100 protein-coding genes and 2 pseudogenes (1 of these 102 running past the window's edge) are annotated in these 114,794 nt (G+C 70.4%); 48 read left to right on the top strand and 54 right to left on the bottom strand.

Features of this window, described 5'->3' with window-relative positions:
• Positions 1 to 553: the 5' portion of an RNA polymerase sigma factor gene (locus ABFX54_RS14485; RefSeq protein WP_346105017.1), read on the bottom strand. It extends 44 nt beyond the left edge of the window; the window shows 553 of its 597 coding nt (coding positions 1–553); its start codon is at positions 551 to 553; its stop codon lies beyond the left edge, outside the window.
• A 32-nt stretch (positions 554 to 585) separates the two neighbouring features.
• Positions 586 to 1,911, bottom strand: a complete 1,326-nt coding sequence (locus tag ABFX54_RS14480) for a S8 family serine peptidase (protein WP_346105015.1) — start codon at positions 1,909 to 1,911, stop codon at positions 586 to 588.
• Between the two features lie 108 nt (positions 1,912 to 2,019).
• On the opposite strand from ABFX54_RS14480, the gene ABFX54_RS14475 reads away from it, so the two are divergent.
• Positions 2,020 to 4,713, top strand: coding sequence for a CHAT domain-containing protein (locus ABFX54_RS14475; RefSeq protein WP_346105013.1), 2,694 nt, complete (start codon positions 2,020 to 2,022; stop codon positions 4,711 to 4,713).
• Between the two features lie 492 nt (positions 4,714 to 5,205).
• The gene (locus ABFX54_RS14470) at positions 5,206 to 5,460 is read left to right on the top strand and encodes a hypothetical protein (RefSeq protein WP_346105011.1); all 255 of its coding nucleotides are present in this window, start codon (positions 5,206 to 5,208) and stop codon (positions 5,458 to 5,460) included.
• 190 nt (positions 5,461 to 5,650) lie between these two features.
• On the opposite strand, the gene ABFX54_RS14465 is transcribed toward ABFX54_RS14470, so the two are convergent.
• From ABFX54_RS14465 to ABFX54_RS14455, 3 genes are all read right to left on the bottom strand, one after another.
• Complete coding sequence (locus ABFX54_RS14465; protein WP_346105009.1) at positions 5,651 to 5,914, bottom strand: hypothetical protein; 264 nt, start codon at positions 5,912 to 5,914, stop codon at positions 5,651 to 5,653.
• Between the two features lie 70 nt (positions 5,915 to 5,984).
• The gene (locus ABFX54_RS14460; RefSeq protein WP_346105007.1) at positions 5,985 to 7,712 is read right to left on the bottom strand and encodes a hypothetical protein; all 1,728 of its coding nucleotides are present in this window, start codon (positions 7,710 to 7,712) and stop codon (positions 5,985 to 5,987) included.
• 412 nt (positions 7,713 to 8,124) lie between these two features.
• On the bottom strand, positions 8,125 to 9,240 hold the full coding sequence (locus tag ABFX54_RS14455) for a hypothetical protein (protein ID WP_346105005.1): 1,116 nt from the start codon (positions 9,238 to 9,240) through the stop codon (positions 8,125 to 8,127).
• Positions 9,241 to 10,218: 978 nt separating this feature from the next.
• On the opposite strand from ABFX54_RS14455, the gene cutA reads away from it, so the two are divergent.
• Positions 10,219 to 10,587 carry a divalent-cation tolerance protein CutA gene (gene cutA, locus ABFX54_RS14450; RefSeq protein WP_346105003.1) on the top strand — a complete coding sequence of 123 codons (369 nt, stop codon included), beginning with the start codon at positions 10,219 to 10,221 and terminating at the stop codon, positions 10,585 to 10,587.
• Here cutA and ABFX54_RS14445 read toward each other — a convergent pair.
• Positions 10,553 to 11,980 (bottom strand): helix-turn-helix domain-containing protein, encoded by a 1,428-nt coding sequence (locus tag ABFX54_RS14445; RefSeq protein ID WP_346105001.1) that lies wholly within the window; start codon positions 11,978 to 11,980, stop codon positions 10,553 to 10,555. The two genes, cutA and ABFX54_RS14445, sit on opposite strands and share 35 nt — an antisense overlap.
• A 265-nt stretch (positions 11,981 to 12,245) precedes the next feature.
• Here ABFX54_RS14445 and ABFX54_RS14440 point away from each other — a divergent pair, with 265 nt between their 5' ends.
• The 7 genes from ABFX54_RS14440 to ABFX54_RS14410 all read left to right on the top strand — a co-directional run bounded on the left by ABFX54_RS14440 (position 12,246) and on the right by ABFX54_RS14410 (position 16,717).
• The gene (locus ABFX54_RS14440; protein WP_346104999.1) at positions 12,246 to 12,581 is read left to right on the top strand and encodes a hypothetical protein; all 336 of its coding nucleotides are present in this window, start codon (positions 12,246 to 12,248) and stop codon (positions 12,579 to 12,581) included.
• Positions 12,578 to 13,222 (top strand): hypothetical protein, encoded by a 645-nt coding sequence (locus tag ABFX54_RS14435; protein ID WP_346104997.1) that lies wholly within the window; start codon positions 12,578 to 12,580, stop codon positions 13,220 to 13,222. The genes ABFX54_RS14440 and ABFX54_RS14435 overlap by 4 nt, the downstream gene beginning before the upstream one ends.
• A gap of 353 nt (positions 13,223 to 13,575) precedes the next feature.
• The gene (locus ABFX54_RS14430; RefSeq protein WP_346104995.1) at positions 13,576 to 13,938 is read left to right on the top strand and encodes a hypothetical protein; all 363 of its coding nucleotides are present in this window, start codon (positions 13,576 to 13,578) and stop codon (positions 13,936 to 13,938) included.
• Between the two features lie 3 nt (positions 13,939 to 13,941).
• Entirely contained in the window at positions 13,942 to 14,127 is a 186-nt protein-coding gene (locus ABFX54_RS14425) for a hypothetical protein (protein WP_346104993.1), read from the top strand.
• 184 nt (positions 14,128 to 14,311) lie between these two features.
• Positions 14,312 to 14,500 (top strand): hypothetical protein, encoded by a 189-nt coding sequence (locus tag ABFX54_RS14420; protein ID WP_346104991.1) that lies wholly within the window; start codon positions 14,312 to 14,314, stop codon positions 14,498 to 14,500.
• A gap of 31 nt (positions 14,501 to 14,531) precedes the next feature.
• Positions 14,532 to 14,882 carry a hypothetical protein gene (locus ABFX54_RS14415; RefSeq protein ID WP_346104989.1) on the top strand — a complete coding sequence of 117 codons (351 nt, stop codon included), beginning with the start codon at positions 14,532 to 14,534 and terminating at the stop codon, positions 14,880 to 14,882.
• A gap of 26 nt (positions 14,883 to 14,908) precedes the next feature.
• Positions 14,909 to 16,717 (top strand): cell division protein FtsK, encoded by a 1,809-nt coding sequence (locus ABFX54_RS14410; protein ID WP_346104987.1) that lies wholly within the window; start codon positions 14,909 to 14,911, stop codon positions 16,715 to 16,717.
• Positions 16,718 to 17,527: 810 nt separating this feature from the next.
• On the opposite strand, the gene ABFX54_RS14405 is transcribed toward ABFX54_RS14410, so the two are convergent.
• Entirely contained in the window at positions 17,528 to 19,036 is a 1,509-nt protein-coding gene (locus ABFX54_RS14405; protein WP_346104985.1) for a recombinase family protein, read from the bottom strand.
• Between the two features lie 54 nt (positions 19,037 to 19,090).
• Between ABFX54_RS14405 and ABFX54_RS56935 the strand changes: the two are divergent.
• Together ABFX54_RS56935 and ABFX54_RS14400 are read left to right on the top strand one after the other, a co-directional pair.
• A pseudogene (locus ABFX54_RS56935) lies at positions 19,091 to 19,273 on the top strand (ribonuclease domain-containing protein); the annotation flags it as partial.
• 7 nt (positions 19,274 to 19,280) lie between these two features.
• Positions 19,281 to 19,658 carry a barstar family protein gene (locus tag ABFX54_RS14400; protein ID WP_346104983.1) on the top strand — a complete coding sequence of 126 codons (378 nt, stop codon included), beginning with the start codon at positions 19,281 to 19,283 and terminating at the stop codon, positions 19,656 to 19,658.
• Here ABFX54_RS14400 and ABFX54_RS14395 read toward each other — a convergent pair.
• On the bottom strand, positions 19,655 to 20,590 hold the full coding sequence (locus ABFX54_RS14395; RefSeq protein ID WP_346104981.1) for an aminoglycoside phosphotransferase family protein: 936 nt from the start codon (positions 20,588 to 20,590) through the stop codon (positions 19,655 to 19,657). The two genes, ABFX54_RS14400 and ABFX54_RS14395, sit on opposite strands and share 4 nt — an antisense overlap.
• Positions 20,591 to 20,700: 110 nt before the next feature.
• On the opposite strand from ABFX54_RS14395, the gene ABFX54_RS14390 reads away from it, so the two are divergent.
• Entirely contained in the window at positions 20,701 to 21,531 is an 831-nt protein-coding gene (locus ABFX54_RS14390) for an SPFH domain-containing protein (RefSeq protein ID WP_346104979.1), read from the top strand.
• Positions 21,532 to 21,541: 10 nt separating this feature from the next.
• On the opposite strand, the gene ABFX54_RS14385 is transcribed toward ABFX54_RS14390, so the two are convergent.
• A complete protein-coding gene (locus ABFX54_RS14385; RefSeq protein ID WP_346104978.1) occupies positions 21,542 to 22,033 on the bottom strand; it encodes an RrF2 family transcriptional regulator in 492 nt (163 codons plus the stop codon).
• A gap of 83 nt (positions 22,034 to 22,116) precedes the next feature.
• Here ABFX54_RS14385 and ABFX54_RS14380 point away from each other — a divergent pair, with 83 nt between their 5' ends.
• Positions 22,117 to 22,872 (top strand): SDR family oxidoreductase, encoded by a 756-nt coding sequence (locus ABFX54_RS14380; protein WP_346104976.1) that lies wholly within the window; start codon positions 22,117 to 22,119, stop codon positions 22,870 to 22,872.
• A 35-nt stretch (positions 22,873 to 22,907) separates the two neighbouring features.
• Positions 22,908 to 23,792: a LysR family transcriptional regulator gene (locus ABFX54_RS14375; RefSeq protein WP_346104974.1), complete on the top strand. Its 885-nt coding sequence runs from the start codon at positions 22,908 to 22,910 to the stop codon at positions 23,790 to 23,792.
• A gap of 8 nt (positions 23,793 to 23,800) precedes the next feature.
• Here the strand turns inward: ABFX54_RS14375 and ABFX54_RS14370 are convergent, their stop codons facing one another.
• Positions 23,801 to 25,072, bottom strand: a complete 1,272-nt coding sequence (locus tag ABFX54_RS14370; protein ID WP_346104973.1) for an aspartate aminotransferase family protein — start codon at positions 25,070 to 25,072, stop codon at positions 23,801 to 23,803.
• 212 nt (positions 25,073 to 25,284) lie between these two features.
• Here ABFX54_RS14370 and ABFX54_RS14365 point away from each other — a divergent pair, with 212 nt between their 5' ends.
• The gene (locus ABFX54_RS14365; RefSeq protein ID WP_346104972.1) at positions 25,285 to 30,009 is read left to right on the top strand and encodes a GH92 family glycosyl hydrolase; all 4,725 of its coding nucleotides are present in this window, start codon (positions 25,285 to 25,287) and stop codon (positions 30,007 to 30,009) included.
• A gap of 90 nt (positions 30,010 to 30,099) precedes the next feature.
• On the opposite strand, the gene ABFX54_RS14360 is transcribed toward ABFX54_RS14365, so the two are convergent.
• Genes ABFX54_RS14360 through ABFX54_RS14350 form a run of 3 tightly spaced genes read right to left on the bottom strand, consistent with a single transcriptional unit; the run spans position 30,100 to position 33,265 of the window.
• Positions 30,100 to 31,443 carry an ABC transporter substrate-binding protein gene (locus ABFX54_RS14360; RefSeq protein ID WP_346104970.1) on the bottom strand — a complete coding sequence of 448 codons (1,344 nt, stop codon included), beginning with the start codon at positions 31,441 to 31,443 and terminating at the stop codon, positions 30,100 to 30,102.
• 31 nt (positions 31,444 to 31,474) lie between these two features.
• Positions 31,475 to 32,377 carry a carbohydrate ABC transporter permease gene (locus ABFX54_RS14355; RefSeq protein WP_346104968.1) on the bottom strand — a complete coding sequence of 301 codons (903 nt, stop codon included), beginning with the start codon at positions 32,375 to 32,377 and terminating at the stop codon, positions 31,475 to 31,477.
• Between the two features lie 3 nt (positions 32,378 to 32,380).
• Positions 32,381 to 33,265: a carbohydrate ABC transporter permease gene (locus ABFX54_RS14350; protein WP_346104966.1), complete on the bottom strand. Its 885-nt coding sequence runs from the start codon at positions 33,263 to 33,265 to the stop codon at positions 32,381 to 32,383.
• A 197-nt stretch (positions 33,266 to 33,462) separates the two neighbouring features.
• On the opposite strand from ABFX54_RS14350, the gene ABFX54_RS14345 reads away from it, so the two are divergent.
• Positions 33,463 to 34,626 carry a LacI family DNA-binding transcriptional regulator gene (locus ABFX54_RS14345; protein WP_346104964.1) on the top strand — a complete coding sequence of 388 codons (1,164 nt, stop codon included), beginning with the start codon at positions 33,463 to 33,465 and terminating at the stop codon, positions 34,624 to 34,626.
• A gap of 18 nt (positions 34,627 to 34,644) precedes the next feature.
• Here the strand turns inward: ABFX54_RS14345 and ABFX54_RS14340 are convergent, their stop codons facing one another.
• Positions 34,645 to 35,019, bottom strand: a complete 375-nt coding sequence (locus ABFX54_RS14340; protein WP_346104962.1) for an FAD-dependent monooxygenase — start codon at positions 35,017 to 35,019, stop codon at positions 34,645 to 34,647.
• Here ABFX54_RS14340 and ABFX54_RS56930 point away from each other — a divergent pair.
• The 4 genes and pseudogenes from ABFX54_RS56930 to ABFX54_RS14320 all read left to right on the top strand — a co-directional run.
• Positions 35,002 to 35,217: pseudogene (locus ABFX54_RS56930) on the top strand (TetR/AcrR family transcriptional regulator); the annotation flags it as partial. The gene ABFX54_RS14340 and the pseudogene ABFX54_RS56930 overlap by 18 nt on opposite strands.
• A gap of 74 nt (positions 35,218 to 35,291) precedes the next feature.
• Positions 35,292 to 35,558, top strand: a complete 267-nt coding sequence (locus ABFX54_RS14330) for a hypothetical protein (RefSeq protein WP_346104958.1) — start codon at positions 35,292 to 35,294, stop codon at positions 35,556 to 35,558.
• 34 nt (positions 35,559 to 35,592) lie between these two features.
• Positions 35,593 to 36,621: an SDR family NAD(P)-dependent oxidoreductase gene (locus ABFX54_RS14325; RefSeq protein WP_346104956.1), complete on the top strand. Its 1,029-nt coding sequence runs from the start codon at positions 35,593 to 35,595 to the stop codon at positions 36,619 to 36,621.
• A 178-nt stretch (positions 36,622 to 36,799) separates the two neighbouring features.
• Positions 36,800 to 37,990 carry an FAD-dependent monooxygenase gene (locus ABFX54_RS14320; protein ID WP_346104954.1) on the top strand — a complete coding sequence of 397 codons (1,191 nt, stop codon included), beginning with the start codon at positions 36,800 to 36,802 and terminating at the stop codon, positions 37,988 to 37,990.
• Positions 37,991 to 38,051: 61 nt separating this feature from the next.
• On the opposite strand, the gene ABFX54_RS14315 is transcribed toward ABFX54_RS14320, so the two are convergent.
• On the bottom strand, positions 38,052 to 39,212 hold the full coding sequence (locus ABFX54_RS14315) for a hypothetical protein (RefSeq protein WP_346104952.1): 1,161 nt from the start codon (positions 39,210 to 39,212) through the stop codon (positions 38,052 to 38,054).
• Between the two features lie 95 nt (positions 39,213 to 39,307).
• Between ABFX54_RS14315 and ABFX54_RS14310 the strand changes: the two genes are divergently transcribed.
• A complete protein-coding gene (locus ABFX54_RS14310) occupies positions 39,308 to 39,946 on the top strand; it encodes a TetR/AcrR family transcriptional regulator (RefSeq protein ID WP_346104950.1) in 639 nt (212 codons plus the stop codon).
• Here the strand turns inward: ABFX54_RS14310 and ABFX54_RS14305 are convergent.
• The 4 genes from ABFX54_RS14305 to ABFX54_RS14290 form a co-directional block, all read right to left on the bottom strand.
• Positions 39,943 to 40,170 (bottom strand): hypothetical protein, encoded by a 228-nt coding sequence (locus ABFX54_RS14305; protein ID WP_346104949.1) that lies wholly within the window; start codon positions 40,168 to 40,170, stop codon positions 39,943 to 39,945. The two genes, ABFX54_RS14310 and ABFX54_RS14305, sit on opposite strands and share 4 nt — an antisense overlap.
• A gap of 14 nt (positions 40,171 to 40,184) precedes the next feature.
• A complete protein-coding gene (locus ABFX54_RS14300) occupies positions 40,185 to 41,522 on the bottom strand; it encodes a TRAP transporter large permease subunit (RefSeq protein ID WP_346104947.1) in 1,338 nt (445 codons plus the stop codon).
• Positions 41,523 to 41,592: 70 nt separating this feature from the next.
• On the bottom strand, positions 41,593 to 42,579 hold the full coding sequence (locus tag ABFX54_RS14295) for an HpcH/HpaI aldolase/citrate lyase family protein (RefSeq protein WP_346104945.1): 987 nt from the start codon (positions 42,577 to 42,579) through the stop codon (positions 41,593 to 41,595).
• The gene (locus ABFX54_RS14290; RefSeq protein WP_346104943.1) at positions 42,576 to 43,763 is read right to left on the bottom strand and encodes a CaiB/BaiF CoA transferase family protein; all 1,188 of its coding nucleotides are present in this window, start codon (positions 43,761 to 43,763) and stop codon (positions 42,576 to 42,578) included. The genes ABFX54_RS14295 and ABFX54_RS14290 overlap by 4 nt, the downstream gene beginning before the upstream one ends.
• Before the next feature lie 68 nt (positions 43,764 to 43,831).
• On the opposite strand from ABFX54_RS14290, the gene ABFX54_RS14285 reads away from it, so the two are divergent.
• The gene (locus ABFX54_RS14285; RefSeq protein WP_346104941.1) at positions 43,832 to 44,485 is read left to right on the top strand and encodes a GntR family transcriptional regulator; all 654 of its coding nucleotides are present in this window, start codon (positions 43,832 to 43,834) and stop codon (positions 44,483 to 44,485) included.
• Between the two features lie 64 nt (positions 44,486 to 44,549).
• Here the strand turns inward: ABFX54_RS14285 and ABFX54_RS14280 are convergent, their stop codons facing one another.
• A complete protein-coding gene (locus ABFX54_RS14280; protein ID WP_346104939.1) occupies positions 44,550 to 45,389 on the bottom strand; it encodes a Scr1 family TA system antitoxin-like transcriptional regulator in 840 nt (279 codons plus the stop codon).
• Between the two features lie 240 nt (positions 45,390 to 45,629).
• On the opposite strand from ABFX54_RS14280, the gene ABFX54_RS14275 reads away from it, so the two are divergent.
• Positions 45,630 to 46,265, top strand: coding sequence for a hypothetical protein (locus tag ABFX54_RS14275; protein WP_346104937.1), 636 nt, complete (start codon positions 45,630 to 45,632; stop codon positions 46,263 to 46,265).
• On the top strand, positions 46,213 to 46,953 hold the full coding sequence (locus ABFX54_RS14270; protein ID WP_346104935.1) for an HAD family hydrolase: 741 nt from the start codon (positions 46,213 to 46,215) through the stop codon (positions 46,951 to 46,953). The genes ABFX54_RS14275 and ABFX54_RS14270 overlap by 53 nt, the downstream gene beginning before the upstream one ends.
• A gap of 11 nt (positions 46,954 to 46,964) precedes the next feature.
• Here ABFX54_RS14270 and ABFX54_RS14265 read toward each other — a convergent pair whose 3' ends face one another.
• Positions 46,965 to 47,738 carry an inositol monophosphatase family protein gene (locus ABFX54_RS14265; RefSeq protein WP_346104934.1) on the bottom strand — a complete coding sequence of 258 codons (774 nt, stop codon included), beginning with the start codon at positions 47,736 to 47,738 and terminating at the stop codon, positions 46,965 to 46,967.
• Positions 47,739 to 47,833: 95 nt separating this feature from the next.
• Here ABFX54_RS14265 and ABFX54_RS14260 point away from each other — a divergent pair, with 95 nt between their 5' ends.
• Positions 47,834 to 48,574 (top strand): GntR family transcriptional regulator, encoded by a 741-nt coding sequence (locus ABFX54_RS14260; RefSeq protein WP_346104932.1) that lies wholly within the window; start codon positions 47,834 to 47,836, stop codon positions 48,572 to 48,574.
• On the opposite strand, the gene ABFX54_RS14255 is transcribed toward ABFX54_RS14260, so the two are convergent.
• From ABFX54_RS14255 to ABFX54_RS14245, 3 genes are all read right to left on the bottom strand, one after another.
• A complete protein-coding gene (locus ABFX54_RS14255; RefSeq protein ID WP_346104930.1) occupies positions 48,541 to 49,233 on the bottom strand; it encodes a DedA family protein in 693 nt (230 codons plus the stop codon). The genes ABFX54_RS14260 and ABFX54_RS14255 overlap by 34 nt on opposite strands.
• A gap of 67 nt (positions 49,234 to 49,300) precedes the next feature.
• Entirely contained in the window at positions 49,301 to 50,290 is a 990-nt protein-coding gene (locus tag ABFX54_RS14250; protein WP_346104928.1) for an aldo/keto reductase, read from the bottom strand.
• A gap of 41 nt (positions 50,291 to 50,331) precedes the next feature.
• Positions 50,332 to 50,847, bottom strand: a complete 516-nt coding sequence (locus ABFX54_RS14245; protein ID WP_346104926.1) for a P-loop NTPase family protein — start codon at positions 50,845 to 50,847, stop codon at positions 50,332 to 50,334.
• Between the two features lie 180 nt (positions 50,848 to 51,027).
• Here ABFX54_RS14245 and ABFX54_RS14240 point away from each other — a divergent pair, with 180 nt between their 5' ends.
• From ABFX54_RS14240 to ABFX54_RS14200, 9 genes are read left to right on the top strand one after another with little or no spacing between them, the layout of a single operon-like run.
• On the top strand, positions 51,028 to 52,959 hold the full coding sequence (locus tag ABFX54_RS14240) for a glycoside hydrolase family 127 protein (RefSeq protein ID WP_346104924.1): 1,932 nt from the start codon (positions 51,028 to 51,030) through the stop codon (positions 52,957 to 52,959).
• The gene (locus ABFX54_RS14235; protein ID WP_346104922.1) at positions 52,956 to 54,641 is read left to right on the top strand and encodes an ABC transporter substrate-binding protein; all 1,686 of its coding nucleotides are present in this window, start codon (positions 52,956 to 52,958) and stop codon (positions 54,639 to 54,641) included. Before ABFX54_RS14240 ends, ABFX54_RS14235 begins: the two co-directional genes overlap by 4 nt.
• Positions 54,642 to 55,574 carry an ABC transporter permease gene (locus tag ABFX54_RS14230; protein ID WP_346104921.1) on the top strand — a complete coding sequence of 311 codons (933 nt, stop codon included), beginning with the start codon at positions 54,642 to 54,644 and terminating at the stop codon, positions 55,572 to 55,574. It abuts the gene before it with no gap.
• On the top strand, positions 55,574 to 56,569 hold the full coding sequence (locus tag ABFX54_RS14225; RefSeq protein WP_346104919.1) for an ABC transporter permease: 996 nt from the start codon (positions 55,574 to 55,576) through the stop codon (positions 56,567 to 56,569). Before ABFX54_RS14230 ends, ABFX54_RS14225 begins: the two co-directional genes overlap by 1 nt.
• Positions 56,566 to 57,366 (top strand): ABC transporter ATP-binding protein, encoded by an 801-nt coding sequence (locus ABFX54_RS14220; protein WP_346104917.1) that lies wholly within the window; start codon positions 56,566 to 56,568, stop codon positions 57,364 to 57,366. The genes ABFX54_RS14225 and ABFX54_RS14220 overlap by 4 nt, the downstream gene beginning before the upstream one ends.
• Positions 57,363 to 58,178: an ATP-binding cassette domain-containing protein gene (locus tag ABFX54_RS14215; RefSeq protein ID WP_346104915.1), complete on the top strand. Its 816-nt coding sequence runs from the start codon at positions 57,363 to 57,365 to the stop codon at positions 58,176 to 58,178. Before ABFX54_RS14220 ends, ABFX54_RS14215 begins: the two co-directional genes overlap by 4 nt.
• A complete protein-coding gene (locus ABFX54_RS14210; protein WP_346104913.1) occupies positions 58,175 to 59,464 on the top strand; it encodes an alpha/beta fold hydrolase in 1,290 nt (429 codons plus the stop codon). Before ABFX54_RS14215 ends, ABFX54_RS14210 begins: the two co-directional genes overlap by 4 nt.
• Positions 59,457 to 60,806, top strand: a complete 1,350-nt coding sequence (locus ABFX54_RS14205; RefSeq protein WP_346104911.1) for an aminopeptidase P family protein — start codon at positions 59,457 to 59,459, stop codon at positions 60,804 to 60,806. Before ABFX54_RS14210 ends, ABFX54_RS14205 begins: the two co-directional genes overlap by 8 nt.
• Positions 60,803 to 61,693, top strand: a complete 891-nt coding sequence (locus ABFX54_RS14200) for a dihydrodipicolinate synthase family protein (RefSeq protein WP_346104909.1) — start codon at positions 60,803 to 60,805, stop codon at positions 61,691 to 61,693. Before ABFX54_RS14205 ends, ABFX54_RS14200 begins: the two co-directional genes overlap by 4 nt.
• Before the next feature lie 40 nt (positions 61,694 to 61,733).
• On the opposite strand, the gene ABFX54_RS14195 is transcribed toward ABFX54_RS14200, so the two are convergent.
• Together ABFX54_RS14195 and ABFX54_RS14190 are read right to left on the bottom strand one after the other, a co-directional pair.
• Positions 61,734 to 62,507 carry a neutral zinc metallopeptidase gene (locus ABFX54_RS14195; protein WP_346104908.1) on the bottom strand — a complete coding sequence of 258 codons (774 nt, stop codon included), beginning with the start codon at positions 62,505 to 62,507 and terminating at the stop codon, positions 61,734 to 61,736.
• Positions 62,508 to 62,591: 84 nt separating this feature from the next.
• Entirely contained in the window at positions 62,592 to 64,658 is a 2,067-nt protein-coding gene (locus ABFX54_RS14190) for an alpha-galactosidase (RefSeq protein ID WP_428834527.1), read from the bottom strand.
• A 260-nt stretch (positions 64,659 to 64,918) separates the two neighbouring features.
• Here ABFX54_RS14190 and ABFX54_RS14185 point away from each other — a divergent pair, with 260 nt between their 5' ends.
• Positions 64,919 to 65,794 (top strand): siderophore-interacting protein, encoded by an 876-nt coding sequence (locus ABFX54_RS14185; protein WP_346104904.1) that lies wholly within the window; start codon positions 64,919 to 64,921, stop codon positions 65,792 to 65,794.
• A gap of 106 nt (positions 65,795 to 65,900) precedes the next feature.
• Here ABFX54_RS14185 and ABFX54_RS14180 read toward each other — a convergent pair whose 3' ends face one another.
• Complete coding sequence (locus ABFX54_RS14180) at positions 65,901 to 67,175, bottom strand: prolipoprotein diacylglyceryl transferase (protein WP_346104902.1); 1,275 nt, start codon at positions 67,173 to 67,175, stop codon at positions 65,901 to 65,903.
• A 154-nt stretch (positions 67,176 to 67,329) separates the two neighbouring features.
• On the opposite strand from ABFX54_RS14180, the gene ABFX54_RS14175 reads away from it, so the two are divergent.
• From ABFX54_RS14175 to ABFX54_RS14165, 3 genes are all read left to right on the top strand, one after another.
• On the top strand, positions 67,330 to 67,914 hold the full coding sequence (locus ABFX54_RS14175) for a TetR/AcrR family transcriptional regulator (protein WP_346104900.1): 585 nt from the start codon (positions 67,330 to 67,332) through the stop codon (positions 67,912 to 67,914).
• Between the two features lie 225 nt (positions 67,915 to 68,139).
• Positions 68,140 to 68,463 (top strand): STAS domain-containing protein, encoded by a 324-nt coding sequence (locus ABFX54_RS14170; protein WP_346104898.1) that lies wholly within the window; start codon positions 68,140 to 68,142, stop codon positions 68,461 to 68,463.
• A gap of 106 nt (positions 68,464 to 68,569) precedes the next feature.
• Positions 68,570 to 69,985 (top strand): RNB domain-containing ribonuclease, encoded by a 1,416-nt coding sequence (locus ABFX54_RS14165; RefSeq protein ID WP_346105052.1) that lies wholly within the window; start codon positions 68,570 to 68,572, stop codon positions 69,983 to 69,985.
• Positions 69,986 to 69,992: 7 nt separating this feature from the next.
• Here ABFX54_RS14165 and ABFX54_RS14160 read toward each other — a convergent pair whose 3' ends face one another.
• The 8 genes from ABFX54_RS14160 to ABFX54_RS14125 all read right to left on the bottom strand — a co-directional run bounded on the left by ABFX54_RS14160 (position 69,993) and on the right by ABFX54_RS14125 (position 80,379).
• Positions 69,993 to 70,568 (bottom strand): TetR/AcrR family transcriptional regulator, encoded by a 576-nt coding sequence (locus ABFX54_RS14160; RefSeq protein WP_346104896.1) that lies wholly within the window; start codon positions 70,566 to 70,568, stop codon positions 69,993 to 69,995.
• Between the two features lie 263 nt (positions 70,569 to 70,831).
• Positions 70,832 to 72,529, bottom strand: coding sequence for an ABC transporter ATP-binding protein (locus ABFX54_RS14155; RefSeq protein ID WP_346104895.1), 1,698 nt, complete (start codon positions 72,527 to 72,529; stop codon positions 70,832 to 70,834).
• 517 nt (positions 72,530 to 73,046) lie between these two features.
• Complete coding sequence (locus ABFX54_RS14150; RefSeq protein ID WP_346104893.1) at positions 73,047 to 75,770, bottom strand: DEAD/DEAH box helicase; 2,724 nt, start codon at positions 75,768 to 75,770, stop codon at positions 73,047 to 73,049.
• A 97-nt stretch (positions 75,771 to 75,867) separates the two neighbouring features.
• Positions 75,868 to 76,767 carry a diacylglycerol/lipid kinase family protein gene (locus ABFX54_RS14145; protein ID WP_346104891.1) on the bottom strand — a complete coding sequence of 300 codons (900 nt, stop codon included), beginning with the start codon at positions 76,765 to 76,767 and terminating at the stop codon, positions 75,868 to 75,870.
• A gap of 128 nt (positions 76,768 to 76,895) precedes the next feature.
• Positions 76,896 to 77,729: a twin-arginine translocase subunit TatC gene (tatC, locus tag ABFX54_RS14140; protein WP_346104889.1), complete on the bottom strand. Its 834-nt coding sequence runs from the start codon at positions 77,727 to 77,729 to the stop codon at positions 76,896 to 76,898.
• 92 nt (positions 77,730 to 77,821) lie between these two features.
• On the bottom strand, positions 77,822 to 78,169 hold the full coding sequence (tatA, locus tag ABFX54_RS14135; RefSeq protein WP_346104887.1) for a Sec-independent protein translocase subunit TatA: 348 nt from the start codon (positions 78,167 to 78,169) through the stop codon (positions 77,822 to 77,824).
• A gap of 226 nt (positions 78,170 to 78,395) precedes the next feature.
• Complete coding sequence (locus ABFX54_RS14130) at positions 78,396 to 79,361, bottom strand: helix-turn-helix transcriptional regulator (protein WP_346104885.1); 966 nt, start codon at positions 79,359 to 79,361, stop codon at positions 78,396 to 78,398.
• Positions 79,362 to 79,428: 67 nt separating this feature from the next.
• Entirely contained in the window at positions 79,429 to 80,379 is a 951-nt protein-coding gene (locus tag ABFX54_RS14125) for a helix-turn-helix transcriptional regulator (protein ID WP_346104883.1), read from the bottom strand.
• 38 nt (positions 80,380 to 80,417) lie between these two features.
• Here ABFX54_RS14125 and ABFX54_RS14120 point away from each other — a divergent pair, with 38 nt between their 5' ends.
• Positions 80,418 to 81,485 carry a DUF3866 family protein gene (locus tag ABFX54_RS14120; RefSeq protein ID WP_346104881.1) on the top strand — a complete coding sequence of 356 codons (1,068 nt, stop codon included), beginning with the start codon at positions 80,418 to 80,420 and terminating at the stop codon, positions 81,483 to 81,485.
• Here the strand turns inward: ABFX54_RS14120 and ABFX54_RS14115 are convergent.
• The 8 genes from ABFX54_RS14115 to prcB form a co-directional block, all read right to left on the bottom strand.
• Positions 81,431 to 81,910, bottom strand: a complete 480-nt coding sequence (locus ABFX54_RS14115) for a DUF3291 domain-containing protein (protein ID WP_346104879.1) — start codon at positions 81,908 to 81,910, stop codon at positions 81,431 to 81,433. The genes ABFX54_RS14120 and ABFX54_RS14115 overlap by 55 nt on opposite strands.
• A 17-nt stretch (positions 81,911 to 81,927) precedes the next feature.
• Positions 81,928 to 82,584: a helix-turn-helix transcriptional regulator gene (locus ABFX54_RS14110; RefSeq protein ID WP_346104877.1), complete on the bottom strand. Its 657-nt coding sequence runs from the start codon at positions 82,582 to 82,584 to the stop codon at positions 81,928 to 81,930.
• A gap of 117 nt (positions 82,585 to 82,701) precedes the next feature.
• Positions 82,702 to 83,601, bottom strand: coding sequence for an FKBP-type peptidyl-prolyl cis-trans isomerase (locus tag ABFX54_RS14105; protein WP_346104875.1), 900 nt, complete (start codon positions 83,599 to 83,601; stop codon positions 82,702 to 82,704).
• 157 nt (positions 83,602 to 83,758) lie between these two features.
• Positions 83,759 to 84,712 (bottom strand): FKBP-type peptidyl-prolyl cis-trans isomerase, encoded by a 954-nt coding sequence (locus ABFX54_RS14100; protein ID WP_346104873.1) that lies wholly within the window; start codon positions 84,710 to 84,712, stop codon positions 83,759 to 83,761.
• Positions 84,713 to 85,023: 311 nt separating this feature from the next.
• The gene (gene pafA, locus ABFX54_RS14095) at positions 85,024 to 86,382 is read right to left on the bottom strand and encodes a Pup--protein ligase (RefSeq protein WP_106250081.1); all 1,359 of its coding nucleotides are present in this window, start codon (positions 86,380 to 86,382) and stop codon (positions 85,024 to 85,026) included.
• A 125-nt stretch (positions 86,383 to 86,507) separates the two neighbouring features.
• Positions 86,508 to 87,032 (bottom strand): hypothetical protein, encoded by a 525-nt coding sequence (locus ABFX54_RS14090; protein WP_346104871.1) that lies wholly within the window; start codon positions 87,030 to 87,032, stop codon positions 86,508 to 86,510.
• Positions 87,033 to 87,584: 552 nt separating this feature from the next.
• Positions 87,585 to 88,391: a proteasome subunit alpha gene (gene prcA, locus ABFX54_RS14085; protein WP_346104869.1), complete on the bottom strand. Its 807-nt coding sequence runs from the start codon at positions 88,389 to 88,391 to the stop codon at positions 87,585 to 87,587.
• A gap of 21 nt (positions 88,392 to 88,412) precedes the next feature.
• Positions 88,413 to 89,261, bottom strand: a complete 849-nt coding sequence (gene prcB, locus ABFX54_RS14080) for a proteasome subunit beta (protein WP_346104867.1) — start codon at positions 89,259 to 89,261, stop codon at positions 88,413 to 88,415.
• Between the two features lie 280 nt (positions 89,262 to 89,541).
• Between prcB and ABFX54_RS14075 the strand changes: the two genes are divergently transcribed.
• Positions 89,542 to 90,600 (top strand): DNA polymerase IV, encoded by a 1,059-nt coding sequence (locus tag ABFX54_RS14075; RefSeq protein WP_346104865.1) that lies wholly within the window; start codon positions 89,542 to 89,544, stop codon positions 90,598 to 90,600.
• A gap of 93 nt (positions 90,601 to 90,693) precedes the next feature.
• Here ABFX54_RS14075 and ABFX54_RS14070 read toward each other — a convergent pair whose 3' ends face one another.
• Entirely contained in the window at positions 90,694 to 91,959 is a 1,266-nt protein-coding gene (locus tag ABFX54_RS14070; protein ID WP_346104863.1) for an MFS transporter, read from the bottom strand.
• 72 nt (positions 91,960 to 92,031) lie between these two features.
• Between ABFX54_RS14070 and ABFX54_RS14065 the strand changes: the two genes are divergently transcribed.
• Positions 92,032 to 92,325 (top strand): type II toxin-antitoxin system Phd/YefM family antitoxin, encoded by a 294-nt coding sequence (locus ABFX54_RS14065; RefSeq protein ID WP_346104861.1) that lies wholly within the window; start codon positions 92,032 to 92,034, stop codon positions 92,323 to 92,325.
• Here the strand turns inward: ABFX54_RS14065 and ABFX54_RS14060 are convergent.
• The 8 genes from ABFX54_RS14060 to ABFX54_RS14025 form a co-directional block, all read right to left on the bottom strand.
• Positions 92,216 to 93,082 (bottom strand): endonuclease VII domain-containing protein, encoded by an 867-nt coding sequence (locus ABFX54_RS14060; protein ID WP_346105050.1) that lies wholly within the window; start codon positions 93,080 to 93,082, stop codon positions 92,216 to 92,218. The genes ABFX54_RS14065 and ABFX54_RS14060 overlap by 110 nt on opposite strands.
• 142 nt (positions 93,083 to 93,224) lie before the next feature.
• Positions 93,225 to 93,434 (bottom strand): ubiquitin-like protein Pup, encoded by a 210-nt coding sequence (locus ABFX54_RS14055; protein WP_346104859.1) that lies wholly within the window; start codon positions 93,432 to 93,434, stop codon positions 93,225 to 93,227.
• Between the two features lie 262 nt (positions 93,435 to 93,696).
• Complete coding sequence (dop, locus tag ABFX54_RS14050; RefSeq protein WP_346104858.1) at positions 93,697 to 95,211, bottom strand: depupylase/deamidase Dop; 1,515 nt, start codon at positions 95,209 to 95,211, stop codon at positions 93,697 to 93,699.
• A gap of 86 nt (positions 95,212 to 95,297) precedes the next feature.
• Positions 95,298 to 96,377 carry an acyltransferase family protein gene (locus ABFX54_RS14045; RefSeq protein WP_346104856.1) on the bottom strand — a complete coding sequence of 360 codons (1,080 nt, stop codon included), beginning with the start codon at positions 96,375 to 96,377 and terminating at the stop codon, positions 95,298 to 95,300.
• Between the two features lie 67 nt (positions 96,378 to 96,444).
• Positions 96,445 to 97,473, bottom strand: coding sequence for a diaminopropionate ammonia-lyase (locus tag ABFX54_RS14040; protein ID WP_346104854.1), 1,029 nt, complete (start codon positions 97,471 to 97,473; stop codon positions 96,445 to 96,447).
• A gap of 65 nt (positions 97,474 to 97,538) precedes the next feature.
• Positions 97,539 to 99,875, bottom strand: coding sequence for a carbamoyltransferase HypF (hypF, locus tag ABFX54_RS14035; RefSeq protein WP_346104852.1), 2,337 nt, complete (start codon positions 99,873 to 99,875; stop codon positions 97,539 to 97,541).
• Between the two features lie 180 nt (positions 99,876 to 100,055).
• A complete protein-coding gene (gene arc, locus ABFX54_RS14030; protein WP_346104850.1) occupies positions 100,056 to 101,819 on the bottom strand; it encodes a proteasome ATPase in 1,764 nt (587 codons plus the stop codon).
• A 204-nt stretch (positions 101,820 to 102,023) separates the two neighbouring features.
• Positions 102,024 to 102,875: a tRNA (adenine-N1)-methyltransferase gene (locus ABFX54_RS14025; RefSeq protein ID WP_346104848.1), complete on the bottom strand. Its 852-nt coding sequence runs from the start codon at positions 102,873 to 102,875 to the stop codon at positions 102,024 to 102,026.
• Positions 102,876 to 102,963: 88 nt separating this feature from the next.
• Between ABFX54_RS14025 and ABFX54_RS14020 the strand changes: the two genes are divergently transcribed.
• From ABFX54_RS14020 to ABFX54_RS14005, 4 genes are all read left to right on the top strand, one after another.
• Positions 102,964 to 104,019, top strand: a complete 1,056-nt coding sequence (locus ABFX54_RS14020; RefSeq protein ID WP_346104847.1) for a GNAT family N-acetyltransferase — start codon at positions 102,964 to 102,966, stop codon at positions 104,017 to 104,019.
• Positions 104,020 to 104,283: 264 nt separating this feature from the next.
• Positions 104,284 to 104,781, top strand: a complete 498-nt coding sequence (locus ABFX54_RS14015; protein ID WP_346104845.1) for a hypothetical protein — start codon at positions 104,284 to 104,286, stop codon at positions 104,779 to 104,781.
• Positions 104,782 to 105,165: 384 nt separating this feature from the next.
• Positions 105,166 to 108,318 carry an ATP-binding protein gene (locus ABFX54_RS14010; RefSeq protein WP_346104843.1) on the top strand — a complete coding sequence of 1,051 codons (3,153 nt, stop codon included), beginning with the start codon at positions 105,166 to 105,168 and terminating at the stop codon, positions 108,316 to 108,318.
• Positions 108,319 to 108,581: 263 nt separating this feature from the next.
• Positions 108,582 to 109,439, top strand: a complete 858-nt coding sequence (locus ABFX54_RS14005) for a sugar nucleotide-binding protein (protein WP_346104841.1) — start codon at positions 108,582 to 108,584, stop codon at positions 109,437 to 109,439.
• Positions 109,440 to 109,634: 195 nt separating this feature from the next.
• Here the strand turns inward: ABFX54_RS14005 and ABFX54_RS14000 are convergent, their stop codons facing one another.
• Complete coding sequence (locus tag ABFX54_RS14000) at positions 109,635 to 111,128, bottom strand: FHA domain-containing protein (RefSeq protein WP_346104839.1); 1,494 nt, start codon at positions 111,126 to 111,128, stop codon at positions 109,635 to 109,637.
• A gap of 339 nt (positions 111,129 to 111,467) precedes the next feature.
• A complete protein-coding gene (locus tag ABFX54_RS13995; protein WP_346104837.1) occupies positions 111,468 to 112,604 on the bottom strand; it encodes a site-2 protease family protein in 1,137 nt (378 codons plus the stop codon).
• Positions 112,605 to 112,720: 116 nt separating this feature from the next.
• On the opposite strand from ABFX54_RS13995, the gene ABFX54_RS13990 reads away from it, so the two are divergent.
• On the top strand, positions 112,721 to 113,581 hold the full coding sequence (locus ABFX54_RS13990) for a RecB family exonuclease (RefSeq protein WP_346104835.1): 861 nt from the start codon (positions 112,721 to 112,723) through the stop codon (positions 113,579 to 113,581).
• A gap of 118 nt (positions 113,582 to 113,699) precedes the next feature.
• Positions 113,700 to 114,794 (top strand): sensor histidine kinase (locus ABFX54_RS13985; RefSeq protein WP_346104833.1); only part of this gene is annotated, 1,095 nt, incomplete at its 3' end.

The following is a 114,794-nucleotide window of genomic DNA, read 5'->3' as shown; positions in this document are numbered from 1 at the left end:
TGACGGCGACCAGGGCGGCGTCCGCGCGCAGCCGCGCCAGGCAGCGGGCTCTGGTGGGGCCGATGCTGCCCATGGCCATCCCCAGGCGGCGGCAGATCTCGTTGTAGGGCATCTCTTTCATCAGCAGGCCGAGCAGCCGCCGGCAGTCGGGCGACAGCCGGGCGAAGGCGGCGCGCAGCACGGCGTCGCGTTCGGCGTCCTCCACGACCTGCTCGATCGTGGTGGTGCGGTCGTCCATGGCCATGGCCACGTCGAGCAACTGCTCGGAGTGGTCCTGCTTGCGTCTCGCGCGGCGTACGCGCAGGCATTCGTGTTTCGTGGTGGTCGCCAGCCAGGAGCCGATCTTGTCGGGGTCGCGCAGGCGGCCGAGGTGCTCCACCGCGCGCATCCACACGTACTGGGCCACGTCGTCGATGTCGCGGCGGTCGAGCCCCTGGTCCCGGCAGATCGACCACAACATCGGGGCGTACCGCTCGACGAGCACGTCCCACGCGCCCTGGTCACCCGCGCGTGCGCGGACGACCAGGGCTCCGACAACGGACTCCTGCGACATGACCACGCCTCCTCCGGCGGTCCTCGCCCCGGTCAGTTCCTCCTGGGCCGGACCACCTCGATGCCACTGTCGGCGAACCCGTCCAGCTTGACCACACCTTGCCCGCTCAGCAACCGGTCCGCCGCCTCTCCGGCGTCGATTCCCTGGGTGTAGGCCTGATGTGCCAGGTAGCCGGCGGTGTACGCGGCCGCGAAAGAGCTGCCGCTCCAGGTGGCGTGGCCGGGGTGCGGGAAGGTCGCCCGCCTGTCGCTCACGACGACTTTGCCGGAGGGTACGTGCAGGTCGGCCATCCGAACGACCCCCGGCAGGTACAGTCCGGGCAGATCGACGCCCGGTGCCAGGCAGTCGGTCCACGGGGCCTCCTCAGGCGTGGGCGAGAAGTAGGCCGGCAGGCCGTCCTTGTCCTTCGCCCCGACCGCGATGACCGTGGAGCTGGCGGCGGGCCACATCGGGATGTTCGACGGCAGGTCGGAGAAGACGGCGCCGGCGGGGGCCCGCTCCTTCGCCTGGCCGTGGTTGCCCAGGGCCGCCACCTTGACGACGCCGGACGTGCGCTCGCAGGCGCGCGCCAGGGTCAGCGGCTCGCGCCCGTCCGCCGCCGCGCTGCCCAGGGCGATGATCATGAGGTCGAGGTCGTCGTCCAGGCTCTGCACCAGCCGGGTGGCCAGCGTCCACGAGGTCGTGACGAGTCGCTCGGCGTCCAGCACCGGGTAGACGACGAAGTCGGCGTCGGGCGCCTGCCGCGCGGCCACCGAGGCGACGAAGACGGCGTGCCCGCTGAAGGACACCCACTCCGGGCGCGGGCTGAGCAGGGCTCGGGGGGAGTCGATGACGTAGCGGCCCGCGAGCCCCTCGTGCGGGTACATCGGCGTGTCGAAGACGCCGATGCGCGGCCGCCGCCTGGGGCCGTCGGAACGCGCGGGCAGCTCGAACGCCGCGGCCGGCTTGGGGTCGCCCGCGCTGCCCCCGCTGTACGGCGAGCCCTCGATGTTCTCGTAGACCCGGTTCTTGGCCACGATCGGCTGGTAGCCGGCGTGCTTCTGGGCCGAGGTCTCCCGCAGGTGGAACAGCAGCAGGTCCAGCGGCGTGGGCGCCTCCCCCGGCTCGTAGCCGCCGGCGGCCCGCGCCCTGACGCGCTGTTCGAGGTTGGGCCCGAGCCTGGTGACCGCCTCTGCCACACCGACCAGCCCGTACAGGTTCAGCCCGAGGCCCTTGCTGGACTCGGTCAGCTCCGCCTTGATGCCGAGGCCGGACAGTTCGTGGCGGACGAGGGACTCGTCCTTCAGATCGACGACGATCTGATCGGGATAGAACGCCTCGATCCGGCGCCGGACCACACCGTAATGACCGGCCGTCATCGCATGTCTCCTTCGCTCGGGTGGTGAAAGCGCGCGCCGACATGCAGAGAACAGTTGTTGCCGGGTTGATACATCACAGACCGCAGGTTTCACGGCACACTCACGAGGGTGAGTGCGAGCCCCCCTGATCTCGCCACCGAGTTGCTCAGGCTGGCCGAGGCCGATCCCGCCCGGCTGACCGGCCTGGCCTCGGAGGTCGCCCGCCGGGCGCGCGCCGGAGGCGACCTGGAGCTCGCCTCGTCGGCCTGCCGCGCCCTGGGCATCGCCGCCCTGCACGTGACGGACCTGCGGACCGCGGAGCGGTACCTGCGGGACGCGATCCGGCTCGCGGTGCGGGCCGGTTCGCCTGACCTGGCCGCCGAGGCGCGGCTGCGACTGGCGTTCGTCCGGTGCGTCCAGGGGCGGATGGAGCAGGCGATCTCCGAGGTGGAGCTGGCGCTGCCCGACCTGCACGGCGCCGGCCGGGCCAGGGCGGAGGCGCAGCGGGCGGTGATCTTCAACCACCTGCGCCGTCCCGAGGACGCGCTGGCCTCCTACCGGCTCGCCGTTCCCGTCCTCGGCCGGGCGGGAGATCATCTGTGGCTGCAGCGGGTCCTGTCGAACCGGGGCATCGTGCACGGCTACCGGCACGAGTTCGCCGCCGCGGAGAGCGACTTCCAGGAGGCCGAACGGCTCTGCCGGCGGCTCGATCTCGATCTGTCGCTGGCCGTCGTGTGGCAGAACCTCGGCTGGCTCAACGCCCTGCGCGGCGAGGTGCCGGCCGCACTGCGCTACCTCGACCAGGCCGAGCGGCGCTTTCGCGCCCTCGACACCCACCAGCTGTGCTGGACGCTGGCCGACCGCACCGAGCTGCTGCTGTCGGCCGGGCTGATCGCCGAGGCCAGGGAGGCGGCCGAGGAGACCGTGCAGGAGTTCGAGCGCCGCGGGCGCAAGGTGGGGCTGCCGGAGGCGCGGCTGCTGCTGGCCCGCACGGCCTATCTCGTACGCGATCACGAGGAGGCTGTACGCGAGGCCCGCCGCGCGGCGCTCGCCTTCGGCCGTCAGCATCGCCGCGAGTGGGTGGCGGTGGCGCGCTTCGTGGCCCTGAGGTCTTTGGCGGCGATGAGCGACGACCCGGGCCGAGGCCCCACAGTCGGGCGGCGGGGCGGGCGGGTGAGCGTGCGTCAGATGGAGGAGTGCGCCGCCGAACTGGCCGAGACCGGCTGGCCCGCCCCCGAGGTGGAGGCGCGGATGATCGCCGCCCGGCTGGCCGTGGACGCCGGCCGGCCCAAGCGGGCCGAGCGGCAGTGGGAGATCGCCGGGCGGCGCCGCCACCGGGGCCCGGCCGGTGAACGCATCCACGCCTGGCACGCGGAGGCGCTGTTACGTCTGGCCAGGGGTAACCCGCGCGGCGCCAAGAGCGCGGTCCGCACCGCGTTACGCCTGCACGACGAGTACCGCGCCACGCTGGGGGCGACCGACCTGCGGGCGCACGCGTCGGAGTCCCGGGTGGAGGTGGCCGAGCTGGGGCTGCGGCTGGCGCTGCGGGACGGCGTACCCGCCGACGTGCTGACCTGGGCGGAACGGGGACGCGCCCGCCACCTGCTGATGAGACCGGCCAGACCAGCCCACGACCGGCACCTGGCCGAGGCACTCGCGCAGCTCCGCATCACGGTCGCCAGGATCCAGGAGGGCCGGACGGCGGGCGAGGACACCGCGGCGCTGGTGGAACGGCAGATCACCCTGGAACGCGAGATCCGCGACCACTGCCGCCGCCAGGAAAAGGTCTCCACCGACGCCAGCCCCACCGCGCCCGTTCCGCTGCGGCGGGTGGCGGAGGCGCTCGGGGAGCAGGCGTTGGTGGAGTTCGTGCAGGTGGACGACACGCTGCACGCGATCACCGTGGTCGACGGGCGGAGCAGGCTGCGCGCGCTGGGACCGCTGGCACCCGTGCGCACACTCGTCGACCGCGTGCCGTTCGCGCTGCGGCGGCTGGCCCGGCGCACCTCGGTGCCGGGCAGCCAGGCCGCCGCGCTCAACCTCCTGCGCGACACCGTCGCCAAGCTCGACGCGCTGCTCCTGCGCCCGCTCGCCGGCGACCTGCGTGACCGGCCGCTCGTGCTGGTCCCGAGCGGTCCCATCCAGGCCCTGCCCTGGTCGCTGCTGCCGTCCTGCGCGGGCCGCGCGATCTGCGTGTCCCCCTCGGCCACCCTCTGGTACGCCGGCACCCAGGCGGGCCGCGCCCGTACCGAGACCGGCCGGGTCGTGGTGGCCGCCGGTCCAGGACTGCCGGGGGCCCGCTCGGAGGCGGAGGGGGTCGCCTCGATCCACACGGTTCCGGCACTCGTGGACGACGCCGCCGGCGCGGAGGCGGTGCTGGCCGACCTGGACGGCGCCGCCCTGGCCCACGTCGCCGCGCACGGCCGCATCCACCCGAGCAACCCGCTGTTCTCCTCCCTGCGCCTGGCCGACGGCCCGCTCACCGTCTACGACCTCGAACGCCTGCACCGGGCGCCGGAGATCGTGGTCCTGGCCGCCTGCGACACCGGCCGCTTCGTCGTGCGGCCCGGCGACGAGCTGCTCGGCCTCAGCGCCACGTTCCTGGCCCTGGGCACCCGGACGATCGTGGCGCCGGTCCTGTCGATCCTGGACACCGAGAGCACCACCCTCATGATCGCGCTGCACAAACTGCTCGCCGCCGGCCACTCCACCGCCTCGGCGCTCGCCCAGGCACAGCAGCAGGTGGCCAGGGACAACCTGGAGGCGTACGCGGTCGCGGCCGGCTTCGTCTGCCTGGGCGCCGACTCGACGATGCCGGCCTGACCGTCCGTGATCGGCATCCGGGCGGCATCCGGACGACATCCCGGCGCGGACCGAGCCGGGAAACCAAGTCAAGGGGGTCAAGCCATCCTTGAATGCCGGAATGAGCTGGATCGACGCCGAATGCCTGAAGGATGGTCGCGCTCAACTCCTTCGCCATCTCCCATACGGTCTGGACGATCAGGAGACAGCCTTTCACAGGAGAATGACGAGCATCTGCTCGGCCGATTTCATCTCAAGCTCAAGAATCTGCGGACGTACGCAAGAGACGCGGGTGAGCAGCTCAGGGCTGAGGGCAGCGCGTTGATGCAGGTCGCCGATCCGGCCCGGGTGTTACCTCATGTGCCGGCCGAGTGCGGTGGGCCGGTCGGAGTACCAGCGGAGAGGGCCGTGCGCGAAGTGTTCACCGATCCTTGGCACACTTCGTCTATGTCTGACGGGACACGGCCGGAGATCATGACAATGATGGTCACATCCCCGCAAGGAGGTCGTCCCGTGCCCGTTCCGCCGCACTCCCGGCAAGTCCCGCCGCATTCCCGGCCCGCCCGGCCGGCTCGGCTCGCCGTCGTCCTCGCCGTCCTGTCGTCCCTCATCGGCCTGGCCGGCGTCGCCCCCGCCAGTGCCGACGTCTACAACTCCTGCACGATCTCCCGCTGCTCCGACGCCCGCTCGGCCAGGGCGACCTGGGCCGGCAAGGGCTTCCCCACCTCCGCCGGCTGGTACTCCTGGCCCGACGGCTACTTCCTCTAAGCACACTACGGCGCGGGCTAGCTGTTGTCTATGAGATGCAATGGAAAAGCTCACGGAATCGGAAATCGAACCGCAGGCATCAGCTGGATCCGCGCAGGCTAGCCGGCTTCACGTTCCGTGGCGAATAACTCCGGCCGCCTTCAAACGCAACCGCCGCAGGAACGCAACCACGTTGAGATGCCTCAACCGCTCATTCGTTTAGCAATCTAATCGCATCCTCTGATGCATGTCTATAAGATTGAAGATCGAGCGCCGCGCTTGGTGTGCTTATTTTCGCAAGTTTTGACAGCAAGGGCCCTGGGGGACCGCCAGAATCTATAAAATATGTGCTAGAATCAAGCGCTCCATTTCTTAGCATCAAGTCGTAGCCATCAGGAAAATAGTCATCCCCCCATTCTTCGCCGATCTCGCGCAATACTGCTTCTTTTTGCTGGTTGCGTTCTTCCTCGGTCAACGCATCTCCTTCATTGCAGAGCGTCAAAGCAATGCTATAGCCAAAATGCAACCTTGCCTTTCCGTCGCTACTAGGGTGCCATATGTTCGCCCAGGTTCTTGGCTGATGACTCCCATTGTCTCACGAGCTTGCGGTAGCGATAACAACGGGCGGCAAAAACTATCAGCAGGTGCAGCGAGACGTAAATGGACATCCCAACTAGAACAAGCCACCAAAAGTTGATAGACATGGGCACTCCCCAAAAAGAGAGGAATACATTTCTGGACTTTGCCCAAGGCGGCTGTATGGTCCGAAGGAGAACAGCCGACAGGGAGGCAAGAATTATATACAATATGCCCACCCTTGCCGTGAGTGGAGCTCTTAGTAGACTATCTTTATCAGCAGCAAATCCCAGCCATGAAACGGCGAGGACTGCGAACGTTAGGAGAAAAGACGGGAAATTGTTCACATTGTTGTCAAATGGGGATTGAGAAAATAGAGCGATCAGCGCTGTCGTGAAAACCGATGCCCCAGTGGCCAAGCCAAGCGTTCCTGGCGGAACCTCTGCAAACTCTACAACAGTGCTCATTCGAGGGGGTTGGCTAACCATGTCCAAGCCCCGAATGTACAGGTGGGCATACGGCAAACCAGATTTATACCGGATCCGCACATACGGCCTGGGTGTCTTATCTGGCGGCCCAGGAGGCGGGAATACGTCCTCAACTCGTAGTGCCGGTGCCCCTTCATTGTTGAGGTTGCGGAGATAATGCGCGCTCACATACCTTCCAGGTTCGCCTTGCATGCGGAAATGGTATTCGGCTGCAAGATGAGGCCAGTGCAAGGGCAGGTTGAATATCCGAGGTTTGCTGCCCATCAAGAACCGGATGGGGCCCAGAAGCCGATCCTTTACCCGGTCCCCTCTCTGCTGAAATAGAGGAACAGTCTTGCTCGTTTTGATTATTATTCTCGACCCTCTCTTCACCTCTGCTATGAGGGGGTAATACCCTTTAAGCATTTCGCAGAGTATAGATAGCTGCTTATGCAGTCTCCATGCCTCGCTATTCCTGATAAAGACATCACGCAATTGTTGCAGTGGGGTAAGCGGTAGGATCTCTCTGGTTCCTATTGTCCATATGTGATTGAGAACAGTCCTGGCCGCTGCCTCATAGTCGTCTGCTATTCGTGGTGGAACGGGTGGGTATATTGCCCTTAGGGCGCGTAGGGTGGTTACCGTCAGGAGGCCGCGAGACCTTGCGAGTGGAAGAATTGGGATTGAATGCCCTTCGCTATCCTCTACGTCAAAGTTGTCCAGAAATATTCCCTTTTGGATCCAAAGTATGGGAATAACTATCTTCCGCCCTCTCCTCCTTCTTGGAATATTCAAGGTTAGGGAAGCCTTCAATCGAAGACACTGGTCCCTGATTTCTGCCTCCTCTACGACTCTCTCTATAAATCGGTGAGGTTGTCTGAGCATATCGAAAAAGAGCTCAGGATCGTACTCCATTCCCTCTATTTCGTCAAGCGTCTGGCTTATCGCCGCTTTCTTGACATCGGGAGAATATTGATCGACTAGGGGACGCCCCGGGGATCTCCCGCCATAATGGACCTTAGTCCATTTACGATAAACTCGGCGAGATGATTCCAAGACAATGCAGCCAAAGATCAAAGCGACTGCTGCCACCAAAATCTCTGGCGCCATAAATTGCGTAACGGCATTTCTTAGCTGATCAATGGCGACAATAAGGAGAAGGAGTATTCCCAGTATCAAGAGAATCCACTTGGCAAAGTAAAGCCAAGTCGACTTCGTTCTGTCATCCATATTATATCCCCTGTGGCGATTAGAAGCAGGGGTTGTTCTTCCCTGGAACTGTGTTTTCACTCTATTATTTAGCAAATTATGATGATAGTTTTGCTCTTTTGATGTCTATATTCTCTGCGGCCATCGTCCGATTGATAGCCGGGGGGTACCGAATCACGTCGCCACGAAGGTTAGTGAGGTCCAAGGGGAGCCAAATAGGGGAGCCAGCGCGCTCAGACCTGCGACGATGGCACACGACGCCTTGAGACGCCCGCGCAGGTAGAAGGCTCCCCGCCCGACTCCTTCAGAGCTCCCCGGACCTGCCTTCCTTGCCGTCGCGTCAATGTCAAGCCGATGGGATCCAGACGTTCAGGGCTGGTCAGGGGGTTCCCCACCAGCGGTAACTAGGTGCTTAGGAAGGGCGATGGAAGGATCAGCGGAATCGGAGTGCTACGTCACTCTCTGGAAGTCGATAAACAGTTCCGTTTTGATATAGAACCACAATCCCCTTAGATTTTCCTAGGTAATTTGCAGTTGCCAGCTCGAATGGCTTCGAATTGCGTCGAAAAATAACTGCGACCGGCTTTGACTTCCAAGGAACGAACCACTCGCTTATCGTTCCCCCGTCGCGCATAGCCAGTGTATGCAAATAGGCCATGCCGCAATATATCGCTGTGGTGGCAATCAGGGTGGCTGGAATAAGAAGTACAAAACTCCGACGTACGCCTCTCAAGTATTGGCGTTTTGCTGCAAGCCTCACTTGTCGAGGGAGGTGGACCAGCATCAGCACCGCCAAGAGGCAGCCGATCGAAAGGGTGATAATCATTCCGGCGCACAGGGCCCAGACATCATTAGCGGATAGTATCGGTATTAGCAGATATAGGGCAACCATGGGAAGCAGTAGTATAATTTTCCTTCGACGTGGCATCGCAGAAGGGCTGATCCACCGTATTGTCCAAGCGGTGCCGAACGGCCAAAATAGGGTAAGGAGTATGGAGTAAAAGACGATGTAAGCAATCGGGGCGGCAATCAAGAGCGAGAGACTGCTGCTGAATATTCGGCTAGGTTCAAAACCTACTTCTTCCGGCGATACTTCGAATCTAGAATAGAAAATTAGCAAAGGAAGTTGCAGGATTGCATAGAAAGCCAAGAGAAGAATTCCGCCAGCCTGAAGCTGATTGCTCCTGATCCAATCCAGAGATCGCACCATGATATCTAGAGCTTTGGGATATTCATATTTACCTGTGACCGGATCAATCAGCAGTGCACGGATGAGATTATTTTCATTGATTTCACCATAGGCCATACCTCCTGTTGTCTCCCTCTGGGAGGGGCCGATGATTTCCCAACGGAACATCAGCTGCTTGCCCTCTATGTTTACTTTTCCCGCGCGCCTCAATTGCCGGTCCGGAGTCTTGTACAGAAGCTTTGCTATGTGATCTGAAAGTTGGTCGCACCCTTTGATCCTTTGGCGCATCATCGATATGGCAGGATCAACGTATGTGCCATTTATTGCCCAGCACTCCCTAAGGAATTCATCTCTGCGCATGGCGTCGTGTTCATTGCATGCTGCGATGAAACGGTCGATTGAGTCCTCGACTTGTATCAACTGCGATCCCCGATGCATAGTTTCTATTGGTAACTAGCCGTGCTCTGGAGTGGGGCGACTCAATCGCGCCAGGAAGATGAGCAGGTGATACGTTATGCTAATTTTTTTGCAACCTTGACTTTTGGGTATTAGTGCATGTTTGAGAAGATGGTTCATGTTCGGCGTGACGGCGGGTGCCGGTACCGCCAGGGGCGGCCGGATACGAGCATGAGCCATCGGCAGGCATCTATCGGATTCCCAAGGCGTCAAGGCTCCAGACGCCGTCGGCAGTGACAGCCGCAGTTACGCCGCGCACAAGTGCCGCCGGGGCCGCTAACCTCGCTGCTCATCGCAGGCATGTGCCCTGTACCGAGGACGTTCGCCGTTCACGCAGTGGCAGGCGAGCCCTTCGCCGGTCAGCCAGAGAACTCTACGTCGGACACAAGCATCACGCCCCACTCTTGTTGAAGAGAGATGGTTTCCCGTCCTGAGGTAAGGCTCGAGAGAGCCTCGCCGAGGGGAGCCAGAGCGGGGAGCCAACACCCCCAGACCAGGGCCGACAGCTGTCGATGGCCTGAGACGCCTATGCAGGTGAAAGACTCCCCGTTCGACTCCCTCAGACCTGGCCAGACTCTTGTCCCCTGCCGTCGCGTCAAGGTCAAGCCGATGGGGTTCCGGCCAGCCGGCTCACCCGCATGTCGGTCACCTGACCGTTCTGCCCGCTCATGGCGGCCTAGCCAGCGAGGGTCATCGTCACTGTCTCGCTCGTCCGGTCTCGCGCTGCTTCGCATCAAAAGCACTCGTTCGTCCCATGTCTCACAGCAGTCTGACAGAGAGGGATCGGGGCGGCGGGGGACGCGGTTGCCACCCGGTCCCAGTTCGCCCTCTGAACTGCGAGAACACGCCCAGTACGCCGATGCCTCTACTGTAGGGGCTTGAGTGATCATCGCCTTTCGACTCAAGGGGAACTGGGTTGTGAAGGGTTTCATGCAGGTCATGACCACTGTGCCAAGCGCAGAAGAGGGCGCGGCTCTGGCGCATAGCATCACGTCGCAACGGCTGGCCGCTGGGGTACAGATCATCGGGCCGATTCGGTCTCTGTACTGGTGGCGAGGCGCGTTGCGCGACGAGCAGGAATGGCAGTTGGTCATCAAGACCACACACGCTCTACTCGTCGCGCTTGAGCACCACATCAAAACCAATCACAGTTACGAGACGCCGGAAATCATCGCAACTGAAATCGCTGCGGGAAGCGCCGATTACCTAGACTGGATTAGCGCGGAGACGCAGAGAATTGACGCTTCGTAACGGCCAACTCTTCTAGGAATGCGCGGACCGGCGGTTGAGTCTGCCAACGCCTTAGCGCTTCTCCGAGAACGATAAACCGTGGCAGCCAGATGCCGGATTCCGTCTCACGAATGACGGCGAGACCTTCCCTGGCCGCTCTGGCTGCTTCTGTTACAGAGCCATGCACGATATGAGCCGTGGCAATGTCTCCGAGGATGATGCCGGCCCGCTTTCTCTCTACTTCCGGCAGACGCGCTATGACGGCATGCGCGACCGCTTCGGCTTCATCCAGCCGACCGATTTGGGCATAAGTAGAGATCTGGAAGGAATCAAAACGATCCTGGTCTAGAAATCTTGTCCATACGCGATCCTCTTCCGGATCGGCGACATTGAAGGCTTCCTGTGCCTCATCCCAGGAATGGAGGGCGGCTTCGGCTTCTCCTAGTGCTGCGCTCTCTTCAGCATGTCTCGCAGCCAGCCATGATGTAGTTCCGGGCGATGTGTCTTTGGGCAAGTGTTGTAGTGCGGTCGCCAGCAGGGCACGCGCCCGTCCATGGTTTCCCTTGCCGCTTGGTATGTAGCTTCTATACCCAAACGCGCACGCGACGATGGCCGGGTCATTGGCTTCCTTTGAAGCCTTTTCGGCGGTGTCGTAGAAGTTCCGGGCAGCGGATACGTTGCCCAGGTCCGTTGCGATCCAACCAGCAAGTACGCTGCTTTCGCCCGCAACCACGATCAGGCGTCTACGAAGCTCGTCTTTGGGGTCGGTGGGTGTGCCGTTCAGGATGGTTCCGACTTCGTTCAGGTGGGCCGCCAAGCCCTTGAAAATCGTATGCGCGGGGAGCATTTCTTCGAGGCGGTGAAAGCCAGCGGCTCTAGCCTCCATCTCTCGCACGACTGCTTCGTCAATGGCGCTCGGCCTTGACAGAGCAAAGGCGACTTTCTCCCATGCCTCACTTTGAGCTAGAGCGGACTGGGCACCAAGTTGGCCAATCATGGCCAGTAGTTCGCGGCGCTTCAACGGCTCGCCTCTTTTCCCGATCGCTTCAGCGAAGAGCTGCAAGTCAAAGGTGTCCGTGGGGATCTGGACCCCATCGCTGACGACCTGCGCACCGCCCTTGCCACCAGTGGACGACAAGCCCAAATGACGACGCAAGTGGCTAGGCATGCCCAAACCGCCAGCAAACTCCTCAAATGTATGCTTAGCGGTCGGGACGCGCTTGCCGCTCTTGTACTCGCTGATCCGCCCCTGCGATCTACCGGTGAGGTTCGCGATCTGGCCTTGAGTGACGCCGTACTTGTTGAGGATGCGGATCACTCCGCCGATGTCACGGCGCTTGCACGCATCTTCCATGTCTTGACGTGCGAAAACGGAGTCAAGCACCGATCGTAGGTGCTCTTGATCCATCGTCATGGCGGCGTTCCGTTCCCCTGGTAGCGCAGCCTTTCGGGAGTGGTGGAGCCCTTCTAGTCCATCACACCGTGAGATATCACGGTGAGATTCTTCGGAACCGGTTTGATTGGAAGCCTCACATCAGTTCGTGGCGCAGGTCAGAGCTGATCTGAGGAAGAGTCGAAGATCCGTGTTTGTCTGGCTTTCGCCGTCCTTTGCTCGGTAATGCGGAGTTGCGGGAGGCCGGTGAATGACTCGGGAACAGGAGACACCTCGTCTCACCTCCATGAGCGCCGTTGCTGTGGCTGAGCAGCTACAACGGGAGCTTGGATTGCATGGCATCACGGCCGACGTGAACGACGGCTATGGGCTGGCGGTGGTGTCGGCATGGCGTGGCATGGTCGTATGGACGAACGGTGATCTTTTCTGGTGGTGTTCGGGCTGGAACGACCGGCGCGACCGGCCCGTCTATGCCTGGCATTCAACGGCTGATCCGAAGCGGGCTGCACGACGTATCGCAGTGCGATACGGGGATCTTCGCGCGTCCGCGCTCAAGCGCGGCCCCCGACCGATGTCGGGTTTTCCGGGCGAGATGCGGTTCAGGACCGGTGATCACGCATGAGGGGTTACGCGACTATCCCCTACACAATCGCGTTCTCCAACGAGCTGGTTGCCGACCCGATCGGGTTCGTCCCGTACGCGGGCCGGTTGCGGCTGGCCTACCTGCCGTCGCGCCCTGGTGACTGGGTCAGCCTGAACGCGGCTGAGTTGGGCAGCGTGGGCGGCGTCCTCCGCGCCCGGACCCGTGACCTGCGCGACGATCCCCTCAAACGAGGCTCGGAGCGCATGCGCAAGCTGAACACCCGCAGGCAGTGGCGATGCATGGATCGGTTGTTGTGCCAGGTGTGCGGGGATCCGGCGACGGATCCTGACTCGGGCCTGATCCCATGGCTGCTGACCAAGACGGTATTCGAGCGGACCGGCTTGCAGGGTGGGCGCACCAACGCCCCGCCAACGTGCTGGAGCTGCGTGCCCAAGGCGTTGGAGGAGTGCCCGATGCTTCATGAGGACTTCTCCCTCTACACGGTGACCGCTGCTCGGAGCGCGGGTGTGCTCGCCGACTTGTACCGTCCGGGCGTGTTCAGCGCTGTCACGCTCACGGCCCATAACGTGTTCGTCGCCTGGGACGATTTCCAGCATCACCCCTTCGCGCTGGCCGTGGCTCAGGTCGTCGAACTGCAGGGGATGGAGACCGTGCCCTGACGGGGGATCAGCCCGGGTCTCCCGCGCTGATCTCCTCCCGACGCGCGACGGCGCGGTTGACGTGCTCGCTCACACCTGGCCACCGCGTCCCGCATCGTCGCGTCAACGCCCCCGGCAGAGTCCTCTGCGCTCGCGAGAGTGCCAGTTCCCAAGGGCTCTGTCGGGGGTCCCGCTTGTGCGCCATGTGCGGCATGTGCCGTGAGCTGGGGTTTATCTCACCGCAGGATTCGTTTCATCTCATCGCCGGATGCTTTCGATCTCACCGCACGATCACACCACGTGATGGGTTGAGCCCTTCCCCGAAACCTACCTTCGCAGCGTAGGTCACCGGAAACGGAAGGGATGTGATCTAGATGAGCCCAGCTCAGCACCACCACCGCCGCCGCGAACTGATCGCCGGTTTGCGCGCTCTGGCCGCGTTCCTCAACAGCAATGCGCAACTGCCCGTCCCCCGGTACGGGCCGGTGCGTGTGTCGGTCTACCCGCTCTACGACACCGACGCCAGCACCGAGGCTGAGGCGATCGCCGAAGTCGAGCGGATCGCCGCCCTGCTGGGCACCACGCCCACAGTCCAGCACGGGCATCACGTCGCCGGTGTGGAGTTCGGCAGGGTCCGCTACCAGGTCGTCCTGATCACGCAGGCAGCGATGGACCGCCGCGCCGCGCTGGAGTCCTACCGCGACGCGATCACCCTCGACGAGATCGAGGGGGCGTGAGCGGTGGACCTCCCCCTGTTCGTCGTGTTCCTGGGCCTGGCCCTGTCGGTCGCCACGCTCGTGCTGTTCGTGGTGCTGGTCGCCGTCATCCGTGCCGAGGACCGCCGCCACTCCCCAACCGGAACCCTGAGCCGCCGGCTGCTGGGCACCTATGCCCGCCGGCCGACCGTCTGTGCCGGGAGGAGGTGAAGCCCTGATGCGATCACTCCCGCTCCAGCCCGGCCGGTGCCTGTGCGGCGCGGCCACGCCCGGAACTCTGCGGTGCCGCAAGTGCCGCGCTCGCTGGCGCTGGTGCCGCCGCAAGTCCCGCCACGACGGCATCTGACCTGCGTGTCGCCCGCCCCTGAGATCTCGTAAGAGGAGGTGAATCCCCATGACCGTGACTGTCCCGCTGGTGCTGGTGGTCGGTGCGCTGGTGTTCATCGCCTGGCGTTACCTGGGCTTGAAGCTCTGGCACGCGATCGTCGCGCTGCTGTTCGGCTTCCTGCTGGCCGCTACCACGCTCGCACCCGACATCCGGGCCGTGATCCGTACCGCCCTGAACTGGATCACCGGCCAATGACCTGCCCGCCAACCGAAGAAGGTGATGCTTAATGACCCAACGCCACCCCTACCCGCACGCTGATCTCCAGGGAGCCGCCACCCGCAACGCCACCGCCGCCGAACTGCTGACGGCATTCGCCAAGTCCGCCCCCGCCCTCGACGACCTATGGCGTCACATCTTCGACGCCCTGGCCGACGCCCCCGCCCTGATCAACGAAATCGACCGTCTGCGCGCCGGACTGTCCACCGCCCGATACCAGCGCGCCAACCTGATCGCCGCGATTCGCGCCACCCTCGCCGCCCACGACGAGGGCGAGGACGACCCGCTGTTCTACGTGCGTGACGAGCTGCACGCCCAGCACCGCGCCGACGCGCGACACGCGGCGGACGGTAGCCGATGAGCCGTCATCGCACCTCCCGCTCCCAGATGCGGCGCAACGCCCGCCGCATGCGCCGCTACGGCGTCGAACCCATGGCCCTGATCACCGAGGATCTTGAATTCGCGCCCTTGGTCATCGCCAGCACCGCCCGCGCTGTCTGGCGGTACCGATCCGAACTTGCCCCGCTCACCGTTGCCGCGTCCGACCTGGTAACAGGCATGATCCTTCGACGCTGGTTCTCCGAATGGTGGCCCACCGTGATCATCGCCACTGTCATCGTGGCTGGCGCGGTGGCCATCTGGGGCCGATGGGTCAACCTGCCACGCCCGATCGAACGCGGCTACGCAACCGTCACCACGGCGTTCGCCGGAACATGGCTCACCCTGGCCGCCTACCTGGGGCCGTTCACGGCACCCCTGCCCGCCGTGCTCGGCATCGGCACATTCGTGCTGGCCGTGCCCTGGTGGGCGCACCGTCGCAGGCGTGCCCGCGTGCGTGTTGAGCGCACGCTGGCCGCCTGGCCGGACATCGCCCAAGCGGTCGGCCTGGCCGGATCCCGCGTTCAGTCCGCGATCGTGGATCTGTGGGGCTACCGCTTCCGGCTCGGGCTGGGGCTCGGCCAGACCGTCGAGGACGCCCTAAGCGCCGTCCCCCGCCTGGAATCGGCGCTCGGCACCACACGCGGCGGCGTCCGTGTCCAGCCGGTGGCCAGCAAGAAGGCCAACCGCGCCGACGTGCGGGTGATCGAGACCGACCCACATGCCGACGCCATCGCCTGGCCAGGCCCGTCTATCACGTCGATCACGCAACCGGTCAAGCTGGGGCTGTTCGAGGACGGCGCGCCCGTCCGCGTCCCCTTCCTGCGGCGGCATGGGCTGTTCGCGGGCATGTCCGGAGCGGGCAAGTCCGGCGGCGTGAACGTCCTGCTCGGGGACCTGACTGCCTGCCAGGACGTGATCCTGTGGGCGATCGACCTCAAGCGCGGCATGGAACTGCTGCCCTGGTCATCGTGCATTGACCGCCTGGCCACCACCCCGCAGGAGGCGGAGGCCCTGCTCGCCGATGCCGTGGTCATCCTTGACGGGCGGGCCGATGATCTGACCAGACGTGGTGAACGCGTGTGGGAGCCGTCGCCGGAGCGGCCCGCGCTGATCATCATCGCCGATGAGTACGCCGAGTTGGCGAGCGAGGCACCCCGTGCGATCGACTACGCCGACTCGATCGCCCGACGTGGCCGCGCCCCAGCGGTCAACCTGATCGCCGCCACGCAACGCCCCTCCAAGGATGCGATGGGCAAGAGCGCGGTCCGCTCACAGATGGATGTCCGGCTGTGCTTCCGCGTCCGCGAACCTCGCGACGGTGATCTCATCCTGGGACAGGGCATGGTCAAGGCCGGATGGCACCCGCACAAGTTGGACGCTCCCGGCAAGTTCCTGATCAGTGCCCCGGAACACGACATCCCCCGCCGCGCTCGTGCCTACCTGATGGACGACGCGCGAGTACAGGCCACCGCCGAACGGCACGCCGAACACCGCCCGGCCCTCGACGCGGTGTCCCTGGCCGCGCTGGACGCCGCCGCGTCGATGGCTGAGAGGCACGGAGACGCCCCGGTAGACGGGGAGCGGACATCGCCACGGCACGCACGCCAAGACGCGCCGAAACGCGGCGACAGCGTGTTGTGGGCCGTTCTACGCGACGCCCCTGAAAAGGGAATAACCGTAGACGAGCTGAAAACCGCAACGGGAATGAGCCGCCCGACCATTTACCGGCGGCTGTCACAGCTCGAAAACGACGGGAGAGTACGTCAGGTCAGCCGGGGCCGGTGGCGGGCACGCCTCGACCCCGACCCCGCGTAGTCACCGACTCTCGGTAGTCGTCTCATCGTCTCAATGTCTCAGTCTCCCGCACGTCTGCGCGTACATAGGCGACACACGCGCACTGAGACGAGACGGTGAGACGAACACGGAGCGTAGCCAGGAGGGGAGGTGATGCCGCACCGACGCCAGAAGATCGGGAAGCGATTCGGAGCGCTCGGCCGGAAAGAGGTGATGCCCGACGAGTAAATCAGCAGCATCGCATCGAGAAAACGGAAAGAAGGTGAGAATACCCCCGGCCAGTCACGCGGAAACGCCCGCGCGCGATCTATGCGATGGACATCTGCGCCCTTGGATCCATGCGGAGACTGGCGCGGCAGGATGGCAGATCGATTGCCTATCCCGCCGACTTGCTCATGCCGTAGTCACCATTTCTGGCGGAACCGTCTACTCCCGCACAAAAGACGAATGGCAGATCCGCATTCCGCAAGCGGCCCTGACAGTCATGGTCGTGGAGGCAGACACTGAAACGCTATGGTGCCGTCTCGACACCCAGCATTCCGATTCTTGCCTCTTGGCCCTGGTATATGCTCCCTGGTCGATCGCCACCGTACTGAGATGCCCCACGACCGCATTGCCGAGGCAGGGGCAGCTATCGATGCGCGACGTGCGAGCGACCACACGCATGGGTCGCACAGTGCGCTATCTGGTTCCCGTATTCACCCCCGCCTGAAGCTCTCGCCCAAAGAAAGGAGACCCTGCTTTCGGCGCATCAGAGAAACGCGAGAAGACGAAACCGCCCGGACCTACCCCACGTAGGTACCGGGCGGTTTCTTTGTTGTGTGTGCCTCCTTAGCCAGTCAGTTCGATCCCATCCGTGCTGATCTCCATGCCGGTAATCGCTACGCGCGGGTCGTGGCCGGTGGGGTGCAACACCACACGGACCTCAAACTCTGCGAGCATTTCTCGCCGCTTAACGGAATCTCCTGCACCCCACTCCTGGGCAATCGTCCGGCCGGTGGGCACCATTCGCATTCCCGGTTTGCGTTCCGGTAGCGCCTTCAGCGTCGCGATCTCCTCTCCGATACGCCGATATTCGGTGCGGAACCATTCTGCTTCCTCCGGATCGTCGTACAGCCCGGCCTGGCGGTCCTCACGCAACCGCGTGCGCGTAGCCGTCAACTCCGCGATCTGCGCAGCGTGCCCAGTACCAGGGTCGTAGACTTTTCGCATGACCTCTCCGGCACCGTAGCGGGAGAGGAACCATTCGCTTACGAGGGCATCCAATGCCGTGAGTCCCATGATGGGGGCGGGCTTGCAATGCGCCGACGCGGGTATTCCACGTACCCGCGCGATACATCCGTACCGACCTGTGACGTGGAGTCGCGCCCCACAGTTGCCACAAAAAGCGATACCCGACAGCAATTGCGTGCTCTTCGGCGCTCGGCTTCCGTTGCGTTTTGGGGCAGTTTTCTTGACGAGAGCGTCATGTGTCGCGCGATCCCACAACGGATCTGCAATTCGGACTGGCCGTCCGTCAGAACCAATTACCGGCCGTTCGTTGTGAATCAGGTATCCGAGCGCAGCTTCGCTGCACAAAATATGCTTGACGGCTTTCGCGGTCCACGGTGCGGCCTTCATCGGACGATCATACAGTTGACGAAGCCGATCGGACGGGCAGGGAATCCCTTCGCGTGTCAGGCGTGCCGCCTCTGTCGCACATGTAATTTTCCCCGTCTCATCCGACAGAATCCGCTGCGCCACTTCCCGGATAATCTGTGCGGCTACTGGATCGATCGCTACGTGATCGATCTTTGCCTTTGGGGCGCGACGGACATACATGTATCCGTACGACGGGCGTTGTTTGGGTTCTCCTGCTGCGCGTGCGCGTACCGCCTCGTCGCGGTTGCGTTTCTGGATCGCACGCAGTTCCATTTGCGATCCCCACGCCTTTATCAGCCATTCGTTTTCCTGGTTCGGGTCGCTGAAATCCCACACTCCCACGTGATCGGCAGTCACGATAACGCGACCCTGACCGGTCAATAGAGCCTGCGTGTTCAACGTGTCCCGGACGTTACGCCCGACGCGATCGACGGTGGCCGCCGCGATGCCGTCGTACGGCCCCATCTCTCCCCGCAGCCACGGCCCGAACCCCCGCCGCGTCAGTGGGTCCGTGGCACCCGAGACCTCCCAGTCATCCGCCCATGCCACGATGTGCCCTCCGACGTCCTCTGTGGCCCGTAGGATCTGGTCTGCCTGGCGCTTTGGGCTGTTGGTGGCGTCGGTCTTCCTGCTCAGCCGCCGCACCCCCACCAAGCAGCGCCCGCACCCGTCATAGTCCGTCGTGAGCATGTCTTCCATGGTGCCCCGCTTCCTCTGTGTGGATAGCGGAAGCAGCCGGACGGCCGCTACAACTACACGGGCGGCCGCTTCTACAACCGGGAGGGCCAGCTTCCGGCCGGCGCCACCTACTACGAGTACGACGTCTACAGCCGGTCGCGCGGTGCCGCGCGGGACGCGTACCGGATCGTCGTGAACCGGAGCACGGGCGCGACGTGGTTCACGCCCGACCACTACACCGACTTCTACCGCCTCTAGGACCGCCATGAGCTCCGCCGCACGCCCGCTGCCGCCCTGGCTGACGGTCTCCACCGGCCCGGCGCCCGTGGTGGTGGACGGGCGGGCCTGCGCGACCCGCGCCGCCTTCTTCGCGGAGGTGGCGCGGGCCCTGCGCCTGCCCGGCTACTTCGGCCGCAACTGGGACGCGCTCACCGACTCGCTGCGCGACACGGGCGCGGTCGCCCTGGTGGTGGCGCACGCCGAGGACCTGCTGGCCGACGAGCCCCCCGAGCAGCTCGGCACGCTGCTGGCCGTGTTCGGCGATGCCGCCGGCGAAGGCGCGACGCTCACGCTGTGCACCGACCCCGAGCACGAGCCCCTGCTCCGCCGCCGCGTCACCGACCTCACGGAACGGAGCTCCTAGGAGGGCCGGCCGGTGAGCTGGGTGGCCAGGTGGTCGGCCAGCGCGGTGAGCGAGTCCAGGCCCGGGCCGCTCCTGGCGATGCGGTAGCCGTGGCGGCGGCCCCAGAACGCGGTCCGCACGGCGTGGAACTGCGCCCAGCGCAGCACGCGGTCGTGGTCGAGCTCGGCGGCCTCGGCGAAGACGGCCAGGGCGCGCAGGACGGCCGCGCGCAGGTCGCCGGACCCCAGGCGACGGGGCGCGAGCGCCTTGAGCAGCGTGCCGCCGTCGTAGGCGGGATCACCGGCGTAGCCCTTGGGGTCGACGGCCAGCCAGGGTTCGCGCTCGGCGCGCAGGATGTTGCCCGGATGCAGGTCTCCGTGGATGACGACGTCCGGCTGGAAACGGCCGAGCTCCCGTACCGTCGCGACGGCGGCGTCCACGACGTACGGTGGCATCGTGTGCGCCAGTTCTTCGGCGTCCTTACGCAGTTCCTCCTCCCACTCCCCCGCCCGCTCCCGCAGCCGCGGCAGGCCGGGCGGCGCGGGGACCGCCAGCCGCCGGTTGAGGCGCCCGGCGACCGTCACCATCTCCTCGACCTCCGCGGCCTGGGCCAGGGTGGACGTGCCGGCTCGTTCCAGCAGCATGGCGAAGTGCTCGTCGGCGCGCTCGTACAGCAGGACCGCGCCACGCCCGCCCCACGCCGCGAACGCGTCCGGCTCGTGCACGTTGCCCGGGTGCGGGAACGACACCTTGATCACGGCGCTCCCGCCGCCCGGCCGGCGCACCGGCACGACGACTCCGACGGCGCCGTGCGTGATCTCGCCCTCCTGGACGCAGTCCCAGCGCTCGAAGAGCTGCTCGGCGATGCCGGGCAGCTCGGCGAGCCAGGCGGCTCCCCGCTGCCCCTCACGCTCGGCGGTGCCGCGCGCGAACGCCTGCGGTATCTCGATCATCCGCGCACCCTACCCCGGCCCGATCGGGTCCGCTCCCGCCGTGGAGGCCCCACTATGATCACTGAACTCTCCATGCCCCTCCCCCACCTTCCTCCTGAGGAGATCTCGAAGTGAAACGCACGCTACCGGGTGTCCTGCTCGCCGCGGCGGCCCTCACGGGCTGCTCGGTGACGAACGTCGAGCCCGACGAGGGCGGCATCGTCTACGACGCGGGCATGTTCAGCAGCACCACCTTCCAGGAGTGCCTCAAGCCGTCCACGCGCGACGTGTCGGGGCCGGGCGACGAGGGCTACCGCTACCCGAACGGGCAGCGCACGTACGACTTCACCGGCCGCGCCGAGTCCGAGGGCAAGCCCATCACCTCGGTCAGCAGGGACGGCCAGATCATGACCATGATCGGTGGTCTCACGTTCTACTTCTCCGCCGACGACTGCAAGAAGCTGCAGTCCTTCCACGAGAACATCGGCAAGAAGTACGCGGCCTACGAGTCCGACGGCTGGACCCGGATGTTGCAGTTCTACATCGGCAACAGCGTCGAGCGGGCGATGGACGAGGCGACGCTCAAGTACAACTGGCGCGAGCTGTACTCCGACCCGGCGAAGAAGGCGCTGTGGGAGCAGGACATGTCCAAGCTGACCAACCAGTACGTCTCCAACCTGACCCAGGGCGAGTACTTCGAGCGGCTGCAGTTCATCATCCGCCAGCCCGAGCCGCCGAAGTCGATAGTGGACGCCCAGACCGAGACGCAGGCCGCGCAGGAGCGGCAGAAGGCGCAGGAGGCGGAGAACACCCGCGCGCTGACCGAGCTGAAGTCGCTGGAGAAGCTGGCCAAGGTGCTGGGCCCCCAGGGGGCGATCCTGTACAAGGCCATCCAGGACGGCAAGATCTCCATCGTCCCGGTCCCGACGGGCAGCGCCGTCAACGTCACGCCCAAGCAGTAGGGGCGGGCCCTCAGCGCGGCGGGGCCGGCCGGGCGATGCCCGCGAGGCGGGCGCGGGTGCGGGCCGGGGCCGCGTCGGGCAGCTCGCCGAGGATGCCGGCGAGGGTGACGCCTTCGAGGCTGCGCCGCCAGGCGGCATGCGCGTCGGCCATCTTGGCGGCCAGGACGCAGATCCGCTCGCACTCCTCGGGCGGCAGCGCGCCCCGCCCCTGTCGGCGGATCTCGCGGCACTCGTACGGCGAGGCCGCGCCGTCGACCGCCTCGACGATGCTCAGCAGCGTGATCTCGGAGGCCGGCCTGGCGAGCCTGAAGCCGCCTCTCGGCCCGGTCGTCGCCGCCAGCACGCCGGCCCTGACCAGCGCCTGCAACTGCTTGGCCAGGTAGGGGGCGGGCAGGTCGTAGTAGTCGGCGAGCTGCGCCGCCGACGCAGTGGCTCCCGGGTCGAGCTGCGCCAGCGTCGTGGCGCAGTGCAACAGCCATTCGGTGCTCACGGGCAACTTCACGCCGTCCAGCCTATCCCAGATATTGAGGATCTGTTTAGTCCGAGATATGGTCGGCGGACAACGTCATGGAGGGGGAGATCATCATGAGGATCGCAGTCGCCGGCGCCACGGGGAACATCGGGGCGCTCACGGTGGCCGCGCTCGGGCGGGCCGGGCACGAGACCGTGGCCATCAGCCGCTCGCTGGGCGTCGACCTGCTGAGCGGTGAGGGCCTCGACGACGTCCTCGCCGGGGCCGACGCCGTCGTGGACGTCATCAACGGCCCGCCGGCCGGCCGGGAGAAGACGGTGGCCTACTTCGGGACCACCACGCGCAATCTGCTCGCCGCCGAGCAGCGGGCCGGGGTGCGCCATCACGTGCTGCTCTCGATCGCCGGACTGCACAGGATCGAGGGCAACGCGCACTACGCCGGCAAGCGGGAGCAGGAGCGCCTGGTCACCGCCGACCCGGTGCCGTGGACGATCGTGCCGGCCACGCAGTTCCACGACTTCGCGGCCATGGTGGCGAGCTGGACCGAGCGGGACGGCGTGGCGGAGATAGCGCCGCTGCTCGTGCGGCCGATCGCGCCCGCCGACGTGGCCGGCGTCCTCGCGGAGCTCGCCGAGGGCGCGCCGCGGGGCCGGTACGCCGATGTCGCCGGGCCCGAGCAGCAGGACCTCGTGGACATGGCCCGGCGCACCCACCAGGCGCAGGGCAGGAAGGTGAAGCTGGTGCCGACGTGGTCGGGACCGTTCGACCCGTCGATGGCGGGCGACGTGCTGCTGCCCGGCGAAGGCGCCCGCATCACGCCGACGACGTTCGAGGAGTGGCTGACCGCTCTGCGTCCCGGCGGTCACTGAGCCGCGCGGGGGCGCGAGGGGGCAGAATGCCCCTGATGCTGGATCTTCATCGGTTGCGGCTGCTGCGCGAGTTCCGGCGGCGGGGCACGATCGCCGCCGTCGCGCAGGCGCTGTCGTACAGCCCGTCCACGGTGTCGCACCAGCTCGGCGAGCTGCAGGTCGAGGCCGGGGTACGGCTGCTGGAGCGCGACGGGCGGCGGCTGCGGCTCACCGAGGCCGGGCACGTGCTCGCCGGGCACGCCGAGGTGCTGCTGGCCCGCCTGGAGCAGGCGGAGGCCGAGATGGCCGCGGCGGCGGGGGCCGTGGCCGGGGTGGTGCGGGTGGCCGCGTTCCAGACCGCCGCCGTGCACCTGGTGGCGCCGGCCCTGACCGCGCTGGCGCGCGATCATCCGGGGGTGCGCGGGGAGATCACCGAGCTGGAGTCGGACCAGGCGCTCGACGCGCTGCTGCGCCGCGAGACGGATCTGGCGATCTGCGACGACCACGACGGCCGGCCGCGGCGGGAGCTGCGCGGGCTCTCCTTCGAGGACCTGTACGCCGAACGGGTCCGTCTCGTCGTGCCCCGGGGCCATCCGGCCAGGGAGCTGGCCGACGTGGCGGGGGCCACGTGGGCGGGCGGGCACCGCGGCACCAGCCACGAGCGGCTGGTGCGTGACGTCTGCATGGCCAAGGGCGGCTTCCAGCCGGACCTGCGGCACCGCGCGACCGACCTGCTCGTCCTGCTGGCCCTGGTGGGGGCCGGTCAGGCGGTCACGCTGCTGCCCGATCTGGCCCGGCCCGAGCGGGAGAGCTCGGTGGAGGTGCACGACATCGGGGTCGGCCGGCGCATCTTCACCGTCGTACGCGACGACGGCCTGAGCCGGCCGGCCCTGGTGGCGACCCGCGCGGCCCTGCGCACGGCCGCCACCCTCTTCACATAGGCCGATAGTCACCTGCCCAGGCCGGTCAGGGCGTCGTCGATGATCTCGGCGGCCGTGTCGATCTCGTCGTCGCTCACCGTCAGCGGCGGCGCGATGCGCAGGCAGGCGGTCGAGCCGGCGGCCCTGCCCTTGGTGATGTTCAGCGACAGGCCGCAGGACAGGCAGGCGTCGGTCAGGGCGTCGCCGAGTTCGGCGGCCGGTTCCCTGCTCTCCCGGTCCTCGACCAGCTCCACCCCCCACAGCAGCCCGAGCCCGCGTACCTCGCCGATGGCCTCGTGCCGCTCCCCCAGCTCCCGCAGCCGCTCGCCGAGCCGTTCGCCCGCCTTGGCGGCGCGGGCGGCGAGGTCGTCCGCCACGACCAGATCGATCACCGCGAGGGCGGCTGCGGCGGGGAGCGGATCGGACTGGTGGGAGGTGAAGTACATCAGCCCGCGCTCGAAGGCGGTCTCCTCGATGGCGGCCGTGGTGGTGACGGCGCCGATCGGCAGGCCGCCGCCGAACGTCTTGGACAGCGTCACGAGGTCGGGCACGACGCCGGCCAGGTCCATCCCGAACATGGCGCCGAGCCGGCCGAACCCGGTCTGGGCCTCGTCCAGGATGAACAGCATGCCGCGCTCGCGGGCCAGCTCGGCCAGCCTGGCGAGGTAGCCGGGCGGCGGCACCACGACCCCGCCGGACGACAGCACGGGCTCGGCGATGACGGCGGCGCGGGCGCCGGTGGTCTGCTCGTCGTACAGCTCGAAGCCGACCTCCAGGCAGGTCATGTCGCAGGTGTCCGCGCAGTGCCGGATCGGGCAGCGGTAGGCGTACGGGGCCGGGACGGTGAAGACGCCGGGAACGGTGGGGCCGTGACCGCGCCGGCCGGCGGAGAAGGTCAGGGCCTGGCTGCCGGCGGTCATGCCGTGCCAGCTCCTGGTCAGCGCGACGACCTCGAACCCGCCGGTGACGAGTTTGGCGATACGGACGGCGCCCTCGTTCGCCTCGCCCCCGGTGCTGACGAACATCGAGTGGTCGAGCCCCGGTGGCAGCAGCGCGGCCAGCCGCTCGGCGAGCTCCAGCACGGGCGGCGACAGCAGGCGGGAGTTGAGGTGGATCACGGTGTCGAGGGAGCGGCGGATGGCCTCGGCGATGCGGGGGTGGTTGTGGCCGATGGTGGCGCAGATCTGCCCGGAGGTGAAGTCGAGCAGGCGCCGCCCGTCCGTGGTCTCCAGCCAGGAGCCGGAGGCGCGGGCGATCACGTCCGGGGAGAACTCTCCCGAGTAGCGGATCAGAGGTGACATGCGCCGATCGTGCCCCCGCCCGAATCCCCTGGTCCAGCGGAGGTTTTCGACCGATAACCGGGGACGGAACCGAACGGTCGGGCGGCGGTGAAGTGAGAGAGCTGACAGCGCTGTCTTGACATGGTGAGTCGGGTTTGCGAGGTTCTATGCAGATCGGGGTTGACAACGTTGTCATGTTCTTACTGGCCGCTGAACCGTACGAGAGGTCCCCGATGAGAAAATCCGTCCTGACCGCACTCTTATCCCCCCTCATCGCTTTAGCACTCGCCGCTCCCGCCACCGCGGCACTCACCGCGCAGAAAGGCCCGACTCCCATTCCGAATCCCGGCCCGACGGGCACCCCTACCCCAGGCCCCTCCTACAGCCCGCCGCCCGACCCGACACCGGCCGAACCCGCCGCTCCCGCCGGGGAGGTGAGCAGGGCGGCCCGCGACGGCCAGAGCCTGGCCAAGGCCGAGGGCGCCGCCTTCGCCTCCTCTTTCGAGCCCGGCGATCCGCAGCCGACCTGGGTCAACACCTCCGAGAAGTCACGTGACATCACCGGATGGCTGCCCGGCGGCATCGAGGGCACCTTGTCCGACAAGATCACCGCGATCTCGGCCAGCGGCGAGAACACCGGGGGTGGCGAGACGAAGGAGAACCTCGCCGACACCGACGCCAACACCAAGTGGCTGGTCTTCGCCGCCACCGGCTGGGTCCAGTACACGCTGTCCGAGCCGGTCACGGTCGTGCACTACGCCCTGACCTCGGCGGGCGACGTCCCCGAGCGCGATCCGCGCGACTGGGAGCTGCAGGGCTCCCTCGACGGCCGCACCTGGGTGACGCTCGACACCAGGACCGGCGAGACGTTCGACGCGCGCCTGCAGCGCAAGGAGTACCGCTTCGCCGGCACGACCGCCTACCCGCACTACCGGCTCAACGTCACCCGCGTCGGCGCGGGCTCGACGCTGCAGCTGGCCGAGTGGGAGCTGTCGGACGGCAGCACCGGCGCCAAGCCGCCCAGCGCGATGCGCACCCAGGTGGGTGACGGGCCGCACGGCGGCCACGTGTCCAAGCCGCGCGCCGGGTTCTCCGGCCTGCGCGCCCTGCAGTACGCGGGCGGCACCACCTCCGGCAAGGGCGGCCGGGCCACGAACAAGGTGTTCGAGGTGGACATCCCGGTCACGGCCACGACGGAGCTGTCGTACGTGGTCTTCCCCGAGCTCACCGCGGCCGACCTGCGCTACCCCAGCACGTACGTCTCGGTGGACCTGGCCTTCTCCGACGGCACCTACCTCAGCGGCCTGAAGGCGGTCGACCAGCACGGCGTCCGGCTGGCGCCGCGCGAGCAGGGCGAGTCCAAGACGCTCTACGCCGACCAGTGGAACTACAAGCTGTCCCGGATCGGCGAGGTGGCCGGGGGCAAGCGGATCAAGCGCATTCTGGTGGCCTACGACAGCCCGGCCGGGATGGCCGGGTTCCGCGGCTGGGTGGACGACATCAAGATCGTCTCCGAGCGGCGGCGGCAGCCGTACGAGGGGCGCGGCGAGCACAGGTCCGGCCCCTCGCAGTACGTGATCACGACCAGGGGCACCCATTCGACCGGCGGTTTCTCGCGCGGCAACAACTTCCCCGCCACGGCGGTGCCGCACGGGTTCAACTTCTGGACCCCGATGACGAACGCCGGCTCGATCAGCTGGCTGTACGAGTACCACCGGGCCAACAACGCCGCCAACCTGCCCGAGATCCAGGCGTTCACCGCCAGCCACGAGCCGAGCCCGTGGATGGGCGACCGGCAGACGTTCCAGTTCATGCCGTCGGCGGCCGAGGGGGTGCCGGACCCGTCGCGGACCGGCCGGGCGCTGGCCTTCCGCCACGAGCGTGAGGTGGCCCAGCCGCACCTGTACGCGGTCACGTTCGACAACGGGCTGAAGACGGAGATCGCGCCGGCCGACCACGCGGCGCTGGCCCGCTTCACCTTCCCCGGCTCCGCCGCGAAGCTCGTCCTCGACAACGTCAGCAACGACGGCGGGCTGACCCTCGACGTGTCCGGCGGCGTCGTGACCGGCCATTCCGACGTGCGCAGCGACCTGTCCACCGGGGCCACGCGCATGTACTTCTACGCCGTCTTCGACCGCCCGGTCACCGGCGGCGGCAAGCTGACCGGGCAGGGCCGCGACAACGTCCTCGGCTACCTGTCCTTCGACGCGGGCTCCGCGCGCACGGTGAACATGCGCATCGCCTCCTCGCTGATCAGCGTGGAGCAGGCGAAGAAGAACCTGGAGCTGGAGGTCTCCGCCTCCGACACGGTGGAGACGGTCAGCGAGCGGGCGCGCCGCGCCTGGGACGCCAAGCTCGGCGTGATCGAGGTCGAGGGCGCGAGCCGCGACCAGCTCGTCACGCTGTACTCCAACCTCTACCGTCTGTTCCTGTATCCCAACTCCGCCTTCGAGAACACCGGCACCGCCGAAGCTCCGGTCTACCGGCACGCCGTGCAGTCGTCGACCGGCACGCCGCCGGTCACGCGGGTGGCCGACGGGAAGGTGTACGTCAACAACGGCTTCTGGGACACCTACCGCACGACCTGGCCGGCGTACGCGCTGCTCACGCCGCGCGCGGCCGGGGAGATGGTGGACGGGTTCGTGCGCCAGTACGAGGACGGCGGCTGGATCGCCCGCTGGTCCTCGCCCGGCTACGCCGACCTGATGGTCGGGACGAGCTCCGACGTGGCCTTCGCCGACGCCTACCTCAAGGGCATCACCGGGTTCGACCCGGAGAAGGCGTACGAGGCGGCGCTGAAGAACGCCACGGTCGCCCCGCCCACCCGCCACGTGGGCCGCAAGGGCCTGTCGACCTCCCTGTTCCTCGGCTACACGAGCATCCAGTCCGCGGGCGAGGCCATGTCGTGGGCGATGGACGGCTACATCAACGACTTCGGCCTGGCGAACATGGCCAAGGCGCTGGCCGGGCGTGCCACGGGCGCGAAGAAGGCCCGCTACCTGGAGGAGTACGAGTACTTCCGCGACCGGGCGCTGAACTACGTGCACATGTTCGACCCGGCGGTCCGCTTCTTCCAGGGCAGGAACGCCGACGGCTCCTTCCGCCGCAAGCCGGCCGCCTACGACCCGGGCCTGTGGGGCTACGACTACACCGAGACCAACGGCTGGAACATGGCCTTCCACGTCCCGCAGGACGGCCGCGGCCTGGCCAACCTGTACGGCGGCGCCGACGAGCTGGCGGCCAAGCTGGACGCCTTCTTCACCACCCCGGAGAAGGCGCTGTCGCCCGGCTCGTACAACGGGATCATCCACGAGATGACCGAGGCCAGGGACGTGCGCATGGGCCAGTACGGCCACAGCAACCAGCCTTCCCACCACATCGCCTACATGTACGACTACGCGGGCCAGCCGTGGAAGACGCAGGCCAAGGTGCGGGAGGCGCTGTCGCGGCTCTACCTGGGCAGCGAGATCGGCCAGGGCTATCCGGGCGACGAGGACAACGGGGAGATGTCGGCCTGGCAGGTCTTCAGCGCGCTGGGCTTCTACCCGCTGCAGATGGGCAGCCCGTACTACGCGATCGGCTCGCCACTGTTCGAGAAGGCCACCGTGCGCCTGGAGAACGGCAGGAAGCTGGTGATCAGGGCGAAGGGCAACAGCGCGCGCAACGTGTACGTGCAGGGGCTCACGGTGAACGGCAGGCCGTACGGGAAGACGTACCTGCCGCACGACCTGCTCGCCAAGGGCGGCGAGCTGGAGTTCGAGATGGGGCCGCGGCCGTCGCGCTGGGGCACGGGACCGGACGCCGCGCCGCCCTCGATCACCCGCGACGACCGGGTGCCCGCGCCGCTGCGTGACGCCACCGGGCCGGGGCGCGGCACCGCGTCGGCGGCCGGCGGCGCGGACGTGAGCGCGCTGTTCGACGACGACTCGGCCACCCAGGCGGCGTTGCCCGCGTGGGTCGGCTACGGCTTCGGCGGCGAGCGGCGGGTGAGCCACTACACGCTCACCTCGGGCTCCGGCGGGCCCGAGGAGGATCCGACGGGCTGGGTGCTCGAAGGCTCCGCCGACGGCCAGAAGTGGAAGGTGCTCGACGAGCGGACCGGCGAGAGCTTCCCGTGGCGGCGGCAGACCCGGCCGTTCAAGGTGGCGAAGCCGGGCGCGTACGCGCACTACCGGCTCACGTTCACCGGCGGCACCTCACTGTCGGAGATCGAGCTGCTCGCCGCGGCGCCGCCGTCCACGTCACCGCTGGTCGTCGAGGCCGGCGGCGCCTTCGCCTCGCCCGGCGAGAGCGTCACGCTGACCGCGAAGGTCTCCAACCACGCCGACCGGGCCGTCACCGGCGAGCTGACCGCGGCCGTGCCGCAGGGCTGGAGCGTCCAGCCGGCGTCCGCGGACTTCGGGCGGCTCGCGCCGGGAGCGTCCAAGACGGTCGAGTTCCAGGTGGCGGTGCCGGCGGCGGCCGGTCCCGGATCCCATCCGGTGCTGCTGTCGGCGGTCTCCGGCCTGGGGACGACCTCGGAGCGGGTGACGGTCACGGTCGTCGGCGACACCGTGCAGTTCACGCCGGGCACCCCGGCGGAGGAGCCGTGGCTGCTGGACGAGGGCGGCTCCCAGCTCGACGGTGAGGTGCACGACGGGCGGGCCCGCTTCACCGACGGCAACGCCGCGGCCGTCTACCGGTTCGAGCTGCCGGCCCGGGTGACAGGGGGCACGCTGACGCTGGACATCGGCAACCAGTTCCTGGTCGAGGTCTCGACCGACAACCAGACCTGGCGGACGGTGCTGCGGGAGGAGGAGAACGTGCGCGATCTGTCCAACCGCGAGGAGCGCACGCTCGACCTGCGTGACGTGCGGGGTGACAGCCGCGGCTTCTCCCTGCGCGTCCGCGACAGCCGGCCGCAGGACGGCTGGGGGTCATGGCTGGCCAGGGTCCGGCTGGACCTGACCGGCGGGTGAAACATCGGCCGGTGCACCTGACCGGCTGATGAAACGGCGGCCGTGCCCGGGGGATCCCTCCGGACACGGCCTTCCCGCTCGCCGTGGCTCTTACCGCACGCTGAAGCCCTGCTCCTGCCCGTACTTGACGGAGGCGTCCTGCCACGCCTTGAGCCCGTCGTCCAGGGTGGTCGAGGAGATGTACGCCTTGCCGACGGTGTCGTTGAAGACGCTGTTGGCGTACACCTGGTAGGGCAGGTACGACCAGCCGGGCACGACCTGGGCGGCCGACTCGGCGAGCACCTGGTTGACCTGCTGGTCACCGAAGTAGGGGAACTTCTTGTCCTTGAACTCCGCCGCGTCGAGGTGCGCGGTGGTGGCCGGGAACGCGCCCGCGTCGAGGCGGGTCTGGACGCCCTCGTCGACGCCGGCGTACTTCATGAACGCGTAGGCCAGGGTCTTGTTGGCGCTCGCCTCGGGGACGGCCAGCGAGCTGCCGCCGTTCTCGGAGGTGGCCTTGCCGCCGGCCTCCCACTGCGGCAGTGGCGCGACCCGCCACTTGCCGGACGCCGCCTTGACGCCGCTCTCGAAGTTGGCCGGCATCCAGGCGCCGATCACGAGGGTGGCGATGGTGCCGTCACCCAGGCCCTTGTACCACTCGTCGCTCCAGCCGTTGATCGGCGCGAGCAGCTTCTCCGAGATGAGTTGCTGCCAGGCGGCGGTGAACTTCTTGGTGCCCTCGTCGGCGAAGTTGATCGCGACCTTGGTCCCGTCGACCTGGTACGGCTTGCCGCCGGCCTGCCAGATCATGCTGGTGGTGAAGCCGGCGTCGCCGGTGTCGCTGGTGATGTACGCCTTCGGGTCGGCCTTGTGCAGCTTCCTGGCCGCCTCGATGTACTCCTCCCAGGTCTCCGGCACCTCGATGTCGTGCTTGTCGAAGACCTCCTTGTTGTAGAACAGGGCCATCGGGCCGGAGTCCATCGGCAGGCCGTAGACGCCGGGGCCGGAGTGGACCGAGTTCCACGGGCCGGGGGTGAAGGTGCCTTCGAGCTTGTCCGCGCCGAAGGGCGTCAGGTCGGCGACCGACTTCGCCAGCGCGAACTGCGGCAGCGCGTAGTACTCGATCTGCGCCACGTCGGGGACGCCCGAGCCGGCCTTGATCGCGTTCTGCAGCGCGGTGTACTGGTCGTCGCCGGTGCCGGCGTTGACCAGGTTGACCTTCACCTTCGGATACTTGGCCTGGAAACCGGCCGCGACCTGCTTGAGCGTCGGCTCCCACGCCCAGACGGTGATCGTGCCGCCGGCGTTCAGCGCGGCCTCCTGGTCGGTGGCCGACGTGCTCTGCGCCGGGGCCGCCCCCTGCCCGCCGTCTCCCGGCGAGCCGCAGGCGGTGGCGATCAGCGCTACCGACAGGGCCGCGCCCGCTAGCAGAGCGCGGCGGCGGATTGTCGTCATGGTTGTCCCTTTCGTGGAGATGCGGCGCCGGTCACTCCTTGACGCTCCCGGCGGCCAGGCCCGACTGCCAGTACCGCTGGAGCAGCAGGAACGCCACGATCAGCGGGACGATGGTGAGCAGGGAACCGGTGATCACGAGGTTGAAGATCGCTTCGCCGCCCGCGGTGGTCGCCTGGGCGTTCCAGGCGCTGAGGCCGAGGGTCAGCGGATACCAGCCGGGGTCCTTCAGCATGATCAGCGGCAGGAAGTAGTTGTTCCACGTCGCGACCACGGTGAACAGCAGCACGGTGACGATCCCGGGGGCCAGCAGCGGCAGGCTGATGCGGAAGAAGGTCTGGAACTCCCGAGCCCCGTCCACCCGCGCCGATTCGAGGATCTCGTTCGGGACGGCGTCGCCGGCGAAGGTCCACATGAGGTAGAGGCCGAACGGCGAGACCAGCGAGGGGATGACGACCGCCCACGGCGTGTTGGTCAGGCCGAGGCTGGAGAACATCAGGAACGTCGGCACGGCCAGCGCCGTCCCGGGCACCGCGACCGCGCCGATCACGACGGCGAACACGGCCTTCTTGCCGGGGAAGTCGAACTTGGCCAGGCCGTATCCGGCGATCGTGGCCAGCAGCGTCGCCCCGCCCGCGCCGAGGACCACGTACAGCAGGGTGTTGAGCAGCCAGCGGGTGAAGATGCCGTCGTCGTAGGTGAAGGCGGCGGCGATGTTGGAGAACAGCGCGAAGTCGTCGTCGAACCACAGGCCGGACGAGCTGAGCAGCCCTTCCTGCGTCTTGGAGGCGTTGATCGCCAGCCAGACCAGCGGGAGCAGCGTGTAGATCAGCATGATCGAGGTCAGCACGGTCAGCGTGACGCTGCGCCGGCGGCGCGGTGAGTGACGGCGGTGGCGGTGGCGGATCACCAGGGGGCCGCGGGTGGTGGCGGTCACGTGTCAGACCTCCTTGCGCATGCCGCGCAGCTGGACGGCGTAGGCGACGATCATCGTGATCACGCCCATGACGATCGCGACGGTGGCCGAGTAGTTGTACTGCTGGCCGGCGAAGGACAGCGTGTAGGCGTAGTAGTTGGGCGTGAAGGAGGACGTGATCGCGTTCGGCGCCAGGTTCTTGAGGATCGCGGGCTCGTTGAAGAGCTGGAAGCTGCCGATGATGGAGAAGATCGTGGCGATCAGCAGGGCGCCGCGCAGGGCGGGCAGCTTGATCGCGACGATGATCCGGAACTGGCCGGCGCCGTCGATCTCCGCGGCCTCGTACAGGGACGGGTTGACCACGCGCAGGGCCGAATACAGGATCAGCATGTTGTAGCCGACGAACTCCCAGGTCACGACGTTGCCGAGGGAGGCCAGGATCAGGTCGGCCGACAGGGGGTCGGGCAGCCGCACGCCGAGGGCGTCGCTGAGGTTGGCGACGAGGCCGAAGCGGGTGCCGTACATGAAGGCCCACATCAGCGTGGCGACGACGGCGGGGACGGCGTAGGGCAGGAACACCGCGATGCGGAAGAAGCTCGCCCCGTACAGCCGGCCGCTGTCGATGGCCAGGGCCACCAGCAGCGCCAGGAACAGCATGATCGGGACCTGCACCACCAGGAAGATCGCCACGTTGCCGAAGGCCGACCAGAACTGCGGGTCGGCCAGCGCCTTGAGGTAGTTGTCCGCGCCGACGAAGGCGGTGCCGCCGATCAGCTGGGTCCTGAACAGGCTCAGATAGATCGAGTACGCGATCGGCGCCAGGAAGACCAGCGCGAACACCGCCATGAACGGCCCGACGAACCGCCAGCCCGCCCAGGACCGACGCGCCCTGGGCACAGTTGCGACCACCCGTGCACTCCTCACTCGCCGCTCTGTTAACGCAAACACCAACTGCGGGGGGAGACGTGGGATGGCCGCTGACCGAGGGTCGCCGGGGGGTTCCCCACTGTTATGTTTACGTAAACTTCTGTTGCGGTATCGTGGCACCGGCCGTACGGGCCGGTCAAGGCACCCCCCGGGATGCTCGTTGCGGAGGCAGGCGGACGATGGCAGTGACGACTGGGCAGGACCAGGACCCCGCCCCCGAGCCCGTTCCTGGGCCCGTTCCTGGGCCCGTTCCTGGGCCCGTTCCTGGGCCCGTTCCTGGGGCTGGGCACGCCGGCGCGCAGCGTGGCGGCTCCGGAGTGCCCGGCGGGCGGCGCAAGCAGCGGGTCTCCATGGCCGACGTCGCCCAGCGGGCGGGGGTCTCCTCGCAGACGGTCTCCCGGGTCTCCAACGGCCACCCCGGCGTGATCGACTCGACCCGCGAGCAGGTGCTGGCGGCGATGCGCGAGCTGGGCTACCGGCCCAACAGCGCCGCCCGCGCGCTGCGTTACGGCCAGTTCAACACCATCGGCGTCATCCTCTTCGGGCTCTCCTCGACCGGCAACAGCCGCACGGTCGAGGCCATCGCCACCCACGCCGCCGCCGAGGGCTACGCGATCACGCTGACGCCCATCGACGTGCCGACCCAGGACAACGTGCTGGGCGCCTTCACCCGGATGGGCGAGCTGGCCGTGGACGCGGTCATCGTCATCATCGAGGTCCACCTGCTCGACGCCGGCACCGTCACGCTGCCGCCCGGGGTGCACGCCGTGGTCGTCGACTCCGACGCCGGCGACCGCTACAGCGTGGTCGACACCGACCAGGCCGACGGCGCGCGGCGGGCCGTGCATCACCTGCTCGACCTGGGGCACCGGACCGTCTGGCACGTGACGGGGCCGCGGACGTCGTACGCGAGCCAGCGCCGGGCCCAGGCCTGGCGCGCCACCCTGGAGGAGGCCGGGCGGCCGGTGCCCGAGCCCCTGCACGGCGACTGGTCGGCCGGGTCCGGCTACGCCGCCGGGCTCACCCTGGCCGCCGAGCCCTCGTGCACGGCGGTCTTCGCCTCCAACGACCAGATGGCCCTGGGGCTGCTGCGTGCCTTCCACGAGAACGGGCGGGCCGTGCCCGGCGACATCAGCGTGGTGGGTTTCGACGACATTCCCGACTCCGCCCACTTCGTCCCGCCACTGACCACCGTGCACCAGGACTTCGCCGAGGTCGGACGGCGGTGCGTCCAGCAGGCTCTCGCGCAGATCCGCGACAACGAGGCGTCGCGCCCCGGCACCGACCTCGTCCCGACCCGCCTGGTGGCCCGCGCCAGCACGGCTCCGCCGCGACAGGGCTGAGGGCCGCCGCCCGCGCGCTCAGACGGGCTCGCCGACCGGCTCCTCCCATTCGAGGTGGTGCTCGTAGATCCAGCGGCTGGGGTCGGCCCCGGTCATGGCCGCCAGCTTCATGCCCAGGCTCATGACCAGGTCGCGGGGCACCCTGGCGAGCGGGCTGAGCGCCTTCCAGCCGCCGGTACGGTTGCCCTGCTCGACCACGCGCTCGACCCGCCCCCGGCGCAGCCGCTCGTAGGCCGCGAACGCCGCCTCCACCCCCGGGCTGTCGCGCAGGCACTTGGCCAGGACCACAGCGTCCTCGAGGGCCATCGCCACGCCCTGCCCGATCGACGGCGCGGTGGCGTGGGCGGCGTCGCCGCGCGGCTCGGCTTCACCACGATGTCGCTCTACCGGCACGTCAAGAACAAGGACGAACTGCTGCTGCTGATGCTCGACTCGGTCGCGGGCGTGCCCGCCGGGCTCGACGAGCCGTGCGACGGCTGGCGCGACGGGCTGCGCCGCTGGTGCCGGGCCCAGTGGGAGATGCTGCGCACCCACACGTGGATCGTGCGCCTGCCGATCACCGGGCCGCCCGCCACGCCCGACCAGCCGGCCTGGACCGGCCGGGCGCTGGCCGTGCTCGGCGGAACAGGGCTGGACGAGCGCGACAAGGCGGCATCGTCCTGCTGGTGGCCACGTACATGCACGCCACCGCCCGGCTGGGCGCCGACCTCGGCTCCGCCGCCTCCAGTGCGTCGATCGCCGCCCACAGCGCGCTGCTCGGCTCCCGCGTGGACGTGCAGAAGCTGCCGGCGCTGCGCGCCGCCGTGGACGCGGGCGCGTTCGACTATCCGGCCGGCCTGCCCGAGGACGAGCGGCAGCTCGGCTACGAGTTCGGGCTGGAGCGGATCCTCGACGGGGTGGAGGTTCTGGTCGACGCCCGGAGCGCCATTTGACCTGGAGCCGGCTCCAGGCCATAGCGTCGCAAACATGAGCACTGAACAGCACAAACTCGGTTCCGGCTTCGGAATCCACAGCACCACGGCCGACGTCCTGCGGGGCATCGACCTGTCAGGGCGGCTGGCCCTCGTCACGGGCGGTTACTCGGGCCTCGGACTGGAGACCACCAGGGCGCTGGTGGAGGCGGGCGCGCGCGTGATCGTCCCGGCGCGGCGTCCCGAGGCGGCGATGAAGGCCCTGGCCGGCCTCCCCGGCGTCGAGGTCGGCGAGCTCCAGGATGCCGCCGGCGCGGGCGCCGACGCCTCCGGGGTCGAGGTCGCCGAGCTGGACCTGGCCGATCTCGGCAGCGTGCGGCGCTTCGCGGAGCGCTTTCTCGCCTCCGGGCGCGACCTGCACCTGCTGATCGCCAACGCCGGCATCATGGCCGGCCCCGAGCGGCGGGTCGGCCCCGGCTGGGAGTCCCAGTTCGCCGTCAACCACCTCGGCCACTTCGCCCTGGTCAACCGGCTCTGGCCGGCGCTGGCGCGGGGCCGGGCGCGCGTGGTGTCGGTCTCCTCCAACGGCCACCAGCTCTCCGGGATCCGCTGGGACGACGTGCAGTTCGAGCGGGGGTACGACAAGTGGCTGGCCTACGGGCAGGCCAAGACCGCCAACGTGCTGTTCGCCGTGCACCTGGACGCGCTGGGCAAGGAGGCGGGCGTGCGGGCGTTCGCGGTGCACCCCGGCGCCATCGCCGGCACGTCCCTGGCCCGCGACATCCCGCCGGAGGAGTTCGCGGAGCTGAAGGAGACCATCGAGTCCACGCCCGGCAACCCCGGCTGGAAGAGCGTGCAGGAGGGCGCCGCCACCCAGGTGTGGGCGGCCACCTCGCCGCGGTTGGACGGGCTCGGCGGGCTCTACTGCGAGGACGGCGACGTGGCCGACCCCCTGCCGCCCGGCGCGACGCTGGTCGCCGGGGTGGCCGAGTGGGCCGTGGACCCGCGGGAGGCGGCCCGCCTGTGGCAACTGTCGGCCGACCTGACCGGCGTGAACGCCTTCGCGTCGCCCGCCACCGGCTGACCGGCACGAACGCCTGCACACCGCCCGCCACCGGCCGACCCGCGTGAACCCCGCCGGGCCGCCCGCGACCGGCTGACCCGACCTCCCGCGACACGGCTTCTGTGACGGCTGTCTGACTTCACCGACTGCTACTCTCTGCTACATATTGATGACGTTTCGTGTAGTAGGGGGAGCTCTCGTGAAGGTCGTCTGTGTCGGCGGCGGACCCGCCAGCCTGTACTTCTCGATCCTGATGAAGCGGGTGGATCCGTCCCACGACATCACCATCTGCGAGCGGAACCCCGCCGGATCGTCGTACGGCTGGGGCGTGACGTACTGGGACGAGCTGTTCCACTTCCTGCACGGCGTCGACCCCGAGTCCGCCCGCGCCATCAGCGAGTGCTCCGTCCGCTGGGACAGCTGGGTCGTGCACCTGCACGACCGGGCCACGATCACGGTGGAGCACGGCGACGAGGGCTCCGGCGTGAGCCGGCGGCGGCTGCTCGACATCTTCACCGAGCGGGCGCGGGCGCTCGGGGTGCGGATCGAGTTCGAGCGGGAGGTCACCGACGAGCGCGAGTTCCCCGACGCCGACCTGATCGTGGCCGGCGACGGCGTCAACAGCCTGCTGCGCGAACGCCACGCCGCCCACTTCGGCACCGAGATCGCCGTCGGGCGCAACAAGTACGTCTGGCTCGGCACCACGAAGGTCTTCGACTCGTTCACCTTCGCCTTCACCGAGACCCCGCACGGCTGGATCTGGTGCTACGGCTACCGCTACGACCAGGACCGCAGCACGGTCGTCGTCGAATGCTCGCCGGAGACGTGGCGGGGTCTCGGCTTCCACGAGGCGAACGAGGCCGACAGCCTGGCCCTGATGGAGAAGCTGTTCGCCGACATCCTCGACGGCCACTCGCTCATGGGCCGCACCCAGATCGACGGCAGCGCCCACTGGCTGAACTTCCGCACCGTGACCAACCGCAGGTGGTACCACGACAACGTGGTGCTGCTCGGGGACTCCGCGCACACCACCCACTACTCCGTCGGGGCGGGCACCACCCTGGCGCTGGGCGACGTCGCCTTCCTGGTGGACGCGCTGCACGGCGACCCGCGGCTGGCCGGCGCCCTGGCCCGTTACGAGCGCCAGCGCAGGTCCGTGATCCGGGCCCCGCAGAAGGCGGCGCGCTACAGCGCCCGCTGGTACGAGAACCTGCCGCGCTACATCGACCTCCCGCCACACCAGATGATCACCCTGCTCGACAAGCGGAACTCGCCGCTGGTCGCGCACACCCCGCCGTGGCTGTCCTACCGGATCAGCCGCCTGACCGAGCGCCTGTCGTCGCTGACGTCGGGAAACGGCTCCGCCTGGCGGGCCCGCTCGTCAGAATAGGCCGGTTCGCCCGGTCGGGGCGCCTCCCCGGAGCAGGGCACGTTCGCCGGAACAGGGCTGCTCACCAGGGCAGGGCGCGTTCCCGGACGAACGCGGCGATCTCCTGGGCGGCGCGGTCGTCGGTCTCGATGCGCAGGTCGCCCGACCCCGCGCGTTCCAGTGCCTCCGCCTCGCCCGCGGCCCGTTCGGCGACCCGGTCGAGGTCGCGCGGGCCGAGCCCTTTCAGCTCGTCGCCCGGCAACTGCGGCGCCTGCCCGCCCGCGCGCAGGCGGATGCGCTCGGCGAGGGTGGCCGGGGTGGCGTGCAGGCGGCAGACGGTCAGGTCGATGCCGGGAATCGGGGCGACGCAGGCGCGGATGACGTCGTCGTGGTCGGGCCCGCCGGAGACGATCAGGCAGCGGGCTCCGGCCGCGCGGTGCCCGGCCCAGACGGCGGCGAGGTTGCCCGCCACGAGCCGCCGCACGTCCAGGTCGTCGTCCGGGCCGTCGTCCGGGCCGTCCTCCGGGCCGTCGTTCGGGTCGTCGGGCTGGCCGTCGGGCGGGTCGCCGTGCGGGGCCGGTCGCAGGGCGCCGATCTGCTTCACGTCGATGTAGGCCGCGCGCACACCGGTACGGACGAGCTGGCTGAACACCTCGTACCCGACCGTGGACTTCCCGGCGGCCGTGGCACCGGAGAACCACAGCACCGGCGCGGGCTCCCCACCGGCCGCCGGCAGGCCGGCGGTGCGGGCCAGGATCAGCCGGGCGGTCTCCTGGACGGTCAGCCCGGTGGTGTCCACGCACAGGTCGGCGTAGTCGGTTCGGTCCTGCGCCAGCGCCTCGGCGACGGACCCGGCGACCAGGTCGGGCCGCCAGCCCCGCGCCAGGAAGCGCCGTTCGAGCTCCCCGGCGTCCACCCGCAACCGGCACACGGTGAACGCCACGTCCGGCATGAGCCTCGTGTACACGTCCACTTCGTCCCGCGTGTCCACGAAGCCCGCCAGCACGAGACGGCGCACGCCCGCACGCCGGAAGTTCGGCAGCATCGCGGCGAGATTGCGCGCCCTGATCGGGTGGGGGCCGCCGTCGGGGTCAGGGTGGCACAGCCCGATCTGGTCGCCGTCGACGAACGCGGCCGTGACGCCCTCGCGGCTGATCTGGGCGAACGCCTCCCAGCCCGCCGAGGACTTCCCGACGCCCGACGGTCCGGACAGCCACAGCACGGACAGGGGTACGTCGTTCATCCGCCCGAAGGTAGCCGCCGCCCCGCGAGATCCGCGAACGGTTTTCCGCGCCACACTAGTAGAACGGAACCGTACGTTCCAAGTACACTGGATCTATGAGCAGCCCACCCATGAGCGGCCGCAAGGCACAGGCCGCGCGTAACGACGAGTTGATCCTCCATGCCGCGCGAGCCGTCTTCACCGCCGATCCCGGCGCTCCCATCGCGGCCGTGGCCGAGAAGGCGGGCGTCGGGATCAGCGCACTGTATCGCCGCTATCCGAGCAAGGAGGCCCTGCTGCAGAAGTTGTGCGGCGACGGGCTGAAGCTCTACATCGAGGTCACCGAGCGGGCGCTGGCCGACTACAGCGACCCGTGGGAGTCGTTCGCCACCTATCTGCGCGGCATCGTGGAGGCCGACAGCAGCTCGCTGACCATCAAGCTGGCCGGCACGTTCACCCCGACGGAGGAGCTGGGCCGCGACGCGGCCAGGGCGTCGGCGCTGGCCGTCGAAGCGCACCGCCGCGCGGTGGCGGCGGGCGTGCTGCGGCCGGACGTGACGCCGGCCGACATCGCGCTGCTGTTCGAGCAGCTCGCCTCGATCAAGCTGGGCGGCGACGAGCGCGCGGGGCAGCTGCGGCAGCGCTATCTCACGCTGGCGATGGACGCGCTGCGGGTGCCGCCCGCCCATCGCGACCTGCCCGGCCCGCCACCGGCGGACGCGGAGCTCGCGGCCCGCTGGCGTCCGCAGGCTTAGTCCTCGCCGGCCTGCCAGTGGTACAGGTACGACATCAGGAAGCCGAGCAGCCCGGTCACCCCGGCCGACACGGTCATCGCCGTGCCGAGCGCCGACACCGCGCCGGAGACCAGCGCGGAGCTGCCCGCGACCAGCCCGGCCGCCTGGATCAGCACGACGGCGACGCCGAGCACGAGGAACAGCACGACGCCGATCTTGAACAGGACCATGGTGAGCTTCTTCATAATGGGCTCTCCTCTCAGATCGGCAGCGCGCCGACGGCGATCAGCACGCCCATGACCAGCGTCGGGACGACGAACCAGACGATCAGCCGCCCGAACGTCCTGGCCGGATCCACCTGGGCGATGCCGCTGGCGATGTAGATCGGGGCCGCTCCCGGCGGCGACGCGCCCTCGGTCGAGGCGAAGACCAGGATCGCGGTGGCCGCGGCGGCCGGGGCGATCCCGGCCGCGGTCAGCGCGCTGAAGGCCACCCCGCCGACGGCGGCGATCGTGGCGGTGCCGGTCAGCGGCGCGGCGATGACGACGAGCAGCAGCCCGACGAGCGTGGCGATGACGACGGCGGGCGCGTCCAGGGCCTGCATGATCGTGGTCAGCTGGTCGACCAGGCCCAGCTCGCCCAGGCTGGCGGCGGCCGCGAAGGCGAAGAACAGGGTCGCGCCGATGACGGCGTAGCGGGGCGCCATGTCGCCGAGCAGTTCGCTCCACGCGCGGCCGGTGCGCGGCAGCCGCCGCCACGCCACGGCGAACGTGGCCAGCACGGTCAGCACCGGGATCCACACGACGATGCTGATGTCGTCGGCCGCCTCGCCCACCCGCGACTCCATCAGCGCCACGCCGAAGTCGAGGGTCATGAGCACGGGGACGAGGATGCCCGCGTACACCAGCAGCGACGTCCACCCGGCGCGCAGGGCCGCGCGCAGGGGCAGGATGTCGGAGGCGTCGGTGGCGGCGATGCGGTGCCTGCGCACCCACACGAACACCACGACGAACCGGTAGGCCACCGTCCACAACCCGCCCACGAGGGCGGGCACGAAGAGCTGGTCGGCGCTGAGCACGGGCGCCACCGCGGCCGAGCCGAGCAGCAGGAACATCGACGAGCTCGGCGGGATCGAGATGCCCAGCCCTGCGTTGCCCGCCACCAGCGAGGCGGCCAGGTCGGGGCGCCAGTTGGAGCGGATCATCCACGGGATCGTCACCGAGCCCACGGACGCCGAGATTCCCGACCCCGAGCCTGAGGGGCCGCCGAGGAGGGCGGCGGCGGAGGTGGAGACGTAGCCGGCGCCGCCGCGCAGGCGGCCGAACACCGAGTTCAGCACGGCGACCTGCTCCTGGATGAGGCCCAGCTTGGTGAGCAGGTAGCCCATGAAGACGAAGGCCAGGGCGGCGAAGACGACCTCCTCGGCGAACGCGTCGGCCAGGCCCGCCCAGGCCAGCTCGAAGAAGCGGGTGCCGCCGAAGAGGCACACGCCGGCGAAACCGATGAGCATCGCCTCACCGATGTTGCGTTTCAGCACTCCGTTCCAGATGACGATGATGGCGATGTAGGCGATGAGCGCCCAAACGGCGATTCCCATGGCGAAGGACCTCCAATGGGGGGTGGTGCGGGGGTGGTCGGCACGCGCCGGCGGCGGTGGCGGCCTGCGGTCAGGTGATGACGTCCGGCGGCGGGGCTGAGCGGTGGTACGCGGGGCCGGGTGGGCTTTCGGAACGTTCCGCGCGGCCAGACGGGCCGGCGGGACGTTCCGCACGGACGGGTGGGTCGGCCGGAGGCTCCGCGCGGTCTGGCGGGTCGGCGAGGCGGGCGGCCAGGGTGACGGTGCGGCGGGCCCGGACCACGATGGGGGCGTCCACGAAGCGGCCGTCGGGCAGCGCCACCGCGCCGACGCCGGCCCGTTCGGCGCGTTCCGCCGCCGCGACGATCTCGGCGGCCCTGGCCACCTCGTCCTCCGCCGGACGGAAGGCCCGCCTGATGACGGGGATCTGGCGCGGATGGATCGCGGTCCGGCCGAACAGCCCGATGGCGCGGCCGGCCCGGCAGGAGTCGGCCAGCCCCACTTCGTCCTTGACGTCCGGATAGACGGACATGGGCACCGGCGGCAGCCCGGCCGCGGCGGCGGCGAGGACGACCTGGAGCCTGAGCTGGTTCATGGCCTGTTCGTCGGTGACGGCCAGCTCGGCGGCCAGGTCCTGCTCGCCCAGCGCCACGCCCGCCACGCTGGGGTGGGCGGCGATCTCGCGGGCGGCGAGGATCCCGGCCGCCGACTCCAGCAGCGCGTACGCGGGCGCGCCCGTCACGGCGTCGAGCACGGCCGTGGACTCGACCTTGGGCAGCCGTACCCCGTCGGCGAACGGCCCCACGGCGGCCAGGTCGTCGCGCCCGCGGGCGGTGGCCGGGTCGTTGACCCGCACGTGCAGCCGCGGCCACCGGGCCGGTCGCCCGTGCTGGGCGCGCAGGTAGGCCACGGCGTTCCGCCTGGCCTCGTCCTTCTTCACCGGCGCGACCGCGTCCTCCAGGTCGATGATGACGACGTCGGCGCCGGACGCCATCGCCTTGTCGAACCGCTCGGGCCGGTCACCGGGAACGTACAGCCAGGTCACGGGCGGCACCGGCACCCCCGCAAGGGCGCTCATGCGATCACTCCGTCGGCGCGGAGTGCGGCGATGCGGTCGCCGGAGTAGTCGAGCTCGGCCAGCACCTCGTCGGTGTCGCGGCCCAGCCGCCGCCCCGGCCAGCGAATCTCGCCGGGCGTGTCGGAGAGCCGGAAGAGCACGTTCTGCATGGTGAGCGAGCCCAGCTCCTCGTCCGGCACCTCGACGAAGGTGTTCAGGGCCGCGTACTGCGGGTCCTCGGCCAGGTCGGAGACGTCGTAGATGGGCGCGACCGCGGCCTGCACCTCCTCGAACCTGGCGATGACCTCGTCGGCGTCGCGCGCGGCGATCCAGGAGGCGACCGCCGCGTCAAGTTCGTCCACGTGCTGCACGCGGCCGTGCCCGCTGGCGAACCACGGCTGCTCGACCAGGTCGGGCCGCCCCACCAGGGTGACCACGCGCTCGGCGATGGGCTGGGCGCTGGTGGAGATCGCCAGCCAGCGACCGTCGCGGGTGCGGTAGGTGTTGCGCGGCGCGTTGCTGCTGGAACGATTGCCGGTCCGCTGGGGGACGACGCCGAGCGCCTTGTACGCGGTCATCTGCGGCCCGAGCAGCCCCAGGATCGGCTCGATGATGGCCAGGTCGATGACCTGCCCGCGGCCGGTCCGCTCACGGGCCCGCAGGGCGACCATGATCGCGTACGACATGGCGAGGCCGGCGATGCCGTCGGCCAGGGCCAGCGGCGGCAGCGTGGGCGGCCCGTCGGGCTCGCCGGTCATGGCCGCGAAGCCGCTCATGGCCTCGGCCAGGGTGCCGAAGCCGGGCCGCTTGGCCATGGGCCCGAACTGCCCGAACCCGGTCATCCGGGCCACGATCAGCCGCGGGTTGAGCTCCAGGAGGTCTTCGGGGGCCAGGTTCCAGCGTTCGAGGGTGCCGGGGCGGAAGTTCTCGATCAGCACGTCGGACCGTTCGGCCAGGCGGCGCAGGATCTCCTGCCCCTCGGCCCGCGACAGGTCCACGGCCACGCCGCGCTTGTTGCGCGACAGCGTCTTCCACCACAGGCCCACTCCGTCCACGGAGGCGCCGTGCCCGCGCGAGGGGTCGCCCCGGCGGGGATGCTCGATCTTGATCACGTCCGCGCCGAAGTCGCCCAGCATCATGGCCGCGGAGGGACCGGCGAACAGCGTCGCCGCGTCGATGACCCGCAGGTCGTCGAGGCTCGTCATGGGTATGTAACTTATAAGAAATATGTCATAGGTCAACCAAGTGACCGTTATGCGAGACACTTAGCGATATGTCACCCAGCGAGCCGCGGCCGCCCATGAGCAAGGCCGACTACGTCTACAGCGTGCTGCTCGACGAGATCCGCACGGGACGGATCCCGGGCGGGACGGCGCTGCGGGCCGGGGAGGTGGCCAAGCGCCTGGGCGTCTCCGTCACGCCGGTGCGTGAGGCGCTGCGCAGGCTGGAGAAGGACCGGCTGATCAGTTACGAGGCGCATCACGGCGCGACCGTGGTGGACCTGGGGGACGAGGCGGTGGCCGAGTACTACGGACTGCGCGCCGTGGTCGAGGGCCTGGGCGCGCGGCTGGCGGCGGCCAGGATCACTCCGGAGCAACTGCAGGATCTGCGCGCGCTGCACGCCTCGATGGCCGAGGACGCCGCCCAGGGCCGGCACGACCGGCTGGGCGAGCAGAGCAGGCGCTTCCACCTGACCATCGTCGACATCGGCGGCCCCGCGTTCCTGGGCGAGCACGCCAGGTCGGTGCGCAACAGCTTCCCCGTGCCCGCCGAGGCGTCGCTGTGGCTGGACGAGACGCAGGTCAAGGCGCAGCTGGAGGCGCACGAGGGCATCCTGGCCGCGCTGGAGGCGGCCGACGGCGACAGCGCGGAACGCATCATGATCGACCACGTCCGCCGCGCCGGCGAGTTCCGCCAGCAGCAATAAGCCGCCCGGCCACCCCGCCGCACCCGGCCCCGCCGCGCTGAGCCGCCCGGCCTCGTCCGGCCGGTCAGCCGAGAAGGGTGGCGCGTAGTTCGTCCAGGACGCCGGGGGTGGCGTCCACGGCGCACGCCGACAGCGACAGCCGCGCGAACGCCTGCTGGTGCTCCTCCACCCGCCGCCGGTCCTCGACCACGATCGGGGCGTGCAGCAGGTGCAGCACCAGCACGTCGGGCCGGGACCGTTCGGGAAAGCGCAGCAGCGTGAACGGCGGCCCCTGGTGGAGGAGGCCGGTCTCGGCACTGGGCCGGGCGACCTGCACGGCGATGTGCGGCTGCTTGGCGGCCATGGCGACCGCGTCGAGCTGGGCGATCCGCTCCTCCGGCCGGTGCAGCGGCGGGTCGAGCAGGGCGGGCCGGTCGAGCACGGCCCACAGGTGCGGCCCGCGCGGCCGGTCGAGCACCTCCTGCCGGACGGCGACGAGCCGCGCCGCGTCGGCGGCCTGCTCGTACGCGACCCCGCCGGGCAGCCCGGCCGACAGGGCCGCGGCCTGCGCGTACGCGGGGATCTGCAGCAGCGGCGGCACCAGGCGCGACCCGTAGGTGTAGATCACCTGCGCCCCGTCCTCCAGCTCCAGGTACGCCGACAGCCCCAGCGGCACCCCTGGCGCGTCGTACCAGCCGGGCACCCGCTCCTCACGCAGCAGCGACAGCAGCCGGGGCGCGTGCTCGCCCTGGCCGTACAGCTCCAGCAGGGTGCGCACGGTCGCCTCGCGCGGCGCGACGAGGCCGTGCTCGATGCGGAAGATCGTGGAGGTGTTGAGCCCCGCGACCTGCGCGGCGGCGGCCATCGACATCCCGCTCGCGGCCCGCAGCGAGCGGAGCCTGGCCGCCACGACGCTCAACTGCATACGTCTGTCACAGCCATCTGTGACAAAACTCAGCGTTTGCACCTGGTCTCTTGCACGGGAGTGACGGCTGATGCACGATGGCCACTCTAATGGTCTGACACGTCATGCATACGCCGATCCGAAAGGCTCAACACTGTGGCGGACGCGTGGATCCTCCATCCCGACTACCGGACTCCTCCGGTCCCCACAGACGCGCACTTCCCTCCGGGTCCCTGGCGCCATCCCGACGGCGGCCAGGTCATGAACGGCACCTACGAGCGGCCCCTGCCCAAGCTCAGGACGGAGGTCGTGACCGTCTGGTACGGCTACGCCCTGAGCCGCTGGCGCGGCCCGCGCATGCCCAGGTTCAGCAGCCCGATGGTGTCGGCCTGGAATCCGGTGCTGGCCCAGGGCCTGGCCGCCGCTCCCGGCACGCCGACGCCGTACCGCGACGAGCTGTGGTGCGACCGGTGGATCGCCGAGGCCCTGCTGTACGGGCGCAAGCCGTACGGCGCGTTCACCCTGCCGGCGGACGAGGCGCTGCGCTGGTGCGGCAAGAGCGGCGGGACGAGCCTGATCTACCACGCGCGTACGGAGGACGACGACCTGGTGCGGGTGGTGGCGGGCACGTCGGAGCGCTACGCGCACCTGTTCGACCTCGACGCGCTGATCGCCGACTACCGGGAGGCGCTGCCGGGCGAGCTGGCCGAGCCGGAGGTGCGGGCGCTGGAGGAGCACCGCTCCTGCTCCCCCGCGCTGCGTTACGTGCTGTGCGACGACGCCGAGGCGCTCTTCGCCCAGGCGCCGCTGTCGGTGCGCGGCCTCACGCTCGGCTATCCGCCCCGTGAGACGGCCACCCGCATCGCCGCGCGCGTCACCTCCGGGGCGGCGGCGTGATCGGGGACGTCAAGGCATCCTGTTCGACCTGGACGGCACCCTGCTCGACCACCGCGGCGCCGCCGACGCCGCCATCACCGCCTGGCTGGAGGCCCGCTCCCCCGGCCATCCGCGGCTGGGCGAGGCGGCCGCGCTGTGGGCCGGCTTCGAGGTGCCGTACCTCGCGATGTGGCACGCGGGCCGCTGCTCGTGGCAGGAGCAGCGGCGGCTGCGGCTGTCCGCGCTCTGCGCGGAGCTGGCCGTTGCGGTCCCGGCCGACCTGGACGCCGCCTACGAAGACTTCGCCGGCCGTTATCGGAAGGGCTGGGCCGCGTTCCCCGACGTGGCGCTGGCGCTGGCCGGGCTCGGCGGGTTCACGCTGGGGGTGCTGACCAACGGCACGCAGCGCGTGCAGGAGGAGAAGGTCCACGCGATCGGGCTGGACGGCCTGGTCGGGCCGGTGCTGACCGGCGAGGTCCTGGACGGCCGGTTCAAGCCCGCGCCCGCCTGCTACGAGGGGGCCGCGGCGGCGCTCGGGCTGAGGCCGCGGGAGGTGCTGCTGGTGGGCGACGACGTACGCAACGACGTGACGGGGCCGGCGGCGGCCGGGATGCGCTCGGTCTGGCTCGACCGGCTCGGCGCCGAGCCCCCGCCCGCCGGTTTCCCGCACATCACCTCACTGACCGAGTTGCCCGGCCTGCTCGGCTGACCGCCCTGCGATCACCGGGGCACGACCTCCGCCAGCGCCGACGACTCCAGGTCGAACCCGCTCACGTGCGCCAGATAGTCGCCCTTGACGAGCGGATCCCCCAGGTAGACGCCACCCGCGGCGCGCACCAGCAGGGCCCCTGCCGCCACGTCCCACGGGTTGGACCTGGTGCCGTACGCGGCGTCCGACCAGCCCGCCGCGACGTGGGCGAGCTTGAGCGCGGCGCTGCCGACCCTGCGTACGGCGGAGAAGGAGCTCAGCAGCCGGCCGTAGCGTTCCAGCGCGAGCTCGCCGCCGGCGTCGAGGTCGAGCGGGGTCGGGTAGCTGGACAGCAGCATGGCCTCCCGGTCGCCGGTCGCCCCTTCGCTGCGCAGCGGCTTGCCGTTGCACCAGGCGCCGTCGGGGGTGGCGGTGAACTCGTCGTCGCGTACGGGGTCGTACACGACGCCTGCCACCAGCTCCCCGCGCACGGCGGCGGCGATGGACACGCAGAAGAACGGCAGGCCGGCGGCGAAGTTGGCGGTGCCGTCGATGGGGTCGACGTACCAGACGAGGTCGCCGGAGCCGGTGGTGCCGCCCTCCTCGCCCACGATCGCGCTGTACGGCGCCCGCGCCTCGATGACGGCGCGGATGCTCTCCTCGGCGGCGCGGTCGTGCTCGGTGACGGGATCGTGGAAGTCGCGCTTGGTGCTCACCTCGGGCCGGGACCTGAAGGCGGCGCGCAACTGGGGGCCGACGGCACGGGCCGCCTCACAGGCGGTGTCGAGCAGGTCGGTCGCATCCATGCCGTCTCCTCTACCTGCCGCGCGGCCGCGGCACACGCTTGAATGCTACATGACTCATTTGTCAGGACATTCTGACCTGCGTTAAGCTGATCAGCATGACCGCGAATCTGGCCATCGACCTGGATCGATCCAGCCCCGTGCCGCTCTACTTCCAGGTGGCCGAGCAGATCGCCGAGGCGATCCGGCGGGGCGACCTGGCCCCCGGCTCGCGGCTGGACAACGAGATCCTGCTGGCCGACAAGCTCGGCCTGTCCCGGCCCACGATCCGCCAGGCGATCCAATATCTCGTGGACAAGGGCCTGCTGGTGCGCAAGCGCGGCGTCGGCACGCAGGTGGTGCACGGACAGGTCAAGCGCTCGGTCGAGCTGACCAGCCTCTACGACGACCTGCGCAGGGCGGGCCAGGAGCCGGCCACGCAGGTGCTGGCCCTCGACACGCGGCCGGTGGAGGAGGAGATCGCCGCCATCCTCGGCGTGCCGGTCGGCTCCGAGATCCTCTACCTCGAGCGGCTGCGCTTCGCGGCGGGCGAGCCGCTGGCCGTGCTGCACAACTGGCTGCCGACGGGCCTGGCCAAGCTCACCGCCGCCGACCTCGAAGGCCGCGGCCTGTACGAGCTGCTGCGCGGGGCGGGCGTGCGGATGCGGGTGGCCAACCAGCGCATCGGCGCGCGGGCCGCCTCGCAGGCCGAGGCCCGGCTGCTGGAGGAGCGCCGGGGCGCGCCGCTGCTGACGATGCTCCGCACCACCTACGACGACCAGGGGCGGGCGGTCGAGCACGGCTCACACGTCTACCGGGCCTCGCACTACTCGCTGGAGGTCACGCTCATCGAGCGCTGAGGCCCCGTATCGTCCCCAGTGCCGTCTTCTGGGCCGTCTTCTGGGCCGTCTTCTGGGCCGACCACGCGGGCGGCGCGGCGCTTGAGGTAGAGGGTGGAGGCGACGCCGAACAGCACGGCCACCACGAGCCCCGCCCAGGAGAAGCCCTTGAGCCACTTCTCGGCGACGAGCCCGAGACTGTAGATGACCGCGGTGGTGCCGCCCGCCCACACGATGCCGCCGAGCACGTTGGCGACGGCGAACCTCCAGTACGGCATGCGCAGCGCCCCCGCCAGCGGCCCGGCCAGGATGCGCAGCAGGGCGATGAAGCGCCCGAAGAACACCGCCCACATGCCGAAGCGGTGGAAGTACTCCTCCGCCCTGCCCACCTGGCGGGGTCCGAAGTGTTTGGGGAAGCGCCGCCCGAGCCGGGCGAACATCGGCGCGCCGCCCTTGCGCCCGACGGCGTATCCGGCCGAGTCTCCGACGATGGCGCCGGCGCTCGCGCACGCGCCCACCCACACCGGGTCCACGACGCCCCTGGAGGCCAGGATCGAGGCGCCGACCAGGACGATCTCGCCCGGCAGCGGGATGCCGAGGCTCTCGAACCCGATCACGAGCGCGACCGTCGCGTACAGCCATCCGGCGGGGATCGCCTGCAGCCACTCGTCGATGTGCACCGGCCAACCCTAGCGCCGCCCGGGGCCTGCTCAGCACGGTACAGCGCACGTTCCGTGGATGGTCGGATCAGCGCTCGCTGTCGAGGTCCGCCTGCATGACGTCCGGGTACCGGTCGCCGGCGGCGGCGCCCGCGGGCACGGCGGCCTCGATCGCGGCCAGGTCATCGGCCGTCAGCCGCACGCCGAGCGCGCTCAGCGCCTCGGCCAGCCGCTCGCGGCTGCGCGCGCCGACGAGCGGCACGATGTCCTCGCCCTGCGCGAGCACCCAGGCGATGGCCAGTTGCGCCACCGTGACGCCCTTGTCCTCGGCGACCGCCCGCAGCGCCTCCACCAGCGCCAGGTTGTGGGCGAGGTTGTCGCCGGAGAAGCGCGGCGCGTGCGCGCGGAAGTCGGTGGCGCCCAGCTCGCGGTCCTTGCTCCAGTGGCCGCTCAGCAGCCCGCGCGACAGCACGCCGTACGCGGTCACGCCGATCCCGAGCTCGCGGCAGACGGGCAGGATCTCCCGCTCGATGCCCCGTGACAGCAGCCCGTACTCGATCTGGACGTCGCTGATGGGGTGCACGGCGTGGGCGCGGCGGATGGTGCCTGCCCCGGCCTCGGACAGCCCGATGTGGCGCACGTGGCCCTTGGCGGCCTCCTCGGCGATGGCCCCGATGGTCTCCTCGATGGGCACGGCCGGATCGACCCGGGCGATCCGGTAGACGTCCACGTGGTCGGTGCCGAGGCGGCGCAGGGTGTAGGCGAGGAAGTTCTTCACCGCGACCGGCCGGCCGTCGACGCCGTTCCAGCCGCCGTCGTGGTCGCGCAGCGCGCCGAACTTCACGCTGATCCGCACGGCGTCGCGCGGGCGGCCGCGCAGCGCCTCGGCGATGAGCAGCTCGTTGGCGCCCATGCCGTAGAAGTCGCCGGTGTCGAGCAGGGTGATGCCCGCGTCGAGCGCGGCGTGGATGGTCGCGATCGCCTCGGCCTTGTCGGCCGGCCCGTAGAGATCGGTCATGCCCATGCAGCCGAGCCCGAGGTCGGACACGGCGAGGCCGTCGGTTCCCAGAGTTCTCATACAAGCAGTATGCCTATTGGACTGACAGATTTCAAATTCTGTCAGTCCAATAGGCAAGCCGCCTCGGCCGCGGAGGCGATCCGGACGAACCTCAGGTGGGCGTAGGCCGGATCGGCGCTCGCCCGAGCGTAACGCTGCTGGTAGACGGCATGTTTGCGCCACGCCCACCACAGGATCGACTCGTCCTTGTCGAGCAGGAACCGGAAGGACTCCTTGTTGCCGTTCCACAGCTCGGCGCCGGTGGCCATCCTGCGCAGGGTCCTGACCAGCAGCCGGCGCATCACGGTGGGCCTCGGGAGGTCGATCCAGACCACGGTGTCGGCGCGCGACCACACCAGGTCCCGCACGGCGGAGTAGTTGCCGTCCACCACCCAGCCGTCGGCGGCGGTGAACCGCTCGACCTCGGCGCGGAACTCCTCCGGCGGCCGGGGCTCCCAGCCGGACATGTGGAAGATCGAGTCGAGTTCGAGCCAGGGCACGCCGAGCCGCCCGGCCAGCGCCGAGGACAACGTCGACTTGCCGGAACCGGAGTTGCCCACCACGGATACGCGTTTCACGGCGCAAATCTACTCAGCCGGCGGGCGTCGGCGCCGCCCGGTTTCCGCCGCCCGGTTTCGCCGCCGTCACCTCAGGTTCCGGAGCGGTTACGTCCGTTTTCTGTCGCACGCCAACTCTTGGCAACACACCTCCCCGACACCTAAGGTTCAGTGCAATGCCACACATTACTGGGAAGATTCATGACGTCTAAGCAGGTCAAGGCCCTAGCCGGAGCCGTACGCACGGCCTCCGGGGCCGTACGACCGGTGCCGGGAACGCGCATCACCGGTGGTCTGTTACACCACTGGCAGGCCCGCAACAGCGCGGCCACCGTCCCGCACACCATCGAGCAGCTCCGCGCGGCGGGCAACGTCGCCAACCTGAGCCGCCTCCTGGAGGAGCGCCCGGCCCCCTACCGGGGCCGCTACCCCTTCCTGGACACCGACCTGTACAAGACCCTGGAGGGCCTGGCCTACGAGCTCGGCGACGAGCGGGCGGGCGAGCCGGTACGGGAGTTCTACGACGAGGTCGTCGTCCTGCTGGAGCGGGTGCAGGCCGAGGACGGCTACCTCAACTCCTTCTTCCAGGACCCGGCGGCCGCCAAGAAGCCGTGGGAGGACCTGGCCTGGGGGCACGAGCTGTACAACCTGGGCCACCTCATCCAGGCCGCCGTCGCGGCGGCGCGCCGGATGGGCGACGAGCGGCTGCTGCGCGTGGCCCGCCGCTTCGCCGACCTGGTGGTGGAGCGTTTCGCCGAGCGGGGCCTGTGCGGGCATCCCGAGGTGGAGATGGCGCTGGTCGAGCTGTACCGGCAGACGGGCGTGCGCGCCTACCTCGACCTGGCCGCCGCGTTCGTCGACCGCCGCGGCACCGGCCAGATCGAGCACAGCATCTTCCCCGGCGACTACTTCCAGGACCACGTGCCCTTCCGCGAGCTGCCGTCGGTGACGGGGCACGCGGTGCGGATGGCCTACCTGGCGGCCGGGGCGGCCGACGTCTTCCTGGAGACGGGCGACCGGTCGCTGTTCACGGCGCTGGAGCGGCTCTGGGACGACATGGTCGCGAGCAAGCTCTACCTCACCGGCGGGCTGGGCAGCCGCCACTCCGACGAGGCCGTCGGCGACCGCTACGAGCTGCCGTCCGAGCGCTCCTACAGCGAGACCTGCGCGGCCATCGCGGTCATGCAGTGGGCCTGGCGGATGTTCCTGGCCACGGGCGGCGCCAAGTACCTCGACGTCTTCGAGCGCGTGCTCTACAACGCCTACGCCGTGGGCCTGTCGGCGGACGGCAGGGCGTTCTTCTACGACAACCCGCTGCAGCGCCGCCCCGACCACGCGCAGCGCAGCGGCGCGGAGTCCGGCGGGGAGCCGCTGCGGCGCGCCTGGTTCGGCTGCCCGTGCTGCCCGCCGAACATCGTGCGCTGGATGGCTCAGCTGGCCGACTATGTGGCGGCCGAGCGGGACGGCGCGCTGCTGGTCGCCTGCTACACCTCGGCCAGGATCGCCGGCGAGCGGCTGGATCTGGCGATGGAGACCTCCTACCCGTGGGACGGCGGCGTTCGCCTGACGGTCGGGCGGGCGCCGGACGAGCCGTACGGGCTCGTGCTGCGCGTGCCGGGCTGGGCCCGCGGCGCGACGATCACCGTCAACGGCGAACCGCACCCCACCCCCGTCGAGGGGGCGGCCGATGGCTGGCTCCCGATCGAGCGGCGCTGGGCGGCCGGCGACGAGGTGCGCCTCACGCTGCCGATGCCGGTCCGCGCCCACGGCTCGCACCCCCATCTCGACGCCACCAGGGGCGCGATCGGCCTCGCCCGCGGCCCGCTGGTCTACTGCGTCGAGCAGCACGACAGCCCGTCGGCGGCGGTGGACGACCTGGTGGTCGGCGTGGCCGACGTCGCCGGCGCGAAGGCCGGGCGGCGCGAGGAGGCCGTCGTGCTCGACGTGACGGCCGGCGCCGCGCCCCCGCCCTCGGCAGAGCTCTACCCCGAACTGCCCCTGGAGCGGGCGGCGGCCACGGAGACGGCGGTCACGGCGACCTTCGTCCCGTACTTCCTGTGGGGCAACCGCGGCCCCGAAGCCATGCGGGTCTGGGTCAGGACCCGAACCACCGACGGAAAGAAGGCGACATGAGGAGATCGGCGGCGCTTGCGAGCGTCACCATGACCGGCGTGCTGGCGCTCGCGGCGTGCGGCGGCGGCGCCGCTCCCGCCGGCGGGGGCCCGAGCGGGCCGGCGTCGGGCGCCGCGACGGGGGGCACCGTGCACGTCCTGGCCAACGCGGACTTCTCGCACCTGGACCCGGTCCGCGGCTGGGACGGCGGGGTGAACAACTTCTACCGGCTCATCTACCGGGGGCTGACCACGTTCGGCGCCGGTCCCGGCGAGGAGAGCACGAAGGTGGTCGCCGACCTGGCCACCGACACGGGCACGCCGTCCGACGACGCCAAGACGTGGACGTTCACGCTGAAGGACAACGTGTTCTTCGAGGACGGCACGCCGATCACGAGCGAGGCGGTCAAGTTCGGCGCCTCGCGGGCGTTCGACCCGGAGGCGGGGATCGGCTCGCCGTACGGGAAACTGCTGCTGGACGCGCCCAAGGGTTACAAGGGCCCGTACGAGGACGGCGACCTCGACACGATCGAGACCCCCGACGCCAAGACGGTCGTCTTCCACCTGAAGAAGTCCTTCCCCGACTTCCCGAGCGCGCTGACGCAGCCCAACTTCATCCCCTTCCCCAAGGGCACGGGGGCGGCGGCCGCGTTCGACACCAAGCCGATCGCGAGCGGGCCGTACAAGCTGGAGAGCTACCAGCGCAACGCCTCGCTCAAGCTGGTGCGCAACCCGTACTGGAAGGCCGAGACCGACCCTGTCCGCAAGGCCAGGCCGGACTCCTTCGAGTGGACGTTCGGGCTGGACGCGGCCACCATCGACGAGCGCATGCTGGCCGGTCAGGGCGCCGATGCCGACGCCATCATGGGCACCCCGGCCATCCAGGCCGCGACCGTGGCCAGGGTGCAGGCGCCGCAGATCAAGTCGCGCACGCTGAGCGGGCTGGGCGGCTGCACCACGTACATGTCGCTGAACATGACGAAGAAGAACCTGGACGACGTCAAGGTGCGCCAGGCGATCAACTACGCGGTCGACAAGGACACCGTGGTCGCCGCGCTGGGCGGCTCGCAGCTCGCGCTCAAGGGCACCTCGATCCAGCCGCCCACGATCGTCGGCCGCGCGGACTACGACCTGTACCCGCGCAACGTGGAGACCGCCAAGAAGCTGCTGGCCGAGGCGGGCCTGGCCGATGGTTTCGAGCTGACGCTGGACACCCGGCCGGTGCCGAAGATGCAGGCGGCCGCGGTGGCGATCCAGGAGGCGCTGAAGCAGGCGAACATCACCGTCAAGATCAACAACATTGACACCTCCACCTTCTACGAGGTGATCGGCACGCCCGCGCAGCAGCACGACGCGGCCATCACCGGCTGGTGCCCCGACTGGGCCTCCGGCGCCACGTTCCTGCCGCCGCTGTTCGACGGCCGCAACATCACCGCCAAGGGCAACCAGAACCTCGCGCAGATCAACGACAAGAAGATCAACGACAGGATCGACGAGATCGCGGTCATGCCCGACGTGCAGGCGGCCAACGCGGCCTACGGCGAGCTGGACAAGCAGATCATGGAGCAGGCGCCGATGGTGCCGCTGGCCTACGAGAAGGTGGTCACGGTCACGGGGTCGAACATCGCCGGCGCCTACCTGTCGAGCGCCTTCTCCGGCGGCATCGACCTCGTCTCCGTCGGACTGGCGAAGCCGACGAAGTAGATGACCGTCGCAGCTCATCCGCAGCAGGTGGCGGGCGCGCCCGCCACCTCCGGCCGGCGCGTCGCCGCCGCGCTGCTCCGCGACCGCGCGGCCGTCCTCAGCACCGCGTACCTCACGCTGATCGTGCTGATGGCGGTGTGCGCGCCGCTGATCAGCGCGGTCACCGGCCACGGACCCAACGACTTCGACACCGCCGCCGTCAACACCGACCTGGGCGGGATCCCGCGCGGGTCGCTGGGCGGGATCAGCGCCGAGCACCTGCTCGGGGTCGAACCGCAGAACGGCCGCGACATCCTGGCCCGCATCGCCCACGGGGCCCGCGTCTCGCTGCTCATCGCGGCCGCGGCCACCGCGCTGACCACGCTGCTCGGCGTGGTGCTGGGCATGCTGGCCGGCTTCTACCAGGGCTGGGCGGACCAGGTGATCTGCCGGGTCATGGACTTCCTGATGGCCTTCCCCGCGCTCATCTTCATGATCGCGATCCTGTCGTCGCTGCCGCAGGGCGACCGGTCGCTGCTGCTGGTCGTGGTGATCAGCGTGTTCGGCTGGCCGTACCTGGCGCGGGTCGTGCGCGGGCAGACGATGACGCTGGTCAACCGGGAGTTCGTGGAGGCCGCGCGGGCTTCGGGCGCCTCCACGGGGGCGCTGGTGTTCAAGGAGATCCTGCCGAACCTGCGCAGCTCCCTGATCGTGATGACCACCCTGGCCGTGCCCGGCTACGTGGGCACCGAGGCGGGCCTGTCGTTCCTCGGCGTCGGCGTGGCGCCGCCCACGCCGTCGTGGGGGCAGATGATCGCGAGCTCGGTCGGCTGGTACGCCGTCGATCCGATGTACTTCGCGGTCCCCGGCCTGTTCCTGTTCCTGACGGTGCTGTCGCTGACGGTGCTCGGGGACCGGCTGCGGGCCGCCTTCGACGCGGGGGAGGCGTCCTGATGGCACGTTACGTGGCCGGACGGCTCGCCGGGGTGGTGCTGATCCTCTTCCTGGTGTGCCTGTTCACGTTCCTCATCTTCTTCACGCTCTCCCCCGACCCGGCGCTGATGATCTGCGGCAAGACGTGCACGCCTGAGCGGATCGACCAGATCAGGGACGTGCTCGGCCTGAACCAGCCGCTCCTGACGCAGTTCACCGGCTTCCTCGGCGGCATCTTCGCCGGGCGCGACTACGGCCACGGCGCGAACCTGGTGCACTGCGCCGCGCCGTGCCTGGGCTACAGCTTCCAGACCAACCAGTCCGTGATGGACATGGTGGTGGAGCGGCTGCCGGTCAGCGCCACGGTCGCGATCGGCGCGGCGGTGCTGTGGCTGCTGTTCGGGATCCTCGCCGGGCTGCTCAGCGCGGTCAAGGAGGGCACCTGGTGGGACCGCACCGCCATGGGGCTGGCCCTGGGCGGCTCCAGCATCCCCAACTACGTGCTGGCGCTGGCGCTGCAGTACGTGCTCGTCGTGCAGCTCCAGGTGCTGCCGTTCCCGCAGGCCGTGGCGTTCGGCGACGATCCGGTGGTGTGGTTCCAGTCGTACCTGATGCCGTGGATCGTGCTGGCCACCGGCTACGCCTGCCTGTACGCCCGGCTCACCCGCGCCAACGTGATCGACACCCTGGCGGAGAACTTCATGCGCACGGCCAGGTCCAAGGGCCTCAGCCCGGCGCTGACCATGCGCAGGCACGCCCTGCGGCCGGCGCTGACGCCGATCGCGACGATCTTCGGCATGGACTTCGCCGCGCTGCTCGGCGGCGCGCTGATCACCGAGACGGTGTTCGGCCTCAACGGGGTCGGCAAGATGGCCGCCGACTCCATCGCCAAGAACGACCAGCCGGTCATCATGGCGGTGACGCTGCTGGCGGCGTTCTTCGTGGTGATCGGCAACGTGGTGGTGGACCTCGTCTACACGAGGCTGGACCCGAGAGTGAGGATCACGGCCCGATGAGCGACCTGCTTGTGGTGGAGGACCTCACGATCACCTTCCCGACCACGCGCGGCCCGGTGGACGTGGTCAAGGACGTGTCCTTCACGGTCGGCCGGGACGAGACCGTCGGCATCGTCGGCGAGTCCGGGTCCGGCAAGTCCATGACCAGCCTGGCGATCATGGGACTGCTGCCCAAGGGCGCAAGGACCCGCGGCAGCGTCCGGCTGGACGGCGCCGAGCTGCTCGGCCGCCCGGACCGGGAGCTGCGCCGGCTGCGCGGCGACCAGATGTCGATGATCTTCCAGGATCCGCTGTCGTCGCTGAACCCGTACTACACGGTGGGGCTGCAGATCGAGGAGATGTACCGGGCGCACCGCGACAAGTCGCGCAGGAACGCGCGCAGGGTCGCGATCGAGGCGCTCGCGCAGGTGGGCCTGCCCGAGCCGGAGCGGCGGGTCGACCACTACCCGCACCAGTTCTCCGGCGGCCAGCGCCAGCGCGTCATGATCGCCATGGCGCTGGTGTGCGGGCCGAAGCTGCTCATCGCCGACGAGCCGACCACGGCGCTGGACGTGACCGTGCAGGCGCAGATCCTGCGCCTGCTGGCCGACCTGCGCCGAAGCAGCGGCACCGGCATGGTGTTCATCACCCACGACCTGGCCGTGATCAGCTCGATCGCGACCCGCGTGCTGGTGCTGCGCCGGGGCGAGCAGGTCGAGTACGGCACCGCCGAGCAGGTCTTCGCCGAACCCCGCCACGACTACACCCGGATGTTGCTGGACAGCATCCCGCGCATCGACGATGAGGTGAGCGCATGACGCCGTTGCTGCGGGCCGAGAACCTGACCAAACGGTTCGTCGCGCGCGGTCCCCTGGGCGCCAGGGCCGAGTTCACGGCGGTGGACAAAGTGAGCTTCGAAGTACGGCTGGGCGAGACGCTGGCCGTGGTCGGCGAGTCCGGCAGCGGCAAGTCGACGACCGCCCGCATGATCGCCAAACTGCTGGACCCGACGGAGGGCTCCCTGCACTTCGACGGCGAGGACGTCACTCGCGCCAAGGGGCCCGCGCTGGCCCGCTTCCGCGGCAACGTCCAGGTCGTCTTCCAGGACCCGTTCTCCTCGCTCAACCCCCGCCACACGGTGGAGCGCATCCTCATGGCGCCGCTGGACTACCAGGGCATCGCCCCCAACGGAAGCCGCAGAGCGCACGCCAAGGAGCTGATGGAGCGGGTCGGGCTCGACCCCGACCACTCGCTGCGCTACCCCGCCCAGTTCTCCGGCGGGCAGGCCCAGCGCATCGGCATCGCCCGCGCGCTGGCCGTCAACCCCAAGCTGGTGATCTGCGACGAGGCCGTCTCGGCGCTGGACGTGTCGGTGCAGGCGCAGGTGATCGAGCTGCTGCGGCGGCTGCAGCGCGAGAGCGGGTTCAGCTACGTGTTCATCGCCCACGACCTGGCCGTGGTCCGGCAGATCGCCCAGCGGGTGGCGGTCATGAGCAAGGGGCGGATCGTCGAGCTGGGCGACAGCGCCCAGGTGTTCGGCGAGCCGCGGGACGAGTACACGCGCACGCTGCTGGCGGCCATCCCGCGCATCGACCCGGAGTGGGACCGCCGCAGGAAGGAGAGGTCTTGATCACCGCTACCTACACGATCCCCGGGATGCGGGTGCGCGACCACGTCGAGCGGGTGCCGCTGGACTGGACGGACCCCGGCGCGACCATCACGGTGTTCGCCCGCGAGCTCGTCGATCCCGCCAGGGACGGCGAGGACCTGCCGTGCCTGCTCTACCTCCAGGGCGGGCCCGGCGGCAAGGGCCCGCGGCCCGTCGGCACCGCGGGCTGGCTGGGGCAGGCGCTGGAGCGCTACCGGGTGATCCTGCTCGACCAGCGGGGCACCGGCCGCAGCTCCCGCCTCGACGGGCGGACGATGAGCGCGCTCGGCGCCAAGGAGGGCGCCGACCACCTGGCCCTCTTCCGGGCGGACTCGATCGTGGCCGACGCCGAGCACTTCCGTCAGCAGGTCTTCGGCGGGCGGCGCTGGTCCACGCTCGGGCAGAGCTACGGCGGGTTCCTGACGCTGACGTACCTGTCGTACGCGCCGGAGGGGCTCAGCGCCTGCTACGTGACCGGCGGCCTGCCGGCGCTCGACCCGGACGCCGAGGAGGTCTACCGGCGCACCTACCCGCGGGTGGCGGCCAAGAACGCCGCCTTCTACCGCCGCTACCCGCACCACGCGGACACGACGGCGAAGCTGGCCGACCTGCTGGCCGGCGGCGGCGTGCTGCTGCCCGACGGCGACCGGCTCACCGTGCGGCGGCTGCAGTCGCTCGGCATCGACTTCGGCATGAAGCCCGGCTACGAGCGCATGCACTGGCTGCTCGACGAGGCCACACCGGACGACGAGGGACGGCTGCCGGAGACGTTCCTGCACCAGGTGCTGACCCGTTCCTCCTACGCCGACAACCCGCTGTTCGCCGCTCTGCAGGAGAGCATCTACGGCTCGGGGCCCGGCGCGACCGCGTGGGCGGCGCAGCGCGAGCGCGCCCGCCACCCCGCCTTCGCCGAGGACGCCAGGCCGCTGCTGTTCACCGGCGAGATGATCTATCCCTGGATGTTCGAGGAGATCCGCGCGCTGCGCCCGTTCCGTCCCGCCGTGGAGCTGCTCGCCGAACGGGACGACTGGCCCGCGCTGTACGACCTCGACCGGCTGGCCGCCAACGAGGTGCCGCTGGCCGCCGCCGTCTACTACGACGACATGTACGTCGACTCGGGCCTGCAACTGGACACCGCCGCCAGGGTCGGCAACGCCCAGGCCTGGGTCACCAACGAGTACGAGCACGACGGCATCGGCGAGGAACGCGTCTTCGCCCGGCTGAGCGCGCTCGTACGCGACATCGGAGGAGGAATCACCAGTGAGTGACGGCAGGCTGCCCAGGCTGGCGGAGATCCCCGCGTTCGCCGCCTACATCGCGCAGGGCTGGGACACCCCCGCCCGCACCCCCGGCCTGGTGCCGGGCGCGGCGCGGGTGGCCGCCGCCCACCGCGCCCGCCTGGCCGAGGCGCTGGCCGGCAGGACCGTGGTCGTGTCCGCCGGCCGGGCCCCGGTGCGCAGCAACGACACCGCCTACGACTTCCGCGTGGACAGCGACTTCTACTGGCTGACCGGCTGCGTGGCCGAGAACGCGGTGGCCGTCGTCGGCGACGGCGCCGCCACCGTGTACCTGCCGCCGCCGGCCCGCCCCGGCGACACCGGCTTCTTCGCCGACGCCGCCCACGGCGAGCTGTGGGTGGGCCCGTCGCCGTCCCTGACGGAGTGGTCGGCCGCCTTAGGGGCCGAGGTGCTGCCGCTGCCGGACTTCGCCGGCCCGCCGGACGACGCCCTCGTGGCCGGCGGGGCGGAGCCGTCGCAGGAGGTGCGGCGCGTCCTGGCCGAGCTGCGCATGATCAAGGACGAGTGGGAGGTCGCCCAGCTGCGCGAGGCCGTGGACCGCACGGTCGAGGGCTTCGCCGCCGTGCTGGCCGAGGTGCCGGCCGCCGTCGCGGGCGGCGGCGAGCGCTGGCTGCAGGGCACCTTCGACCGCTACGCCAGGACGTACGGCAACGGCCCCGGCTACGCCTCCATCGTCGGCAGCGGCCCGCACGCCCCCACCCTGCACTGGGTCCGCTGCGACGGCCCCGTCCTCCCGGACGAGCTGCTGCTGCTCGACATGGGCGTGGAGACCCGCGCCCACTACACCGCCGACGTCACCCGCACCTTCCCCGTCTCGGGGGCCTTCTCCCCCGCCCAGAGGCAGGTGCACGACCTGGTGGAGCGGGCGCACCGGGCCGGGCTGGCGCAGGTCGCGCCGGGCCGCCCGTTCACCGCCTTCCACCACGCCGCCATGGAGGTCATCGCGCGCGGCCTGCACGACTGGGGCCTGCTGCCGGTGTCGGTCGACGAGGCGCTGTCGGAGCACGGCCAGCACCACCGCCGCTACCTGATCTGCGGTATCGGCCACCACCTGGGCCTGGACGTGCACGACTGCGCCTCGTCGCGATACGAGGCCTACCAGGGCGCGCGGATGGCGCCCGGCATGGTGCTGACCGTGGAGCCGGGACTGTACTTCCACGCCCACGACCTGACGGTCCCGCCTGAGCTGCGCGGGATCGGCGTGCGCATCGAGGACGACCTGCTCGTGACGGAGGACGGCGCGGAGAACCTGTCCGCCGCGCTGCCCATCGACGCGACCGGGCTGGAGAACTGGAACAAGGAGAACGTATGACCCGCCCCGTGTGGCACGGCGTGCACGTCGCGACCGCGCTGCCCTTCCACGACGACCTGTCCGTCGACTACGACGGCTACGCCGAGCACGTCCGCTTCCTGGCCGAGGGCGGCTGCGACGGCGTCTGCCCCAACGGCTCGCTCGGCGAGTACCAGACGCTGACGGACGAGGAGCGCGCCCGCGTGGTGCGCACCGCGGTCGAGGCCGCCCCCGAGGGCTTCCACGTCATGCCGGGCGTGGCCGCCTACGGCGCGGCCGAGTCGCGGCGGTGGGCCGAGCAGGCGGCCGAGGCGGGGCCCTCGTCGGTGCTGCTGCTGCCGCCGAACGCCTACCGCGCCGACCGCCGGGCCGTCGTCGGCCACTACCGGGAGGTGGCCAAGGCCGGGCTGCCGGTCGTCGCCTACAACAACCCGATCGACACGAAGGTGGACCTGACCCCGGAACTGCTCGCCGAGCTGCACCACGAAGGGCTGATCGTCGGGGTCAAGGAGTTCAGCGGGGACGTGCGCAGGGCGTACGAGATCGCCGAGCGCGCGCCCGGCCTCGACCTGCTGATCGGCTCCGACGACGTGCTGCTCGAACTCGGCGTCGCCGGCGCGGTCGGCTGGATCGCCGGATATCCGAACATGATCCCCCGCGCCACCGTCGAGCTCTACCGGCTGGCCGTGGCCGGCGAGGTGGCCAAGGCGCTGCCCCTCTACCGGGACCTGCACCCGCTGTTGCGCTGGGACTCCAAGACGGTGTTCGTGCAGTCCATCAAGCTGTCGATGGACCTGGCCGGGCGCAGGGGCGGCCCCTGCCGCCCGCCCCGCACCGCCCTCGCGCCCGAGCAGGCCGCCCAGATCACCCGCCAGACGCGGGAGGTGCTGGCCAAGGGCTACCGGTAGGGAGCGTTTCCGGGGCGGCGGGCGCCGCCGCCCCGGCCGGCTAGGAGACCTTCTGTGAGGGCGCCGTCCAGGTGTTGCACGCCGCCGGCGAGACCGCGCGGAAGCCCTTGTCCAGCCAGGCGGCGATGTTGCGGCCCTTGCCGTGGTCGCGCACCTTCGACTGCTCGTCGCCGCTGTGCCGGTTGATGTCGAGCAACTGCTTCCAGTCGTCGCCGTCGCGGTCGAGCGAGCCCCAGACGCTGCCGATGAACACGCCGCCCAGGCACTCGGCCTGCAGCTCGTTGCGGCGGAACTGCTCGTTCAGCTCCTTCTTCCCCTTGTACGGATACTGCTCGAACGCGTGGTTGATCCCGGTGACGTTCTGCAGGTGATGCGCGAACTCGTGCGCGGCCAGGCTGAACAGGAACAGGTCGGAGGTCACTTCGAGCAGGTCGTCGTCCAGCAGGATGAGAAAGCGCTTCTCCCGCGCGCAGTAGGCCCCCGACGCGCTGCCCCACGAGCTGCTGCAGAAGCGCCGCGGCTTGGTGATGAAGCCCATCTTCGCCTTGCTGAACGGCAGGCCGGCGCGGGCCAGGTGGGCGCCCCATGAGGCGTTGAGGCAGTCGAGCACGGCTTGCAGGTAGCGCTTGGCCTGGGGGACGTTGTCCGGTTCGATCTTCCGCTCGGGGCACTCGGTGGGTTCGAGCTTGCCGCTGCCGTACAGCTTGTTCGCGGTCAGGGCGCGGTCGCGGATGGGGTACGCGGACGCCTGCGCGGTGTGGGCCGGTAACAGCGTCGCGCAGAGGAGAACGGCGACGAGAGCGGAGAGACGCATGACCGGCATTTTAGGGGCAGACCATACGCGAACGCTGTGCCGGCCATGACAGCCCCGCCCCCGGTCAGGGGGCGGGGGCGCGCGTCAGACCCGTTCGAGCTCGACGATCAGCACCGACGCCGGGCGCAGCGCCGGGGCGGGCAGGCCCAGCTCGGCGAGCACCGCGCCGGGCACCCGCACCGGGGCGGCGGCCCACTCCGGCAGCACCGCGCGCTCCGGCGCCGGACCCGCCACGCGCACCTCGTAGGTGGCGGCGGGGTCGAGGCCGGGCAGCCGCAGCGGCGCGGGCGCCATGTCCAGGCGGGAGACCTGCTGCACGTACGCGTACACCGCCCGCTCGGGCAGCACCACCCCGTGCAGCAGCGCCGACGGGTCGGGATGGTCGGCGCGCACCACCCGGCCCGCGTGCAGCAGCGGACGCAGCCGCTTGTGCAGCGCGATCCAGGTCGCCAGCTCCTCCAGCTCGGCCTCGCTCGCCGAGGTCAGGTCCCACTCCACGCCCATGTGCCCGAACAACGCGGTCGCCGCGCGGAAGGCCAGCGGCAGCGACCGGCCGGTCACGTGGTCGCCCGGCGCGCCCACGTGGCAGCCCAGCCGCTCCGGCGGGACCAGCAGCCCGGTCCAGCGCTGGATGGCCTGCCGGTCGAGCGCGTCGTTGCTGTCGGAGGTCCACACCCGGTCGGTGCGGGCCAGGACGCCGAGGTCGATCCGGGCGCCGCCGGACGAGCAGGACTCGATCTCCAGCCCGGGGTGGCGGGCGCGCAGCTCGTCCAGCAGCCGGTAGGCGGCCAGGGTCTGCGCGTGCACGCCGGGCGCGCCGTCGTGCACGGGCTCGGCGATGTCGCGGTTGTGGTCCCACTTGATGTAGTCGAGCGCGTACTCGCCGACCAGGGCGTCCATGCGTTCCAGCAGGTACGCGTACGCCTCCGGGCGGGCCAGGTCGAGCACCTGCTGGTTGCGGTGCGGCGGCGGCGTGCGCCCGGGCCGGCCGAGGATCCAGTCGGGGTGCTCACGGGCCAGGTCGGAGTCGGGATTGACCATCTCCGGCTCGAACCACAGGCCGAACTGCATGCCCAGCTTGCGCACCCGGTCAGCCAGCGGGTGCAGGCCGTCCGGCCAGACGTCCTCGTCCACGTACCAGTCGCCGAGGCCCGCGCGGTCGTGGCGGCGGTGGCGGAACCAGCCGTCGTCCAGCACGAACCGCTCGACCCCGGCCGCCGCCGCCCGGTCGGCCAGCTCCAGCAGCCGGTCGAGACCGTGGTCGAAGTAGGTGGCCTCCCAGTTGTTCAGCGTCACCGGCCGCACCGGCAGCGGGCGCGAACGCAGATGATCGTGCACGCGCGCGCTCACGTCGTCGAGCCCCGTGCCCGACCAGCCGAAGTACACCCACGGCGTGCGGTAGGTCTCCCCCTCCGCCAGCACCACCTCGCCGGGTTCGAGCAGTTCACCCGCGGCCAGCAGCGCGACGCCCTCGGGCAGCCGCTCGGCGTAGTGCACGTGGCCGCCGCTCCACCCCGCGTGCACCGCCCACACCTCGCCGGAACGGAAACCGAACCCTCCGGTGCCCGCCACCAGCAGGCCGGTGCCGTCGTGCCCGGTGCGGCCACGCCGGTTCTCCCTGGACCACACCCCGTAGCCGAACTCGCGCCGCTGCGGCACCTTCTCCAGCCCCCACCGGCCGGTGAAGTCGAGCAGCTCACCCGCCCGCGCGGGCACCGGCAGCGCGCACACGAGCCCCTGCACCCGGTACGGCGACGGCGCGGTGTTCGTCACCGCGTGCCGCATCCGCACCAGGCCGCCCTCGTCCATGATCAGCTCGCTCATCAGGCTCAGCCCGGCCCTGGCGTCGGCGGCCGTGACGGTCACCGTGCCGCCCGAGCCCGGCTCGGCCGACGCCTCCAGCCGTTCCACGCTCCACCGCACCGGCCAGTGGTCACCGTCTCTGACGCCGGACAGGCCCGGCCGGCCGTACCAGCCGTCCCCCTGCGCGGGCAGCAACGGCGGCGCGGGCGCGGCGAACGCGGGCGCCATCACCGCGACGGGCACGGGAGCGTCGAACGGCCCGAGGGCGGCGCCGAAATGCCGCACCCGCGGCAGGCCGGAGCCGGAGTCGTCGAGCACCAGCGCGGCGCCCGCCGCGGAGAGGATCACGGGGGACAAGAGGGCTCCAATCTGGGGCGGGCCGGCTCGCCGGCCTGCGCCTGTCACGTCTTCAGCGCTCCGACGCTATCGCCCTCGATCTCGCCCGCGCCATGGTGGAGCCCCTCCGAAACGGGCTCGGAGGGTCGGAACGGCCTTTGCAGGCCGTAACGCCTGGCAAGCGGCTGCAACTGGCCTGAATCGCCCCGATCCTTTAGGTTAGCCTCACCTAATCTAGATGGGAGACCCCGGGGATGACCCAGCCTTTTCGCATGTTCGACGTACGAGTGGAGCGCCTCGAAAGGCTGAGCCCGTCGTTCCTGCGGGTGACCTTCACCGGCGACGACCTGCACCGGTTCGCCGACAACGGCTTCGACCAGCGGCTCAAGCTCATCCTCCCCCTCCCCGAGCACGGCCTGGCCCACCTGCCGACCGGCCCCGACTGGTACCCCCGCTGGCGGCAGCTCGACGACGACCGGCGCAACCCGATGCGCACCTATACCGCCAGGCTCGTCCGCCCCGAGGCGGCCGAGGTGGACGTGGACGTGGTCATGCACCCCGATGGCGGCCCCGTCGCCCGCTGGGCCGAGAAGGTGCGGCATGGCGACGTCGCCGCCCTGTACGGCCCCGACGCCCGCTACGAGGAGCGCCACGGCGGCCTGGAGTTCCACCCGCCCGCCGGCACGGGCTGCGTCCTCATCGCCGGCGACGAGACCGCCGTGCCCGCCATCTGCGCCGTCCTGGAGCGGCTGCCCGCGCACCTGTCGGGCGAGGTGTTCATGGAGGTGCCTTGCTCCGACGACGTCCTGCCGGTGGAGACGGCCGCCTCCGTCAAGATCACCTGGCTGCCCCGGAACGGCGGCTCACGCGGCGCCGACCTCATCCCCGCCGTCAAGACCGCCGCCGGACGCCTCCTGCCGCCGCTGCCCGTCCCCGACACCTTCGACGACGTGGACGTCGACGCCGACGAGCTGTGGGAGGTGCCGCAGGAGGCCACCGACCACGGCCCCCTGTACGCCTGGCTGGCCGGCGAGGCCGCCGTCATCAAGGCACTCCGCCGGCACCTGGTCGCCGAACGGGGGCTGGACCGGCGGGCGGTGGCGTTCATGGGCTACTGGCGCAACGGCCGCTCGGAGAACGAGTCGTAACCATGCGCAAGTGAACGGGGCCCGGCACGTGAACGTCCGCCCGGACAGGGCCCTGACATTCGGGCGCCGGCCCGTGGCCGCGGGGCCGGCGCCGGTCAGGTCGGCGTCACTCCCGGGAGTCGCCCAGCACGGTCCGCAGTTCGGCGGCGCTCGGCGGTCTCGTCCAGGTCAGGCCGGGGCCGCCGTCGGCGATCAGACGGGGCACCACCTCTCGCAATAGCGCTTCCGCCGCCGTGTCCGGCCGCTTCTCGCGCGCCTCCTGGTAACGGTCGAGCACCCTGGCCAGGTCCACCATCATCGTGTTGGGCTCCCGAGCACCGGTCCCAGCACCGGCACTCAGCCCTGGTTCGGCCCGCACTCCCGGCTGAGCCCGCACTCCCGGCTCGGCTCCCGCCCCCGGGACGGCTTCGGCCCCCGGCTGGGCTTCCGCCCCGCCATCGGCACTCGTCCCGGCCTCGGCAAGCGTCCCCACCTCGGCAGCCGTCTCCGCCTCGGTCCCGGCTTCGGGCGTCTTCGCCGCGACGGCTTGCGGCCCCTGCGGAACCCTGCCGCCCACCCCCGCGCCGGCGCCGGTCTCCGTCCCGGCCCGAGTGCCGGTCTCCGCGTTCGCCTCGGCCCGTGGCGCGCCACCCGCCACGCCGTCCGCCTCCGCACCGCTTCCGTTGGCCGTGCCTGGGCCGAGCGTGGCCTCCGTGCCGACGCTGGACGTCTCCAGCAGGGCCGCACCGTCCATCTCCAGGAGGGCCGCACCCTCCGCGCTCGCCGTCTCCGTTGCCGGTTCTTGAGCCCGGTCGGCGGCGGTGGTCACGGTTTTGAGCGGGGTGCCGTTGACGTGGGACAGTCCCGGCTCCCCCTTCCCCGCCGCGGCGGGGACGATCACCTGCAACGCTCCAATGCCGGCCTCGCCCGACCAGGCTCCCGGCCGGACCGCCTCGCCCGTAGCGGCCAGGAAACCGGCGGCGTCAAGGCCGTCCAGCTCACCTTCCAGCCATCCGGGCCGCAGGTGCAGCACCCCGGGCCGTTCGGAGCCGGCGAGCTGCTCCATCAGCTCGGCGACCGTGCCCTGCGGGTCGTGCATCGCGGCGTCCCCCCGGGCCGCGAAAGCGTCCGCGAACAGGTGCAGGGAGATCAGCCGCGGCGGTTCGTAGGTCGTCAGCACCCCCCGCTCCCCGTCCACCCGCACGGCGCCGCCGCTCTCGTGGTAGGCCCGCAGGCCCTCCGTGAACGCGGCCCGCGCGTCCTGCGCGAGCGGGAGCTCCCAGCCCCATCTAGGCTCGGCCTCCAGCCCGGCGAAGCCCTCGCCGCCGTCCGGATCGCGGCGGAGCCACCAGGCCACCGCGCCCACCACGGCGGCGGCCAGCACTGCGACTGCGACTAACACGATGTTTTCCGTTTTCCCCTCGTCATGACCGCACGTGATGACAGGGCTAGTAGCGTAGTGTGATCGCCGCTCTTAAACCGGGAAATTTCCCCAAATATCACCAGCCGTACCACCAGTGACATCGCACACCGTCACGGCTGACAGAATTGGCGATATGACAGATGGCATCCTGACCTGCGAGCAGATCATCACGGCGGCTCAGGATGTCCTGCGCCGCTACGGCCCGGCCAAGGCCACGGTCGTGGACGTGGCGCGGGCGCTGGGCGTCAGCCATGGCAGCGTCTACCGCCATTTCCCCAGCAAGACGGCCCTGCGGGAGGCCGTGACGCACCGCTGGCTGGAGGAGGCCCACGCCGGGCTGGCCGCCGTCATGGCCTCGTCCGCCCCTGCCGACGTCCGGCTGCGCGAGTGGCTGACGACGCTGTCCGCCTCCAAGCGGGCCAAGGCGCTCGACGACCCCGAGTTGTTCGCCACGTACATGGTGCTGGTGAACGAGGCGAGCGAGGTCATCCAGGGGCACATCACCGGCCTCGTCGATCAGCTGGAGGAGATCATCGCCACGGGCGCGGCACGGGGCGAGCTGGCCACCGCCGACCCCGCCGCCTCGGCCCGCACCGTCTTCCTGGCCACGAACGCCTTCCACGACCCGGCGCACGCCGCCTCCTGGAGCCGTCCCGAGGTCGAGGAGGAGTTGAACGCCCTGTGCGATCTCCTTCTCCTCGGCCTGAAACCGCGCTGAAGGTGTGATTTTTTCAACTGGTAAGCGGAATTGTTCACCTGGGGAGCTTTTCTCTCCTCCGGGACGCGGCTCGGCCCTCTGGCATGCGCGGACAGAGAGGTACACTCCATTCCGGAACCGTGTAGTCGCTCTATGTGATACGTCCACGACCTCTGGTGCCGAAAGGCAAGGGCGGGTCCGCGCCACCGACAGATGATCCCGGCCCTGAGACAGCACGGAGCCGGAATGGATCCACTGCACCTGACCACCAGCCGCCGCGACGGAATCCTGCTGGTGAGCGTGTCCGGAGAGCTCGACATCGCCACGACGGAACAGTTCCGCCGCCACCTGCTCCAGTTGCTCCAGGAGGCCGGCCGCTGCTCCTGCCGCGAGGTGCGGCTGGTGATCGAGCTGAGCCGCCTGTCCTTCATCGACGCGGCCGGCCTCGGCATCCTGGTCTCCGTCCAGAACCAGGCGCTGAGCCAGCACACCCCGATGCGCATCGCGAGCGCGCCGCCCGCCATGCGCCGCCTCCTCCGGATCACCGGCCTCGACCAGCTCCTGACCTGACCGGACCGATCCAGGTCCGCCCCGCCGGTTTCCACCCGTCTCGTCGTACTTTCCGTGAGATCTGGCGCTCCCGATCATGCGCGCCGGTAAGTTGTCCCGTGTGCCGATGATTCAGGTTCCCGATGAGATACCCCTCAAGCTGGAGGACGGTTTCGAGCGGATCGGGCGGGAGCTGAAGCTGCCCGGCGGCTTCCCCCGCGCCGTGCGCGACGAGGCCGCCTGGGTGGCCAAGGTGCCGAAGCTGGACGCGAAGGACATGTCCGACGTCCCGTTCGTCACCATCGACCCGCCCGGCTCGATGGACCTCGACCAGGCCGTCCACCTGGAACGGCTCCGCGCCGGATACCGCGTCTGGTACGCCATCGCCGACGTCGGCGCGTTCGTGCGCCCCGGCGGCGTGATCGACGCCGAAGCCCGCGTGCGGGGCGAGACCGTCTACCTGCCGGCGGGCAAGGTGCCGCTGCACCCGCCGGTGCTGTCGGAGGACGCGGCCAGCCTGCTTCCTGGGGCGCTGCGCCCGGCCGTGGTGTGGCGGATCGACCTCGACGCCGACGGCGAGACGGTCGGGGCCGACGTGCAGCGCGCCCTCGTCCGCAGCCGCGAGCGCTACGACTACGCCTACGTGCAGGCGGTGCACGACACCGGCACCGCGGACGGCGTCCTGGAGCTGCTGGCCGAGATCGGCCGGCTCAGGCTGGCGCTCGAACGCGACCGCGGCGGCGTCACGCTGCCCACCCCCGACCAGGAGGTGGTGCGCGACGACGGCGGCTACCGGCTGGAGTTCCGGCTGCCGCTGCCCGCCGAGGCGTGGAACGCCCAGATCTCGCTGCTGACCGGCATGGCCGCGGCCGCCATGATGCTCGACGCCGAGATCGGCATCCTGCGCGTGCTGCCCCGCCCCCAGCCCGGCGACCTGGCCAAGGTGCGCAGGGTGGCCCAAGCGCTGGACGTGCCGTGGCCCGAGGGGGCCGGATACGGGGCCGTGGTGCACGACCTGGATCCGAAGAACGGCAGGCAGGCGGCGTTCCTGCACGAGTCGAAGGTGCTGCTGCGCGGAGCCGGCTACGTGGCCTTCGACGGCGCGCCGCCCCGGCTGGCCGAGCACTCCGCGGTCGCGGCCCCGTACGCGCACGTCACGGCCCCGCTGCGGCGCCTGGTCGATCGTTATGCGACGGAGGTGTGCCTGGCCATCGCGGCGGGCGAGCCGGTCCCGTCCGACGTGCGGGCGGGGCTGGTGCTCCTGCCCGGCCTCATGTCCGCCTCGGGGCGGCGCTCGGGGTCGGTGGAGCGGGCGTGCCTGGACCTGGTGGAGGCGTTCCTGCTGCGGGACCGGGTCGGGCAGGCGTTCGAGGCGGTGGTGATCGACGTGGACGAACGCCGCGGCGGCGGGCAGGTGCAGCTCGTGGACCCCGCCGTGATCGCCCGCTGCGACGGCACGCTCCCCTTGGGCGAGCACGTCACGGTACGGCTGACCCGCGCCGACCCGGCCACCCGCGAGGTCCGCTTCACCCTCGCCGGTTGAGGAGGGGTCAGCTCGTTCTGGCGCGCATCCCGTCGCAGATCACGTCCGCCATCCGGGTCCTGCCGTCTCTGGTCCGGGCCCGGCGCTCGGCGGTCAGGCAGCCGCGCAGCAGGTCGCGTACGTCGTGGGCGGTCAGATCGGCCCGCACCGCCCCGACCCGCTGCGCCCGCGTCAGCAGGCGGCCCAGCGCGGCGGTGAAGTCGTCCTCCAGCGTGGAGCCCGGCCGCAGGACCGAGCCGCTCTCCAGCATGTCGCACAACGCCTGGTTGGCCACGGCCTGCTCGGTCACCCGCGCGAACCAGCCGAAGAACGCCTTGCCCGCGTCCTCGGCGGTGGCCAGCGCGCGGGCGTCGGCCACGAACCGCTCGATCCGCCCCAGCAGCACCGCCTCGAACAGCGCCTCCTTGGTCGGGAAGTGCCGGTAGACGGTCCCGACGCCGAACCCGGCCCGCCGGGCGATCTCGTCGAAGGAGATGGTCAGGCCGTCGCTGGCCAGCGCCTCCTGCGCGATCTGCAGCACCCGCTCGCGGTTGCGCCGGGCGTCGGCCCGCAGCGGCCTGGCGGAGCTGTGATCGTCGCCCAATGACCTCGACCTCCATCGGCAAACGGAGAGAGCTCTCCGATTCTATCGACGAGATATCCGGATATATGACCTTTTATGCGAGGGTTGAGCCGGTCGCGGGCGAGCGCGTGGACGGTCCGCTCGCGGCGGCGCGGCTCCTCGCCCCGCCGGATGCCGGCATGACGAGGGCCTCCGCGATCGGCACAACCCGATCGCGAAGGCCCCCGCTTCCCGTCATTCCGGTGACCGAACTCCCCCGTCACGCTGATGACCGATGCTACGTGTCACGCCGGTGACAGGGGTTCCGCGGCCTCGTACCGCCGGTGAAGACGTCCGAGCCCGCGCGTGCCGGCGCGCCGGAACCGGAGGCGCTGTTCGCGCGCCACCGGCTCCACCTCCACCACGCGCGCCCCCTCCGGCACGTGCCGGGGGTCGTGCGTGACCATCAGCGTGGTCCGCCCGGCCATGAGCCGCCGCAGCGGCCCCATCACCTGGGCGGCCGTGGCGTCGTCCAGGCCGGTCATGGGCTCGTCCAGCACCAGCACCGGCGTGTCGCGCAGGATGGCCCTGGCGATCGCGATGCGCTGCCGCTGGCCGCCGGACAGCAGCCTGCCCCGCTGCCCCACCGGCGTGTCATAGCCCTGGGGCAGCAGCTTGACGAAGTCGTGCACGCCGGCCGCCTCCGCCGCCCTGATCACCTCGTCGAGCGAGGCGTCGGGGCGGCCGTAGGCGATGTTCTCGCGTACGGAGCCGGAGAACAGCATCGTCTCCTGGTACAGGATCGTGACGTTCTCGCGCAGCGACTCCCGCGTCAGGCGCCGGATGTCGACGCCGTCCAGCAGGATGCGGCCCTCGTCCGGGTCGTAGAAGCGCAGCAACAGCTTGGCCACCGTGGACTTGCCGGCGCCGCTGGGCCCGGCCAGGACCACGACCTCGCCGGGCTCGGCGGTGAACGACATGTCCCGTAGCACCGGCCGTCCCCGCCCCGGATAGGCGAAGCCCACCCCTTCGAAGGCGACCTGGCCCCGCGCGCGCCGTACCGGCTCGGCGTCGGCGGCGTCGGTGACGCCGGGACGCGAGCGCAGGATCTCGATGACCCGGTCCGAGCCCGCCGCCGCCTCCGACACCGTCAGCGCCAGCTCCCCCAGCCCCTGTACGGCCGGGTAGAGCAGGGCCAGGTAGGCCGCGAAGGCCAGCAGCCCGCCGAGCGTCAGCCGGCCCGCCGCGATCTCCCACGCGCCGAACCCGAGGATGACGATCAGGCAGACGGTCTCGATGAGCTGGACCGCGGGGCCGTAGAGGCCGGCCAGCCAGGCCTGCGCCATGTTCGCGCGCAGCCAGCCGCGACCCTCCCTGTGCAGCCGCCGCGACTCGGCGCCCTGCCGGTTGTAGGCCTGCACGAGCGGCTGGTTGGCCAGCCCCTCCTCCAGGACGCTGTTCATCGCCCCGTTGCTGGCCCGCTCGCGTGCCGCCGCCGTCCTGAACCTGGACGCGAACACCTTCGAGACCACCAGGAACAGCGGGATCAGCGCCATGGTGAGCAGCGCGAGGTCCCATCGGATGAAGAACGCCGCCCCCGCGAAGAAGACGACGCTGGCGGCCGTGGTGATCGCGCGGACCAGCCCGGACCCGACGAGCTCCTCGATGGCCTCGACGTCGTCGGTCATGCGTGCCATCAGGTCACCCAGGCGCCGGTTCTCGGAGAAGTCTGGCGCGAGCGTCTGCAGGTGGGCGTAGACCCGGTCGCGCAGAGCCAGCAGGAATCGTTCCGCGCCCAGGGCGGTGAGGTAGGCCCCCGCGAAGGAGGCCGCCCCGGCGACGGCGGCGAGCCCGAGCCAGGTGAACGCGGGCGCCCAGAAGGCGCTCAGGTCCCGGGTCGTGAGCACGGTGTCGGTGATGTGGCCGAACAGGCGGATCGCGGCGACCTCACAGAGCGCGGCCAGGATGGCGAACACCACCCCCGCCGCGAAGAGCCGGCGCAATCCGCGGGTGTCCGGCCAGAACTCGCGGAATGTGCGGCGAAGGGAAATCGCCGGCGCGAGTTCACGGCCGGAGGCGTTCAAAGAGAGCCGGCGGCTCAGCCGCCGGCCCTCTCCGCTGGGGTTACTTAGCACCCCCACCACCTGCGGTGGCCGCAGCAGCTCCACCGGCGATAACAGCGGCGACGCCGACGGCAGCCCCATCCTTGCTGGAAGCCGGCCTGTGAGAGTTTCGTGCTCGCCATGTTTCCTCCCCCGTTGGCGGAACACTGACAAATCGGACGCTAGCACTCGAATTGCGATAAATCATCAGATAATCGACGATTTCAAAGAGACTTGACTGGTAAAACCCGAGAGGAAAGGCGTTGAAGACGCCCGCGTAAAGCCGGCGACCGGCAGGTAAAAGAACCAACCGAACACCACGGAAAAGCAAAAGACGCCCCTGGGGAACGATTCCCAGGAGCGTCCATCGCCGACGCCAGGTCAGCTCAAGCCCGGATCAGCTCAGGCCCGAATCAGGTCAGGTCAGCGACGAGTACGCCACCACGCCACGCCGCATCGCGTCCACCGCCTTGATCGCCGTCTGCTTGATCTTGCTCCCGGGCGGCGCCGCGTTGCCGAGCTGCCCGAGCAGGTCCATCAGCTGCTTCACCCAGCGCACGAAGTCGCCGGCCGCCAGCTCGTTGCCGTTGATCCCGTCCATCAGCACCGCGTCCAGCGTGTGACCCTTCGTCCAGCGGAACGCCGCCCACGCGAACCCCAGATCCGGCTCCCTGATCGTGGACAGCCCGTGATCGGACTCGATGCCCTCCAGCTCCCCCCACAGCCGGATCATCGCCGACAGCGCGTCCTGCGCCCGCCCCGCCGGGATCTTCGGCCGGCGGGTGTCGTCGGACGCCCGCGACTCGAACACCAGCGCCGACACGCACGCCGCCAGCTCCGCCGGGTCGAGCTCCTCCCACAGGCCGTTGCGCAGGCTCTCGGCGGTCAGCAGGTCCAGCTCGGTGTAGAGACGCCCCAGCCGGCGGCCCTCGTCGGTGACCGCCTCCTCCTCCAGGTAACCGAGCTGCTCCAGCACCGAGCAGATGCGGTCGAACGTACGGGAGATGACGTGCGAACGGCCCTCCACCCGGCGGCGCAGCCCCTCGGTCTCACGCAGCAGCTTGTAGTAGCGCTCGGCCCAGCGCGCGTGGTCCTCCCGCTCGTCGCACCCGTGGCACGGATGCTGCCTGATGCGCCGGCGCAGCTCGTTGACCTCGTCGTCCTCGACCGTGTGGTCACGCGCCCTGACCGGCTTCCCCAGGTCGCGGTCACCGAGCTTGGCCAGCAGCGTCGAGACCAGGTTGGCGCGTTCCTTCGGCGAGCGGCCGTTGAAGTTCTTCGGGATGCGCAGCTTCTCCAGCGGCTCCACCGGCACCGGGAAGTCCGCCGGATCGAGCTTCTTGATCTGCTTGCCGATCGTCAGCACCAGCGGGCTCGGCCCGGTCCCCCGCGGATTGCGGCCGGGATCGAGCACGATCGCCAGCCCCGCCCTGCGCCCGCCCGGCACCCGGATCACGTCACCGGGCTGCAACGCCTCCAGCGACTTCACGGCCGCGGCCCGCCGGGCGGCCCCGCGCTGACGCGACAGCTCCGCCTCCCGGTCCGACAGCCGGCGGCGCAGCGCCGCGTATTCCGGGAAGTCGCCCAGATGGCACGTCATGGCCTCCTGGTAGCCCTCCAGGGCCTCCTCGTGCTTGCGCAGCTGCTTGGCCAGCCCCACGACCGCCCGATCGGCCTGGAACTGCGCGAACGACTCCTCCAGCAGCGTCCTGGCCCGCTCCCGCCCGAACTGCCCGACCAGGTTGACCGCCATGTTGTACGACGGCTGGAAACTCGACCGCAACGGATACGTACGCGTGCCCGCCAGCCCCGCCACCGACAGCGGATCCATCCCCGGCTGCCACAGCACCACCGCGTGACCCTCGACGTCGATGCCGCGCCGCCCGGCCCGCCCGGTCAGCTGGGTGTACTCGCCCGGCGTCAGGTCGGCGTGCGTCTCGCCGTTCCACTTGTCCAGCTTCTCGATCACCACGCTGCGCGCCGGCATGTTGATGCCCAGCGCCAGCGTCTCCGTCGCGAACACGGCCTTGACCAGCCCGCGCGTGAACAGCTCCTCCACGACCTCCTTGAAGGCCGGCAGCATGCCCGCGTGATGCGCCGCCAGCCCCCGCTCCAGGCAGTCGCGCCACTCCAGGTAACCCAGCACCGCCAGGTCCTCGTCGGGCAGGTGAGCCGTGCGCTCGTCGACGAGCTGCCTGATCTCGTGCCGCTCCCGGTCGGTGGTGAGCCGGATGCCGGCGTGAAGGCACTGCTGCACCGCCGCCTGACAACCGGCCCGCGAGAAGATGAACGTGATCGCCGGCAGCAGCCCCTCGGAGTCCAGCTTCTCGATCACCTGCACCCGGTCCGGCGGGCGCGAGCGCTGCGGCCTGCCGTAGCCGCGCCGGCCCCGCCCCGACGTCAGCCGCTCGGCGTCACGCGTCACCCGCATCAGCGTGGGATTGATCCGCGGCGTCAGGTCGTCGCTGACGAACAGGTCGTAGATACGGTTGCCGACCATCATGTGCTGCCACAGCGGCACCGGCCGGTGCTCGTCCACGATCACCGTCGTGTCGCCGCGCACCTCGCCCATCCACTCGCCGAACTCCTCGGCGTTGCTCACCGTCGCCGACAGCGCCACCAGCCGGACCGACTCGGGCAGGTGGATGATGACCTCTTCCCACACCGCGCCGCGGAAGCGGTCGGCCAGGTAGTGGACCTCGTCCATCACGGCGAACCCCAGCCCGGCCAGCGTCGCCGAGCCGGCGTAGAGCATGTTGCGCAGCACCTCCGTGGTCATGACCACGATGGGCGCCTCGCCGTTGACGCTGTTGTCGCCGGTCAGCAGGCCGACCTTGCCGGTGCCGTAGCGTTTGACCAGGTCGTTGTACTTCTGGTTGGACAACGCCTTGATGGGGGTGGTGTAGAAGCACTTGCGGCCCTGCTCCAGGGCGAGGTGGACGGCGAACTCGCCGACGACCGTCTTGCCCGACCCCGTCGGCGCGGCCACCAGCACCCCGTCGCCCGCCTCAAGGGCTCGGCAGGCGTCCAGCTGGAAGTCGTCCAGAGCGAAGTCGTAGAGACCTCGGAACGATCTGAGAGCGGCCCCATCGTCCCCGAGTTTCTGACGGAAGGCCGCGTAGCGTTCCGCTGGCGTTGTCATACCCGTCAGCCTACCGAAATCGCCTTTCCGGTCCGTCCCGCCCTGTTCCCGCACCGGGCCCGAACGCGGCCCGGCCGACGCCTTTACATTGTAGATTTCACACGATGACGCGCAACGCCCCAGGTCGCACCGCACACTCCAGCGGCACCGCGCCCACCCGTTCGCCATCGGCGTAGGCGACCACGTCCTCGCCGGGTGAGCCGGCCTCCACCCGCACGCCGCGCACCCGCCGGATCGACACGGCCGGATGGGTCACGTGCGTCCCCCGGTAGACGCCGGGGAACACGCGCAGGAACTCCCGCTTGGACATCGCCCCGATCATCGCCACGTCCAGCAGCCCGTCATGGGGGTTCGCGTCGGGGCAGACGCGCATCCCGGCCCCGTACGAGTGCGTGTTGGCCACCGCGACCAGCATGGCCTCCCGCTCGACCACCTCGTCGCCGTCGAACGTGACCCGGAACGGGATCGGCCGGAACGAGCGCAGCTCGCCCGCCATCGCCACCAGGTAGCGTGCCATCCCCGGCGGCCAGGTCAGCCGGTTGGCCCGCTCGTTGACGCGCGAGTCGAACCCGCAGCACACCACCCCGGCGAACAGTTCCTCGGCCGTTCCCGCGCGGATGTGCGCGGCGTCCACCTGCCGGGTCCGCATCCGCAGCACGGTCCTGGCGGCGGCGATCGGGTCGGCGCGGTGCAGGCCGAGCGCGGAGGCGATGTCGTTGCCCGTGCCGGCGGGGATGATGCCGAGCGGCACGTCGGTGCCGGCCACGGCCTGGACGGCCAGGTGCACCAGGCCGCCGCCGCCGAAGGCGACGAGCGCGTCGGGGCGTTCGGACACGGCGGTGCAGGCGCGCTCCAGGGCGTCGGCGGCGTCGTCGCCGACGATCACCGACAGCTCGGCCCCTCCGGCGCGCAGCCGGCGCGCCACGGGTTCGAGCAGGCGCAGCGTACGCCCGCCGCGGGCGGCGGGGTTGACCAGCAGGGCCATTTGAGGGGACACGTCCGGAACCTATCGCCTGCGGCACGAATCGGGAATGCCCTGTCGCCCAGGGATGCCCGAGCACGTACGGGGACGCCCCGGAATGACCGATCGTGCGGCGGCGCGGGCCGGTATGCCCCTGCCGCTCCCTATCGCCTGTCGGTGCCGGGCGGCTCCTCGTCGAGCGGCGTGGGATCGTCCGCGGGCTCCGGCTCGTCCTGGGCCAGCGGGGACGCCTCGTCGTCTGACAGGTGGGAGAAGTTCTCGGTCGCGGGGGCGCGGCGCTCGCGTACGTACATGACCAGCTCGGCCACGAAGTAGAGGACGATCATCGGCGCGGCCAGCGCCATCATCGTCAGCGGATCGCCACCGGGGGTGATCACGGCGCCGAAGACGAACATCACGAAGATGACCGTGCGGCGGTGCTTCTTCACCGTGCCGTGTGACAGCACGCCGATGAAGTTGAGGAAGACCAGCAGCAACGGCAGCTCGAAGGAGACGCCGAAGATCATCAACATGATCAGGACGTAGTCGAGGTAGTCGTCGATGCCGATGGTGGCGACGGTGCCGTCGAGCGAGAACCCCAGCAGGATGCCGAGGCTGGTGTCCATGATGATGTAGGCGAGCGCGGCCCCGAGCACGAACAGCGGGACGGCCAGCCCCAGGAACGCGATCGAGTAACGCTTCTCGCTGCGATAGAGCGCGGGGGTCACGAACGCCCAGATCTGGTAGAGCCAGACCGGGGATGCCACCACGAGCCCGATCATCAACGAGACCTTCAGCGTGATGAAGAAGGACTGGAAGATGCCGCTGTAGGTGAGGCTGCACTGCCCGTTGAGCTGACGCGACTGGGCGGTCTCGCAGTAAGGCGCCTTGAGCGCCTCCCACACCGGATCGAAGAAGATCCATCCGATGATGATGCCGACGATGATGGCGGCGATCGCGATGAGCAGCCGGTTGCGCAGCTCACGCAGATGGTCCATGAGGGGCATGCGGCCCTCGGGATCAGGTGCGGGCCGGCTTGACCGTTTGAGCAACGCCATCTCAGCAGTCCAGGTGACGAGGAGGGGTGGGGTCAGGCGCGCTTGTCGGCCTGCGCGGCGGCGGAGGCGCGCAGCTTGGCGGCCTGCTCCTCCAGCTGGCGGGCCTGCTCCTCGGCCGACGGCGCGGGAGCCGGCGCGGCCTGGATCTGCTGCGGCTGCACGGGCTGCGGCTGGGGCGGCTGCGGCTGGGCCGGAGCCTGCGCCTGAGCCTCGACCGTGTGGGTCTCTTCGTCGTCGTCGCGCAGCTTGGCGGTCTCAGCCTTGAAGATCCGCAACGAGCGGCCGACGCCCCGCGCCATGTCGGGCAGCTTCTTGGCGCCGAACAGCAGGACGAGGACCAGCAGGATGATGAGAAGTTCAGGAACCCCGAGGTTCGGCATGAAAGTCCCTTTTCTAGCGAGTGCCGGTTTCAGCCACGATCGTACGCTGCCTGGGGCGTGGTCTCATCCCCCCGGCCCGTCAATCTGGCCCGCCCAGGCTCCAGCTGCGCCTTCGCCCCGGCGATTTCCCTTCTCAGAGTACGTGCCGCCACGACGACGCGAGCACCGGCGAGCCCGACCACGGCCAGCCCGGCCACCCCCAGTGCCGGCCCCAGACAGATCCACGTCATGGGCGGTGAGCGTACAGGGCCAGGGCGCGTTCGGCCTCGCGGCGCACGGTCCGCGCCATGCCGGGCGGCGAGACGACCCGGCCGGTGTCGCCCAGCCGCAGCGCCAGCCGCAGGATCCAGTCCTCGTCGCGCACCCGCAGCGCCACCCGCAGCCGCCCCTCCCCCAGCTCGGTGACCTGCTCGCACGGGTAGTACTCGGCGACCCACCGCCCGGCGGCGCTCAGCTCCAGCTCCACCAGCTCGTCGGTGGGCGAGGGCCGGAAGACGCCGTCGGTGACGTCCCTGGGCTCGGCCCCGGCGGGCGGGTCCGCGGGCACGTCGAGCACCTCGACGCCGAGCACCCGGTCGAGCCGGAACAGCCGCATCGCCTCGGCCCGGTAGCACCAGCCCTCCAGGTAGGCGCGGCCGTCGACGACCACGACCCGCATGGGGTCCACCTCGCGCGGCGTCACCTCGTCGCGGCCCGGCACGTAGTAACGCAGCGACAGCCTGCGCCCCTTGGTGAGCCCCTCGCGCACGCGCGGCAGGGCGTCGGGGGCGGCGTCCACGTCCACGGCGACCTGGCTGCTGACGGTGGCCGCGCCCTCGCCCGCGGCCCGCTCCAGCTTGGCCGTCACGCGCGGCAGGGCGTCGCCCGGCACCTCGGCGAGCTCGGGCGAGGCGGCCAGCATGCGCAGAGCGACCAGCAGCGCGCTGGCCTCGTCGATGCCCAGCCGCAGCGGCCTGGCGATGGTGTCGGCGTTGTCGATGATGATCTCGCCGCCGTCCCAGGAGACGTCGATGAGGTCGCCGGGGGTGTGCCCTGGCAGCCCGCACATCCACACGAGCTGCAGGTCGTCGATGAGCTGCTTCTCGCTCAGCCCGAACACCGCCGCCACCTCGCCGACCTGCGCCCCGGGGTGGGACATCAGGTACGGCACCAGCGCCAGCAGCCGCGGCAGCCGGTCGGCCGACCCGCTCATGAGTTCTCCTCCGCCACTGCCCCGTGTCCCCCTTCGACCGGCCGTTTCGCCGGCCCCGCGACCCTCGTCACGCCACGGCCCCCTTCAGGCGGCAGATGACGGCCTCGCGCGCGTCCGGCGGCTCCACCACCTCGACGTCGGCGCCCAGGCTGGCCATCCAGCCGGCCAGCCGTTCGGGGTCGGAGAAGACCAGCTCGGCCTCGTCCCACCCGTCGTCGCCCGCGCGCACGGCCCTGGACAGCTGGCGCAGCCCCTCGCACGTCCCCTGGCGCACGCGGACGACCGCCACCCGCTCCTCCATCGGCTCGTCGGGGAAGCCCACCATGGCCTTCAGGTCGACGCCATCGGGCACCTCGACCGCGCCCGGCCTGCCGACGGTGGCGACCTGCCCGGTGATGCGGCTGAGCCGGAAGGCGCGCGGGGCGTCCCGGTCGCGGTCGAACCCGGCGAGGTACCAGCGGCCGCGCCTGCTGACCACGCCCCACGGCTCGACGGTGCGGCTGCGCACGGTCTCGCTGCCGGCGCCGCGGTAGTCGAAGCGGACCACGCGCCGGTCGCGCACGGCGTCCCACAGCGCGGGGAAGGCCGGGTCGCGGGTGTCGACGCGCAACTCCAGGGCCCCGGTGCCGACGGGCTGGTCGGTGGAGACGCCGCCGGCGCGCAGCTTCAGCAGCGCCCCCGAGGCGGCCTCGGCCAGGCTGGCGCGCTGCCACACCTGGGCGGCCAGGCCCAGCACGGCGGCCTCGTCGGGTTCGAGGGTGATCTCCGGCAGCTCGTAGGACTGCCGCTCGATCCGGTAGCCCGGCTCGTCCTCCCACGGGTCGCGCACGACGTCGATCGGGATGCCGATCTCGCGCAACTCGTTCTTGTCCCGCTCGAACATGCGCTGGAACGCCTCGTCGCCGTCGCGGTCGTATCCGGGGACGGCCTGGCGGATCTGCTCGGCCGACAGCGGGCGCCGCGTGGCGAGCAGGCAGATCACGAGATTGAGCAGCCGTTCTGTCTTCCGGCGCGACATCTGCCTCACTCCTCCTTCATCGACGCTACCCTGCCCCCGTGATCAGATGGCGCAAGGGCGAGGTCGTACGGATCCGACGCGAGTGGCCGGGAGCGGTGGAGCTGGACGTCTCCGTCCCCGAGGGGGAGTGCCGGGCACTGGCCTATCCGCCGCTGGTGGGCCGCCCGGAACCCGGTGACGAGGTGCTGCTCAACACGACCGCGCTCGCGATGGGTCTCGGTACGGGAGGTTACGCCATGGTGGTGGCCGTCCCGAACCGTTTGCCGCAAGACCCGGACGGTCCCGGGCACCTGGTGAAGGCCAGGTACACCCCGCTGCAGGCCACGGTGCTGGGCGCCGACGAGCAGGATTCGCCGCATCATGCCAGGTTGCGCGAGGCGGACTCGCTGGACGGCATGCCCGTGGTGGTGGCGGATCTGCACTCGGCGCTGGCCCCGATCCTGTGCGGCCTGTACGAGGCGCGGCAGGGCACGCGGGTGGCGTACGTGATGCTCGACGGCGGCGCGCTGCCGGTGTGGTTCTCGATGTCGGCGGCCAGGCTGCGCGAGATCGGCTGGCTGGCGGGCGTGGTGACGGTGGGCCAGTCGTTCGGCGGCGACGTGGAGGCGGTCACCGCCCACACCGGCCTGCTGGCGGCCAGGCACGTGCTGGAGGCCGACGTGGCGATCGTCACGCAGGGGCCGGGCAACCTGGGCACCGGCACCCGGTGGGGCTTCTCCGGCGTCTCGGCGGGCGAGGCGGTGAACGCGGCGGGCGTGCTGCTCGGCCGGCCTGTGGCGGCGCTGCGGGTCAGCGAGGGCGACCTGCGCGAGCGCCACTACGGCGTCTCGCACCACTCGCTGACCGCCTACGGCCGGGTCGCGCTGACGCCGGCCGAGGTTCCGGTGCCGGAGCTGGCGGGCGAGTTCGGGGAGCGGGTCAGGGACCAGGCCGAGCTGCTGGCGGTACGGCACCGCCTGGTCTCGGTGCCGGTGGACGGCCTGCACGAGGCGCTGCGCGCGTCGCCGGTCAGGCTCTCGACGATGGGCAGGGGGCTGGAGGAGGACCTGGCCTACTTCCTGGCCTCGGCGGCGGCGGGCAGGCTGGCGGCCTCGATGCTGCCGTAGGAGTCCTTGAACGTGAACGCCTCGGGGCCGGGCCCTTCGGTCTTGAGGCGTTCGAGCCGTTCCATCGCCTCCGCCAGCGAGGGGATGGTGCCTTCGGGGACCCACCACATCACCATGTACGGCTCCGCGGCGCGCAGGAACCACTCCCTGCGCCGGCGCAGCACGCCCAGATGGGGGCTGCGGTAGACGTAGTTCCACAGCGACTCCGGCGACTCCCACACCGAGAAGTTGACCAGCAGCAGGTCCCCGTAGTCGTGGGTCACGGTCGCGGTGGGGTCGCTCTCGCTCTCCTTGAGCCGCCACACGAAGCCGGGGGCCTCGTCGGCCAGGGCGTTGACGGGTTCGAGCAGGGCGACGAACTCGGCGAGTTCCTCGCTGTCGATGGGCGCGCGCAGATGGGCGATGTTGAGCTGGGCGAGATGCATGTGACTCAGCACACCATTCAGTCGCCTTCTATGTCAACGCCTATTTGTTTTAGAGAGACGCAGCACTCCCCCGGCCGCGGATCCAGCTCGGCCCTGCCGGGATCGTCACCGAGCCCTTCGAGCAGCCCCTGGCACAGGGCCAGGTTCATCGAGCACACGAGCAGCGGCTGCTCCACCGACAGGGCGTGGAACGGGCAGTTGCGCAGCCGCACCACCCCGCCCTCCACGTACGGCTCGTAGCCCCGCCGCTCCAGCACGCTCTCGGCCCGCTCACCGGGGTGCCGCCCGGCGATCTTCGCTCCCGCGGCCCGCGCCGCCCGCTCGGCCTGCTCCTCGGCGCCGAGCACGTCCACCACCTCGGCTAGGACGGAGGCGAGGGTGACGTAGTCGCGCGGCGGCACGCTCACCGACCGCTCGCCCCTGGCCCGGCGATACACCTTGGCGGGGCGGCCGCTGCCCGGCCCCTTCTTCTCCTGCTGACGAAAGCCGCTCTCCAGCAGCCCGGCCTCGACGAGCTTGTCGAGGTGGTGCCCGGCCAGCGTCCTGGACACGCCCGCCGCCTGCGCGGCCTCACCGCGGCCCACGTCGCCGCCTGCGGTGGTGACGGCGGCGTACAGGCTGCGCCGGACTGGGTCGTGCAGGAGGGCCAGCGCCTCGAGGTCGTCGCTACTCACAGCGGGAGTCTACGAGCCCGCCCGCGCGAGACCCCTCCTCAACGGCCCCGGGGCGGCCCTCTGGTGGCGCTGGAGGGGCCCTGGAGGGCTCTGGTGGCCCTGTGGGGCTCGGCGGCCTCAGTAGGCGGCGATCACGTCCACGACGAAGACGAGCGTGTCGGAGCCCTTGATCCCGTACGCGGGATGCCCGGCCGGGCCGTACCCGTACGCGGGCGGGACGATCATCAGGACGCGGCTGCCCACGGGCACTCCGACCAGCGCCTTGTCCCACGCCTTGATGGTGGTGCCGTCACCCAGCTTGAACGCCTTGGGCCGGCCCGCCGGCCAGGTGGTGTCGAAGACGCGCCGCCCGGCCCAGACGGCGGCCTCGTACTGGGTGACGACGAGCTGCCCCGCCCGCACCCTGGGCCCGCCACCCCTGGCCAGCACCTTGGCCGCGAACCCGCCCGGCGGCGCGGTGGCGGGCACGGCCAGCCCCGGCCGGGGCCCGCCGCCGGCGCGCACTCCCGCCAGGGTCCCGGCGGGGGCCTTGACCGAGGCGCCCTTGTGGTGGGCGCCGAGGATGTCGACGACGTAGAACAGCTCGTCACCGGCGCCGACGCCCTTGGGCGGGTTGGCGCCGAAGCCGTCGCCCGGCGGGATCGCGGCGATGACCCTGCTGCCCACCCTGCGGCCGCTCAGCGCCCGTTCCAGCCCCGGGAGCAGCTGCCCCACCGGGAACGCGGCCGGGGTGCCGCGGTTGAAGCTGGAGTCGACCAGGCGGTTGTCCCTGCCGTTCCACACGTGCGCGGTGTACTGGACGATCGCCACGTCGTCGGCGGCCAGCCGTTCGCCGTCGCCGGCGGCCAGTTCGTCCACCTGGAGGCCCGCGGCGGGCTCGCCGCCGGGGAAGACGATCGTCGGCCGCGCCCCGAACGTGCCGCCCACCTTCAGGTCCAGCGGCCCCGCCGCCCCGCCCGTACAACCGGCCAGCAGCAGCACCGGCAGCAGGGACAGCGGCACGGCACGGCGGCGCATCGATCCTCCCAGCGCGGATGGCCCGGCGGCGCTGCGCCACCGGGCCCGGCGATGCTACCGCGCCGGGAGATCGCCCGTCAGCGACTCCCGGCGAGTGCCCCGCGGCAGCTCAGTCGGCTGCTCAGTCGGCGGCTCAGTAGGCGGCTCAGTAGGCGGCTCAGTAGGCGGCGAGGACGTCCACCACGAACACCAGCGTGCTCTTGGCCGGGATGCCCTGCTGCTCCTGGTCGCCGTAGCCGAGGTCCGGCGGGATGCTCATCACCACGCGGCTGCCGACGGGCACGCCCGCCAGCCCCTTCTGCCAGCCCTGGATCACCTGGGCGAGCGGGAACTCGGCCGCCTGGCCCCGCTCCCAGCTGGAGTCGAACTGCTTGTCGGTGCCCCAGATCTTGCCCGTGTAGTGCACCGACAGCGTCTGCGTGGCCTGCACCTTCGGGCCCGTGCCCTGGATGACCGTCTTGACGACGAGCTCCTTCGGCGGCTTCTCGCCGGTCTTCGTGGTCAGCGTGGGCGCCTTGTCACCGCCCGGGTTGCTCACCTTGACGCCCTTGATGCTGTCGCCGGTCTCCTTGCCGGTGGCGGCCTTCAGCGGCGGCGGCTGGGTGCCGACGACGTCGAACACGAACACCTTGGTCGGCTCGGCCGGCGTCGTGGCCTGCTGCTGGGCGACGGAGTCGTTGGCGAGCACGGCCAGCAGCCGGCCGCCGTGCTTGACCTTGGTGAAGCCCTCCTGCAGCACCTGCGGCAACTGCTCGTTGACCTGGATCGTCTCCGGCGCCTTGGTGTCGTAGGAGGAGCCCTGGACCGCGTTGCCCTTGCCGTCCCAGTTGTAGACCGTCAGGTTGACGATCACCCGGTCGCCGGCCTTGACGCCGTCGCCGGCGCCCGGCTGGATCACCTCGTACGACGAGGTCTTCGCGGGCGTGCCGGAGGGGAACGTCACGGTGGGCTTGGCGCCCACGTTCCCCGCGACCTTGACCCCGGACGACGCGCCCGGGGACGCCGAGGCGGTGGCGGGGCCGGTGGCGGTGGTGGCGCCGTCGTCGGAGCCGCACGCGGCGGCGAACATGATCATAGGCACAGCGGCCAGTACGGCCAGAGCGCGGCGCATGGGTTTCCCTCGGAAAGACGTCAGGTTCGCGTCACCCTACCCGACTTCCCGGTAGGGCCGGGGTAAACGGACCGCCACATCCCGGGCAGCTCGCCGCCGCCCCGGGCCTCGTCGGAACTGGCCTTCCTCCGGCCCGCGCGCCCGCGGACCCGCGCCATCGGCGACGGGCCCGCACCCGCGTGCACCCTTCATCCGGCACCGGCCTTCCGGGGGAGGTGGTCACCTGCCTGGAGGGGTGGCCACCCGCTGTCTCGGAGGGGCGGCCACCTCCCGGGCTCGGAGTGGCGACCACGCACCGGCTCGGAGGGTGACTACATGCCGGCGATCAGCTTGTCCACCCGCTCGTCCACGCTCCGGAACGGGTCCTTGCACAGCACGGTCCGCTGCGCCTGGTCGTTCAGCTTGAGATGCACCCAGTCGACGGTGAAGTCGCGCCGCTTCTCCTGCGCCTTGCGGATGAACTCGCCCCGCAGCCGCGCCCTGGTCGTCTGCGGCGGCACCGACTTGGCCTCGAAGATCTTCAGGTCGGAGGCCACCCGCTCCACCGAGCCGCGCTTCTGCAGCAGGTAGAACAGGCCGCGCTTGCGGTGCACGTCGTGGTAGGCCAGGTCGAGCTGGGCCACCCTGGGCGACGACAGCGGCAGGTCGTACTTCTTCCGGTAACGCTCGATGAGCTGGTATTTCGTCACCCAGTCGATCTCGCGCGAGACCAGGTCGAGGTTGCCGGTGTCGACCGCGTTGAGCGTGCGCTCCCACAGCTCCAGCACCCGGTGGGCGATGGCGTCGCCGCCGCGCCGGTCGACGAAGTCCTTCGCCTTCGACAGGTATTCCTGCTGGATCTCCAGGCTGGAGGCCTCGCGCCCGTTGGCCAGGCGCACCCTGCGCCGGCCCGTCATGTCGTGGGAGACCTCGCGGATCGCCCTGATCGGGTTCTCCAGCGACAGGTCGCGCATCACGGTGCCCGACTCGATCATGCGCAGCACCAGGTCGGTGGCGCCGACCTTGAGCAGCATGGTGGTCTCGCTCATGTTGGAGTCGCCCACGATGACGTGCAGGCGGCGGAACCGCTCGGCGTCGGCGTGGGGCTCGTCCCTGGTGTTGATGATCGGCCGGGACCGGGTGGTGGCGCTGGAGACGCCCTCCCAGATGTGCTCGGCCCGCTGCGACACGCAGTAGACCGCGCCGCGCGGCGTCTGCAGCACCTTGCCCGCCCCGCACACGATCTGCCGCGTCACCAGGAACGGGATCAGCACGTCGGCCAGCCGCCCGAACTCGCCGTGCCGGCCCACCAGATAGTTCTCGTGACAGCCGTAGGAGTTTCCGGCCGAGTCGGTGTTGTTCTTGAACAGGTAGATGTCACCCGCGATGCCCTCTTCGCGCAGCCGCTTCTCGGCGTCCACGAGCAGGCCCTCAAGGATGCGCTCGCCCGCCTTGTCGTGGGTGACGAGCTCGACGACGTTGTCACACTCGGGTGTTGCGTATTCAGGATGGCTGCCCACGTCGAGGTAGAGACGTGCGCCGTTGCGGAGGAAGACGTTGCTCGATCGGCCCCAGGACACGACCCGCCGGAACAGGTAGCGCGCGACCTCGTCGGGGGACAGCCTGCGCTGGCCCCTGAACGTGCAGGTCACGCCGTACTCGTTCTCCAGCCCGAAGATGCGACGATCCATCACCTCACACTATGCCCACGGATCGGCGAGCGGGAGAGATCTTCCCTGGTGTTTTCCCCAGCGGCCCTCTATCACCCGCTTCGTCCCGCGCCCGCCCCCACGGGGCGCGGGTACCGCCGCGCAGGTCAGGGGGTGTAGATCTCCTGAACCTTGACGATCTTCCCCTGGTGAACGGTGATCAGGGCGGGCTGCCCGTGACGGGCGTGCCGCTTGAGCAGCACGCTCCTGGAGCAACTCTTGGCGCCCAGGCCCGTGCTGCGGCTGACGGTCAGATCCGACATCGCCGAACCGCAGCCGAACGCGGACAGGAAGACGACGTCCTTGGCGACGGCGGACCGGTACGCCATCGCGTCGCCCTCGGGCGGGCCCACGAAGCGCCCCTCGGTCTTCGTGCCCTTCTTCCACTTGATCGGCTCGTACTCGGCCACGCCGCCGCGCAGGTAGGTGATCCAGCCGCGCAGGATGCCGTTGTGGCGGGGGCTGATGCGCTTGGTGAAGTCGTGCTTCGGATCGGCCTGGAACGTGGTGCCGAAGATCTTCGGCGCCTTGTACCTCGGATAGGCGGTGGCCGCTTCGGCCGCCACACCGGAGGTGAGCATCACGGCCGCCGCGGCACCGGCCGCCAGAAGGCCACGCAAGGGAGTGTTCACGAACAGTAAGATCCTCGATCACCTCGGCGAGTTCGGACAAGCCCGAGTGAAACAGGTCACACCCTCCCCCGGGCCGAAGGGGCGACAGACACACACGCGGGCAGCCGCGCCGTCACCACCCACCATCACCGTGCGCACCGTCGCCAGGCGCACCATCGCCAGGCGCACCGTCGCCGTCAGCGACTCGTTCTGCGAAGCGAGCGACGCCACACGTGGAACGGTCACCTCCCGTTTCAGCCCTCACCCTTCACCCCGCAGGCCCAACGCCTTTACAACGTAGATCACAGGACGACCTCTGCGGACCACCACCCAGAACCGCCCGACCTCCCGCACGACCCCGCACCACCACGACCCCCAGGCCTCGCCACCACGAGGTCCGCACGCGCCACAGCGGCAGCCCTCGCACCCCACCACGAAGTCCGCACCCGCCGCGGCAGCGCGGCCCTCGCACCCCTACGACCAATCCGAGGCCGCCCCCCGCGGACGACGAAACGGGGGCCCGCCGAAGCGAACCCCCGTCTGCGTGCGTGGAGCCTCTGCCCGGCTACAGCGCTACAGCGGCGAGGAGCCGTCGTCGACGTCGCCCTCCGGGCCCGTGGGAGGCGGGCCGGTGGGTGCGTCGCCCGAGGAGGGCGTCTCCCCCGCCGGCGGCGGGGTGGCGGCCGGCGGGGTGCTGGTCGTCTGGGCGAACAGCCGCTCCAGCCGCGCCCCGGTCAGCCGCAGGAACTTGCGGTGCTCCCGGTTGCGGTCGAGCACGGCCACCTCGAGCTGCCCCACCGGCGGACGCTCCCCGCCCGGCTCGGTCAGCGCCGCCAGCGCCACCTCCAGCGCGTCGGCCAGCGACATCGACTCGCGGTAACGGTCCTTCAGCCGCCCCGCCACCGCCTCGGCCTGACCGCCCATGGCCGCGAAGCCGTGCTCGTCGAACACCGACCCGTCGAAGGTCAGCCGGTAGATCGCGTCGCCGTCCTTGGTCTCGCCCACCTCGGCGACGACGACCTCCACTTCCAGCGACTTGATCGACTCGGTGAAGATGCGGCCCAGGTTGGAGGCGTACAGGTTGGCCAGGCCGCGCCCGGTCACGTCGGAGCGGTCGTAGGTGTAGCCGTTGATGTCGGCGTAGCGGATGCCGCCGAGCCGCAGCTCCTCGAACTCGTTGTAGCGGCCGACGGCCGCGAACCCGATCCGGTCGTAGATCTCACTGATCTTGTGCAGCGCCCGGGACGGGTTGGGCGCGACGAAAAGGATCCCGTCCACGTATTGCAGCACGACCACGGAACGGCCCCGCGCGATGCCCTTGCGCGCGTAGTCGGCCTTGTCCCGCATGATCTGCTCGGGGGACGCATATCCGAAAGGCATGGACACAGTGGTGATCCTCCGTTAGCGCAGCGGGGCGATGGGACCGTCGGGCGAGATCAGGCGGGCCTCGAGCATCTGCTCCACGTAGCCCGCGACCTCCTCCTCGGACAGGCGGCGGAAGCCGTCGGCGTCGATCACGGACACGATCGGCCAGATCTTCCTGGTCACGTCGGGCCCACCGGTCGCCGAGTCGTCGTCGGCGGCGTCGTAGAGCCCCTGGATCAGCGTCATCACCATGTCGTCGGCCGAGGCGCCGTCGCGGTAGAGCTTCTTCAGCGACCCGCGGGCGAAGATCGAGCCCGAGCCGATCGCGTCGAACCGCTCCCGCTCGTAGGGCCCGCCCGCCACGTCGTAGCTGAAGATGCGCCCCTCGTCGCGATCGGGATCGTAGGCCGCGAACAGGGGCACCACCACCAGCCCCTGCATCGCCATGCCGAGATTGCCCCTGATCATGGTCGCCAGCCGGTTGGCCTTGCCCGCCACCGACATCGTGCGGCCCTCGAGCTTCTCGTAGTGCTCCAGCTCCACCCGGTAGAGCCGGGCCATCTCGATGCCGGTGCTGGCCGTGCCCGCGATGCCCATGCACGAATAGTCGTCGGCGCGGAACACCTTCTCCACGTCACGCTGCGAGATGATGTTGCCCGACGTCGCCCGCCGGTCGCCCGCCATGACCACGCCACCGGCGAAGGTGGCTGCCAGGATCGTGGTCGCGTGCGGAACCTGGTCGCCGATCGGGGTGGCCAGCACCTCGTCCCGCCGCGGCAGCACGTCTGGCGCATATGAGGTGACGAATTCCGTGAACGAGGAACTCCCGGTGTTTCGGAAGAGCTCGTTCACCAAGCCGGCGGGCAGATCCCTGTGCGATGCCACGCGACTCCCTCCAAACGTTCAGTGTTCCTAGGGCGACCCTACTCATGTTGGGTTGCTGTCTGCACTTCCCACGATCAGCTCACGGCGAACCATCCCCCCGAGATCGCCAGAAACACCCGAATAGTGCAGAAGGTCCACGTTCGGAACGTTCCTTTATGACCGCCACCACGCACCAGAGCGAACCCGAGGAGATCGTCGGCGGCCGACACCCCCGGCGCCTCTCCCTGCCACCTCCCCCGACCAGGCCATACTGAACAGCGACCAGGCCATACTGGACACCATGGACAACACGTCCACCCGGCGGGACTGGATACTCCACCTCGACCTCGACCAGTTCATCGCCGCCGTCGAAATCCTGCGCCACCCCGAACTACGCGGCAAACCCGTCGTCGTCGGCGGCTCAGGCGACCCCACCCAACCCCGCACCGTCGCCGCCACCGCCACCTACGAAGCCCGCGCACACGGCGTCCGCTCCGGCATGCCGCTCCGCACCGCCCTCAGACGCTGCCCCGACGCCGTCTTCCTCCCCACCGACCCACCCGCCTACGAAGCCGCCTCTGAACGCGTCATGGCCGTCCTACGCGACTTCCCCGTCCGCGTCGAGGTCTGGGGCTGGGACGAAGCCTTCCTCGGCGCCACCACCGACGACCCGGAAGCCCTCGCCGCCGACCTCCAGCGAGCCGTACGCACCCGCACCCACCTCGACTGCTCCATCGGCATCGGCGACAACAAACACCAGGCCAAACTAGCCTCCGGCTTCGCCAAACCCGCCGGCGTCCACCGCCTCACCAGCGACAACTGGGCCGCCGTCATGAACGAACGCCCCACCCACGCCCTCTGGGGCATCGGCGCCAGAACCGCCGCCAGACTCGCCGGCCTCGGCCTGCACACCGTCGCCCAGCTCGCCGCCGCCGACCCCGCCGACCTCGCCGCCCGCTTCGGCCCCACCAACGGCCCCTGGTACCGCTACCTCGCCCTCGGCAAAGGCGAGGCCGAAATCGTCACCACCCCATGGATCCCCCGCGGCCACAGCCGCGAGACCACCTTCCAGCACGACCTCACCGACCGCGCCGACATCGCCCGCCACGTCACCACCCTGGCCGAACACGTCACCCACGACGCCGTCGAAGCGGGCCGCGAGATCACCAAGGTCACGGTCAAGGTCCGCACGACCCCGTTCCAGACCCGCACCCGCCAGAGCACGCTCCCCGCCCCCACGACCGACCCCGCCACGATCATTAGAACGGCCCTCGCGATCCTCGACCGCCACGACCTCACCCGCCCGGTCCGCCTCCTCGGCGTGGCCGTCGACTACACCATGCCGCCCGACACCGAATGACCCCGGGCCCGAACACCCCCGCACCCGCCTCCACATGAGCAGGCGCCCGCCACACCACCGCCGCCCGATCCACGAGGGCACGCCGGACAGCGCTCATCCCGCAGCCACGGCCTCAACCTCGGCCAGCGGGGGCAACCGCCGGATGGTGCGGCTCAGCGTGGCGCCCAAGGCCACGACCGCCATGACGGACGCGATCGACAGCAGAGCGGCCGTCACACCCCAGCGGTCCAGGATCAGTCCCGAGGCGAGCGGCCCGACCGGGGTCACCGCGCTGCCGATGAGGGCGAGGCTGCTGATCACGCGGCCCTGCAGATGGTCGGGCGTGATGGCCATCTGGTACGTGTACAGGATCGCGTTGGCCGCCGGGGCCAGGAAGAACGCCACGGCCAGCAGCGGTCCGATGGCCCAGGCGGTGGGACGGACGGCCATCGCGGGGATGGCCGCGGCGGCGACCCAGAACATCGCCAGAACGACCGACGCCGGGCCACGCCGCCGCAGCCGGGGGGCGACCAGCGCGCCCAGCAGGCCCCCGGCGCCGCAGATCGCCATCATCAGCCCGATGTCAGACGGTGCGGCGCCGCTCTGCCGGGCGGCGACGATGGCGGTGAGGGTCAGCGCGGAGAACACCAGGCTGAAGCCCGCGGCCGTCACCAGCAGGACGCGCAGGAAGCGCTGCCGCCAGGTCCAGCGCAGGCCCTCGGCGATGTCGCGCAGGAGACTGCGCGGCCGGTCCGCGGCCGCGGTGGCGGGCCTCGGAGACCTGGCGGGCGTCGGAGACCTGATGGGCGTCGGGGATTTGATGGCGAGGACAGCGGCGAAGGACAGCACGTAGGCCAGGAGCTCCCCGGCGAGAGGGACCGTTCTCCCCAGGTTGAACAGCAGGCCGCCCAGCGGAGGACCGGCGATCGCGGCTCCGTACTGGCGTGCCTCGTTGTGCGCGAGGGCCTGGGGCAGGTGCTCGGCGGGAACCACGCGCCGCAGCATCGCCGTCTCCGCCGGATGGAAGAACACCCCGCAAGCGCTGCCGATCGCGGCCGCGGCCGGCAGCATCCGCCAGTCGAGCAACCCGAGCAGCGAACCGGCGACGACGACGGCGACGACCGCGGCCTGCACGAGATGGCAGGTGAGCATGGTGCGCCGCCGATCCCACCGATCGACCAGGGCGCCCGCAGGCAGGCGCAGCACGATGCCGGCGGCCATCGCGGCCGAGGCGATCAGCCCGGCGTGCACGGCCGACCCGGTCAGTTCCAGGACCAGCAGGGGGTAGGCGACGGAGGCGACCTGGGCACCCAGCGTCGCGACCGAGGTGGCGCTCCAGAGCAGGACGAAGTCGCGGTTGCGGCGCAGTGGCTCACCCATGATCGCGATTATGTACATTTTTCGAAAAATGTACAGATTCGAGTGGTACGGAACTGCAGTACTGTGCAGAACATGGACGCCGACGCAGTCCCCTTCACCGAGGCGCGCGCCCAGCTGGCCGACCTGATGGGACGGGTAGCCTACGGCGGCGAGCGGATCGTGCTCAGCCGCCACGGCAAACCGGTGGTCGCCATGGTGTCGATCGCCGATCTGGAACGGCTTCAGGCGATGGACGGCAGCGGCGCCGAGCAGATCATCACCCTGGGACGGTCATCGTTCGACCGCGCCGAGCCACCGGCCGCCGCCCCAGCACGCCGCCCGGACATCGCGGCACAGGACACGCCGCCGGGGAACTCCTCCCGCTGAACTCCTCCGCACCGCATCCACACGCCCCGACCCGCGTGCGTGCGCCACACCCGCGCGCCACACCCGCGCGCACCGCCCGACCGCCGCGCCCTGCGCGCGCAGGACGCCAACCCACCCGCGTCACCTGCCGATAGAACTCCGACCGGAGCTCCTCCTCCGCCCGCACCAACGCCTCCAGCTCGGCATCGGACACCTCCGCCTCGGCGACCAGAGCCTCCCCCACATCCCCCGCGCCCGCCTCCACATAGGCAAGCGCCCGCCACACCACCGCGGCATCATCCCGGAACCGCCCGATCCCGGTATTGCACGGCAGGCACAACGCATACCGCACCTCACCGGTCCGATGACAATGATCCACATGCTCAGGCGGCCGATCCCAGCACACCACGCACAACCCGCGCTGAGCCGCGACCATCCGTTCCACATCCTCGTGCCGCACCTGATAACGCTGCCCCAGGTGATGACCCCGGGTCGGCGGCACCACCCCGCCGTCCCGCTGCTCCGGCAGGACCACGAACTCCGGCCAGAGCACCTCCCCGTCCAGATAGAGCGCGGCCAGCTCCAGCAACACCAGATTGTCGCCGAAGTGCCCGAGCCCGTTGTCGCAGTTGAAACAGAGAATGCCCCGGACCGCGCCGGTCCGGTGACAGTGATCGACGAACGTGCCGGGAACGGTCCGGCAGACGGCGCAGAGCCCGCCCTGCTGGGCGAGCATGCGCTCGAAGCCGTCCTCGGTGATGCCGTAGCGGCGCTTCAGATGGTAGTTCCGTAGTATCGCGCCAGCCCATCAGCTATGCGCTTGTTGCGTCCGAACTCGGAGACCTCCTTCTCCTCCCCACAGTCCGGACACCGCTTACACCCGTCCGCCCCCTCCCCGATCATCAAATGTACGATTTATCCTACTCTCCGCCCTTTTGTACATAAGAGCGCACGAATTCCTCTGCGTTCTCTTCGAGAACTTCGTCGATTTCGTCCAGAATTGCGTCGACGTCGTCGGTGAGCTTCTCCTGCCGCTCCTGCACATCCGGTGCCGCCGAGGCCTCGGTCTCCTCGACCTCGTTCTCGCGGCGTCCGGTCTGCTTCTGGCCGCCGGTGTCCTTGCTCGCCATGTCCTACCTCCGCTTCGGGGGACTGCCTCTAGTGCATATCTTCCCCGAACCGGGCGACATTTCGCGCCGATCGGCCGTCGATCTTGGCGGGTTGGCCAGATAGCGGCACTGCCCAATCGCGAAGCCCCGTACCTACAGGGGGTTCGGGATGTCCGATCGGCTCCCGAGGAGGCCGGGTGTGCTCGGCATCACAGTGCCCATACCACTACAGGGGACCGTCCGAGTGGTGACGATCCCCTGAGATGACGAGCCGGCGGTGTGGTCAGTCGCCGCCGGTGAGGGCGGCGACGAGGTCGGCGGCGGTGCGGCAGCGGTCGAAGAGCTCGCCCACGTGGGCTTTGGTGCCGCGGAGTGGTTCGAGGGTGGGGACGCGCTGGAGGGATTCGCGGCCGGGGATGTCGAAGATGACGGAGTCCCAGGAGGCGGCGGCGACGGATTCGCTGTATTGGCTGAGGCAGCGGCCGCGGAAGTAGGCGCGGGTGTCGCTGGGTGGTTGTTCGACGGCGCGCTGGACTTCGTCTTCGGTGACGAGGCGTTGCATGCGTCCGCGGGCGACGAGGCGGTTGTAGAGGCCGCGGTCGGGGCGGATGTCGGAGTATTGGAGGTCGACGAGCTGGAGGCGGGGGTGGGACCAGGTGAGGCCGTCGCGGCTGCGGTAGCCCTCGAGGAGTTCGAGCTTGGCGACCCAGTCGAGTTCGCGGGCGAGTTGCATGGGGTCTTCGGCGAGGCGGGTGAGGATGGATTCCCAGCGGTCGAGGATGTCTTTGTTCATCTCGTCCTGGGCGGTGCCGCGCTCTTCGACGTATTTGCGGGCTTGTTCCAGGTATTCCATCTGGAGTTGGACGGCGGTGAGCTTGCGGCCGTCGCGCATGGGGATTTCGTAGCGGCAGGTGGGGTCGTGGGAGACGGCCCTGAGTGCTTGTACGGGGTTTTCGACGGCGAGGTCGCGGGTGAGGAAGCCCTCTTCGATCATGGCGAGGACGAGGGCGGTGGACCCGAGCTTGAGATAAGTGGATATTTCCGACATGTTGGCGTCGCCGATGATCACGTGCAGGCGCCGGTACTTCTCCGGATCGGCGTGCGGTTCGTCGCGCGTGTTGATGATCGGCCGCTTGAGCGTGGTCTCCAGGCCCACCTCGACCTCGAAGAAGTCGGCGCGCTGGCTGATCTGGAAGCCCTCACCGCGGGAGTCCTGGCCGATGCCGACCTTGCCGGCCCCGACGACGACCTGGCGGGAGACGAAGAAGGGGGTCAGGTGCCTGACGATGTCGGCGAAGGGTGTGGCGCGCCGCATGAGGTAGTTCTCGTGGCAGCCGTAGGAGGCGCCCTTGGCGTCGGTGTTGTTCTTGTAGAGCTGGATGGGCGCGTTGGAGGGGATGGCCGAGGCGCGGGTGGCGGCGTCGTACATGACGCGTTCGCCGGCTTTGTCCCAGATGACGGCGGCCCGGGGGTTGGTGCACTCGGGCGAGCTGTATTCGGGGTGAGCGTGGTCGACGTAGAGCCTGGCGCCGTTGGTGAGGATGACGTTGGCCAGGCCGAGGTCCTCGTCGGTCAGCTGGGTGGGGTCGGCCACCTCTCTGGCCAGGTCGAAGCCGCGCGCGTCGCGCAGCGGGTTTTCCTCTTCGAAGTCCCATCGTGCCCTGCGCGCGCGGGCCGCCGAGGCGGCCAGGTAGGCGTTCACGACCTGTGAGGAGGTCACCATCGCGTTGGCGCCTGGCTGACCTGGTACGGAGATGCCGTACTCGGTCTCGATGCCCATCACCCGACGCACCGTCATGCAACACCCTCTGTTCGTCCGGGTCTGTCTATCCGCCGTTTATATGCCCGAGCCTATGCCCTTCACAGTGCCCCGGGGCCACAGAGTTATGGCACCGACGCCTTTTCAACCTGTACGCCGGGAGCTGATGGGGTTTGTGTGGATCTGCGTGGCTTGAGGAGCCGCTGGATGGGGCGTTCGGCAAAGGAGTAGACGAGATACGACACCACGATCGCGGTCAGGGTCGTGGCCAGAGCGACGGCCCAGGGCGGCAGGTCCCCGGTGAGCAGCGGGATGAGGGCCACCGCGATGACGCTATGGAACAGGTAAAGCGGGTATGTCGTGCCGCCGAGCGCGGTGAGCGTCCTGGACGGTTTGAGGCGGAGCAACCCGAGGGCGACGAGGGACGTGGCGAGGTAGATGAGGGTGACGGTGATGACCACGCTGACGCCGGTGACGGGCATGTTCTTGAACCCGGCCAGGTCGATGCGGCGCTGGACGCGGTCGAGCGCGGAGCCGATCGACAGGCCGTAGCCGGCGGCGACGTAGAGCCACGGGAGCCAGGAACTGCCGTGTTTGTGGATGAGGTAGAGGGCCATGCCGGCGATGAAGTAGGGCGCGTAGTCGGGCATGACGAACTCGTCGAGGGTGCCGTTCTCGATGATCCTGGCGCCGATCACGGCGGCCAGCCAGACGCCGGAGAAGATCAGTACGCGCCCGTACGTGACGCCGACGATCACCAGGATGGAGATCAGGAGGTAGAAGCGCAGCTCGGCCCAGAGGGACCAGTAGACGCCGCTGGCGTCGGTGAGTTTGAACAGCCGCTGCAACATGGTGGCGTTCACCAGGTATTCACCTGGGGAAAGTTTTGGGTCGAGCGCCTTGGCTCCGGTGAGGCCGTAGAGGGCGGCGATGGCGGCCAGGCTGAGCCAGTAGGCGGGGTAGAGGCGGACCAGGCGCGAGCGGGCGAAGGCGCCGAGGCCGCGTCCCCAGACGCTCATCAGGATGACGAATCCGCTGATGATGAAGAAGAGCTCAACGCCTAAGATGCCGAGCCCCGCGACGGGCGCCAGCGCCGGGAAGAGCTCCGCGGGCCGGTCGCCCCACACGGAGGCGTAGGCGACCAGGTAGTGGAAGGCGACGACGGCCAGGGCGGCGAGGAAGCGCAGGAGGTCGAGTTCGGCCAACCGGCCGTTCCCTCGTGCGTGTCGCGGCCGGTTGGGTTGATGCACGCCATCTTTGACGTAAGTCTGATCACTTTGGTTCCACTGGTCCCTCTGTTCCCACGAGCAGCACGTGTGAGGTGTGGTCGAGGCCGAGGGCGTGGCGGGCGGAGGGCGTGAGGGCGAGCAGCCCGGCGGCTCCGGCGGCGCCGCAGGCTGACAGGGTGACGCCGGCCCGGGCGAGCCGGCGGGCGGCGTCGGCGGCCTGGTCGTCGGTGATGGTCAGGTAGAGGTCGGCCAGGTGGTTCAGGAGGCGGTGGGCGAGGAGCGAGGGTTCCTTGCAGTCGAGCCGGCCGAGGGTGGTGGGGGCGCCAGGGACGCGTACGGGCGCTCCGGCGCGGGCGCTCTCGATGAGGCAGGGGGCGCCTTCCGGCTCGACGACGACGAGTCTGGGCCGCTCGCCCCAGCGGTCGCGGACATATCCGGCCGCGGCGGCGGCCAGTCCTCCTACGCCGGCCTGCACGAACACGTGCGTGGGCCCGCCGGCCGGGCCGGTGAGCTCGTCGAACAGGACGGTGTAGCCGCGCATGACGTCCAGGGGGACGCTGGTGTAGCCCTCCCATGAGGTGTCGGCGACGAGCCGCCAGCCGTGCTCCTGGGCGGCGCCGAGGGCCGCCCGCAGGCCGGCGTCGTAGTCGGGGCCGGCGCGCCGTACGTGGGCGCCGAGGTCGCGCAGCCGCGTGGCGAACGTCTCGGGCACGTCCCCGCCGAGGTAGACGTGGCAGGGCAGGCCCGCTTCCGCCGCGCCGGCGGCGACGGAGAGGCCGTGGTTGCCCGCGCTGGCGCAGACGACGGGCGTGCCGGTGTCGTCGCGTTCGGCGAGCAGGTGGACGGCGTACGCGCCGCCGAGCGCCTTGAAGCTGCCCAGTCCCATGCGTGCGCTCTCGTCCTTGACGTGGACGGCGGCGGTCCCGGCCAGGCCGGGGATGGTGTGGACGGGGGTGGGCCGGTAGGCGGGGCGCCGGGCGATGTGGGCGCGGGCGCGGCGGGCGTGCCCGGTCCCGATGAGCTCCCGGTCCTGGCCGGTGTAGGGGGCGCGGGCGGGATTGAGGTACTCCATGATCGCCATGCTAGGCCGGGGGGCGGTCTCCGGCCCTCCCTCCCGTGGTGCGCCGTCGCGGGCGCTCACCGGCCGTCATGAGCCGCCTCCTGTCGGCGGTCCCGGGCGGCGGCGACGGCGGCCTGGCCGAGGCTGATGCCGCCGTCGTTGGGCGGCACCCGTACGTGCTTGAGCACCCGGAACCCGGCGGCGCGCAGCCGCTGGACCGTGCGTTCGAGCAGGAGCGCGTTCTGGAAGACGCCGCCGGACAGCGCGACGGCGGTGAGTCCGGTGGCCTGGCGCAGGGCGACGCAGGAGCGGCTGATGGCGGCGGCGACGCCGTTGTGGAAACGTCCGGCGATGACGGCGGGGTCGACTCCGGCGGTGAGGTGGTCGGCGGTGGCGCGGACGAGGTGGCCGCCCTCGACGACGAGCGGGCCACCGGCGGAGGCCCCGGCGGCGAGGCCCGTGGTGCCCGAGGTGGTGATGCCGGCGGTGTAGACGCCGGTCTCCGAGGTGTCGGCGCGCTGTTCGAGTTCGATCGCCGCCTGCCCCTCGTACGTGATCGTGTCGCGGATGCCGAGCAGTGCCGAGACGGCGTCGAAGAGGCGGCCGGCGCTGGAGGTGAGGGGCGAGTTGAGCCCGGTGGCGGCGAGCTGGAGGACGGCGGGCCAGCGTTCGGCATTGCGGCGGGCGACGTCGAGGCCGGGGCGTTCGTCGCGCAGGTAGGCGGCGGTCATGCGCCAGGGCTGGCGGATGGCGGCGGTGCCGCCGGGCATGGGGACCTGGGCGAGGTGGCCGAGGCGTTGGTAGCCGGTCAGGTCGGCGCGCAGGAATTCGCCGCCCCACAGGGTGCCGTCGGGTCCGTGGCCGAGGCCGTCGAAGGCGACGCCGATCACGGGGCCGGGGTCGCCGTTGTCGGCGAGGCATGAGGCGATGTGGGCGTGGTGGTGCTGGACGCCGACGTGTTCGACGCCGGTCTGTTCGAGGGCGTGCCTGGTGGACAGGTAGTCGGGGTGCAGGTCGTGGGCGATGAGTTCGGGGCGGATGCCGAACAGGCCGCAGTAGTGGTCGATGCTCGCGGCGAACGCGCGCAGGGTGTCGTAGTTCTCCAGGTCGCCGAGGTGGTGGGAGACGAAGGCGCGGCGTCCGTGCAGGAGGCAGAAGGTGCTCTTGAGTTCGGCGCCGCAGCCGAGCACGGGCCTGGGGGCCGGGCGGCGCAGGGCGAGGGGTTCCGGGGCGTAGCCGCGGGCCCGGCGCAGCATGGTGACCTCGCCGGAGGCGGGTTTGACGACGGAGTCGTCGGTGCGGGTGTGGATGGCACGGTCGTGGAGGAGGAAGGCGTCGGCGACGCCGCCGAGGCGGGTGAGGGCGTCGGCGTCCTCGTAGGCGATGGGTTCGTCGGAGACGTTGCCGCTGGTCAGGACGATGGGTTCGGCGAGTTCGGCCAGGAGGAGGTGGTGCAGGGGTGTGTACGGCAGCATGAGGCCGAGGTTGTGGCTGCCCGGCGCGACGGAGGGGGCGACCCGAGGGGTGCCGGAAGCGTCAGGGGTGTCCCGGCGGCGGGGCAGCAGGACGATGGGGCGGGCGCGGCTGGTGAGCAGCGCGGCCGCGGCGTCGTCGATCTCGCACAACCGCCGGGCCTGGGCGAGGTCGGCGGCCATGACGGCGAACGGTTTCTCCTCTCGGTGCTTGCGCCCGCGCAGGGTGGCGACGGCGCGTTCGTCGGAGGCGGTGACGGCGAGGTGGTAGCCGCCGAGTCCTTTGACGGCGACGACGCGGCCGGCGCGCAGGAGGGTGGCGGCGCAGGAGACGGGGTCGCCGCACAGGTCGACGCCGCGGGCGTCGCGCAGCCGCAGCCGGGGGCCGCAGGCGGGGCAGCAGGCGGGCTGGGCGTGGAAGCGGCGGTCGCCGGGGTCGTGGTATTCGCGGGCGCAGTCGTCGCACATGCGATATCCGGCCATGGTGGTGCGCAGCCGGTCGTAGGGGACGCCGCGCACGATGGTGAAGCGGGGCCCGCAGTTGGTGCAGTTGATGAACGGGTAGCGGTGGCGGCGGTCGGCGGGGTCGGCGAGTTCGCGCAGGCAGTCGTCGCAGGTGGCGGTGTCGGCGGAGACGAGGGCGCGGAGCGGTCCTGAGGGGTCGCTGGTGGCGATGGTGAAGCCGCTGTGTCCTGCGGGTTCGGCGCTGACGACGGTGACGCGTTCGATCTCGGACAGGGCGGGCGCGTCGCGTTCGAGGGCGGTGAGGAACTCCTCGACGCCGGCGTGGGCTCCTTCGACCTCGATGTGGACGCCGTTGACGTCGTTGCGGACGCGTCCCGCCAGGCCGAGCCGGTTGGCGAGCGAGTAGACGAAGGGGCGGAAGCCGACCCCTTGGACTATGCCTTCGACGTGCACGTCCACCCGTTTGAGCGTGGTCACAGGCTCAGTGTGCGCCTGATCGGGGTGGCGTGCATGTGTATCGGCCGTGTCGCGCGCGTTCCTGGTGGGATCTTGTCCGCGTTGTGCCGCGAAGGGGACGTACGGCCCGGGTGGCATCGTGCCCACACAAGACGGCAGGGCCGCGCGGCGGTTGTCGCGCGACCCTGCCGTCCAGGGGTGTTACAGGTATTGACCGGTGTTGGCGACGGTGTCGATGGACCGGCCGGCTTCGGTGCCCTGCTTGCCGGAGACGAGGGTGCGGATGTAGACGATCCGCTCGCCCTTCTTGCCGGAGATGCGGGCCCAGTCGTCGGGGTTGGTGGTGTTGGGCAGGTCCTCGTTCTCGGAGAACTCGTCCACGCAGGCCGTGAGCAGGTGTTGCACCCGCAGGCCCTTCTGGCCGCTTTCGAGGAACTGCTTGATGGCCATCTTCTTGCCCCGGTCGACGATGTTCTGGATCATCGCGCCGGAGTTGAAGTCCTTGAAGTAGAGGACTTCCTTGTCGCCGTTGGCGTAGGTCACCTCGAGGAAGCGGTTTTCCTCGCTCTCGGTGTACATGCGCTCGACGACGCTCTGGATCATGCCCACGATGGTGGCCTCACGGGAGCCGGAGTGCTCCGCCAGGTCGTCCGGGTGCAGGGGCAGGTCGGAGACGAGGTATTTCGAGAAGATGTCCTTGGCCGCCTCGGCGTCCGGCCGCTCGATCTTGATCTTGACGTCCAGGCGGCCGGGCCGCAGGATCGCCGGGTCGATCATGTCCTCGCGGTTGGAGGCGCCGATGACGATGACGTTTTCCAGGCCCTCGACGCCGTCGATCTCGGACAGCAGCTGAGGGACGATGGTGTTCTCCACGTCGGAGGACACGCCGGAGCCTCGGGTGCGGAAGATCGAGTCCATCTCGTCGAAGAACACGATCACCGGGGTGCCCTCGGACGCCTTCTCGCGGGCCCGCTGGAAGACCAGGCGGATGTGCCGCTCGGTCTCGCCGACGTACTTGTTGAGCAGCTCCGGGCCCTTGATGTTGAGGAAGAAGCTCTTGCCGGACTGGCCGGTCTTCTCCGCGACCTGCTTGGCCAGGGAGTTGGCGACGGCCTTGGCGATGAGCGTCTTGCCACAGCCGGGCGGGCCGTAGAGGAGCACGCCCTTGGGCGGACGGAGTTTGTGCTCGCGGAACAGGTCGGCGTGCAGGTAGGGCAGCTCGATGGCGTCCCTGATCTGCTCGATCTGCCGCATGAGGCCGCCGATCTCCTCGTAGGAGATGTCGGGGACCTCTTCGAGCACGAGCTCTTCGACTTCGGACTTGGGTATGCGCTCGTAGACGTAGCCGGAGCGAGGTTCGAGCAGGAGTGAGTCGCCGGCCCTGATGGGCTGGCCTACCAGCGACTCGGCCAGTCGCACGACGCGTTCTTCGTCGGCGTGCGAGATGACCAGGGCCCGCTTGCCCTCGTCGAGCAGTTCTTTGAGCATCACGATCTCGCCGACCTCTTCGTAGCCGAGTGCCTCGACCACGTTGAGCGCCTCGTTGAGCATGACCTCCTGGCCACGCCGCAGCGAGTCGACGTCGACGGCCGGGCTGACGTTCACCCGGAGCTTGCGGCCGCCGGTGAACACCTCGATCGTGCCGTCTTCTCTGGCCTCGAGGAAGGTGCCGAAGCCGGATGGCGGCTGCGCCAGCCGGTCGACCTCCTCCTTGAGAGCGACGATTTGGTCCCGGGCCTCCTTGAGTGTGGCCACCAGGCGTTCGTTCTGGCCTGTCACGGCCGCGAGGTTCGCCTGTGCCTCATGGAGACGCTCTTCGAGGACCCTGGCCTGACGGGGTGACTCGGCCAGCTTCCGCCTCAGCGCGGTGATCTCCTCCTGGAGGAAGGAGACCTGTGTTGAAAGATCAGCGACCTCCCGTTCGCGCTGCGCGGCTCGAGCCTCAGCATCATCGCGAGCTGCCACGCCCCGTCACCTCCTTCCCAGTCGAGAGCGACTACTAAGGACCTTACCTATCTCGGGCCCCTCCGTAACCTGGCCGGGCAGTGTTCGTAGAGTGACATTCAGTATTCGTTGATTAATCCCCAATAGGGCGTTTAATACTCCCAGCATATGAACACGGCGATCTGTTCCCGTGTCACGCACCAACGCACCCTCGTGGCCAAATTGTCATAGTTCCTCAGTCGTCCCCTTCGGTCGTCGACGGCGCGGCGGCGGGGTCACGCCGTCGGCCATGCGGCGGGCGGCGACGAGGAAACCGGTGTGGCCGATCATCCGATGATCGGGTCTTACCGCGAGCCCTTCGACGTGCCAGTCGCGAACCAGGGTCTCCCACGCATGCGGCTCGGTGAAACACCCGTGATCGCGAATGGCCTCCACGGTCTTGGACATCTGGGTCGTCGTGGCCACGTAGCAGCAGATCACACCGCCGGGCGTGAGCGCCTTCGCGGCGGCGTCGACGCACTCCCAGGGGGCGAGCATGTCGAGGATGACCCGGTCGACGTCGACCTCGTCGATGGAGGCCACCAGGTCGCCGACGACCAGCCGCCAGTTGTCGTCCATGGGGCCGCCGTAGAACTTCTCCACGTTCTTGCGGGCGACGTCGGCGAACTCCTCGCGCCGCTCGTAGGAGGTCACGTGGCCCTCGGGGCCGACGGCGCGCAGCAGGAAGCAGGTCAGCGCGCCGGAGCCGACGCCGGCCTCGATGACGCGGGCGCCGGGGAACACGTCGGCCATGCCGACGATCATCGAGGCGTCCTTGGGGTAGATCACGGCCGCGCCGCGCGGCATGGCCAGCGTGTAGTCCTGGAGCAGGTGGCGGAAGGCGAGGTACTGCGTGCCGCCGGAGGAGCGCACGACGGAGCCCTCGGGCTGCCCGATCAGGTCGCTGTGCGGGATGGCGCCCTTGTGGGTGTGGAAGACGCCGTCCTCTTTGAGAGTGATCGTGTGGCGCTTGTTCTTGGGGTCGGTGAGCTGCACCTGATCCCCCACCTGGAAAGGCCCATGCCTGCGGAAACCCATGGCGGCAAGGTTATAGGGCTTTCGAGGGCGTCAGGACGCGCGATATCTATGGGGGATGTTTGCGCGTGAGGTGCTCTCGACCGGTCCGTTGATCCTTCGTCCCCCGGTGGAGGCGGACGTCGACGAGGTGGTGCGGACGTGCTCGGATCCGGTGACGGCCAGGTTCATGCCGTTGCTGCCCGACCCGTACGAGCCGCAGCACGCGCTGGAGTACGTGAAGAACGCCCGGGCGAGGTGGGCGGACGGCGGGGCCGAGCACGCGATCACCCTGGACGGCCGCTTCGCCGGGGCGGTCGGGGTGCGCCCGCCGGACGAGTGGGGCGTGGCGCGGCTCGGCTACCTGGTGGCGCCGTGGGCCCGGGGCCGTGACGTGGCGGCGACGGCGGCCAGGGCGGTGACGGACTGGCTGTTCGACCAAGGGGTGCGCCGGGTCGAGCTGGAGGCCGAGGTGGAGAACGTGGCGAGCCTGCGGGTGGCGTACAAGGCGGGCTTTCGCGAGGAGGGGGTGCGGCGGGAGGCGAGGCGGCTGCGCGACGGGCGGTTCGCCGACTTCGTGCTGTTCGCCCGGCTGCGGGGGGAGGCGGTGACGGGGGCGGAGCCGTACCTGCCGTTCTTCGAGGGCGGCGAGCTGAGCGACGGCGTGGTGCGGCTGACCCCCGTGGAGCCGGCCGACGCCGGCGACTACCACCGGATGATGAACGAGCCGAGCGTGGCGGCCTTCTCGCTGGGGCATGCCACGTCGCTGGAGGACGACGAGCGCCGCTGCCGCTACACCCGCTACTGGTGGGCGTCGGGGCAGCGGATCGAGCTGGTGATCAGGGACGCGGCCTCGGGGGCGTTCGCGGGGCACGTGCAGCTGGCGCAGGTGGCGCCACCGCTGGGGCAGGCGATGATCGGCTACTCGCTGCTGCCCGCCTTCCGCGGCAGGGGGTTCATGACGCGGGCGGTCACGCTGCTGACCGGCTGGGCGTTCGCGAACACGCCGCTGCACCGCATCGTGGCCGGCACCGACGTGGCGAACATGGCCTCGCAGGCGGTGCTGCGGCGGGCCGGGTTCGTGCGGGAGGGCGTGCACAGGGAGCTGTTCCCGAAGCCGGACGGCACGCGCGGCGACGACGTGCAGTGGGCGCTGCTGCGCCCGTGACCGGCTCGGGTGGCTGCGGCTGTGGTGAAGCGCGGTGCGGCGCTCTTGCGGTGCGGCGTGGGGGCCGTCGAGGGACCGCCGTGAACTGGTACGGGGCGTTGCGGCGCGGCCCCTGCGGCCGCCCTGAACGCGGCAAAAATCCTGATTTCCTGTTGGGGGGTAGTCAAGGGCGGCGGCGGGGGCGATAGTCAGGGCACCCGCAGGTGAGCGTCGCGTGATCGGGCTGCGCGATCTCGCCCCCCTCCGCTCCGAGGGATCATCGCCATGCCATACAACCGCCTCGACGTCGCCATGCGTGATCTCATCACCTCGTTCTCCTGCCCGGAGGCCGGCGACCTGATCGACCGGCTCGCGCGTGCCGCCGCGGCCGTGGCCGGCACCCCTTACGCGGGGTTCGTCCGGGTGGACGTCCTGCGCCAGGAGGCGAGCTGCGTCCACGTGCACGCCCCGGCCGGCGATCCGCTGCGGCGGTGGCTGGCCGAGTCGGGGGTGACGAAGGAGCTGGCGGCGACGTCGGGGGCGCTGCGGCTGGCGCGGGACGTGTCGGTGGGCGAGCCGGGCTTCCTGGCCACGCCGGTGCCCGTGGTGGCGCGTGACCACATGTTCGTGTGGGTCGCGGGGCGGGGGTTCTGCGACGGGGACGAGCACCTGCTGGGCCGGTTCGCCACGGCGGCGGGGCGGGCGATGGAGGCGGCGTGCGGGATGGAGGCGGCGGTGCGGTTGTTGCGCGGGGTTCGGGCTTTCCGGGCGGCGCAGCAGTGAGGCGCGTTTTTGCGTACGGCCGGATCGCTGGGATAGGGATGACCGGTATCCGGTGTGTTTCGCGGCGTTCCTTCAGGACCGTAGGCGTTTCTTTTCCGAAGAATTTTCCCCATTTACCGGGTTAACCAAGATAATCCCGACATTTCACGAGAAAGCGTAATACGACCTTCACGTCCTGCCTCCTGCCGCGCCCGCACCCCCTACCCTGCCGCCGATCCCGCCTTTCGCCGCCGCTCCCCGCCTCTCCCTCGGCCCTTGACGAAGACCCTGACAGGACGGCTCCGGCGGGCATCAGCCCGACGAGGTTGTCGCCTTTATCCACGGATGAGTCATAAATGGGGAACTAGATGATCATCCTCTTTGCCGGCGGCGTAACCTCGCATCATGGGGACCAGCCGGCCGTTCGCCGGGAGGGAGCAGGAGCTCGGGCACCTGCTCCGCCTCACCCGCGACCCGACCGCTCAGGGGGTGCTCGTCACGGGGCCGCCGGGGGTGGGCAAGAGCGCGCTCGCGGTACGGCTGGCGGGGCGGCTCGGGGGCGCGTTCACGGTCAAGGGGTCCCGGGCGCTGCGCGACGTACCGGGCGGCTCGCCGCCGCCCGCGTACGGGACCGGCTCGGGGTTCGGCGGGCGCCAGTGCTCCCCCGGCCTCGAAGTCCTGACCCTCGTGGACGACGCCCACCTGCTGGACAGCCACTCGGCCGAGACCCTGGCGGCCCTCGTACGCGCCGGCCGGATCCGCCTGATCGCGACCGTGTGCTCGGAGGCGGACACCGGCGGCCCGGTCGTGGAGCTGTGGCGGGACGGACGACTCAGACGGTTCGACGTGGAGCCGCTCGGCGAGGCGGACGTGTCGGCCGTGCTGGCGGCGGCGCTGGGCGGGCCCGCCGACGACACCGCCGTGTCCACGCTGACGGAGCTCACCGGCGGGAACGCGCTGTGGCTGCGCGAACTGGTGCACGCCATGCGAGCCTCTGGATCGCTCCAGCAGTCGGACGGGGTGTGGCGGCTGTCCGGCGACCCGCCGCCGGCGCGCGGGGTGGCCGACCTCGTGGACCACCGGGTGGGATCGTTGCCGGACGGCGCGGCCTCGGTGCTGGAGTACGCGACGTTCGGGGAGCCCATCGGGGTGGGAACGCTGGCGGGCCTGTGCTCGGAGGCGGCGGTGCTGGAGGCGCTGAACCTCGGGGTGATCGAGGTGGCGCGCGAATGGCGCGGGGAGGTGGCGCGGCCGGCCCACCCCCTGTACGGGGAGGCGGCCCGCGACCGATGCCCCGCCGAGCGCCGCACCCGCCGGTATGCCGACCTCGTCGCCGCGGTGGAGTCCGAAACGAAGTCCGCAGCGGAAACCGCGACCGGCGCCGCGGCCGGGGTGACGCACGGAGGGCAGTTCACGGCGCAGGTCGCAGCTGGGACCCCCGTAGAGCCCTCCGTGGAGACGGCTGTGAGCACCACCACGGAGCCGACCTTGGGTGCCACCACGGGTGCACCGGTCAAAGACTCACCGGAAGCCGCCGAAGCCCGCGGGCGCTGTGACACCGCCCGGGTCGCGGCGTGGCGGCTGGCGGGCGGGCTGCGGGCGGACGCCGGAACGCTGGTGGGGGCGTGCAGGCTGGCGGAGGCCGTACACGATCACGCGTCGGCCATCCGGCTCGGGCGAGCCGCGATGCGTGAGGGCGGCGGCGCGAGCGCCGCGATCGGGCTGGCGACCGCCCTGAACGGTGCCGGACGGCCGGACCAGGCCCTCGCGGTGCTCACCGCAGCGGAGGACGCGTGCCACGCGAGGGGCGACGACCAGCGGCGGGTACGCCTGACCCTGGCCAGAGCCCGAACCCTGGCCTGGGGACTGGACCGACTCGGCGACGCACTCGACCTACTGGCCACCACGCACAAGGAACTGCGCGACCCGGAACCAACCCCCGGCTCGGACCCAGCGAGGACGTCTCAAGGCCCGGTCCCGTCCACCCAACAGCCAGGCCGTCAAGACGAGACGGACGCCGACTCAGGCCGTCCACTCCACCGACCGACCGCTCGGCAGATGGGACCGCCAGACGAGACGGACGCCGACCGCGCGACCCAAGGATCGCGGCCGGGCCTGGAACGTGCGGCGCTCCGGCATGAGCTGGCCGTGGAGAGGGCGAGGCTGCTGGCGGAGACGGCGCGCCCCGACGCGGCGCTCAGGACCGTGGAGCAGATCTCGTCGGACCCGAACCCACTCCGTGCGGAGGCCCTGCCGGCGCAGGGCGTAGATCGGCCCCAGACCTCCGGACCGAGCACATCGATCGCCAACCACCACCACTCCCCCACCGCCGGGGCCATCGCACCGCCAGCCGACGACCGGGTGTCTCTGGCGTTGGCACTGGCCTTGTGCCACCAGGGGCGGACCGGCGAAGCGGTGGCGGTGCTTCGTGACGTCCTGCCCGCCGTGCAAGCCGAGAAGCCCCAGAAGCCGCCGAGACCGCGAGAGCCGCGCCTCACCCAAGGCTCGTCACGACACAAGCGGGTGCCTGCGCACGCCGTCGACGCTCTCACCGGAGAGGATCCCGCGCCCCCGTGGACGTCGGCTCACATGACGTGGGCGCTGTGCGGATGGTTCGCCGGCGACCTGGTGGCCGTCGAACGGGCGACCGCCTCCATGGGACCCGGCTGGCCGGGCACGAGCGAGCAGGTACTGGCCCGGGGGCGGCTGGCGATGCTGAGGGGTGAGCTGGGAGCGGCGCTGTTCCTCCTACGAGCTCCGGTCAGGCGTGAGACGCCACTGGCCGCCGCCGAACGCAGGACGGCGTACGCGATGGCACAGGCCCTGCGCGGGGACGCGGCGGGAGCGCGGGCATCGCTGGACATGACAGAGGCACGGGCATCGCCAGACGCGATAGGCGCGCAGGCATCCCTGGGCGCGGCGACAGAAGCGCGGGCGTCACTGGGCACGACAAGAGCACAATCGTCAGCGAACGCGGCGGAGGAGCGGCCGTGGCTGGATCTCCACAGGGTGCAGCCGTCATTGGACGCGGCAGAGGGGCGGCCGTCGCCGAACGTCACCAGGGCACAGCCGCCTTTGGGCGCGGAGCGGCGGGCGTCGCTGGACGTCACCGAGGCACGTGTGTCGCCGGACGCCGCGAGGGCGCCGGTCACATGGACCGCGCTCCGGCACTGGGTGGCCCTGGCCGAGGTGTGGACGCAGGCCGCGGCGGGACGGCGGGCGCGGGCCGTGGATCTGGCTCTGGCCCATGCGGAGGAGTGCCGTGGGGGCGGGCCGTCGTCGTTCGAGGCGGTGGCGTTGCACGACGCCGTGCGCCTGGGCGCACCCGCCAGCGCACTCCCTCGGCTGAGCGCGCTCGCGGCGACACACGACGGCCTGCGGGTACGGCTTGCGCTGCGCCACGCCGACGCCCTGGCCGGGGGCGACGCGGATGCGCTGACGGCGGTGGCCGCCCACTTCGCCGCCGCGGGGCTCGGGCTCTTCGCGGCCGAAGCAGGAGCACAGGCGGAGGCGCTGCGAGCCGGCTCCGTACCGGAGTGGTGCCCCCATTCCGGGTGAGACCGAACGCCGTATCCGATCAGGTCAGCTCACCTTCGCCCTGCCCGGCCACAGGTCAGGACGTGAAGCCCCCCGGCCTCGGTCCCGCTACCACTTTCGGTGCGGGTCCCGCTCCCGGTCCCGGTCCCGGTCGCCGTGTCGGTGCCCTTTCAGTGCGGGTCCTGGGGCGGGGTGAGCTGGAACGAGGCGGGGCAAGGTGAGGCGAGGCGGGATGCTTTGTCCGAGCAAGGGGTGCATGTCCGTGTGGAGTAGCGTGGCCGTTCGTGAGAGTGCTCATCGTCGGCGGGAGCGGGTTCCTGGGCCGCGAGCTCGTACGGTTGTGCGCCGCCGCCGGTCATGAGGTGGGCGCGACCTACCTGTCCGGGACCGGCGCGAAGGCAGCGGGAACGGGTGCCGAGTGGCTGCGGGTGGACGTGCGGTCGCGGGCCGGCGTCGCCGGCGTGGTGGGGGCGTTCGGGCCCGAGGTGACGATCAACGCCGCGTACCGGCAGGCCGAGTGGGCGATCACGGCCGACGGCGCCGCGAACGTGGCGGCGGCCGTCGCGGCGGCGGGTGGGCGGCTGGTGCACGTCTCCAGTGACGCCGTCTTCTCCGGCAGGGCCTTCTCGTACGACGAGTCCTGCTCCCCCGACCCCGTCAGCCCGTACGGGGCGGCCAAGGCGGCGGCGGAGACGGCCGTCAGGGCCGTGCTGCCGGATGCCGCCATCGCCAGGACGTCGCTGATCGTCGGACGCGGCCAGTCGGCGCACGAGGCGCTGGTGCACGCGCTGGCCTCGGGGTCCCGCACGGGTGTGCTGTTCACGGATGACGTACGGTGCCCGGTGCACGTCTCCGACCTGGCGGCGGCGCTGCTGGAGCTGGCGGTACGGGGATACTCCGGCGTCCAGCACGTGGCGGGCGCCGATGCGGTGAGCCGGCATGAGATGGGGGTGCTCATCGCCCGCCGTGACGGCCTCGACGAGGCGCGTCTCTCGACCGGCCGCCGGGCGAACGCCGGGGTGGCCGGGCCGGTGGAGGTGCGGCTGGACTGCTCGGCGACCCAAGGGCGGCTCGGGACCCGTCTGCGTGGCGCCCGTGAGTTCCTGGCACCCTCCGCCGATCCGGCCGCAACCACCCTTTGATCGACTGCGCCCTGCTCGACACCGTCCCTCGACCGGCTCCGTCCCTTGGCCGGCCAAGGATGGGGCCGATCAAGGGCGGAGCCAGTCGAGAAGTGGAGCCGGTCGAGGAGCGGAGCGACCGGGTCAGCGCGCCGCCACAGCGCCCGCGCCCCGGCGATGATCCGGTACGCGGGCGTCAAGGCGGCGACTCGCCGGCTACCCCCGATGCGCCTCGAAGCGCAGCGTCCGGGACACCCCCACCCGCACCGTGGTCCCCGGGGCGATCGTGACGGGCTCGTTCGGCGGGATGTCGTAGAAGTTGGGGTCGCCGGGCGGCTGGATCTGGGTGCCGTTCACCGAGCCCAGATCGACCAGGTTGACGTCCCACCCGTCGAGCGCCACCCGCAGGTGGCGGCGGGAGACCGAGCCGTCGGGGCTGGTCACCTTGGCGGGCCTGGCGTTGCCGCCGGCCACCTCGGGGGCGCGCTCCGGGTCGCGGCCGAGCAGGTAGTCGCTCTCCAGGGGCAGGGCCGTGCCGTCGTCGAGGATGAGGACGCCGAGCGAGGGGCGCGGGCCCTTGTAGGGGACGAGGGTGCGCTGCACGAGGGCGATGCCGCAGACGGCGCAGTAGGGGACGCGGGGGTCGTTGAAGTGGTCGTTCTTGCAGTCGACCCCGTAGACGAGCGGTCGGTCGCCGTGGTCGGCCTGCTGCTGCTCCTGCTGCGGCGGGCCCGGGTCGAAGTGGTCGGGCGGGCCGAGCAGGGGCGGTGCGGGCTGGTCGAAGTGGTCGGGCGCGCCGAGGTGCTGCGGGACCTGCTGGTCGCCGTTGCCGGAGGGCGGCGGCTCGTCGTAGGAGGGGAACTGCTGCGGCTCGGGCAGCGGCGGCGGCTGCTCCTGCTGGTAGGGGGCCTCCTGGTGGAAGGCCGGCTCCTGCTGGAACGGCGGCTCGTGCGGCGCCTGGAACGACGGCTGCTCGGGGGGCTGGTAGGCGGGCTCCTGCGGCGGGAGGTAGGGCGACTGCTCCGGAGGCTGGTAGGAGGGCTGCTCGACGGGCGCGGGCTGGGGGCCCGAGGGCGGCCCGGCCTGGATCGGCGGCTGGTCGGCGAGGGGGTAGGGGGGCCGTTCGACGGGTTGCTGCGCCGGCGGCTGGATCAGGTCGGCTTCCAGGTGGAAGGCGGTGGCGGGCATCTCGCTGGTGAGCGGCCTGGACGGGGCCGGGGCGGCGGAGGCCGCGGGCTGGTCGGTGAGGTCGCCGACGAGGCCGCCGCCGTGGACGATGCCGCCTTCGAAGCGGACCGCGGGGTGCGGGCTGCCGGCGCCGGGCAGGTTGAGCTCGACGCGTTCGACGGTGCTGGTGACGAGGCGATCGGCCCACGTCAGGGAGTCGCTGCCGGCCAGCCGCGTCTCGCCGGCGGCGGTGCCGATGGTGGCCGCGGCCGAGCCCCTGACCAGGACGGCGACGCCGTCGCCGACAGGCCCGGCGACCGCGCACGTGGTGGGGTCGCCGGCCATGTTGGCGGCGAGCACCTGGGCGGCCCTGCGGGCCAGGGCACGGCCGTCGCCGCCGGCGGCGGCCGTCTCGCGCAGCGCCTCGAGCAGGTCGTCGGCGGCGGGCTCGGCCGGGTCGCACACCAGCAGCAGCCCGCCCACGTAGGCGACCAGCCCGTTTCCAGGAAGCGGACGCACCACTCCGAAGCCTTGGCCGCTCATGCGCCCCTCCTCATGACGACCGTGCTGCGCTCATCGGTGCCCTCGCTGCGCTCGGTCACTCAACTCTCCTCCCCGGAAACCGGCGATGTTACGGCACCCGCACTGCCGTGCCGGCCACCAGCCATACGCATACCCAGACGGCGAGGCCGTGTCGCGGGCCCGCCGTCTCGATTCGATGAACCGTGGACCGCAACAAACCTCTTAACTGTGCAAGTTATGGCCAAACAGCACACTATCGGCCAGTCGTCGCATCGCTGAAATCGCCTGAGGCGGCCCCGGAGCCCGAAACTGCTGGACACGACCCTATCCATGGGTCGCCGCAGAAACGAGTGGGACAAATCAGACGCCCGTGAAAACCCGGTTCACATCGGCCGTGGCGAGCACGCCGAAGATCTCGCCGCCGTCCTCGATGAGCAGGTATTCGCTGCCCGGCGCATCGCGCATGGCGTCGATGAGCGCCTCGCCCTCCAGACCGGCCCCGAGCATCATGGCGGGCTCCAGCGACTTGGCCAGGGCGCCGACGTTCACCCATGGCCGGCGGTGCTCGGGGGTGGCCTGGACGGCGGCCTCGCTGACGATGGCCACGGGCCTGCCCTCGTGATCGACGACGACGATCGCGCCCGCCCGCTGCTCGCCGGCCTGCCGCAGCGCCTCGGCCAGCGGCGTCTCGGCGGTCACCGGGATGGCCCTGCGGGCCAGGGCGCGCGCGTTGACCTGCGGGATGCGCTGGCGGATCTTGGCGACGCGCAGCGACTGGCTCGCGCCCATCCAGATGAACGAGGCCAGCACCAGCGGCCACACCAGGTCGGTGAAGTCCAGGTCGCGCCCGCCGGTCAGCGCGGTCGCCACCGGGAAGATCACCAGCAGCGCGGCCAGCACCCGCCCGCCCCAGGCCGCCACGATGGTGCCGGAGCCCGGGTTGCCGGAGAGCTTCCAGACGCCGGCGCGCAACATCCTGCCGCCGTCGAGCGGCAGCCCCGGCAGCAGGTTGAACACGCCGACGATGAGGTTGGCGAACCACAGCTGCCAGGTGAGCACTTCGAGAATGCCCCCGTCGTTGATCACCCAGACGTCGGCGGCCAGGCCGGCGCCGGCCAGCCCCAGCGAGAGCGCGGGGCCTGCGGCGGCGACCATGAACTCCTTGCCCGGCGTCGGCGGCTCCTTCTCGATCTCCGAGACGCCGCCGAGGAGGTAGAGGGTGATCCGGCGGACCGGCAGGCCGTAGGACTTGGCCAGGACGCTGTGGGCCAGCTCGTGCAGCAGCACCGAGACGTACAGCAGCACCGCGAACAGGAACGCGACCCCGTACGCGGCGAACTCGCCGAGGTGGGGCAGCATCTGCCGCATCTGGGGCCCGAACATGACGGTGATGAACGCCGCCACCAGGAACCACGTCCAGGAGACGTAGACCGGAATGCCGAACGGCCTCCCCATCCGGATGCCGGAGAACTCCTGCCGCGGGCTCTGCTCGCTCACCGCACTCCTTGAACGTCCATTTACATGCTGTTGCTGCCTTGATGCTACGCGCCGGATCAGGTGACCCTCGTCCCGCGGGCGTTATTCTGTCGGGCTCTTGACCTAGAGTGCGGTGCATGACGTTGACCGAACCGGTGATCATCGGAGCTCTCTCCCCGTCCCGGGCGGGCGACTTCATGACATGTCCGCTGCTCTACCGCTTCCGGGTGATCGACCGGTTGCCCGAGAAGCCGTCGCAGGCGGCGGTGCGTGGCACGGTGGTCCACGCGGTCCTGGAGCGCCTCTACGACCTGCCCGCGCAGCGCCGTTCGATTCCGGCGGCGCTGGAGCTGCTGGAGCCGCAGTGGCAGCGTTTACTGGCCGAGGAGCCGCACTACGCGCAGATGTTCGCCGACGCGGCCGAGCAGGCGGAGTGGCTGGATCAGGCGCGCGGCATGCTGGAGCGCTACTTCACGCTGGAGGACCCGACCCGGCTGGAGCCGGCCGAGCGGGAGCTCTATGTGGAGGCGGTGCTCGACGGCGGGCTGATGCTGCGCGGCTACGTCGACCGGATCGACGTCGCGCCGACCGGCGAGGTCCGCGTGGTCGACTACAAGACGGGCAGCGCGCCCGGGCCCGACTTCGAGGCCAAGGCGCTGTTTCAGATGAAGTTCTACGCGCTGGTGCTGTGGCGGCTGCGCGGGCAGGTCCCGCGGCTGCTGCAGCTGGTCTATCTGGGTGGCCGGGGCGAGGTGCTGCGCTACGCGCCCGACGAGGCCGACCTGCTGGCCACCGAGCGCAAGGTGATGGCTTTGTGGGCGGCGATCGAGCGGGCGCTGGAGTCGGGCGAGTGGCGGGCGCGCAGGAGCCGGCTGTGCGACTGGTGCGATCACCAGGCGCTCTGCCCGGAGTTCGGCGGCACCCCGCCGCCGGTGCCCGACCGGCAGCCGGGCGACACCGTGCGCAGCAGCCGCCGCGCCGCGACCGACGAGCTCTGACCGCCCGTCACGGACGGCCGGACGGCCCGCGAGCGGAAAGCGGGCCAGGCGCCACGGATCACGCTTATCCTCCCGTGGGAGGAGGTTCCGGGCTTTCACCTGGTCTTACAGTGAAGCGGTGCGCATAGATCGGAGCAGGCTCCACGACACGGTTCTCGCCGGGGTGGTGGCCGCGGCCTCCGTGGCGCAGTTCGTGCTCTACGGGCCCGCCAGGCTCCAGGCCGAGGGGCTGCCTGCCGACGGCGTGCGCGCGCCCGACCCGTTCGGCACGCTGCTGGTGGTGCTGGCGTGCGCGCCGGTGGCCGTGCGCCGCCGCTGGCCGCTGGCGGCGCTGTGCGCGGGCCTGGTGCCGGAGGCGCTGCTCGACCTGGCCGGTTACGGCACGGGCGTGTCCGCGCTGTCGGGCATGGTGCTGCTCTATTCGGTGGCCTCCCACCGGGGGCTGGCGGTGGCGCTGGGGGCGCTGCTGCTCGCGGTGACGACCTACGCGGTCGGCGCGGTGGCGGGCCCGATCAGGGCGTCCGGGCCGAACGAGCACGTGGTCTACGCGGTGGTCCTGGTGGCGGTGTGGGGGGCGGGCCGCAGTCTGCGGTTGCGCCGGGCGTACCTGGAGGAGCTGAAGGACCGGGCGGCCAGGCTGGAGCGGGCGCACGCGGCCGACACCAGGGCGGCGCGGGCCGAGGAGCGCTCGCGCATCGCCCGCGAGCTGCACGACGTGGTGGCCCACCACGTCAGCGTGATGACCGTGCAGGCCGCGGCGGCGCGGCGGGTGCTGGCCACCGACCCCGACCTGGCCCGTGAGGCGCTGTCGGCGATCGAGCACACGGGCCGGCTGGCGATGACGGAGATGCGCAACATCGTCGGCGTGCTGCGCACGGACGCGCGCGCGGAGCTGGGCCCGCAGCCGGGCGTGCGGGATCTGCCGTCGCTGGTCGAGCAGATGCGCGAGGCGGGGCTGCCCACGTCGCTGCGGGTGGAGGGCGAGCCGGTGCCGCTGCCCGCCGGGGTGGACCTGGCCGCCTACCGGCTGGTCCAGGAGGGGCTGACCAACAGCCTGCGGCACGCGGGGGCGGGGGTGAAGGCGGTGGTGACCGTACGCCACGATCCGGGCGAGCTGGACGTGGAGGTACGCGACGACGGGAACGGCGGCGGCCGAAAGGGCGGCGCCAGTGGCGGCGCCAGTGGCGGCGCCAGTGGCGGCGCCAGTGGCGGC

The sequence above is a fragment of the Nonomuraea maheshkhaliensis genome, from assembly GCF_039529435.1.
In the GTDB taxonomy this organism is placed as follows: Bacteria; Actinomycetota; Actinomycetes; order Streptosporangiales; family Streptosporangiaceae; genus Nonomuraea; species Nonomuraea maheshkhaliensis.
This window is presented reverse-complemented; position numbering and strand designations above follow the sequence as displayed.

Coding starts and splice junctions, on each gene's coding strand:
- ABFX54_RS14480 (WP_346105015.1), bottom strand. CDS start 1,911: ATGACGGCCGGTCATTACGGTGTGGTCCGGCGCCGGATCGAGGCGTTC.
- ABFX54_RS14460 (WP_346105007.1), bottom strand. CDS start 7,712: ATGGATGACAGAACGAAGTCGACTTGGCTTTACTTTGCCAAGTGGATT.
- ABFX54_RS14455 (WP_346105005.1), bottom strand. CDS start 9,240: ATGCGCAGAGATGAATTCCTTAGGGAGTGCTGGGCAATAAATGGCACA.
- ABFX54_RS14445 (WP_346105001.1), bottom strand. CDS start 11,980: ATGACGATGGATCAAGAGCACCTACGATCGGTGCTTGACTCCGTTTTC.
- ABFX54_RS14440 (WP_346104999.1), top strand. CDS start 12,246: ATGAGCGCCGTTGCTGTGGCTGAGCAGCTACAACGGGAGCTTGGATTG.
- ABFX54_RS14435 (WP_346104997.1), top strand. CDS start 12,578: ATGAGGGGTTACGCGACTATCCCCTACACAATCGCGTTCTCCAACGAG.
- ABFX54_RS14430 (WP_346104995.1), top strand. CDS start 13,576: ATGAGCCCAGCTCAGCACCACCACCGCCGCCGCGAACTGATCGCCGGT.
- ABFX54_RS14420 (WP_346104991.1), top strand. CDS start 14,312: ATGACCGTGACTGTCCCGCTGGTGCTGGTGGTCGGTGCGCTGGTGTTC.
- ABFX54_RS14415 (WP_346104989.1), top strand. CDS start 14,532: ATGACCCAACGCCACCCCTACCCGCACGCTGATCTCCAGGGAGCCGCC.
- ABFX54_RS14410 (WP_346104987.1), top strand. CDS start 14,909: ATGCGGCGCAACGCCCGCCGCATGCGCCGCTACGGCGTCGAACCCATG.
- ABFX54_RS14405 (WP_346104985.1), bottom strand. CDS start 19,036: ATGGAAGACATGCTCACGACGGACTATGACGGGTGCGGGCGCTGCTTG.
- ABFX54_RS14400 (WP_346104983.1), top strand. CDS start 19,281: ATGAGCTCCGCCGCACGCCCGCTGCCGCCCTGGCTGACGGTCTCCACC.
- ABFX54_RS14395 (WP_346104981.1), bottom strand. CDS start 20,590: ATGATCGAGATACCGCAGGCGTTCGCGCGCGGCACCGCCGAGCGTGAG.
- ABFX54_RS14380 (WP_346104976.1), top strand. CDS start 22,117: ATGAGGATCGCAGTCGCCGGCGCCACGGGGAACATCGGGGCGCTCACG.
- ABFX54_RS14375 (WP_346104974.1), top strand. CDS start 22,908: ATGCTGGATCTTCATCGGTTGCGGCTGCTGCGCGAGTTCCGGCGGCGG.
- ABFX54_RS14370 (WP_346104973.1), bottom strand. CDS start 25,072: ATGTCACCTCTGATCCGCTACTCGGGAGAGTTCTCCCCGGACGTGATC.
- ABFX54_RS14365 (WP_346104972.1), top strand. CDS start 25,285: ATGAGAAAATCCGTCCTGACCGCACTCTTATCCCCCCTCATCGCTTTA.
- ABFX54_RS14360 (WP_346104970.1), bottom strand. CDS start 31,443: ATGACGACAATCCGCCGCCGCGCTCTGCTAGCGGGCGCGGCCCTGTCG.
- ABFX54_RS14345 (WP_346104964.1), top strand. CDS start 33,463: ATGGCAGTGACGACTGGGCAGGACCAGGACCCCGCCCCCGAGCCCGTT.
- ABFX54_RS14325 (WP_346104956.1), top strand. CDS start 35,593: ATGAGCACTGAACAGCACAAACTCGGTTCCGGCTTCGGAATCCACAGC.
- ABFX54_RS14315 (WP_346104952.1), bottom strand. CDS start 39,212: ATGAACGACGTACCCCTGTCCGTGCTGTGGCTGTCCGGACCGTCGGGC.
- ABFX54_RS14310 (WP_346104950.1), top strand. CDS start 39,308: ATGAGCAGCCCACCCATGAGCGGCCGCAAGGCACAGGCCGCGCGTAAC.
- ABFX54_RS14305 (WP_346104949.1), bottom strand. CDS start 40,170: ATGAAGAAGCTCACCATGGTCCTGTTCAAGATCGGCGTCGTGCTGTTC.
- ABFX54_RS14300 (WP_346104947.1), bottom strand. CDS start 41,522: ATGGGAATCGCCGTTTGGGCGCTCATCGCCTACATCGCCATCATCGTC.
- ABFX54_RS14295 (WP_346104945.1), bottom strand. CDS start 42,579: ATGAGCGCCCTTGCGGGGGTGCCGGTGCCGCCCGTGACCTGGCTGTAC.
- ABFX54_RS14290 (WP_346104943.1), bottom strand. CDS start 43,763: ATGACGAGCCTCGACGACCTGCGGGTCATCGACGCGGCGACGCTGTTC.
- ABFX54_RS14285 (WP_346104941.1), top strand. CDS start 43,832: ATGTCACCCAGCGAGCCGCGGCCGCCCATGAGCAAGGCCGACTACGTC.
- ABFX54_RS14280 (WP_346104939.1), bottom strand. CDS start 45,389: ATGCAGTTGAGCGTCGTGGCGGCCAGGCTCCGCTCGCTGCGGGCCGCG.
- ABFX54_RS14275 (WP_346104937.1), top strand. CDS start 45,630: ATGAACGGCACCTACGAGCGGCCCCTGCCCAAGCTCAGGACGGAGGTC.
- ABFX54_RS14265 (WP_346104934.1), bottom strand. CDS start 47,738: ATGGATGCGACCGACCTGCTCGACACCGCCTGTGAGGCGGCCCGTGCC.
- ABFX54_RS14260 (WP_346104932.1), top strand. CDS start 47,834: ATGACCGCGAATCTGGCCATCGACCTGGATCGATCCAGCCCCGTGCCG.
- ABFX54_RS14250 (WP_346104928.1), bottom strand. CDS start 50,290: ATGAGAACTCTGGGAACCGACGGCCTCGCCGTGTCCGACCTCGGGCTC.
- ABFX54_RS14240 (WP_346104924.1), top strand. CDS start 51,028: ATGACGTCTAAGCAGGTCAAGGCCCTAGCCGGAGCCGTACGCACGGCC.
- ABFX54_RS14235 (WP_346104922.1), top strand. CDS start 52,956: ATGAGGAGATCGGCGGCGCTTGCGAGCGTCACCATGACCGGCGTGCTG.
- ABFX54_RS14230 (WP_346104921.1), top strand. CDS start 54,642: ATGACCGTCGCAGCTCATCCGCAGCAGGTGGCGGGCGCGCCCGCCACC.
- ABFX54_RS14225 (WP_346104919.1), top strand. CDS start 55,574: ATGGCACGTTACGTGGCCGGACGGCTCGCCGGGGTGGTGCTGATCCTC.
- ABFX54_RS14220 (WP_346104917.1), top strand. CDS start 56,566: ATGAGCGACCTGCTTGTGGTGGAGGACCTCACGATCACCTTCCCGACC.
- ABFX54_RS14215 (WP_346104915.1), top strand. CDS start 57,363: ATGACGCCGTTGCTGCGGGCCGAGAACCTGACCAAACGGTTCGTCGCG.
- ABFX54_RS14200 (WP_346104909.1), top strand. CDS start 60,803: ATGACCCGCCCCGTGTGGCACGGCGTGCACGTCGCGACCGCGCTGCCC.
- ABFX54_RS14195 (WP_346104908.1), bottom strand. CDS start 62,507: ATGCGTCTCTCCGCTCTCGTCGCCGTTCTCCTCTGCGCGACGCTGTTA.
- ABFX54_RS14185 (WP_346104904.1), top strand. CDS start 64,919: ATGTTCGACGTACGAGTGGAGCGCCTCGAAAGGCTGAGCCCGTCGTTC.
- ABFX54_RS14175 (WP_346104900.1), top strand. CDS start 67,330: ATGACAGATGGCATCCTGACCTGCGAGCAGATCATCACGGCGGCTCAG.
- ABFX54_RS14170 (WP_346104898.1), top strand. CDS start 68,140: ATGGATCCACTGCACCTGACCACCAGCCGCCGCGACGGAATCCTGCTG.
- ABFX54_RS14165 (WP_346105052.1), top strand. CDS start 68,570: ATGATTCAGGTTCCCGATGAGATACCCCTCAAGCTGGAGGACGGTTTC.
- ABFX54_RS14150 (WP_346104893.1), bottom strand. CDS start 75,770: ATGACAACGCCAGCGGAACGCTACGCGGCCTTCCGTCAGAAACTCGGG.
- tatC (WP_346104889.1), bottom strand. CDS start 77,729: ATGGACCATCTGCGTGAGCTGCGCAACCGGCTGCTCATCGCGATCGCC.
- tatA (WP_346104887.1), bottom strand. CDS start 78,169: ATGCCGAACCTCGGGGTTCCTGAACTTCTCATCATCCTGCTGGTCCTC.
- ABFX54_RS14130 (WP_346104885.1), bottom strand. CDS start 79,361: ATGAGCGGGTCGGCCGACCGGCTGCCGCGGCTGCTGGCGCTGGTGCCG.
- ABFX54_RS14125 (WP_346104883.1), bottom strand. CDS start 80,379: ATGTCGCGCCGGAAGACAGAACGGCTGCTCAATCTCGTGATCTGCCTG.
- ABFX54_RS14115 (WP_346104879.1), bottom strand. CDS start 81,910: ATGCATCTCGCCCAGCTCAACATCGCCCATCTGCGCGCGCCCATCGAC.
- ABFX54_RS14105 (WP_346104875.1), bottom strand. CDS start 83,601: ATGCGCCGCCGTGCCGTGCCGCTGTCCCTGCTGCCGGTGCTGCTGCTG.
- ABFX54_RS14100 (WP_346104873.1), bottom strand. CDS start 84,712: ATGCGCCGCGCTCTGGCCGTACTGGCCGCTGTGCCTATGATCATGTTC.
- pafA (WP_106250081.1), bottom strand. CDS start 86,382: ATGGATCGTCGCATCTTCGGGCTGGAGAACGAGTACGGCGTGACCTGC.
- prcA (WP_346104869.1), bottom strand. CDS start 88,391: ATGCCTTTCGGATATGCGTCCCCCGAGCAGATCATGCGGGACAAGGCC.
- ABFX54_RS14075 (WP_346104865.1), top strand. CDS start 89,542: ATGGACAACACGTCCACCCGGCGGGACTGGATACTCCACCTCGACCTC.
- ABFX54_RS14070 (WP_346104863.1), bottom strand. CDS start 91,959: ATGGGTGAGCCACTGCGCCGCAACCGCGACTTCGTCCTGCTCTGGAGC.
- ABFX54_RS14065 (WP_346104861.1), top strand. CDS start 92,032: ATGGACGCCGACGCAGTCCCCTTCACCGAGGCGCGCGCCCAGCTGGCC.
- ABFX54_RS14055 (WP_346104859.1), bottom strand. CDS start 93,434: ATGGCGAGCAAGGACACCGGCGGCCAGAAGCAGACCGGACGCCGCGAG.
- dop (WP_346104858.1), bottom strand. CDS start 95,211: ATGACGGTGCGTCGGGTGATGGGCATCGAGACCGAGTACGGCATCTCC.
- ABFX54_RS14040 (WP_346104854.1), bottom strand. CDS start 97,473: ATGGAGTACCTCAATCCCGCCCGCGCCCCCTACACCGGCCAGGACCGG.
- ABFX54_RS14025 (WP_346104848.1), bottom strand. CDS start 102,875: ATGGGTTTCCGCAGGCATGGGCCTTTCCAGGTGGGGGATCAGGTGCAG.
- ABFX54_RS14015 (WP_346104845.1), top strand. CDS start 104,284: ATGCCATACAACCGCCTCGACGTCGCCATGCGTGATCTCATCACCTCG.
- ABFX54_RS14010 (WP_346104843.1), top strand. CDS start 105,166: ATGGGGACCAGCCGGCCGTTCGCCGGGAGGGAGCAGGAGCTCGGGCAC.
- ABFX54_RS14000 (WP_346104839.1), bottom strand. CDS start 111,128: ATGAGCGGCCAAGGCTTCGGAGTGGTGCGTCCGCTTCCTGGAAACGGG.
- ABFX54_RS13990 (WP_346104835.1), top strand. CDS start 112,721: ATGACGTTGACCGAACCGGTGATCATCGGAGCTCTCTCCCCGTCCCGG.